At 47.7% G+C, this 108,874-nt stretch carries 131 protein-coding genes, 10 tRNA genes and 1 other RNA gene (2 of these 142 only partly in view); 85 read left to right on the top strand and 57 right to left on the bottom strand.

Annotated features, from left to right (window positions below; genetic code table 11):
• The 8 genes from QFX30_RS06105 to QFX30_RS06070 all read right to left on the bottom strand — a co-directional run.
• Positions 1–158 carry the 5' portion of a helix-turn-helix transcriptional regulator gene (locus tag QFX30_RS06105; protein ID WP_300489630.1) on the bottom strand. The gene continues 46 nt to the left of window position 1, outside the view, so only the first 158 of its 204 coding nucleotides appear in the window; the start codon lies at positions 156–158; its stop codon lies off the left edge, out of view.
• Entirely contained in the window at positions 155–595 is a 441-nt protein-coding gene (locus tag QFX30_RS06100; RefSeq protein ID WP_300489627.1) for a hypothetical protein, read from the bottom strand. The genes QFX30_RS06105 and QFX30_RS06100 overlap by 4 nt, the downstream gene beginning before the upstream one ends.
• A 66-nt stretch (positions 596–661) precedes the next feature.
• Entirely contained in the window at positions 662–1,483 is an 822-nt protein-coding gene (gene rsmA / locus QFX30_RS06095; protein ID WP_300489624.1) for a 16S rRNA (adenine(1518)-N(6)/adenine(1519)-N(6))-dimethyltransferase RsmA, read from the bottom strand.
• A 26-nt stretch (positions 1,484–1,509) separates the two neighbouring features.
• The gene (locus QFX30_RS06090) at positions 1,510–2,091 is read right to left on the bottom strand and encodes a DUF655 domain-containing protein (RefSeq protein WP_147671364.1); all 582 of its coding nucleotides are present in this window, start codon (positions 2,089–2,091) and stop codon (positions 1,510–1,512) included.
• A 39-nt stretch (positions 2,092–2,130) separates the two neighbouring features.
• Complete coding sequence (locus tag QFX30_RS06085; protein WP_300477675.1) at positions 2,131–2,472, bottom strand: RNA polymerase Rpb4 family protein; 342 nt, start codon at positions 2,470–2,472, stop codon at positions 2,131–2,133.
• A gap of 5 nt (positions 2,473–2,477) precedes the next feature.
• On the bottom strand, positions 2,478–2,768 hold the full coding sequence (locus QFX30_RS06080) for a 50S ribosomal protein L21e (RefSeq protein WP_300489621.1): 291 nt from the start codon (positions 2,766–2,768) through the stop codon (positions 2,478–2,480).
• A 187-nt stretch (positions 2,769–2,955) separates the two neighbouring features.
• Positions 2,956–4,164 carry a tRNA pseudouridine(54/55) synthase Pus10 gene (locus QFX30_RS06075; protein WP_300489619.1) on the bottom strand — a complete coding sequence of 403 codons (1,209 nt, stop codon included), beginning with the start codon at positions 4,162–4,164 and terminating at the stop codon, positions 2,956–2,958.
• Positions 4,165–4,190: 26 nt separating this feature from the next.
• Entirely contained in the window at positions 4,191–5,519 is a 1,329-nt protein-coding gene (locus QFX30_RS06070; protein ID WP_300489617.1) for a signal recognition particle protein Srp54, read from the bottom strand.
• A gap of 149 nt (positions 5,520–5,668) precedes the next feature.
• Here QFX30_RS06070 and hpt point away from each other — a divergent pair, with 149 nt between their 5' ends.
• The 16 genes from hpt (at position 5,669) to QFX30_RS05990 (ending at position 15,206) form a co-directional block, all read left to right on the top strand.
• Positions 5,669–6,250, top strand: a complete 582-nt coding sequence (gene hpt, locus QFX30_RS06065; protein WP_300489614.1) for a hypoxanthine/guanine phosphoribosyltransferase — start codon at positions 5,669–5,671, stop codon at positions 6,248–6,250.
• A gap of 8 nt (positions 6,251–6,258) precedes the next feature.
• Positions 6,259–7,251, top strand: coding sequence for a diphthamide biosynthesis enzyme Dph2 (dph2, locus tag QFX30_RS06060; RefSeq protein ID WP_300489611.1), 993 nt, complete (start codon positions 6,259–6,261; stop codon positions 7,249–7,251).
• A gap of 181 nt (positions 7,252–7,432) precedes the next feature.
• Positions 7,433–8,002, top strand: coding sequence for an exosome complex RNA-binding protein Csl4 (locus tag QFX30_RS06055; RefSeq protein ID WP_300489609.1), 570 nt, complete (start codon positions 7,433–7,435; stop codon positions 8,000–8,002).
• 13 nt (positions 8,003–8,015) lie between these two features.
• A complete protein-coding gene (locus QFX30_RS06050) occupies positions 8,016–8,273 on the top strand; it encodes a DNA-directed RNA polymerase subunit L (RefSeq protein WP_300489607.1) in 258 nt (85 codons plus the stop codon).
• An 8-nt stretch (positions 8,274–8,281) separates the two neighbouring features.
• Positions 8,282–8,881, top strand: coding sequence for a DUF99 family protein (locus QFX30_RS06045; protein ID WP_300489605.1), 600 nt, complete (start codon positions 8,282–8,284; stop codon positions 8,879–8,881).
• A 9-nt stretch (positions 8,882–8,890) separates the two neighbouring features.
• Positions 8,891–9,310, top strand: coding sequence for an NUDIX hydrolase (locus QFX30_RS06040; RefSeq protein WP_300489601.1), 420 nt, complete (start codon positions 8,891–8,893; stop codon positions 9,308–9,310).
• Between the two features lie 79 nt (positions 9,311–9,389).
• A complete protein-coding gene (locus QFX30_RS06035) occupies positions 9,390–9,704 on the top strand; it encodes a transcription factor S (protein ID WP_300489598.1) in 315 nt (104 codons plus the stop codon).
• Between the two features lie 51 nt (positions 9,705–9,755).
• The gene (locus tag QFX30_RS06030; RefSeq protein ID WP_300489595.1) at positions 9,756–10,184 is read left to right on the top strand and encodes a hypothetical protein; all 429 of its coding nucleotides are present in this window, start codon (positions 9,756–9,758) and stop codon (positions 10,182–10,184) included.
• Between the two features lie 50 nt (positions 10,185–10,234).
• Complete coding sequence (gene pcn, locus QFX30_RS06025; RefSeq protein WP_300489592.1) at positions 10,235–10,969, top strand: proliferating cell nuclear antigen (pcna); 735 nt, start codon at positions 10,235–10,237, stop codon at positions 10,967–10,969.
• A gap of 19 nt (positions 10,970–10,988) precedes the next feature.
• Positions 10,989–11,663 (top strand): DNA replication complex GINS family protein, encoded by a 675-nt coding sequence (locus QFX30_RS06020; protein ID WP_300489589.1) that lies wholly within the window; start codon positions 10,989–10,991, stop codon positions 11,661–11,663.
• Between the two features lie 142 nt (positions 11,664–11,805).
• A complete protein-coding gene (locus tag QFX30_RS06015; protein WP_013296475.1) occupies positions 11,806–12,084 on the top strand; it encodes a 50S ribosomal protein L44e in 279 nt (92 codons plus the stop codon).
• A 14-nt stretch (positions 12,085–12,098) separates the two neighbouring features.
• Entirely contained in the window at positions 12,099–12,278 is a 180-nt protein-coding gene (locus QFX30_RS06010) for a 30S ribosomal protein S27e (RefSeq protein ID WP_013296474.1), read from the top strand.
• A 14-nt stretch (positions 12,279–12,292) separates the two neighbouring features.
• On the top strand, positions 12,293–13,072 hold the full coding sequence (locus tag QFX30_RS06005) for a translation initiation factor IF-2 subunit alpha (protein WP_300489586.1): 780 nt from the start codon (positions 12,293–12,295) through the stop codon (positions 13,070–13,072).
• Positions 13,069–13,233 (top strand): RNA-protein complex protein Nop10, encoded by a 165-nt coding sequence (locus QFX30_RS06000; protein ID WP_300489583.1) that lies wholly within the window; start codon positions 13,069–13,071, stop codon positions 13,231–13,233. The genes QFX30_RS06005 and QFX30_RS06000 overlap by 4 nt, the downstream gene beginning before the upstream one ends.
• 11 nt (positions 13,234–13,244) lie before the next feature.
• Positions 13,245–14,018 (top strand): proteasome assembly chaperone family protein, encoded by a 774-nt coding sequence (locus QFX30_RS05995; RefSeq protein ID WP_300489580.1) that lies wholly within the window; start codon positions 13,245–13,247, stop codon positions 14,016–14,018.
• Positions 14,019–14,045: 27 nt separating this feature from the next.
• Positions 14,046–15,206, top strand: a complete 1,161-nt coding sequence (locus tag QFX30_RS05990; RefSeq protein ID WP_300489577.1) for a TIGR00375 family protein — start codon at positions 14,046–14,048, stop codon at positions 15,204–15,206.
• Positions 15,207–15,290: 84 nt separating this feature from the next.
• On the opposite strand, the gene QFX30_RS05985 is transcribed toward QFX30_RS05990, so the two are convergent.
• The 4 genes from QFX30_RS05985 to QFX30_RS05970 all read right to left on the bottom strand — a co-directional run bounded on the left by QFX30_RS05985 (position 15,291) and on the right by QFX30_RS05970 (position 16,658).
• A tRNA-Arg gene (locus QFX30_RS05985) sits at positions 15,291–15,365 on the bottom strand.
• 22 nt (positions 15,366–15,387) lie between these two features.
• Positions 15,388–15,462, bottom strand: a tRNA-Arg gene (locus QFX30_RS05980).
• Between the two features lie 45 nt (positions 15,463–15,507).
• Positions 15,508–16,218 (bottom strand): proteasome assembly chaperone family protein, encoded by a 711-nt coding sequence (locus QFX30_RS05975; protein WP_300489573.1) that lies wholly within the window; start codon positions 16,216–16,218, stop codon positions 15,508–15,510.
• Complete coding sequence (locus QFX30_RS05970; RefSeq protein ID WP_300489570.1) at positions 16,218–16,658, bottom strand: PepSY domain-containing protein; 441 nt, start codon at positions 16,656–16,658, stop codon at positions 16,218–16,220. Before QFX30_RS05970 ends, QFX30_RS05975 begins: the two co-directional genes overlap by 1 nt.
• 240 nt (positions 16,659–16,898) lie before the next feature.
• On the opposite strand from QFX30_RS05970, the gene frhA reads away from it, so the two are divergent.
• The 4 genes from frhA to frhB are packed head-to-tail and all read left to right on the top strand — an operon-like array spanning position 16,899 to position 20,283.
• Entirely contained in the window at positions 16,899–18,116 is a 1,218-nt protein-coding gene (frhA, locus tag QFX30_RS05965) for a coenzyme F420 hydrogenase subunit alpha (RefSeq protein WP_300489567.1), read from the top strand.
• Positions 18,117–18,124: 8 nt separating this feature from the next.
• Positions 18,125–18,601: a coenzyme F420-reducing hydrogenase, FrhD protein gene (frhD, locus tag QFX30_RS05960; protein WP_147671377.1), complete on the top strand. Its 477-nt coding sequence runs from the start codon at positions 18,125–18,127 to the stop codon at positions 18,599–18,601.
• The gene (gene frhG, locus QFX30_RS05955; protein ID WP_300489563.1) at positions 18,598–19,425 is read left to right on the top strand and encodes a coenzyme F420 hydrogenase subunit gamma; all 828 of its coding nucleotides are present in this window, start codon (positions 18,598–18,600) and stop codon (positions 19,423–19,425) included. The genes frhD and frhG overlap by 4 nt, the downstream gene beginning before the upstream one ends.
• A gap of 12 nt (positions 19,426–19,437) precedes the next feature.
• Complete coding sequence (gene frhB, locus QFX30_RS05950; protein WP_300489560.1) at positions 19,438–20,283, top strand: coenzyme F420 hydrogenase subunit beta; 846 nt, start codon at positions 19,438–19,440, stop codon at positions 20,281–20,283.
• 78 nt (positions 20,284–20,361) lie between these two features.
• On the opposite strand, the gene map is transcribed toward frhB, so the two are convergent.
• Positions 20,362–21,252 (bottom strand): type II methionyl aminopeptidase, encoded by an 891-nt coding sequence (gene map, locus QFX30_RS05945; RefSeq protein WP_300489557.1) that lies wholly within the window; start codon positions 21,250–21,252, stop codon positions 20,362–20,364.
• An 86-nt stretch (positions 21,253–21,338) separates the two neighbouring features.
• On the opposite strand from map, the gene QFX30_RS05940 reads away from it, so the two are divergent.
• The 4 genes from QFX30_RS05940 to rnpB all read left to right on the top strand — a co-directional run bounded on the left by QFX30_RS05940 (position 21,339) and on the right by rnpB (position 22,727).
• The gene (locus QFX30_RS05940; protein ID WP_300489554.1) at positions 21,339–21,752 is read left to right on the top strand and encodes a hypothetical protein; all 414 of its coding nucleotides are present in this window, start codon (positions 21,339–21,341) and stop codon (positions 21,750–21,752) included.
• Between the two features lie 15 nt (positions 21,753–21,767).
• Positions 21,768–22,232, top strand: coding sequence for a hypothetical protein (locus QFX30_RS05935; protein ID WP_300489551.1), 465 nt, complete (start codon positions 21,768–21,770; stop codon positions 22,230–22,232).
• A 91-nt stretch (positions 22,233–22,323) separates the two neighbouring features.
• A tRNA-Met gene (locus QFX30_RS05930) sits at positions 22,324–22,398 on the top strand.
• Positions 22,399–22,428: 30 nt separating this feature from the next.
• Positions 22,429–22,727, top strand: an RNA gene (gene rnpB, locus QFX30_RS05925) — RNase P RNA component.
• Positions 22,728–23,500: 773 nt separating this feature from the next.
• On the opposite strand, the gene dnaJ is transcribed toward rnpB, so the two are convergent.
• The 3 genes from dnaJ to QFX30_RS05910 form a co-directional block, all read right to left on the bottom strand.
• Positions 23,501–24,631: a molecular chaperone DnaJ gene (gene dnaJ, locus QFX30_RS05920; RefSeq protein WP_300489548.1), complete on the bottom strand. Its 1,131-nt coding sequence runs from the start codon at positions 24,629–24,631 to the stop codon at positions 23,501–23,503.
• Between the two features lie 80 nt (positions 24,632–24,711).
• Positions 24,712–26,553 (bottom strand): molecular chaperone DnaK, encoded by a 1,842-nt coding sequence (gene dnaK / locus QFX30_RS05915; protein WP_300489546.1) that lies wholly within the window; start codon positions 26,551–26,553, stop codon positions 24,712–24,714.
• 14 nt (positions 26,554–26,567) lie between these two features.
• A complete protein-coding gene (locus QFX30_RS05910; protein WP_300489543.1) occupies positions 26,568–27,092 on the bottom strand; it encodes a nucleotide exchange factor GrpE in 525 nt (174 codons plus the stop codon).
• Between the two features lie 114 nt (positions 27,093–27,206).
• Here QFX30_RS05910 and QFX30_RS05905 point away from each other — a divergent pair, with 114 nt between their 5' ends.
• Positions 27,207–27,710, top strand: a complete 504-nt coding sequence (locus QFX30_RS05905; RefSeq protein WP_300489541.1) for an ArsR family transcriptional regulator — start codon at positions 27,207–27,209, stop codon at positions 27,708–27,710.
• Positions 27,711–27,810: 100 nt separating this feature from the next.
• Here the strand turns inward: QFX30_RS05905 and hypF are convergent, their stop codons facing one another.
• Positions 27,811–30,111, bottom strand: a complete 2,301-nt coding sequence (gene hypF / locus QFX30_RS05900; RefSeq protein WP_300489537.1) for a carbamoyltransferase HypF — start codon at positions 30,109–30,111, stop codon at positions 27,811–27,813.
• A gap of 138 nt (positions 30,112–30,249) precedes the next feature.
• Here hypF and larB point away from each other — a divergent pair, with 138 nt between their 5' ends.
• A complete protein-coding gene (larB, locus tag QFX30_RS05895) occupies positions 30,250–30,996 on the top strand; it encodes a nickel pincer cofactor biosynthesis protein LarB (protein ID WP_300489783.1) in 747 nt (248 codons plus the stop codon).
• Here larB and QFX30_RS05890 read toward each other — a convergent pair whose 3' ends face one another.
• On the bottom strand, positions 30,997–31,317 hold the full coding sequence (locus tag QFX30_RS05890; protein WP_300489534.1) for a helix-turn-helix domain-containing protein: 321 nt from the start codon (positions 31,315–31,317) through the stop codon (positions 30,997–30,999).
• 322 nt (positions 31,318–31,639) lie between these two features.
• Between QFX30_RS05890 and QFX30_RS05885 the strand changes: the two genes are divergently transcribed.
• On the top strand, positions 31,640–32,209 hold the full coding sequence (locus QFX30_RS05885; RefSeq protein ID WP_300489531.1) for an N-acetyltransferase: 570 nt from the start codon (positions 31,640–31,642) through the stop codon (positions 32,207–32,209).
• Positions 32,210–32,226: 17 nt separating this feature from the next.
• Here the strand turns inward: QFX30_RS05885 and hisE are convergent, their stop codons facing one another.
• From hisE to QFX30_RS05860, 5 genes are all read right to left on the bottom strand, one after another.
• Positions 32,227–32,517, bottom strand: coding sequence for a phosphoribosyl-ATP diphosphatase (gene hisE / locus QFX30_RS05880; protein ID WP_300489529.1), 291 nt, complete (start codon positions 32,515–32,517; stop codon positions 32,227–32,229).
• Positions 32,507–33,316: a CBS domain-containing protein gene (locus QFX30_RS05875; protein WP_300489526.1), complete on the bottom strand. Its 810-nt coding sequence runs from the start codon at positions 33,314–33,316 to the stop codon at positions 32,507–32,509. Before QFX30_RS05875 ends, hisE begins: the two co-directional genes overlap by 11 nt.
• Position 33,317: 1 nt before the next feature.
• Complete coding sequence (locus tag QFX30_RS05870) at positions 33,318–33,557, bottom strand: DUF504 domain-containing protein (protein WP_300489523.1); 240 nt, start codon at positions 33,555–33,557, stop codon at positions 33,318–33,320.
• A 5-nt stretch (positions 33,558–33,562) separates the two neighbouring features.
• Positions 33,563–34,912, bottom strand: a complete 1,350-nt coding sequence (gene gatB, locus QFX30_RS05865; RefSeq protein ID WP_300489520.1) for an Asp-tRNA(Asn)/Glu-tRNA(Gln) amidotransferase subunit GatB — start codon at positions 34,910–34,912, stop codon at positions 33,563–33,565.
• Positions 34,913–34,990: 78 nt separating this feature from the next.
• Positions 34,991–35,992 (bottom strand): radical SAM protein, encoded by a 1,002-nt coding sequence (locus QFX30_RS05860; protein ID WP_300489517.1) that lies wholly within the window; start codon positions 35,990–35,992, stop codon positions 34,991–34,993.
• A gap of 78 nt (positions 35,993–36,070) precedes the next feature.
• Between QFX30_RS05860 and QFX30_RS05855 the strand changes: the two genes are divergently transcribed.
• The 11 genes from QFX30_RS05855 (at position 36,071) to QFX30_RS05805 (ending at position 38,940) form a co-directional block, all read left to right on the top strand.
• The gene (locus QFX30_RS05855; RefSeq protein ID WP_300489780.1) at positions 36,071–36,469 is read left to right on the top strand and encodes a zinc ribbon domain-containing protein; all 399 of its coding nucleotides are present in this window, start codon (positions 36,071–36,073) and stop codon (positions 36,467–36,469) included.
• 141 nt (positions 36,470–36,610) lie between these two features.
• Positions 36,611–36,683 (top strand) — tRNA-Asn (locus QFX30_RS05850).
• A gap of 4 nt (positions 36,684–36,687) precedes the next feature.
• Positions 36,688–36,761, top strand: a tRNA-Ile gene (locus QFX30_RS05845).
• 18 nt (positions 36,762–36,779) lie between these two features.
• Positions 36,780–36,854, top strand: a tRNA-Glu gene (locus QFX30_RS05840).
• 44 nt (positions 36,855–36,898) lie between these two features.
• Positions 36,899–36,982, top strand: a tRNA-Leu gene (locus QFX30_RS05835).
• Positions 36,983–37,000: 18 nt separating this feature from the next.
• A tRNA-His gene (locus QFX30_RS05830) sits at positions 37,001–37,076 on the top strand.
• A gap of 222 nt (positions 37,077–37,298) precedes the next feature.
• Positions 37,299–37,595, top strand: coding sequence for a hypothetical protein (locus QFX30_RS05825; protein WP_300489515.1), 297 nt, complete (start codon positions 37,299–37,301; stop codon positions 37,593–37,595).
• A gap of 9 nt (positions 37,596–37,604) precedes the next feature.
• Positions 37,605–38,015, top strand: coding sequence for a Holliday junction resolvase Hjc (hjc, locus tag QFX30_RS05820; RefSeq protein ID WP_300489512.1), 411 nt, complete (start codon positions 37,605–37,607; stop codon positions 38,013–38,015).
• A gap of 46 nt (positions 38,016–38,061) precedes the next feature.
• Positions 38,062–38,133: transfer RNA gene (locus QFX30_RS05815), tRNA-Cys, on the top strand.
• 19 nt (positions 38,134–38,152) lie between these two features.
• A tRNA-Trp gene (locus QFX30_RS05810) sits at positions 38,153–38,294 on the top strand.
• Positions 38,295–38,319: 25 nt separating this feature from the next.
• A complete protein-coding gene (locus tag QFX30_RS05805; RefSeq protein WP_300489510.1) occupies positions 38,320–38,940 on the top strand; it encodes an MBL fold metallo-hydrolase in 621 nt (206 codons plus the stop codon).
• Between the two features lie 298 nt (positions 38,941–39,238).
• Here the strand turns inward: QFX30_RS05805 and QFX30_RS05800 are convergent, their stop codons facing one another.
• From QFX30_RS05800 to QFX30_RS05790, 3 genes are all read right to left on the bottom strand, one after another.
• Positions 39,239–39,889 carry a TrkA family potassium uptake protein gene (locus QFX30_RS05800; RefSeq protein WP_013296441.1) on the bottom strand — a complete coding sequence of 217 codons (651 nt, stop codon included), beginning with the start codon at positions 39,887–39,889 and terminating at the stop codon, positions 39,239–39,241.
• 118 nt (positions 39,890–40,007) lie between these two features.
• Positions 40,008–41,438 carry a TrkH family potassium uptake protein gene (locus tag QFX30_RS05795; RefSeq protein WP_300489505.1) on the bottom strand — a complete coding sequence of 477 codons (1,431 nt, stop codon included), beginning with the start codon at positions 41,436–41,438 and terminating at the stop codon, positions 40,008–40,010.
• Positions 41,439–41,582: 144 nt separating this feature from the next.
• Positions 41,583–41,804: a TRAM domain-containing protein gene (locus tag QFX30_RS05790; RefSeq protein WP_300489502.1), complete on the bottom strand. Its 222-nt coding sequence runs from the start codon at positions 41,802–41,804 to the stop codon at positions 41,583–41,585.
• A 152-nt stretch (positions 41,805–41,956) separates the two neighbouring features.
• Between QFX30_RS05790 and QFX30_RS05785 the strand changes: the two genes are divergently transcribed.
• The 4 genes from QFX30_RS05785 (at position 41,957) to fhcD (ending at position 46,008) form a co-directional block, all read left to right on the top strand.
• The gene (locus QFX30_RS05785; protein ID WP_367186135.1) at positions 41,957–42,448 is read left to right on the top strand and encodes a metallophosphoesterase; all 492 of its coding nucleotides are present in this window, start codon (positions 41,957–41,959) and stop codon (positions 42,446–42,448) included.
• A 77-nt stretch (positions 42,449–42,525) separates the two neighbouring features.
• On the top strand, positions 42,526–43,542 hold the full coding sequence (locus tag QFX30_RS05780; protein ID WP_300489497.1) for a UPF0104 family protein: 1,017 nt from the start codon (positions 42,526–42,528) through the stop codon (positions 43,540–43,542).
• A gap of 154 nt (positions 43,543–43,696) precedes the next feature.
• Complete coding sequence (locus QFX30_RS05775) at positions 43,697–44,773, top strand: sensor histidine kinase (protein ID WP_300489494.1); 1,077 nt, start codon at positions 43,697–43,699, stop codon at positions 44,771–44,773.
• 341 nt (positions 44,774–45,114) lie between these two features.
• Positions 45,115–46,008 (top strand): formylmethanofuran--tetrahydromethanopterin N-formyltransferase, encoded by an 894-nt coding sequence (gene fhcD / locus QFX30_RS05770; protein WP_300489491.1) that lies wholly within the window; start codon positions 45,115–45,117, stop codon positions 46,006–46,008.
• Between the two features lie 36 nt (positions 46,009–46,044).
• On the opposite strand, the gene QFX30_RS05765 is transcribed toward fhcD, so the two are convergent.
• Complete coding sequence (locus tag QFX30_RS05765; RefSeq protein WP_300489488.1) at positions 46,045–47,973, bottom strand: 3H domain-containing protein; 1,929 nt, start codon at positions 47,971–47,973, stop codon at positions 46,045–46,047.
• A 112-nt stretch (positions 47,974–48,085) separates the two neighbouring features.
• Here QFX30_RS05765 and QFX30_RS05760 point away from each other — a divergent pair, with 112 nt between their 5' ends.
• Positions 48,086–49,588: an NAD(P)H-hydrate dehydratase gene (locus tag QFX30_RS05760; protein ID WP_300489485.1), complete on the top strand. Its 1,503-nt coding sequence runs from the start codon at positions 48,086–48,088 to the stop codon at positions 49,586–49,588.
• 100 nt (positions 49,589–49,688) lie between these two features.
• Here QFX30_RS05760 and QFX30_RS05755 read toward each other — a convergent pair whose 3' ends face one another.
• Both QFX30_RS05755 and QFX30_RS05750 read right to left on the bottom strand, forming a co-directional pair.
• Complete coding sequence (locus tag QFX30_RS05755) at positions 49,689–49,958, bottom strand: pro-sigmaK processing inhibitor BofA family protein (protein ID WP_300489482.1); 270 nt, start codon at positions 49,956–49,958, stop codon at positions 49,689–49,691.
• Positions 49,958–51,142 (bottom strand): argininosuccinate synthase, encoded by a 1,185-nt coding sequence (locus QFX30_RS05750; protein ID WP_300489479.1) that lies wholly within the window; start codon positions 51,140–51,142, stop codon positions 49,958–49,960. The genes QFX30_RS05755 and QFX30_RS05750 overlap by 1 nt, the downstream gene beginning before the upstream one ends.
• A 197-nt stretch (positions 51,143–51,339) precedes the next feature.
• On the opposite strand from QFX30_RS05750, the gene QFX30_RS05745 reads away from it, so the two are divergent.
• The 19 genes from QFX30_RS05745 to QFX30_RS05655 all read left to right on the top strand — a co-directional run bounded on the left by QFX30_RS05745 (position 51,340) and on the right by QFX30_RS05655 (position 62,616).
• Entirely contained in the window at positions 51,340–52,071 is a 732-nt protein-coding gene (locus QFX30_RS05745; RefSeq protein ID WP_300489476.1) for a succinylglutamate desuccinylase/aspartoacylase family protein, read from the top strand.
• Between the two features lie 43 nt (positions 52,072–52,114).
• Positions 52,115–52,780, top strand: a complete 666-nt coding sequence (locus QFX30_RS05740) for a metal-dependent hydrolase (protein WP_300489473.1) — start codon at positions 52,115–52,117, stop codon at positions 52,778–52,780.
• Positions 52,781–52,884: 104 nt separating this feature from the next.
• Entirely contained in the window at positions 52,885–53,196 is a 312-nt protein-coding gene (locus QFX30_RS05735; protein WP_300489470.1) for a monovalent cation/H+ antiporter subunit E, read from the top strand.
• 10 nt (positions 53,197–53,206) lie between these two features.
• Entirely contained in the window at positions 53,207–53,464 is a 258-nt protein-coding gene (locus QFX30_RS05730; protein ID WP_300489467.1) for a monovalent cation/H+ antiporter complex subunit F, read from the top strand.
• A gap of 14 nt (positions 53,465–53,478) precedes the next feature.
• Positions 53,479–53,733: a DUF2109 family protein gene (locus QFX30_RS05725; protein WP_048901309.1), complete on the top strand. Its 255-nt coding sequence runs from the start codon at positions 53,479–53,481 to the stop codon at positions 53,731–53,733.
• On the top strand, positions 53,734–53,970 hold the full coding sequence (locus tag QFX30_RS05720) for a DUF4040 domain-containing protein (protein ID WP_013296425.1): 237 nt from the start codon (positions 53,734–53,736) through the stop codon (positions 53,968–53,970).
• Positions 53,970–54,329, top strand: coding sequence for a cation:proton antiporter subunit C (locus QFX30_RS05715; RefSeq protein ID WP_300489774.1), 360 nt, complete (start codon positions 53,970–53,972; stop codon positions 54,327–54,329). Before QFX30_RS05720 ends, QFX30_RS05715 begins: the two co-directional genes overlap by 1 nt.
• 29 nt (positions 54,330–54,358) lie before the next feature.
• A complete protein-coding gene (gene ehbF, locus QFX30_RS05710; protein ID WP_300489462.1) occupies positions 54,359–55,855 on the top strand; it encodes an energy conserving hydrogenase EhbF in 1,497 nt (498 codons plus the stop codon).
• Between the two features lie 11 nt (positions 55,856–55,866).
• On the top strand, positions 55,867–56,202 hold the full coding sequence (locus tag QFX30_RS05705) for an energy-converting hydrogenase B subunit G, EhbG (protein WP_300489459.1): 336 nt from the start codon (positions 55,867–55,869) through the stop codon (positions 56,200–56,202).
• On the top strand, positions 56,195–56,491 hold the full coding sequence (locus QFX30_RS05700; protein ID WP_300489456.1) for an EhbH: 297 nt from the start codon (positions 56,195–56,197) through the stop codon (positions 56,489–56,491). Before QFX30_RS05705 ends, QFX30_RS05700 begins: the two co-directional genes overlap by 8 nt.
• Complete coding sequence (locus tag QFX30_RS05695) at positions 56,488–56,949, top strand: MnhB domain-containing protein (protein ID WP_013296420.1); 462 nt, start codon at positions 56,488–56,490, stop codon at positions 56,947–56,949. Before QFX30_RS05700 ends, QFX30_RS05695 begins: the two co-directional genes overlap by 4 nt.
• A gap of 13 nt (positions 56,950–56,962) precedes the next feature.
• Positions 56,963–57,190, top strand: a complete 228-nt coding sequence (locus tag QFX30_RS05690) for an energy-converting hydrogenase B subunit J (RefSeq protein ID WP_300489452.1) — start codon at positions 56,963–56,965, stop codon at positions 57,188–57,190.
• A 21-nt stretch (positions 57,191–57,211) separates the two neighbouring features.
• Positions 57,212–58,555, top strand: coding sequence for a 4Fe-4S binding protein (locus tag QFX30_RS05685; protein ID WP_300489449.1), 1,344 nt, complete (start codon positions 57,212–57,214; stop codon positions 58,553–58,555).
• 15 nt (positions 58,556–58,570) lie between these two features.
• Positions 58,571–59,080, top strand: coding sequence for a 4Fe-4S dicluster domain-containing protein (locus QFX30_RS05680; RefSeq protein ID WP_300489446.1), 510 nt, complete (start codon positions 58,571–58,573; stop codon positions 59,078–59,080).
• Positions 59,081–59,090: 10 nt separating this feature from the next.
• Positions 59,091–59,537, top strand: a complete 447-nt coding sequence (locus QFX30_RS05675; protein WP_300489443.1) for an NADH-quinone oxidoreductase subunit B family protein — start codon at positions 59,091–59,093, stop codon at positions 59,535–59,537.
• An 18-nt stretch (positions 59,538–59,555) separates the two neighbouring features.
• Positions 59,556–60,686 (top strand): nickel-dependent hydrogenase large subunit, encoded by a 1,131-nt coding sequence (locus QFX30_RS05670; protein ID WP_300489440.1) that lies wholly within the window; start codon positions 59,556–59,558, stop codon positions 60,684–60,686.
• 5 nt (positions 60,687–60,691) lie between these two features.
• Positions 60,692–61,681, top strand: coding sequence for an NADH-quinone oxidoreductase subunit H (locus tag QFX30_RS05665; protein WP_300489437.1), 990 nt, complete (start codon positions 60,692–60,694; stop codon positions 61,679–61,681).
• A 10-nt stretch (positions 61,682–61,691) separates the two neighbouring features.
• Positions 61,692–61,943 carry an energy-converting hydrogenase B subunit P gene (locus QFX30_RS05660; RefSeq protein ID WP_300477772.1) on the top strand — a complete coding sequence of 84 codons (252 nt, stop codon included), beginning with the start codon at positions 61,692–61,694 and terminating at the stop codon, positions 61,941–61,943.
• Between the two features lie 16 nt (positions 61,944–61,959).
• Entirely contained in the window at positions 61,960–62,616 is a 657-nt protein-coding gene (locus QFX30_RS05655) for a DUF5612 domain-containing protein (RefSeq protein WP_300489434.1), read from the top strand.
• Between the two features lie 33 nt (positions 62,617–62,649).
• Here the strand turns inward: QFX30_RS05655 and QFX30_RS05650 are convergent, their stop codons facing one another.
• From QFX30_RS05650 to QFX30_RS05640, 3 genes are all read right to left on the bottom strand, one after another.
• Positions 62,650–62,919, bottom strand: coding sequence for a hypothetical protein (locus QFX30_RS05650; RefSeq protein WP_300489432.1), 270 nt, complete (start codon positions 62,917–62,919; stop codon positions 62,650–62,652).
• Between the two features lie 156 nt (positions 62,920–63,075).
• Positions 63,076–63,846: a Dna2/Cas4 domain-containing protein gene (locus tag QFX30_RS05645; RefSeq protein ID WP_300489430.1), complete on the bottom strand. Its 771-nt coding sequence runs from the start codon at positions 63,844–63,846 to the stop codon at positions 63,076–63,078.
• Positions 63,847–63,981: 135 nt separating this feature from the next.
• Entirely contained in the window at positions 63,982–65,253 is a 1,272-nt protein-coding gene (locus QFX30_RS05640; protein ID WP_300489427.1) for a homoserine dehydrogenase, read from the bottom strand.
• A gap of 311 nt (positions 65,254–65,564) precedes the next feature.
• Between QFX30_RS05640 and QFX30_RS05635 the strand changes: the two genes are divergently transcribed.
• Positions 65,565–67,667 (top strand): Ig-like domain-containing protein, encoded by a 2,103-nt coding sequence (locus tag QFX30_RS05635; RefSeq protein ID WP_300489424.1) that lies wholly within the window; start codon positions 65,565–65,567, stop codon positions 67,665–67,667.
• Between the two features lie 51 nt (positions 67,668–67,718).
• Here QFX30_RS05635 and QFX30_RS05630 read toward each other — a convergent pair whose 3' ends face one another.
• Positions 67,719–68,738 (bottom strand): DNA polymerase subunit beta, encoded by a 1,020-nt coding sequence (locus QFX30_RS05630; protein WP_300489422.1) that lies wholly within the window; start codon positions 68,736–68,738, stop codon positions 67,719–67,721.
• A 133-nt stretch (positions 68,739–68,871) separates the two neighbouring features.
• Here QFX30_RS05630 and QFX30_RS05625 point away from each other — a divergent pair, with 133 nt between their 5' ends.
• From QFX30_RS05625 to coaBC, 15 genes are all read left to right on the top strand, one after another.
• Positions 68,872–69,237, top strand: coding sequence for a PPC domain-containing DNA-binding protein (locus QFX30_RS05625; protein ID WP_300489419.1), 366 nt, complete (start codon positions 68,872–68,874; stop codon positions 69,235–69,237).
• 120 nt (positions 69,238–69,357) lie between these two features.
• Positions 69,358–69,924 (top strand): DUF366 family protein, encoded by a 567-nt coding sequence (locus QFX30_RS05620; RefSeq protein WP_300489416.1) that lies wholly within the window; start codon positions 69,358–69,360, stop codon positions 69,922–69,924.
• Between the two features lie 30 nt (positions 69,925–69,954).
• Positions 69,955–70,431: a 6-carboxytetrahydropterin synthase gene (locus QFX30_RS05615; protein WP_300489413.1), complete on the top strand. Its 477-nt coding sequence runs from the start codon at positions 69,955–69,957 to the stop codon at positions 70,429–70,431.
• A gap of 5 nt (positions 70,432–70,436) precedes the next feature.
• A complete protein-coding gene (locus QFX30_RS05610) occupies positions 70,437–71,171 on the top strand; it encodes a 7-carboxy-7-deazaguanine synthase QueE (protein WP_300489410.1) in 735 nt (244 codons plus the stop codon).
• Positions 71,172–71,182: 11 nt separating this feature from the next.
• Positions 71,183–71,746 carry a CBS domain-containing protein gene (locus tag QFX30_RS05605; protein WP_300489408.1) on the top strand — a complete coding sequence of 188 codons (564 nt, stop codon included), beginning with the start codon at positions 71,183–71,185 and terminating at the stop codon, positions 71,744–71,746.
• Positions 71,739–72,557, top strand: a complete 819-nt coding sequence (locus QFX30_RS05600; protein ID WP_300489405.1) for a CBS domain-containing protein — start codon at positions 71,739–71,741, stop codon at positions 72,555–72,557. The genes QFX30_RS05605 and QFX30_RS05600 overlap by 8 nt, the downstream gene beginning before the upstream one ends.
• Positions 72,558–72,678: 121 nt before the next feature.
• Positions 72,679–73,620, top strand: a complete 942-nt coding sequence (locus QFX30_RS05595) for a CBS domain-containing protein (RefSeq protein ID WP_300489402.1) — start codon at positions 72,679–72,681, stop codon at positions 73,618–73,620.
• A gap of 8 nt (positions 73,621–73,628) precedes the next feature.
• Complete coding sequence (locus QFX30_RS05590) at positions 73,629–74,465, top strand: CBS domain-containing protein (protein ID WP_300489399.1); 837 nt, start codon at positions 73,629–73,631, stop codon at positions 74,463–74,465.
• Positions 74,466–74,474: 9 nt separating this feature from the next.
• The gene (locus QFX30_RS05585; protein ID WP_300489395.1) at positions 74,475–75,293 is read left to right on the top strand and encodes a CBS domain-containing protein; all 819 of its coding nucleotides are present in this window, start codon (positions 74,475–74,477) and stop codon (positions 75,291–75,293) included.
• Between the two features lie 60 nt (positions 75,294–75,353).
• Entirely contained in the window at positions 75,354–76,490 is a 1,137-nt protein-coding gene (locus QFX30_RS05580; RefSeq protein ID WP_300489392.1) for an RNA ligase, read from the top strand.
• Positions 76,490–77,311, top strand: a complete 822-nt coding sequence (gene pheA / locus QFX30_RS05575; RefSeq protein WP_300489389.1) for a prephenate dehydratase — start codon at positions 76,490–76,492, stop codon at positions 77,309–77,311. Before QFX30_RS05580 ends, pheA begins: the two co-directional genes overlap by 1 nt.
• Positions 77,312–77,457: 146 nt before the next feature.
• Complete coding sequence (locus QFX30_RS05570) at positions 77,458–78,057, top strand: hypothetical protein (protein WP_300489365.1); 600 nt, start codon at positions 77,458–77,460, stop codon at positions 78,055–78,057.
• Positions 78,058–78,072: 15 nt separating this feature from the next.
• Positions 78,073–78,597: a PsbP-related protein gene (locus tag QFX30_RS05565; RefSeq protein WP_300489362.1), complete on the top strand. Its 525-nt coding sequence runs from the start codon at positions 78,073–78,075 to the stop codon at positions 78,595–78,597.
• A gap of 218 nt (positions 78,598–78,815) precedes the next feature.
• A complete protein-coding gene (locus QFX30_RS05560) occupies positions 78,816–79,313 on the top strand; it encodes a transcription elongation factor NusA (protein WP_300489771.1) in 498 nt (165 codons plus the stop codon).
• A 10-nt stretch (positions 79,314–79,323) separates the two neighbouring features.
• Positions 79,324–80,481: a bifunctional phosphopantothenoylcysteine decarboxylase/phosphopantothenate--cysteine ligase CoaBC gene (gene coaBC / locus QFX30_RS05555; RefSeq protein ID WP_300489359.1), complete on the top strand. Its 1,158-nt coding sequence runs from the start codon at positions 79,324–79,326 to the stop codon at positions 80,479–80,481.
• A gap of 193 nt (positions 80,482–80,674) precedes the next feature.
• Here the strand turns inward: coaBC and QFX30_RS05550 are convergent, their stop codons facing one another.
• Both QFX30_RS05550 and QFX30_RS05545 read right to left on the bottom strand, forming a co-directional pair.
• Positions 80,675–81,349: a fibrillarin-like rRNA/tRNA 2'-O-methyltransferase gene (locus QFX30_RS05550; RefSeq protein ID WP_300489356.1), complete on the bottom strand. Its 675-nt coding sequence runs from the start codon at positions 81,347–81,349 to the stop codon at positions 80,675–80,677.
• Between the two features lie 12 nt (positions 81,350–81,361).
• Positions 81,362–82,471 carry an NOP5/NOP56 family protein gene (locus QFX30_RS05545; protein ID WP_300489353.1) on the bottom strand — a complete coding sequence of 370 codons (1,110 nt, stop codon included), beginning with the start codon at positions 82,469–82,471 and terminating at the stop codon, positions 81,362–81,364.
• A gap of 49 nt (positions 82,472–82,520) precedes the next feature.
• Between QFX30_RS05545 and QFX30_RS05540 the strand changes: the two genes are divergently transcribed.
• From QFX30_RS05540 to QFX30_RS05530, 3 genes are read left to right on the top strand one after another with little or no spacing between them, the layout of a single operon-like run.
• Positions 82,521–83,429, top strand: coding sequence for a dihydroorotate dehydrogenase (locus QFX30_RS05540; RefSeq protein WP_300489351.1), 909 nt, complete (start codon positions 82,521–82,523; stop codon positions 83,427–83,429).
• Between the two features lie 4 nt (positions 83,430–83,433).
• A complete protein-coding gene (locus QFX30_RS05535) occupies positions 83,434–84,228 on the top strand; it encodes a dihydroorotate dehydrogenase electron transfer subunit (protein WP_300489348.1) in 795 nt (264 codons plus the stop codon).
• A gap of 11 nt (positions 84,229–84,239) precedes the next feature.
• On the top strand, positions 84,240–85,247 hold the full coding sequence (locus QFX30_RS05530; protein WP_300489345.1) for an AI-2E family transporter: 1,008 nt from the start codon (positions 84,240–84,242) through the stop codon (positions 85,245–85,247).
• 44 nt (positions 85,248–85,291) lie between these two features.
• Here the strand turns inward: QFX30_RS05530 and QFX30_RS05525 are convergent, their stop codons facing one another.
• From QFX30_RS05525 to QFX30_RS05495, 7 genes are all read right to left on the bottom strand, one after another.
• On the bottom strand, positions 85,292–85,534 hold the full coding sequence (locus QFX30_RS05525; RefSeq protein ID WP_300489343.1) for a hypothetical protein: 243 nt from the start codon (positions 85,532–85,534) through the stop codon (positions 85,292–85,294).
• Between the two features lie 364 nt (positions 85,535–85,898).
• Positions 85,899–87,164: a tetratricopeptide repeat protein gene (locus tag QFX30_RS05520; protein WP_300489340.1), complete on the bottom strand. Its 1,266-nt coding sequence runs from the start codon at positions 87,162–87,164 to the stop codon at positions 85,899–85,901.
• Complete coding sequence (locus tag QFX30_RS05515; protein WP_300489339.1) at positions 87,107–87,418, bottom strand: hypothetical protein; 312 nt, start codon at positions 87,416–87,418, stop codon at positions 87,107–87,109. The genes QFX30_RS05520 and QFX30_RS05515 overlap by 58 nt, the downstream gene beginning before the upstream one ends.
• A 37-nt stretch (positions 87,419–87,455) precedes the next feature.
• Positions 87,456–88,223 (bottom strand): tetratricopeptide repeat protein, encoded by a 768-nt coding sequence (locus QFX30_RS05510; RefSeq protein ID WP_300489337.1) that lies wholly within the window; start codon positions 88,221–88,223, stop codon positions 87,456–87,458.
• The gene (locus tag QFX30_RS05505) at positions 88,198–88,746 is read right to left on the bottom strand and encodes a hypothetical protein (protein ID WP_300489335.1); all 549 of its coding nucleotides are present in this window, start codon (positions 88,744–88,746) and stop codon (positions 88,198–88,200) included. Before QFX30_RS05505 ends, QFX30_RS05510 begins: the two co-directional genes overlap by 26 nt.
• Positions 88,656–89,165 (bottom strand): hypothetical protein, encoded by a 510-nt coding sequence (locus QFX30_RS05500; RefSeq protein WP_300489332.1) that lies wholly within the window; start codon positions 89,163–89,165, stop codon positions 88,656–88,658. Before QFX30_RS05500 ends, QFX30_RS05505 begins: the two co-directional genes overlap by 91 nt.
• A 191-nt stretch (positions 89,166–89,356) precedes the next feature.
• Positions 89,357–90,535 carry a pseudomurein-binding repeat-containing protein gene (locus tag QFX30_RS05495; RefSeq protein WP_300489329.1) on the bottom strand — a complete coding sequence of 393 codons (1,179 nt, stop codon included), beginning with the start codon at positions 90,533–90,535 and terminating at the stop codon, positions 89,357–89,359.
• A gap of 924 nt (positions 90,536–91,459) precedes the next feature.
• Here QFX30_RS05495 and polB1 point away from each other — a divergent pair.
• Positions 91,460–93,229 carry a DNA polymerase PolB subunit 1 gene (gene polB1, locus QFX30_RS05490; protein ID WP_300489326.1) on the top strand — a complete coding sequence of 590 codons (1,770 nt, stop codon included), beginning with the start codon at positions 91,460–91,462 and terminating at the stop codon, positions 93,227–93,229.
• On the opposite strand, the gene comE is transcribed toward polB1, so the two are convergent.
• The 7 genes from comE to QFX30_RS05455 all read right to left on the bottom strand — a co-directional run bounded on the left by comE (position 93,226) and on the right by QFX30_RS05455 (position 100,279).
• Positions 93,226–93,768, bottom strand: coding sequence for a sulfopyruvate decarboxylase subunit beta (gene comE, locus QFX30_RS05485; RefSeq protein WP_300489323.1), 543 nt, complete (start codon positions 93,766–93,768; stop codon positions 93,226–93,228). The genes polB1 and comE overlap by 4 nt on opposite strands.
• Before the next feature lie 4 nt (positions 93,769–93,772).
• On the bottom strand, positions 93,773–94,270 hold the full coding sequence (comD, locus tag QFX30_RS05480) for a sulfopyruvate decarboxylase subunit alpha (RefSeq protein ID WP_300489320.1): 498 nt from the start codon (positions 94,268–94,270) through the stop codon (positions 93,773–93,775).
• Positions 94,267–95,292: an L-sulfolactate dehydrogenase gene (gene comC / locus QFX30_RS05475; protein ID WP_300489317.1), complete on the bottom strand. Its 1,026-nt coding sequence runs from the start codon at positions 95,290–95,292 to the stop codon at positions 94,267–94,269. The genes comD and comC overlap by 4 nt, the downstream gene beginning before the upstream one ends.
• Before the next feature lie 10 nt (positions 95,293–95,302).
• Entirely contained in the window at positions 95,303–96,319 is a 1,017-nt protein-coding gene (gene purM / locus QFX30_RS05470) for a phosphoribosylformylglycinamidine cyclo-ligase (RefSeq protein WP_300489314.1), read from the bottom strand.
• A gap of 46 nt (positions 96,320–96,365) precedes the next feature.
• A complete protein-coding gene (locus QFX30_RS05465) occupies positions 96,366–98,276 on the bottom strand; it encodes a beta-CASP ribonuclease aCPSF1 (protein ID WP_013296370.1) in 1,911 nt (636 codons plus the stop codon).
• A 73-nt stretch (positions 98,277–98,349) separates the two neighbouring features.
• The gene (gene psmB / locus QFX30_RS05460) at positions 98,350–98,982 is read right to left on the bottom strand and encodes an archaeal proteasome endopeptidase complex subunit beta (protein WP_300489311.1); all 633 of its coding nucleotides are present in this window, start codon (positions 98,980–98,982) and stop codon (positions 98,350–98,352) included.
• Positions 98,983–99,187: 205 nt separating this feature from the next.
• Complete coding sequence (locus QFX30_RS05455; RefSeq protein WP_300489308.1) at positions 99,188–100,279, bottom strand: formate--phosphoribosylaminoimidazolecarboxamide ligase; 1,092 nt, start codon at positions 100,277–100,279, stop codon at positions 99,188–99,190.
• 144 nt (positions 100,280–100,423) lie between these two features.
• On the opposite strand from QFX30_RS05455, the gene QFX30_RS05450 reads away from it, so the two are divergent.
• Together QFX30_RS05450 and QFX30_RS05445 are read left to right on the top strand one after the other, a co-directional pair.
• Positions 100,424–101,149, top strand: coding sequence for a class I SAM-dependent methyltransferase family protein (locus QFX30_RS05450; protein ID WP_300489305.1), 726 nt, complete (start codon positions 100,424–100,426; stop codon positions 101,147–101,149).
• 10 nt (positions 101,150–101,159) lie between these two features.
• The gene (locus QFX30_RS05445; RefSeq protein ID WP_300489302.1) at positions 101,160–101,699 is read left to right on the top strand and encodes a DUF429 domain-containing protein; all 540 of its coding nucleotides are present in this window, start codon (positions 101,160–101,162) and stop codon (positions 101,697–101,699) included.
• A gap of 136 nt (positions 101,700–101,835) precedes the next feature.
• Here QFX30_RS05445 and cofG read toward each other — a convergent pair whose 3' ends face one another.
• From cofG to QFX30_RS05410, 7 genes are all read right to left on the bottom strand, one after another.
• Positions 101,836–102,909 carry a 7,8-didemethyl-8-hydroxy-5-deazariboflavin synthase subunit CofG gene (gene cofG / locus QFX30_RS05440; RefSeq protein WP_300489299.1) on the bottom strand — a complete coding sequence of 358 codons (1,074 nt, stop codon included), beginning with the start codon at positions 102,907–102,909 and terminating at the stop codon, positions 101,836–101,838.
• 21 nt (positions 102,910–102,930) lie between these two features.
• On the bottom strand, positions 102,931–103,368 hold the full coding sequence (locus QFX30_RS05435; protein ID WP_300489296.1) for a DUF2120 domain-containing protein: 438 nt from the start codon (positions 103,366–103,368) through the stop codon (positions 102,931–102,933).
• A gap of 8 nt (positions 103,369–103,376) precedes the next feature.
• Positions 103,377–104,333 carry a GTP cyclohydrolase MptA gene (gene mptA, locus QFX30_RS05430; protein WP_300489293.1) on the bottom strand — a complete coding sequence of 319 codons (957 nt, stop codon included), beginning with the start codon at positions 104,331–104,333 and terminating at the stop codon, positions 103,377–103,379.
• A 273-nt stretch (positions 104,334–104,606) separates the two neighbouring features.
• On the bottom strand, positions 104,607–105,275 hold the full coding sequence (locus QFX30_RS05425) for a DUF2100 domain-containing protein (RefSeq protein WP_300489289.1): 669 nt from the start codon (positions 105,273–105,275) through the stop codon (positions 104,607–104,609).
• Positions 105,276–105,287: 12 nt separating this feature from the next.
• Complete coding sequence (locus QFX30_RS05420; RefSeq protein ID WP_300489286.1) at positions 105,288–106,283, bottom strand: histone deacetylase; 996 nt, start codon at positions 106,281–106,283, stop codon at positions 105,288–105,290.
• 31 nt (positions 106,284–106,314) lie between these two features.
• Positions 106,315–106,797, bottom strand: coding sequence for an Lrp/AsnC family transcriptional regulator (locus QFX30_RS05415; RefSeq protein WP_148215591.1), 483 nt, complete (start codon positions 106,795–106,797; stop codon positions 106,315–106,317).
• A 141-nt stretch (positions 106,798–106,938) separates the two neighbouring features.
• Positions 106,939–107,610, bottom strand: coding sequence for a DUF4013 domain-containing protein (locus tag QFX30_RS05410; protein ID WP_300489283.1), 672 nt, complete (start codon positions 107,608–107,610; stop codon positions 106,939–106,941).
• 125 nt (positions 107,611–107,735) lie between these two features.
• Between QFX30_RS05410 and QFX30_RS05405 the strand changes: the two genes are divergently transcribed.
• On the top strand, positions 107,736–108,422 hold the full coding sequence (locus QFX30_RS05405; protein WP_300489280.1) for a hypothetical protein: 687 nt from the start codon (positions 107,736–107,738) through the stop codon (positions 108,420–108,422).
• A 15-nt stretch (positions 108,423–108,437) separates the two neighbouring features.
• Here the strand turns inward: QFX30_RS05405 and QFX30_RS05400 are convergent, their stop codons facing one another.
• On the bottom strand, positions 108,438–108,874 hold the end of the coding sequence (locus tag QFX30_RS05400) for a tRNA (guanine(10)-N(2))-dimethyltransferase (protein ID WP_300489276.1). The gene runs 709 nt beyond the window's last position; 437 of the gene's 1,146 nt are visible here — the last part of the coding sequence; its start codon lies beyond the right edge, outside the window; the stop codon is at positions 108,438–108,440.

Below are 108,874 nucleotides of genomic sequence, written 5' to 3'. Positions count from 1 at the left end.
CCGAGGGCCCTTGTGATCCTGTGGGCGAGGATGAGGGAGGGATTGTAGCGCCCCCTCTCAAGGGCTATTATGGTCTGCCTTGTAACCCCCACTATCTCTGCCAGTTCCTCCTGGGTCAGTCCAAGTTTATTTCTGTATTCCTTTATCAGGGTTTTCAATTTTCCCTCTCCAGGCGATAGTTTGTCACTGATTTGGTGATAACCCCTGCAACCAGTGCAATAACCGGGACTGGATCCACGTAGGGGTCACCCTTAAGGGAACTTGAGATGAGCTGGATGAATATTCCCACAACAAGGACCGGCATCATGGCCCAGGCCGCGTTTCTCTCGGCTACTGCCTCGTGGAGGTATTCCCTTTCATCCCTCCTGACCTTCCACATGACATCAAACATGTCAAGGAAGAGGAATACCAGCCATGCGGCCGTCACATATATTCTTGCCATGGTGTTGAGGGGCAGGAGCTGGACCGCTACAAGGATGAGAAGCACAGATGCCAGGTATACAGCGCCCTGCCAGGTTTTAACTGAAACTCCCCAGCCACCATACTTTCTTCTTCCAAACCATTCGGGTCTTGCTATTATCAAAACAACCACCATGTAAAAAATAGTTTACATAATATTTATATTTTTCTATTGTGGTGCACTTGAGAGAGGTACTGGTGCTCATGAGGGCGATGATAGCTCCTCAACGCGTTCTGCAATCTCAAGTATCTCCTCTGGCTTCAGCTGGAAGACCCTCTTCTCAAGTATCTCAGATGGAAGAACATCCAGAACTTCACTGAAGTTCAGGTCGGCATTTATCTCGTGAAAAGACTCCCTGAGTGACTTGGAGGTTTTTTTCTTTCTGTGCTGAAAGAGGGCACGGCACACATCCTCAAAAAGTGCCGGTAGCCTGAAACCAGTGGGCCTTAAAGTCACGACTGCAGAGTCAACACGGGGCCTCGGGAAGAAGCAGCCCCGTTTGAGGTAATCAACTATCTGAACCTCTGCAAGGAAGTGCAGCATTACGGAGAGCCTTGAGTAATCCCGTGTACCTGGCTCTGCAACCATCCTTGCAGCAAACTCCTTCTGGTACATGAGGACCCCCAGCTCGAATTCATGCCTCAGAAGCCTGAAGGTTACAGGGGAGGATATCTGGTAGGGCAGGTTGGATACAACCTTGTTGAAGTCGGGAAAATCAACCTTGAGGGCGTCACCAACGATGATATCCACGTTGTCCACTTTTATTCTATCGGCAAGGATACCTGCAATGAATGGGTCACTTTCGATTGCAGTGACATGACCTGCAAGTTCTGCCATGGGGAGTGTCAGTGTACCTATGCCGGCCCCTATCTCCAGGACATGATCATCGGGCCCCAGATCGGCATATCCCAGTATGCGCTGTCTCTTGCCGTCATCAACAAGGTAATTCTGCCCCAGACTCCTTCTGAGCCTGACACCGTACTTCCTCAGAACATCCCTTGTCTCTCTGTAGAGTCCCGTCATAAAATAAATTGGTTATTGGGTTAAAATCAGTCCCTCTTCTTCTGGGGAGGCCTTGTGAATATTGTGTACTTCCTTTTTCCCCGCTTGGCGCCCTCAACATCCAGTTCCATGAGGACCCTCCTGACGATGAGTTTAACAGGGTCTGATAGCATCGGGACCCTGTTCTTTATGTCCTCAAAACTCTCAAAGGGCTTTTCCTCACGGGCCTTCAGGATATCCCACATATGCTTTTTACCGATTCCTGGAAGAAGTTCAAGCTGATGAAGCCTGGTGCTTATGGGGCCCGCCTCATTGAAGAAACGCACGAACCTGTCCTCGTTGGACTTTATTATTTCCTCAATGACGTAGGGCAGTTCAACCCTGGCCGTGGCCGTGAGTTCATTGTGCCGGAGTCTCCTGTTGATCCTGGCTATCTTATCCCTTTTACCCTTACCTATGTAGACCTCCTCATGAATCTCAAGGTCAACATCTGGCCTGGGTGTTAACTCAAGGAGGGTGAACTCATCCTTTCCCAGAGCCTGGGCAACAGGCCTCTTCTTGAATGTACCGAAACCTTCACTCACGTAGCCAAGTGGAAGGTAATCCAGTATGATAGCGTACTCTTCCATGAAATCACATACTCTAATTTTTCAGGTCAGATATTATTTTTATTCGACCCGGTATTTATCTATTACCTCGAGTATACCTGGCAGGTCCTCTGCCTTTATGGGGACCCTTTCCTTGGCAAAGATTAAACGGAGGTCCGATAGGTCCACAGGCATAATATCTGCGATCTTGACAGCATGCCTCCTCTTTATGTTGGGGATACCCATCAGTTCCTCAATGAGACTCCTGCTGGTTTCAGGGTCAAGCCTTGAAAAGCGGGTTACATGGTCAAGGACAAGGTTCTGCTCGTAGGTGAGCTCATGTTCTTCCCCGAATTTTTCAAGTATCTCCTTAACCTCTGCCATTGAAACAGGTTCACTTTCCAGAACCTTTTTCCCTATCATGGGAATCACTCTTGCATCTGAAGGTGCTCTGGCCTCACCACAAGCTGTTTCTCCTTTTTACCATCCCTTATGGACACCACATATGATCTGCCCATCATACCGGCAACACGGCCTGTTTTACCATGGAAGCGGGGGTGTGGCTGGCCCCTGTGGATGCTTGGATCTATTATTATGTGTACAAGGTCACCCTCACTGAAGCTCTGAATCTTCCTTGTTATCGGGTTTGATCTTCCAGGTCTTTTAACCTTCTGAAGCTTGTGTCTTGTTTTACTTCTGAAACCTCTTGATCTTCTCATTTTTTAACCTCCATAAAAGCCTGTGATGGCTTATAAAAGTCATTAAAACCTTACAAGAATCAGACATCTAAACTTATAACTTCTGTATTTAACATTTCCATAAATATATATTTTTCCTCAGGGTCAGCGAATCTTTTAAGTTGAAGGGGAGACCATCATAAGGCTTGTCTGCGGCTCAGATGAAGCTTCATGCGGCCTCCCCGACCTCAAGGACATCGAGGCTGGCGCACCTTGCAGGTACACCCAGGATGCTGCTCACACTGGGTTCTGTACGACCAGAATCCCCTGAGATCAGTTCCTTTATGTAAAGTCCACCCTCCGCCTTTATTATAAGTTCCAGGCGACCGTCAAGGCGTTTCCAGGATATGCCAAGGACCCTGCGTTCCCTGATCCTGTCAGCCCTTCTATGTGAAACCCTTAGCGGTGTCCGCTGCCTTATCAGATCAAGTTTCTCAAGCTTTACCAGGTCCTCATCAGATACGGCACCTTCGAGTTCAACAATGGCACGGTAGACCTTGTATTTTTTCCTTGATAACTCCTTGAGTTCCACCTTCCTGTTCCTGGAGGAGAACCTCAGATCAGCCACCTCAACCATGCCCCCGGCTCTTCTGTTTATCTCATCCTCCAGTGCCCTTAGATCTGGTGTGCGGATTGCCGGCTCCTTAATCTCCAGTACGAAGGGTCTTCCGGTTCCAAGCATCCGCACATCCACATCCTCTCTGCCAGAGCCATGGAACTTACTGTCACTTCCCTGCGTCGCCTCAAGGACAGGTTCTGATATGAGTTCCTCCACTGATGTGGGGTACATTTTACCAGTATAATCGCACCTACGGCACCCCCTACCACGGCAGCTCCTGCAGGGCCATCTTGTCTGGGGTATACCACGGACAAGTTTACGGTATCGTCCCTCAATGAAGATGGGGTTTATCTGAACATGGACCCTTATTTGCCCCCGCAGATCAACGGTTATTACAAGGTCTGGAGATTCAAAGTCCGCAGCACAGCGGAGGATGGAGATGACCCTCTTACCGATTTCACGGTTCAAATCCTTCTTGATACTCTCCACCTGTATTCCAAGGCGTCTGTTTATCTCTTCATCAATTCTGAGCACATCATCAGGGAGTCTTGTACCCACAAGTACTGAGGAGTACTCCAGGTTGAGTTCATCCACCTTCTTACTGGCCATCAGGGCAGCCTCATCGAGTCTCTCAAACATACCGCCACATACCAGGCAGGGGCCTTCCAGATGAAGTGAAAATTTTTCAACAAGCCTTTCACCCCTCAGGCGGTTCCCGGGACCCTCCATAACGTCAGAAAAACGTCTTCCAAGGCAGTGAGGACATATTTTAGAGTCTGTGATATCCAAGATGGCATCAAGTCTTTCCTGAACATCCATTTTAATTCTCCTGCTTTAGATCAGATCTATCTCATGAACTGCCTCATCAGCTGACCTAGAGGACCACCCATCTTCCTTCTGCCAAGGCCCTTCATGGCCTTCCTGGTGACCCTGTAGTACTTTAAAAGTTCCTTGACGTCCTCGTTCCGGGTACCTGATCCCCTTGATATCCTTCTGATCCTGGATTGCTTGATTATGTCGGGTTTTTCCAGTTCCTCCTCTGTCATGGAGTCCATGATGATAAGGTACTTCCTTATGGTCTCCTCAGTCATCTTTGTGGCGTCCTTGGGGAGTTTCCCAACACCAGGGAGCATATTCATGACCTGCTGCAGGGGCCCCATCTTGCCCATCATCTCAAACTGGACCCTCATATCCTTCAGTGTGAACTTCCCGGATAGTATGGCGTCTAGGGATTCCTCAGCAAGTTCCTCATCTGAGACCTCCTCAACCTTTTCAAGGAGGCTCTTAAGGTCCCCCATTCCAAGAAGCCTTGATATGAACCTTTCAGGGTCGAATACCTCCAGGTCATCTATCCGCTCCCCGGTACCTATGAACCTGATGGGGGCACCAATCTCTGCAACCGCTGAGAGTGCACCTCCACCCTTGGCTGACCCATCAAGCTTTGTAACGATTATTGACCCGATATCTGTGGCCTCCCTGAATGCAAGGGCCTGTTCCCTTGCCTGCTGGCCGATTGTCCCATCGATTACGAGTATAGCCTCATGGGGTTTAATGACGGCCGAGAGTTCCTCCATCTCCCTGAGGAGGTCCTTCTCCTCCTTGTGCCTTCCTGCGGTGTCGAAGATGATAACATCCTTTTTCTGAAACCTTTCAAGCCCCTTCTCTGCAAGGTCAAGGGCGTCTTTGTTTTCAGGGTCCCCGTAGACACTGATATCCTGCCCCTCTGTGTACTGCTTCAGCTGTTCAAAGGCCGCGGGTCTCCAGGTGTCTGTACAGACCACACCCACGGTGAAACCCTTCTTACGCAGGTACCTTGCAAGTTTACCTATGGTTGTTGTTTTACCGCTCCCCTGGAGCCCCAGGAAGAGTATCCGGTAGGGTTTCTCTTCTATCTTTAATTCATGGGACCTTTCACCAAGAAGCTTAACCATCTCCTCGTAGACTATACTTATGATGTGCTCCTTGGGCGTTATCCCCTTTGGGGGTTCCTCATTAAGAGCCCGCTCCTCTATTGATTTTGAAAGATTGAATACAAGTTTTATGTTAACGTCAGACTGGATCAGGGCCCTCTGTATATCCTTAATGACTTCCTTCACGACCTCCTCATCAACTATGGTCATCCCTGCCAGTTTTTTCATAGTTTTACTGAGACTCCTGCCCAGATTTCCAAGCATAGTTTCACCTGCAGTGATCAGTAATCATTAACTATTGTTGGGGCCAACTTATATATTAAGATCCTTTATAAAGCGTATCTGTGCCGCTGTGGATTCATCGAAACAGCCGCTCATCATCACTGTTCACATACCATAACGGGTGATTGAAAATGCTTGATAAACTAAAGGAAAGCCTCAGAAATTCCCCTGTAATAAAGAAGGGGGAGTATGACTACTTTGTTAACCCTGTAACTGATGGGATACCACTCACAGAGCCCGAACTCCTTGAGGAAATTGCAGATGAAATAGTGAGAAGATTCAACCCGGATCCGGCCAGTGTGGATAAGATAGTGTGCATTGAGGCCATGGGCATACATCATGCCACGGTGCTATCACTCAAAACCCGCATACCCTTTGTAGTTGTAAGAAAAAGGAGGTATGGGCTCCCCGGTGAGGTCGCGGTCCACCAGATGACGGGTTACAGTGAGGGAGAACTTTACATAAACGGTGTTGATGGGGACGACCGTGTAATGGTAATAGATGACGTCGTGAGTACCGGCGGAACGCTACTGGCTGTCCTTGAGGCCTTCAGGGAGATGGAAGTGGATGTTGTGGACGTTGTAACTGTCATAGATAAGGGTGAGGGCTCAAGGGTGGTGAAGGAGAGGACAGGGTTCACTGTAAGGAGCCTTGTGAAGGTGGATGTTGTTGACGGGCGGGTCATCGTTGAGGACATCCCGGATGGGGGCTGAATGATTAAATGTCACTCTATGATCTTGAAACAGGAAGGGTTATCAGGGAAATAAAAAGCCTAAAAGCGGATGTTGTAGGGCTTCAATTTCCTGAGGGACTTAAAACAAGGGCTGTTGAACTTGCAGAGATTATAGAATCAGAAACGGATGCGACAGCTGTTATATCGGCAGACCCATGCTTTGGTGCATGTGATGTTTCGGACAGGAAGATGAAGGGCATGGTTGACCTCATAATCCATTACGGTCATACACCGTTTCCCATTGACTATGAGGTGCCCGTCATATTCATTGAGGCCCGTTCAGGGGTTGATATAATGGGGGTCCTTGGGGATGCCGCCCGTCTCCTGGATGGCCATGAAAGGGTGGGCCTTGCAACAACTGCACAGCACCTCCACCTCCTTGATGAGGCAGCGTCCTTCCTTGAGGAGAGGGGCTTTGAGGTTGTTAAGGGGAGAGGGGTAAACACTGCCGAGGGGCAGGTACTCGGGTGTAACTTTTCAGCCATCAGGGATACCGATGCAGACGCATACCTCTTCATTGGAAGCGGAAACTTCCATCCACTGGGCATAAAACTTTTAACAGGAAGGGATGTTGTGGTGGCTGACCCCTACCATGGCGAAGTAAGGAGAGTGGATGAATTCGCTGATAGAGTCCTCAGGATCAGATTCGCAAGGATAAACAGGGCATCCTCTGCCAGTAGGTGGGGGATAATAGTCTCATCAAAGGAGGGACAGAGGAGATTCAAACTGGCTCTTAAGATAAAGAGGAAGCTGGAGTCCGCTGGAAGGGATGCATTCATCTTCCTGCTTGAAAATGTATCACCGGAGGCACTGCTGCCATTCAGGGAGATCGAGGCGTTCGTGGTTACCGCTTGCCCAAGGATTGCCATTGACGATTCTCAGATCTATGATAGGCCACTTCTTAACCCCTCGGAACTTGAGATAGCCCTTGGTGAAAGGGAATGGGAGGATTATGTACTCGATGAGATAATATTTTCTTGAAGATCTTAATGTTCGGCTTTCACTTGATCCGTGAAAAATACCATGTTATCCTCTTATGGCTATACGGTCCTGGGCACGGATCAATTCTGAACCTATCATACAAAAAGCATATATATAATCAGGAAGTAATCATAACTCACTATAAGTTGAGGTATTGTTTTTACCTTCAAGAGGTGAATGGATGAAAGTTAAATCTGGGGACATCGTTTTTCCCGGAGACTTTTTAGCTGTAAGTGAAGAGGCGCTCCCCTCAGAGGGGACCTACGACGACAATGGAGAAATAAAATCCCTTGTTGTTGGAGAGGTTGCAAGGGATGATAAGAAGAAGAGCATAAAGGTAATCTCAAAGTTCAGCACACCACCCGTCATCAGGGCAGGATCAAGGGTTATTGGAGAGGTAATAGATCTGAAGGGTCAGAGGGCCCTTGTGAGAATACACAGCATCAAGGGTAACAGGAGGGCCCTTGCAACCTACTTTGTTGGTGGCGTCCATGTTTCACAGGCAAAGAAGGGCTACCTCTCGAAACTTACAGAGGCCTTCAGGATAGGGGATATAGTGGAGGCAAGGGTTACAAAGGTTATGGGCCTTGATGGTATAGACCTCCAGACCTCCTCCCGTGACCTGGGTGTCATAAAGGCCATGTGCACAAGGTGCAGGCACTTCATGGAGATGAACGGCAGGGACGAGGTGAAGTGTCCCAACTGTGAAAACAGGGAAAAAAGGAAGCTATCAGCTAATTATGAAGGTTAAGGGGTAATTAAAAATGGAAGTCATTCTTAACAAGAGATATGAAATGGAGATAGTATTCGAGGGTGAAACACACACCCTCTGCAATGTACTGAGAAGCATACTGATGGAGGATGAAACCGTTAAGGCTGCGGCCTACTCCATCGACCACCCAATAGTGGGGGAACCACAGCTTTACATAAGGGCAAGGAGCCCCAAGAAGTCACTTATTAAGGCTGCCGAGACTCTCATTGAGAGATGCGATGAGTTCAGGTCACTCATAGAGTCAGCCTAACTATTTTTATGGAGAACCGTAATTTCAGGCAGATAAAATCCGAGATAAGGATTCTCGGAATAGATGATGCCCCATTCACACCCAGAAGTGACGAGGACGTGCTTCTTGTGGGCACAGTCTTCAGGGGAGGGCACTGGCTTGACGGGGTCCTCACAACGAAGATAAGGGTGGATGGGGATGATGCCACCGAGAAGATAGTTGAAATGGTGAATGGCTCAAGGCACCTCAACCAGCTGAGGGTTATAATGCTGGACGGCCTCACCTTCGGCGGCTTCAACGTGGCGGATATAAATGAGATATCCTCAAGAACTGGAATTCCGGTCATAGTGGTTGTACGCAAATACCCCGACCTTGAGAGGATAAGGAGGGCCCTGAAGCACAGATTCCCTGACTGGAAGAAGAGGTGGCAGATGATAGAAAACGCTGGGGAGATCCACCCCGTGGAATCCACCGAGACAGTTTACATACAGACAGCGGGTATAGACCCGGAGGATGCAGCTGAGATTGTGAGGCTCTCAACGACCAGGAGCTCCATTCCCGAGCCCCTCCGGGCGGCACATCTCATCGCATCAGGAGTTAAACTGGGCGAGTCAAGGGGCAGCGCATGAGGTATTGATATGAGGGCACCAGTACTCACAGTGGATGTGATAATAAGGTTATCAGAGGACACCGTGGTGCTTGTAAGGAGGGGAAAGCCACCATATGAGGGCTCATGGGCCATTCCAGGGGGATTCGTTGAATATGGAGAAACAGTGGAGGAGGCTGCAAGGAGGGAGGCCCTCGAGGAGACCGGACTTGAGGTGGAACTTGAGGGCCTTCTTGGCGTATACTCGGACCCCTCAAGGGATCCTAGGGGGCACACCGTGAGCATCTGCTTCACTGCAGTTGCTTCAGGGAGACCCGTTGCGGGATCCGATGCCGCCGAAGCCGGGGTGTTCCATATTGATGATATACCCTATGATAACCTCGCATTTGATCATTCAAGGATACTTGATGACTTCATAAAATCCATTAGAAACCAGAATGGAGTAAATTAAATCAAAAAAATTATAAGTCTAATCGCAGAAAAATTTTAAAAATCAAAAAAATTTAGTTTCTCTTATCAGGAGGAAGAAAATGGAGTTCTGTCCCAGGTGCGGAGCTGTAATGTTTCCTGCGAAGGGAAAATTCAGCTGTCAGTGTGGCTATGAAAAGAATATCACAGATAAACTCAAGGACAAATACAACTTTTCAGAGGAAGTTGAATCAAAGGACAACGTCATATTCACAGGAGATGATGTAAGCACATTACCAACAACAAGGGTGGAATGCCCAAAATGCGGTAACATGGAGGCATTCTGGTGGCTGCAGCAGACAAGAAGGGCTGACGAATCTGAAACAAGGTTCTTCAGGTGCACCCGCTGCAAGCACACCTGGAGGGAATACGATTGAGTCACGAAGTGCTCTGCTTTAGATTCTGAATATGAAGTGAGGAATTTCACGATGAGCACCGAAAAAACCGGAACCAAGGATTCCGGAACTGAAAGCAAGGAGAAATCAGGGGAACTCAATTCTCTGAAGGGTTTCATATCAAGGATAAGGGAAGAAATCCAGAATGATGAATCTGATCATGGATTCCCTGTGACACTGATAATAAGATACCGGGATGATATAATCAGGTACTCAGCCATGACCCTTGGGGCGGTCCTTATAATCGCAGGAATAATCGCAATTATTGGATCCTCAGAGAGGGTTGTGGATAATGTTGTCTCAGGTGAGAACACAGTAATTGCAGCATTCCTCATACTCACTGGTCTCCTGTTGCTGGGTGCCTCGATGGTACAGAGCATCGTAGGTAGGACCCCCCTTGAAAGGTTCTATAAACAGGTTAAGAGTGCTGAAACAGGGGAAGAGGAAAAAGAGGAAGAATAGTATATAAAGAATGACCCCAATATCTAGCTATATAGATAAGGAGGACGAAAATGTTCAAGGCAGAATTGAATGATCCTAACATTTTAAGGACGAGCTTCGATGCCATATCATCCATCGTTGATGAGGTGCAGATACAGATCAGTGCCGAAGGCCTGCGTCTCGATGCCCTTGACAGGTCCCACATTACATACGTGCACCTTGAACTGAAATCTGAACTCTTCGATGAATACGTCTGCGATGAGCCAGAGAAGATAAATGTGGATACAGAGGAACTCATGAAGGTCCTCAAGAGGGCCAAGGCAAACGACAGGATTATACTCTCAACCGATGAGGGGAACCTTATAGTCCAGTTTGAGGGAGAGGCAGTAAGGACCTTCAAGATAAGGCTGATTGACATTGAATATGAAACCCCAAGTCCTCCTGAAATCCAGTATGAGAACGAATTTGAGGTGCCATTCCAGCTCCTCAAGGATTCAATAGCAGATATAGACATATTCTCAGATAAGATAACATTCCGTGTTGATGAGGATCGCTTCATGGCATCTGCGGAGGGGGAATTCGGAGACGCTGAGATAGAATATCTCCATGGTGAAAAGATAAGTAAACCTGCAAGGAGTGTTTACTCACTTGACAAGATAAAGGAGATGCTCAAGGCCGATAAGTTCAGTGAGACAGCAATCATCAACCTTGGAGATGACATGCCCCTTAAACTAACACTGAAAATGGCCAGCAATGAGGGAGAGCTGAGCTTCCTCCTTGCTCCAAGAATCGAGGCAGAGGAATAACTACTGGTGAGGAATGGGGTTGGACGAATTCTTTCAGAAACTGAGGAGGATTCAGAAAAAGGAGAGAACTGAAAGCGGTCTTGCAAGGGTTGGCGATGACTTCTATGAGAGGGTCCACAGCTACCTGGAGGATCTCCTCGAGGCGGTTGGAAATGATCCATTTGCAAAGGAACACTACCTTATAAGGGACACCCAGAGGATAGCCACTGAGATATGTGAGAGAAGGGAGCACAAGATAACAGACAGTGCAGTGATGAACGTCCAGAGGTCATACCACCTGTTCAACGGGAAACCCCAGTTTGACCTCCAGGATACAACCCCCCTCAACATGACCCCCGAGGAGGAGGAACTCTACTTTTCACTTATAGAGACCCTGAGGGAATTCAGGGAGAAAATAATTCCTTCGATAGAACTTGATAAAGAGAAGGAACCCCGTGTAGAACCTAAAGTTATCCAGAAGCGGAAGGAAAAAAATTCCAGCCACCGGGAACCTGAAACCAGGGCCAATGGACTGGATGATAAGGGAGGGGACATTGAGACTGTGCTGATATTTGAGGAGGTGCCTGCAAGAATAATGGGGGTCGATGAAAAAATTTACGGCCCATTTCGACCGCAGGACATTGTTACACTCCCATCGCTCAATGCAGATGTGTTTATAAATGCAAGAAAGGGCAGGAGGATAAGGTACTCATAAATACAATTCTCCTGGCACATTTCTGTCTGTCTGAAAGGTTCCATACAAAGGTATAAATAGAGATTTGAGATATACTAACCCAGTATAAAAAAAGTTCCAGTTATTTTAAAGGCTTACTTTTTCACTTAAGAGGTGATTAGATATGAAGATTCCCAAGGAAAGAAGAACTTACTGTCCAAACTGTAGAAAGCACACAGTTCACGAGGTACTTGAATCAAAGAGAAGAAAGGCAAGTGAACTCAAATGGGGTCAGAGGCAGTTCAGACGTGTAACAGCCGGTTACAGGGGTTACCCACGTCCGCTACCCTCAGGTAACAAACCCGTCAAGAAACTTGACCTCAGGCTCAAATGCAAGGAATGTGGAAAATCACACATAAAGAAAAGGTCCTTCAGGGCTGGAAGAGTTGAATTTGTAGCCTAGGGGTGATATGTGTGATGTTCTACAATACGAAAGGTAATTTTCTCCGGGTTAAATGTATGGACTGCGGTAACCAGCAGGTGGTCTTTGACAGGGCAGCCTCATATGTCCAGTGCATAATCTGTGGTAAAACACTTGTTGAGCCAACAGGAGGAAAATCAAAGATCAAAGCCCAGATTCTAGAGGTCCTGGATTAATCTAGGTGTTTTTCATGGTAAGAAGAAAAAATGAATGGCCTGAAGAGGGTGAACTGGTGGTTGGGACCGTTCACAAGGTCCTCAACTACGGCGCCTTCGCAACCCTGGAGGAATATCCAGGGAAGGAGGCTTTCATTCACATATCCGAGGTATCCTCTGGATGGGTTAAGAATATAAGGGACTTCGTAAGGGAGAACCAGAAGATAGTCGCAAGGGTCCTCCGTGTGAACCCCAGGAAGGGACACGTGGATGTTTCCATGAAAAGAATAAGGGAGGACCAGCGCACAAAGAAGATCCAGGCCTGGAAAATAGAACAGAAGGCTGAAAAGTTTCTTGAACTGGCAGCAAAGGACCTGGGAAAGGACCTTGACACGGCCTACGAGGAAGTCGGATATGAACTCATGGACATATTCGGGGACCTCTACGGTGCATTTGAAACCGCTGCAGAGGAGGGTGAAAAGGCACTTCTGGAGGAGGGCGTCCCAGAGGACTGGGCCGCTGCCATAACAGAGGTGGCCAAACGTAACATAACACCTCCCGAGGTTCAGATCACAGGATATGTTGATATAAAGTCCTATGCACCCAACGGTGTTGAGATAATCAGGAAGGCCCTTAAATCCGCCCAGGAGGAGGGTATAACTGTACAGGCCGTCGGGGCCCCTAGGTACAGGCTGATAGTGAAATCAACGGATTACCTCAAGGCCGAGAAAAAGCTCAAGGAAGCGGCCCAGAGGTGCATAGATATAGTGAAAAAAGAGGGTGGAGAGGGAGAATTTCTCCGTGAACTGACATGAAGATGAGAAGATGCCGTTCATGCATGGAGTACACCCTACGGGATGTATGCCCCCGATGCGGCGGACCAACAGGGGTTGTTTATCCCCCAAAATTTTCCCCTGAGGACAGGTATGGCGAATACCGGAGAAGACTCAAAAGAGAGGTTTTATTTGAGAAGTAGTGGTGAATAAAATGAGGGAAACAACCATAAATATTCTGGAAGATGTTGAACTTTCCAGGCCGGTTTTTATTGAGGCACTTCCAGGGATAGGGCATGTCGGGAAACTCGCAGCTGACCATATAATAGATGAACTCCAGGCGGTCAGATTCGCTGAACTCTACTCTCCATCATTCCCACCACAGGTTCTGGTAGATGAGAATGGGATAGTTGAACCCATGAAGAACGAGTTCTACTACCTCAGGGAGGCTGGTGAGGATAAAAGGGATTATATAATACTTGTTGGCAACACCCAGGGACTTTCACCTGAGGGTCAGTATGAGATCTGCGGCATGATACTCGACTTTGTTGAGGGCTACGGTGTAGAGAGGATATACACCCTTGGGGGGCTTGCAACAGGTCAGCCTGTTGATAAGGCAAGGGTTTACGGTGCAGCCACGGACATGGAACTTGCTGAGAGCCTTAAAGAACACAACGTTATTCTGCGCTCTGCAGATGGAGGTATAATAGGTGCCTCAGGACTACTCCTTGGAATGGGAAGGATGAGGGGTATGCGCGGAGTTTGCCTCATGGGTGAAACACCAGGCTATTTCATAGATGCGGAGGCTGCAAGGGCGCTTCTGGAGGTGCTCCTTGAGATGACAAAACTACAAGTGGACCTTGAGAAACTTGAGGAGCGTGCAGAGGAGACAAGGAAGATGATCTCCAGGGCCCAACAGATGGAGCAGGAGATGATTGACAGGATGAATCTCAAGCCCGGTGAGGAGGACCTCCGTTACATAGGTTAACTCTCAATATTTTTTCTGGCTGATTAAATGATTTTAAATGCCGATCTACATATACACAGCTGTTTTTCAAGGGCAACATCCCGCAACATGGTCATTGAGGCAATAGCACCCCAGGCAAAGCTCAAGGGCCTCCATATAGTGGGAACAGGGGACGCATTCCACCCTGGCTGGAGGAAAATCATTGAGGAATCTACTGAATACGCAGGGGATGGTGTGTATCTGCGGGATGAGTGCAGCTTCATAATAACCGCAGAGGTTGAGGACTCGAGGAGAATTCATCACCTCATAATACTCCCGTCCCTGGAGGCTGCAGAGGAGATGGGGGAGAGGATGCCCTCAACCGGCAGCTCAGATGGCAGGCCTAGAGTGCGGATGAACGGGGCCCAGATACTTGAAATGGTACATGAATACGATGGTATCGCTGGTCCTGCACATGCCTTCACCCCCTGGACCAGCATGTACAAATCATATGATAGCTACATGGATTGCTACGGGAAGCGACCGGATTTCCTTGAACTGGGGCTCTCTGCGGACACTGAAATGGCCGATAAGATATCTGAACTTGCAGATATACCCTTCCTCACAAATTCAGATGCCCACTCACCCTGGCCACACAGGCTCGGGAGGGAGTTCAACCAGTTTGAAATGGATGACATATCCTTCACATCCCTCAAAAGGTCGATCAGGAAGTGCAGGATCAGGGCAAACTATGGCCTGGATCCCCGCCTTGGAAAGTATCACATGACCGCCTGTACAAGGTGCTACAGGATTTACAGCCCTGAAGAGGCACTCCAGATGAAGATGAAATGCCCATGCGGCGGCAGGATCAAGAAGGGTGTTGACTACAGGATCTATGAACTTTCAACCTGGGATGAGCCACACCATCCCCCCCACAGGCCGCCTTATGTCCATATAATGCCCCTTGCAGAGATCATAGGAATGAAGTATGGTAAGGGTGTCACAACAAAGTTCGTGCAGGGTATCTGGGAGGGTCTTGTGGGGGAGTTCGGGACAGAGATCGATGTTCTTCTTAGCGTTCCCATTGAGGATATTGGAAGAATCGATGCCAGTGTTGCGGTGGCAGTTGAGGCCTTTAGGAATGGTTCACTCACCGTTATACCCGGCGGCGGGGGTAAATACGGTGAGATAAGGTTCCCTGCCGAGACACTTGACGCATACTTCAGGTAGTATAATCAAAGAAAATAAATGACTCTTTTTCATTTAAAGAATAACTTTATAATCAAACCTTAAAATCAGAGTGGAAAATGTGAGCGGACCCGCCGGGATTTGAACCCGGGACCTTCAGATTAGGAGTCTGATGCCCTATCCTGGCTAGGCTACGGGCCCCTCCGTACTCACCTGTTTTTAGCGGACCCGCCGGGATTTGAACCCGGGACCTTCGGATTAGAAGTCCGACGCCCTATCCTGGCTAGGCTACGGGCCCTACCAAAAGAGTAAAAAGATATTGGATCTTTTCATATATAAACTTTTACATGTATATGGGTGTTTCTGCCTCCCCCTGAACTGTCTCTGCAAGCTTCTTGAGGCGTGACTCTATGGCCTGGGCCTCCTGTAGGAGTGGGTCGGGGTTAACATTGGTGCCTAGCATCTCATTTAGAACCTCAACAACACTTGCAGCGGCCCTGGGATCAGGGTAGGGGTTTAGTATCTCTGCAAAGAGGCATGAGGCTGGTATATCCTTAACAGCACACCTTGTAAGTAGTGTTCCTGAAATACCGTTGAGGTTACCGAAGGGGACTATGGGTATTCCCAGATCTGCGAGTCTCTGGATGACCTCCTGGCTGTTACCTGCACCTGCAACTGGCTGTGATTTTTCACGGACAACCATGCTGTTGAAGGTTATGAGTTCCCTGCTGTTGTTGCGGGTCATCCAGTCTACAATTGCATTTGTCATATCATAGACCACTGCAGGCGGAAGGATGAAATCCGATAGGAAGAGGACTATTCCATCCCCTTCATATATCCTGAAGGGGTGTATTGCGACCCCCTTATAAAGAACAGCGAGGGGAGGGAAGTACTTGGAGTCAATGTACCCTATCTCCTTCATTTTGAGGTCCTCAACAAGTAACCATCCCAGGATGTTACCTATCAATCCCACACCGGGGGAGCCCTCAAGGACAACGGCATCCTCAACATCTTCTGCATAAATTGTACAGCATTCAGTTTCTGTTTTTATCATCATGGCGCACCACCAGCCCCTCCAAGATTTTCTCCTGTGATGGGGTCAATGTAGATCTCCCCAATGGCTTTACCATTCATTTCCACTGGCACAATGTAAACCATTTTGCCGTTTAATTTGACAAGCCTTGGGGTTCCTGCAGTGGCACCCTCCTGTTTTATATACTTCTGTGCGATGTTCCTTGCCTCTGAAGATGATATCTTCACATTCATATCTGAAGCCCCACCTGAAGCTGAATCACTGCCACCCTGAGATGATGTGGTTGAGGGTGATTCACTGTGGACGCTTGACTCACCCTGCTGTGGCGCTTGGCCCTGACTACCGTGGGGGTTGGTGAACTTCCACAGTGTTTCGGAATTCTGACTCACCTGATAACCTGCTGCAAGAGCTCCGATTATCAGGACTATTGCCACTGATACTAGGATTTTGGAGTTTATCATCAACTCACCTTCTCGTGTATTTGACAACACATATGGACTATGTGGATACATATATAAATAAATATTCAGTATTACTGAATAAAAAATTAATATTATAAAGTAGATTTTCTACTAATAATAACTCACTTCCACCATAATATAAATAGTTTTCACTTTTTTTATAATTGAAAAACTTATAACATTTAAAAATAGTTATAATATTGAAGGTTTTTTGAACTTTAAAAACAAGAGGTGATACATTTGAGCGAAAGGATTGTTATATCGCCGACATCACGACAGGAGGGACATGCAGAACTTGTCATGGAAGTCGATGATGAAGGAATCGTGACAAAGGGGCGATACTTCAGTATTACTCCTGTAAGGGGTCTTGAGAAAATAGTGACAGGTAAAGCACCTGAAACAGCTCCAGTCATTGTCCAGAGGATATGTGGAGTGTGCCCCATACCCCACACACTGGCTTCAGTTGAGGCAATAGACGACTCCCTTGACATTGAGGTTCCAAAGGCAGGAAGACTCCTCAGGGAACTCACACTGGCCGCACACCACGTAAACAGCCATGCGATCCACCATTTCCTCATAGCACCTGACTTCGTACCTGAAAACATGATGGTTGATGCCATAAACTCAATCTCCGAGATAAGAAAAAACGCACAGTACGTAGTTGACATGGTTGCAGGTGAGGGTATCCACCCATCAGATATTAGGATAGGTGGAATGGCCGACAACATAACAGAACTCGCAAGAAAAAGGCTCTACGCAAGGCTCAAACAGCTCAAACCTAAACTAAACGAACACGTTGAGTTGATGATTGGCCTCATCGAGGACAAGGGCCTTCCAGAGGGCCTTGGTGTCCACAACCAGCCCACACTCGCAAGCCACCAGCTCTATGGCGACAGGACAAAATTCGACCTTGACAGGTTCACAGAGGTAATGCCAGAAAGCTGGTATGATGACCCCGAAATAGCCAAGAGGGCCTGCTCAACAATACCACTCTACGATGGAAGAAACGTGGAGGTCGGCCCAAGGGCAAGGATGGTTGAATTCCAGGGCTTCAAGGAAAGGGGCGTTGTTGCACAGCACGTTGCAAGGGCACTTGAGATGAAAACTGCACTCTCAAGGGCAATAGAAATACTGGATGAACTTGACACATCAGCACCTGTAAGGGCAGACTTCGATGAGAGAGGTACAGGTAAACTTGGTATAGGTGCAATAGAGGGTCCAAGGGGACTTGACGTGCACATGGCCAAGGTTGAGAACGGCAAGATACAGTTCTACAGCGCACTTGTCCCAACAACCTGGAACATCCCAACAATGGGCCCAGCAACTGAAGGATTCCACCATGAATACGGACCACACGTTATACGTGCATATGACCCATGTCTCTCATGCGCAACACACGTGATGGTTGTTGATGATGAGGACAAATCAGTGATTAAGGACGAAATGGTTAGAATCTAGGGAATAACATGCCATACGACGCTGAGATTCTAGTGGTGGGCTGTGGAAACATCCTTTTCAAGGACGATGGATTCGGCCCAGAGGTTATCAAGGCCCTTGAAGAATACTTCAAGGATAAGGAAAAACCAGAAAATGTAATGTTCATAGACGCTGGAACTGGCGGTCCACACTTTGTCTTCTCACTGCCACATGAACAGTGGAAGAAGATGATAGTTGTGGACGTTGTTGAATTCAATGCGGAACCTGGAACCCTCAGAAAATTCGAGGTAACTGAAATTCCAAAGGGATCCTATGAGAATATGCACACATGGCCAGTGAGCCAGCCCCTCCATGAACTCAGTGAAAAAATTGACGTTGTGGTAATTGGGTGTAAACCCGAGGAGATATCAGCTCCCAATGTGGAAATGGGCCTCACACCCCCGGTAAAGAAGGCTATTCCCAGAGCCATTCAGATGATCTTAGAGGAGATTGGGGTTTCTAAATGAGTTTAATCGCCCGAATCAAAAGATTTTTAGGATTGGAGGCTGAAGCTAAGAGGGAAGAACCTGAAAAGGAAAAATCGGAACCTGTTGGAGCTTCAAAAGAGGAGGTTGAAAAAGTGGCTGAAGAAAATGCAAAACCAAGAATAGGTTACATTCACCTGAGTGGATGTACCGGAGACGCCATGTCGTTAACAGAAAATTATGACATTCTCGCAGAACTGCTCACCAATATGGTGGACATAGTATATGGACAGACCCTGGTGGATCTCTGGGAGATGCCAGAGATGGACCTGGCCCTTGTGGAGGGTTCCGTCTGTCTGCAGGACGAGCACAGCCTGCACGAACTCAGGGAACTCAGGGAGAAGGCTAAACTGGTCTGTGCATTCGGTTCATGCGCAGCAACAGGCTGCTTCACAAGGTACTCAAGGGGTGGCCAGCAGGCACAGCCATCACACGAGTCCTTTGTACCGATAGCAGACCTCATAGATGTGGACCTTGCACTTCCAGGATGCCCACCATCACCTGAAATAATAGCAAAGACCGTTGTTGCACTTATCAACAATGATATGGATTACCTGCAGCCAATGCTGGATCTTGCAGGCTACACCGAAGCATGCGGATGCGACCTTCAGACAAAGGTGGTTAACCAGGGTCTATGCATTGGGTGCGGAACATGTGCAATGGCTTGCCAGACAAGGGCCCTTGACATGACCAATGGAAGACCGGAACTGAACACTGACCGCTGCGTGAAATGTGGAATCTGCTATGTACAGTGCCCAAGAAGCTGGTGGCCAGAAGAGCAGATCAAAAAGGAGTTAGGGCTATAGGAGGCTGGAAAAATGGTTTTAGGTACTTACAAGGAAATTGTTTCCGCCAGATCAACTGACCGAGAGATTCAGAAACTGGCCCAGGATGGAGGAATAGTCACAGGTCTTCTAGCTTACGCCCTTGATGAGGGTATCATTGAGGGTGCAGTTGTTGCAGGTCCAGGCGAGGACTTCTGGAAACCACAGCCAATGGTTGCCATGACCTCAGATGAACTCAAGGCAGCAGCCGGTACCAAGTACACATTCTCGCCCAACGTGATGATGCTCAAGAAGGCCGTGAGGCAGTACGGTATAGAGAAACTCGGTACAGTTGCCATACCCTGCCAGACAATGGGTATAAGGAAAATGCAGACCTACCCATTTGGTGTCAGGTTCCTTGCAGATAAGATAAAGCTTCTGGTGGGTATATACTGCATGGAGAACTTCCCGTACACATCGCTCCAGACCTTCATATGCGAGAAACTTGGAATAAGCATGGAACTCGTTGAGAAAATGGATATAGGTAAAGGGAAGTTCTGGGTATACACCCAGGATGATGTCCTCACACTCCCCCTCAAGGAGACCCATGGATACGAGCAGGCAGGATGCAAAATCTGTAAGGACTACGTCGCTGAACTTGCAGACATCTCAACAGGTTCAGTGGGATCACCCGATGGATGGTCCACCGTTATAACCAGGACAGACGCAGGGGACTCAATATTCAAGCAGGCAGTTGAAGCGGGCCTATTTGAGACAAAACCAATAGAGGAAGTTAAACCTGGCCTGGGGCTGCTTGAAAAACTTTCTGCACAGAAAAAGGAAAAAGCAGAGAAGAACATCGCCGCAAGGAAGGAGATGGGATTACCAACACCATTCTAATCCCATCAAATGTTTTTCTTTTATTCTGAGGAAGGAGATGGGATTACCAACACCATTCTAATCCCATCAACTCTTTTTCTATTCTGTTATCACGGTGCACCCATCACCCTCAACAATGACCGTATGCTCCCACTGTGCCACCGTGGCACCGCTCTTTTCCCGAAGCACATGGTAGGGGTAGATGGCCCTTGACTGTATCAGGAGCCTCATGGAGGCGCTGAGCCTTTTTGGTTCAAAGTACTCCTCAAGCCATCTCTGTGCAAATGGAAGGGAATGGTACTCCTCCCTTATCTTACCGAGGACCCTCCTTGCATGGACAAGTCGAAGGGGTCTTTCACGGAGGAATCTGAATATGTAGGTATGAGGCATGTCTGTAACAAGTCCCACACCATCGGTTGCAAAGGGCTCAATTGCAAGCACATCCCCTTCCTCAAGTTCATGTGGATTGTTCTCCCTTATGTTTGGTATTGAAAGGCCTGAGTGGAGTATCCACCTGTCCATGCTGTGACCTGTAAGGTTTGACACTGGCTTCATACCATGGGACTCTATCGTCTCCTGGATAACGCGACCAACCTCACCAACCTCAACACCAGCCCTTATGGTGGAGATCGCATTCTCAAGGGCCTCCCTTGCAGCGTCCATCATCCTGTAGCACCTATCATCCACATCACCCACAGGGACGGTGATGGCTGTGTCGGCTATGAAACCATCCACATGGGCCCCGAGATCAAGCTTAACAAGGTCACCCTCTGATATTGTGCTTTCGTCACCCGGAGGGGAGGTGTAGTGTGCGGTGACCTCATTGATGGATACATTGCAGGGGAATGCCGGTTCACCGCCCCTGCTTCTGATACCATTCTCAACGTAATTCACGAGTTCTATTACTGGCAAACCATCCCTTATGATCTCTGAAGCTTCTTTTCGAACCTCTGATACAATTTTACCTGCCTTCAAGTATGATTCGATCATCGTTACCACTTAACTGAGTTCTGATATTTATTTAAATAAGTAGCTATATATCATTTCCAGCAGATAATACTTCAAGGGGGAACTATATGGCGAGCACCGCAACAATACCTCAAAACATTCTGTGGCTTATAATATCCATCCTCGCATTTGTGACAGTCATCGTTGTGGCTATACAGTGGAGGAGGGTGAGAGAATCCCAGAATGACATACAGCTTCTTGAAAAGCAGATCGAACTTAAAAAGATATCCCTTGTTGAGAATGACCTGCAGGCAAAGCGACTGATGGAGACAACCATACCTCTCCCAAAGGACAAGCAGGAGAAACTGGCTGCCATACGGAAGAACACGTCTGAGATAATGCATGAAGTGGGTTATCTTCAAAGTGAGATAAGTGAGAGACTTGCACTCCTTGAGGCAAGAACAGAGCTCAGGAAACTGGAGAGGATGCTGAAGGATATTGAGAAGAAGGAAGCAGAACTCAATGCAAAACTTAAAAAATGAACTGGAGGTTTTAATGTGGGACCGGTGGAGCTTCTTGCAATCCTGATACTTGCAGGGGCCATAATTGTCCTAATATACTACTACCTGATAGAATCAGGAAACATTGCACCGGTGACGAGAGTTTACGGTGCCTTTGAAAAACCAGGTGAAGGGAGGGAAGGTTACATGGCAGGTGTTGGAGAGAAGGTTTCAGATGTCAGTGACAGGATCATGGGCAAGGTAAGGGAGGTTCCCATAAGCACTGATGTCATCTCAAACAAGATAGACGCATTCCTTAACGAGAAGAGCGATGAACTCATAGAGGACTGGTCACTGGCCACCAAGGACGATATATCTGACCTTGAGAAGAGACTTGAACTGGTATCAAGGAACATAGAAGAACTGGAGCACCGCTTCAACGAGTACAGGGGTTACACCAACAAGAAGCTTGAGTCCCTTGACAGGAGGCTCAGGAAGCTTGAGGAGAAGGAGGAAGAATAACCAGCCTCAAAAAAATCCTATTATTAAAGTTTGAGAAGTAAACCAGACCTCACCAAAATCTTTATATATTAAAATAACAAATCTAATGTTTAGCGGGGTGGGGTAGTCTGGTGATCCCGCGGGGCTCATAACCCCGAGATCCCTAGTTCAAATCTAGGCCCCGCTATCAGTTTTTATTTTCATGTTCATCTATCGGGCAAGCCGGAGGGCAGCTGACGGCCCATTTTTGGGCTGAGGAAACTCCACCCATCATACAGAACCGCGGTGCCGTGAGGCATCAGCTGAGAGGCTGGACCCTGGAACAGAAACGACACGTCTTCTGGTGGATGATAATGAAGCTTCACAATTAAGGAGCAGACTGACACCAGGAGGATCGGTGAAACGGCCATTCCGCGGGATGCAAGGACAAATACTGCCTGTGATTACTGTAGGAGGCAGAGGTAGTCCGCCTAGATGAATGCTGCCGAAACAGAAGGTGGGTTACTCCCGGCATGCCCTTTATCAATATTCAGCCCGGCAAGATACCCTTCAAGTGCGTTACCTGTTGAATTTACTGGAGCTACTGTTAGAAGGAAGTTCGGTGAATTTCACATCTTTCAGGACCTTTAAATCTTATTTTCTCAATGTAGATAACTTTATCATGGGAAGTTCATTATTTGAGCATGGTTGTGTCCTCTGCAGGTAGAAGTATTCGCCGTAGGCCCTTATTTGGTCTCCACTTTTATTGAGGTTATTCCGGCGTAGCTTAGGAGTATCTAATCTGGCGTGGTGTTGGTCTTGAGGGCAATAAGGGTCCCCTGTGGCCTGATACCGTATGATTCACCCTTTTTATAAACTTTTCCCTCAACCCAGAACCTTTTACCGTTGAGGGCATATGGCTCATCCCCTTAAGTGGAAAGTTCAAGTGTACTGCACTCTTACCTATATTTCGCAGCTTCAGCACCGGTTAAGGGTTGAGGATGATTATCCCCACCGGATGGGAGAGAGACACCCTCTGTAAGGAGCTCACGCACACAGTAACCCACAACGAAACCAGCAAGAATACCGAGAATCAGAAAAATAACTCTTTTTCATTTGATCATTCCCTGAAATCTGCTGCTATTTTCCTTAAAATTAGAATATCTGCAGTTTAGTCCTTAATGTACTAAAAAGGAGCATTCTATCGTCTGATTTTCACCCTGTGATCATCAGTAAAAGCTTAAAAATGGTAAAACAGAACTTTGGCGGATTATTGTATCCTTAAACTTAGATGAGGTGGGGGATGGTAGCTAGTGGATTATGGCATCCTTGACCTTATCAAAGAATCCCTTATCCTCGTGGATCTCATCCCCACTGATACTTGCAAATTCCCTGAGGAGTTCCTTCTGCCTTGGGCTCAGCTTTCTTGGTGTTACAACCTTGACCTTCACGTAGAGGTTTCCGTACCCATTCCACTTTAGGTGGGGCATCCCGTGCCCCTTGACGCGGAAGGTTGTCCCACTCTGGGTTCCTGCAGGTATCTTCAATTGCACTGGCCTGTCGAGGGTTGGAACCTCCACGGTGTCACCCAGGGCGGCCTGTACGAAACTTATCGGCTTCTCTGTGTAGAGGTTTGCCCCCTCCCTCCTGAAGATACTGTGGGGTTTGACCTTGATAACCACGTAGAGGTCCCCTGGTTCTCCACCATGAAGACCCATCTCCCCCTCACCGGGGATCCTGAGCCTGGATCCTGTCTCAACGCCTGGGGGAACCTTCACTTGGATTGTGCTGGTTTTTCTGACAACTCCCTTACCGTTACAGTTGCTGCAGGGCTTTTCAACAATGCTTCCCTCCCCCTGACAGTCAGGGCATGTAGTTATGTTCATCATCTGGCCGAGGAGGGTGTTACGCACTTGCCGCACCTGCCCACTGCCCCCACAGGTGGAGCAGGTCCTTGTACCTGTACCTGGCTCGGCCCTGCTCCCATGACACACCGGACACTTCTTTGTGTGTGGGACCCTTATATCTGTTTCAAGGCCACTGTAGGCATCCTCAAGACTTATCTCAAGGGTGTAGGTGAGGTCAGCGCCTCTCTGGGGGCCCTGCCTCCTTCCCCCACCGAAACCGAACATGTCGAAGATGTTCCCTATATCAAATCCCAGGCCGCTGAATATGTCCTCAAAGTTTATGTTGTTGAATATATCCTCCTGACTGAAGCCCTCCATACCTGCATGGCCGAACTGGTCGTACCTTCTCCTCTTCTCATCATCAGAGAGGACCGCGTAGGCCTCACTTATCTCCTTGAACTTTTCGGCCGCATCAGGGTCGTCGCTGACGTCGGGGTGGTACTTCCTTGCAAGCCTCCGGTAGGCCTTCTTTATCTCCTTCTTATCGGCACCCCTATCCACACCGAGAACCTCATAGTAGTCACGCTTAGCCATTGATTTTCACCTGGTATAGAATCTGGAAGTGATCAGCTAAAAATAATTGCACATCAGAAAATAAAAAGGTAGGGTAGGCCTCAGTTCTTGACCTCGAAGTCAGCATCTATGGTGTCGTCACCCTGGTTTTCACCCTGTGATGCGGTATTCTCTGCCTGCTGCTGGGCAGCCTGCTGGTATATAACTGCCCCGATTTCCTGGACTGTCTTTGTGAGTTCCTCGGTCTTTGATTTGATGGCCTGGACATCGTCACCTGCTATTAGTTCCCTCAGTTCACTGACCTGTTTTTCAACCGCCTCCTTCTTATCTGATGGCACCTTATCTCCAAGTTCATTGAGGGTCTTCTCGGCGGTGTAGATCATTGAATCGGCGTTGTTCCTTATCTCTATTTCCTCCTGTTTTCTCCTGTCCTCCTCGGCGTGTTTTTTTGCCTCCTCTATCTTCTGTTTTATCTCCTCCTCTGAGAGTTTGTTGGGTGCTGTTATTGTTATGGCCTGTTCCTTACCTGTTCCAAGGTCCTTTGCTGATACGTTCAGTATACCGTTTGCGTCTATATCGAAGGTTACCTCTATCTGGGGCACTCCACGTGGAGCTGGGGGTATTCCCACCAGCTGGAACCTTCCAAGGCTTGTGTTATCTGCGGCCATGGGCCTCTCACCCTGAAGGACGTGTATGTCCACAGAGGTCTGGTTGTCTGCCGCTGTTGAGAATATCTGACTCTTCCTTGTGGGTATCGTGGTGTTCCTTTCTATAAGCTTGGTGAAGACTCCTCCAAGGGTTTCTATACCCAGGGACAGTGGTGTCACGTCAAGCAGTACAAGGTCCTTTATCTCACCTGCAAGGACACCACCCTGTATGGCTGCACCCATGGCAACACACTCCATGGGGTCTATTCCCCTCTCTACAGGTTTTCCTATGAAGTCCTCAACGAATTTCTGGACTATGGGCATCCTTGTGGGTCCACCTACCAATATTATTTTATCCACGTCCTCCTTGGTCATATTAGCATCTTTCAGAGCCTGTTCCATTGGCCCTGCACATCTCTGAACGATCGGATCAACCAGTTCCTCCAGCTTTGCCCTTGTGATGGTCTTTATGAGGTGTTTTGGTCCGTCCTTGGCCACTGTTATGTAGGGGAGGTTCACCTCGGTTGTGAGGGTTGTTGAAAGTTCTATCTTGGCCTTCTCAGCAGCCTCCCTCAATCTCTGGACTGCCTGGTCGTCCTCCATGAGGTCTATGCCGGTCTCCTTCTTGAATTCCTCGGCAAGGTAGTTCATTATTGCGTTGTCCATGTCGGTTCCACCCAGCTGGGTGTCACCGCTGGTTGATCTAACCTCAAAGACTCCCCCACCAAATTCCATGATTGTAACGTCCAGTGTACCTCCACCGAGGTCAAAGACCATGATGACCATGTCCTCGTCTTCCTTGTCAAGGCCGTAGGCGAGGCTTGCTGCTGTTGGCTCGTTGACGAGTCTTACAACTTCAAGCCCTGCTATGGTACCCGCGTCCTTGGTGGCTGTCCTCTGGTTGTCATCGAAGTATGCGGGTACTGTGATGACGGCCTTCTTTATCTCCTCACCCAGGAAGGCCTCTGCGTCCTTCTTTATCTTCTGGAGGATGAATGCTGATATCTCCTGTGGTGTGTACTCCTTACCCTGGACCTTCACCTTTCTGTTTGTACCCATACTTCTTTTTATGGCTGTTATGGTATTCTCAGGGTTTGTGACTGCCTGGCGCCTTGCAGGTTCACCCACAAGCATCTGGCCGTCCTCTGTGAATGCAACGCAACTTGGGAAGGATTTACCGTACTGTGATGCTCCCTCTGCACTGGGTATGATGGTTGGCTTTCCACCTATAAGTACTGCTGCTGCAGAGTTACTTGTTCCAAGGTCAATACCTAGAATTTTTTCTTTTTTTGCCACATGATCACCTCAAATCAGCTTTTCTTACATACCTTGACGATTGAATGTTTTATTATCCTGTCGTTGAGTCTGTAACCCCTTGATAATTCCTCTATTATGATTCCATCATCATATTCATCATGGTTCTCAACCATAACTGCCTCGTGGAGGAATGGATCGAATTTCTCACCCTCTGCGGGTATCTCACGCAGACCTTCCTTCCTGAGGGTGTCCCTAAATTTCCTGTAGATGACCTCCAGGCCGTCCCCATCATTCTCCTGGTTTTCAAGGGCCCTTTCAAGGTCCTCGTATACGTCAAGAAGGTTCAGTATGAGTTTCTCATTTGCATTTTTTATGAGCTCCATCTCCTGTTTTTCCTTCTGTTTTTTGTAGTTTTCAAAGTCGGCCTGGAGTCTCTGGAGGTGTGAGACGTATTCGCTGAGTTCCTCTTCTTTAACTGAGAGTTCATTTTCCAGTTCTTCCAGTCTTTTTTTAAGTTTATTAAGCTCATCTTCACAGTTATCAGCGGGTTTAGAATCAGTTTTTTTCTCTTCGCACATTGCTTCACCTTTCATTTTTACATTTTTACAGAAATTAAAGTTACCAGAGGTTACATATAACTTATAGCTATTATACTTACAAAAGGTTATATAAACCTTTCGACATACCATATCATGATGAGAGAAAAATCCACCGAAGAGCAAAACATGGAAGTTATACTTGATGTTATGGGCTGTAAGACCAGGAGGGAGATCATAAACCTACTCCGTGAGGAGCCCAGATTTGTCAGTGAAATATCAAAGGAACTGGATATTGGTCAGAAGGCCATAATAGAGCACCTTAGGGCAATGGAGGAGGCAGGGATTTTAAGCTCTTTCTTCAGGAAGATAGAGAGGGGAAGACCCCGTAAATATTATGATATATCAAGGGACATCCACATCACCATAACCATAAACAGGAACAACTTCAGGGTGGATGTGGTGGATGATCTCCTCCAGAGGAAACAGCTCCCCCCAGGCGACGAGTGGTCCAGACTGCTTAAACTTGAAAATAAGATAAATAAAGGTCAGTGGGAGGCCATTGAGGAGTTAAAAAACCTCATAAGGCTCTACGATCATCTCAAAAAACGTGCTGAGGACCTCCTCCGCGAAGCAGAGATGAAAAGAAAGATGGATTAGTTTCCATGAGGAGAAGTCGGGTTTTTGCATATATTTAAGCCCATATAAGGAGTTTATCACACATTAGAGGTTCTTATGGTTACTAAAATCTAGGAATGTGTTATTTCCTGTATTCGAGGGCAGCTGCAACTGCCTGCCCAAGGGACACCGAACCATCACCTGCACATGAATTTCTGTGCTGAATGAAACTGTAGCCCCTCTCTTTAACGTAATCACTCACCACAAGGCTTATGGCCTCATTGTAGAAAACACCACCCGTTCCCCCTATAACCTCAACTCCGAGATCCTCAGCTGCAAGGACAGCTATCTCTGCAAGTCCCTCTGCAACGGCTCGCTGGGCTGCATTGGCTATCTCTGCTCTGTTCTCACCGGATTCCAGAAGATCCATCACATCCATGAGTATGCCCGATGTATCAAGGATGTACCTCTTATCCCTCCTAATGATTCTGAAGGGTATTCTGAGTTTCCCTTTAGCCCTGAAGGCAGCTGATTCAAGTTTCATGGCACATTCGCCCTCATAGCTTCTCCTTCCGCATATTCTGAGGGCTGCTGAAATTGCATCAAGGACTCTGCCCATACTGCTGCTCACGCCTGTGTTGAGTCCACTTTCAATCTGCTTTAATACAACATCAATCTCCCTTTCACCGTGGGGGAAGTAATCCAGGTACCTTTCAATGAAAAGTTCACGGATGTCCCCCTCGTAGCTGTCCAGGAGCATTGAGAGCAGCATCCTTGCAGGGTACCTTGTTGCAAGGTCGCCTCCAGGCATCTTCTGTGGCATGAGGCTCCCAACCCTTGAATATTCGGGGCCTTGGCAGTGGAGGATCTCACCACCCCATGAAGTGCCATCTGCACCGTAGCCAACACCATCTGCGGCTATACACACGCACTCACCAACACCATTATCGAGCATGAGTGCCAGGGCATGGGCATGGTGGTGCTGGACCCTCAGGATGTCCGCAGAGAAACTCTCAGAGAGTTCCTCTGCATAGGAGGTTGTCAGGAACTGGGGGTGTAGGTCGCAGGCTATGACATCCACGGATTCTGTGCCGGTTATACCCATGAGGTAATTCACCGCCTCCTTGAGGAATAGGAGGGTGTCATACCTTGATGTGTTGCCTATGTGCTGTGATACATAGCACTGGCCCCCCTTAAGGACAGAGAAGGTCACATCAATTTCCGGTCCAAGGCAGAGGGCCGATAGATTCTCTGATAGATGCGTGAGGTCATAGGGTTCAGGTGCGTAACCCCTGGACCGCCTTATGAAGGCCATCTCCCCACCCCTGAAGCGGACAACAGAGTCATCGCAGCGGTTTATGATTTTACGGTCATGGAGAAGGAAGTAATCGGCTATACCCTCAAGGCCCCTGAGTATCTCACTGTTCCTGATGAACATGGGGTCCCCTGGTTTATTGGCTGAGGTCATGACATAGGCGGGTGCCTTGGTGTACCTGAAGAGGACGTGGTGTATTCCAGAGTAGGGTAACATGACCCCTATGTTGTGGAGGCCCGGTGCAACTGAGGTGGCGAGGGGGTAGTCACTGTTTTTATTCAGGACCACTATTGGCCTTCGCCTGGAGGTTAGGGCCTTCTCCTCTGCTTCAGATATGCATGCATAGACCTTCACTGAGGGAACATCAGGGGACATGCAGGCGAATGGCTGACTGGGCCTTCCAAGCCTTGAGCGAAGTTTCATCACGGCATCCTCATCGTCTGCCCGGCAGACCAGGTGAGTGCCCCCTATACCCTTAACCGCGAGTATTTCACCCTCATCAAGAAGTTCTGCAGCCATTTTCAGGGGGTTATCTGTTTCAATAACATCTTCACGCCACAGAAATGGCCGGGGACCGCATACCGGGCAGCATGTTGCCTCTGCATGGTACCTCCTGTCGAGGGGGTTGAGGTACTCCTCCATGCAGGAGCTGCAGAGGGGGAATTCACGCATACTGGTCCTCTCACGGTCATAGGGAATGGATTCAATGACGGTGAACCTGGGTCCGCAGTCTGTACATGCGGTGAAGGGGTAGAGGTAACGCCTGTTATTCTCATCCATTATCTCCTCAAGGCACCTGCTGCAGGTTGCAACGTCTGCAGGTATCACAGATGTCCCTGATGACTTTGATGAGCTCTCCTTTATACTGAAATCGGTGAAGGATGGACTGTCGATGGCGGTCATCTCATTGTTTATCCTGGTTATCCTTGAAAGGGGAGGTTTTTCTGCCTTAAGACGCTGTATAAATCCTTTTATTCTATTTTCATCTCCTTCAAGGACAATTTCAACCAGGTTTCCCATGTTCCTGACGTATCCTTTAAGTCCGAGTTCATGTGCAAGCCTGTAGACGGCTGGCCTGAAGCCAACCCCCTGCACTATTCCCTCAACAGTGAGCTGGGCACGGTACATTCTATCTCCTTTAAGGATTTTCACAGACGACAGTTCAGTGTATAATTCCTAGGATTATTCATGAATTTATACAGATGACAGTTCAGTGCATCATGCTAAGATTATATTCATGAACTTATAAATTAGGTAGTGATGTCAGTGAGATCGATTTTAAGGAAACTCCTAAAGGGCGAAATCTCGGTTGAGGAGGCAGAAAGGGCGATTGAATCGGCCCAGCTTAAACTGGATAGGGTCAGGTTTGATATACTGCGTGAGAAAAGAACAGGTTTTCCTGAGGCGGTATTTGCACCTGGAAAAAGTGATGAGGATATAATTAACATTATAAAAACTGTTGGAGACGTTATTGTAACAAGGCTCTCCCCTGAAAGGGCTGAGAGGATCATGGATGGGTTGGATCCTGGAGATGATTACACCGCCGATTACCATGAAACGGCCAGGGTGCTTGCTGTGAGGTCAGGGAAACCTGAAAGGCTGGGGAGGATAGGCATACTTTCTGGGGGAACATCAGATATACCCGTTGCAGAGGAGGCAAGGGTGGTTGCAGAGGAGTCTGGCTGTGAGGTTCTCACTGCATATGATGTTGGGGTTGCTGGCATCCACCGGCTCCTTGAACCACTGCAGGACATGCTTGAATCAGATGTTAAGGTGCTGATTGTTGTGGCTGGCATGGAGGGGGCGCTTCCCTCTGTGGTCGCGGGCCTTGTTGATGTGCCGGTTATAGGTGTTCCAGCATCAGTTGGTTACGGGGTCGGTGAGGGCGGTTTTACGGCACTCAACTCCATGCTACAGTCTTGCTCCCCGGGTATAGGGGTTGTCAATATAGATAACGGTTTCGGGGCCGCTGTACTTGCGGTCAAAATACTGAGGGCCTTTGCAGGTGATTGATCATTTTTCGTGTGTACCATACCTCTTGCCCCATTCACAGAGCTCGTCGAGGATGGGTATGACTGACTTTCCCTTTTCAGTGAGGGAGTACTCAACCCTCGGGGGCACCTCCGGGTATACAATGCGGTTTATGAGGCCGTTTGCCTCAAGTTCACGGAGGGTCTTGGTGAGCATCCTCTGTGTTATCCGGGGTATCTTCCGGTTTATCTCACTGAAGCGGAGCTTACCATCCTTGAGGGCGCAGAGGACAAGGGACTTCCATTTACCCCCTATTTCATTAATGGCTGCCTCAACAGAGCATATGTAGTCGTCATCATCCATGGTATCATCCGTGTAATCCAGTATACTTTATGTGTGTATATACAGTTTATGTAAGTACATCATTTAAATACTTTAAGTTACTTTATTATAGTAAAGAAGGTTGAGAGGTGAAATCATGCTTGTGAACTTTGATCTGCAGCACTTCTGCTGTGGCCCCAAGGGCTGCCAGATAGAGATTGAATACGGCGAAATGCTCGACGCAGAGCAGTAATTATTTTTTTAACTACCCCCATTTTTTCACAGCGCCCCCATCTTTTTATTATTTCTAATTGTAAAGTACTCATGTCCAGGAAATCAATAACTATTCAATGAAGATGGTCCTATGGATATTGTTCAGTTCGAACCCCGATTCTCGGGCACTGTAGGAAGGCTCATCTATGAGACTGACCGGCAACTCTTTGACCTCTTTTTCAAAAACCCTGAGGATATACTGGAAAAACTTCTAAGGAATGGTGTCTGCTGGGACCCTGAGAGAATAATCATGGCAGCCAGTGAAGGAGAGGTTCTTGGTGTTCTGGCCTATGACCTTGAAGGCAGTGAATCTGGAGTTATTGATTTATTCAGAATGCTGGGACCCATAGATGCCCTGAGGGTCATGATGATGGACCTCATTGACTCTATGAGTACCCAGCAGGTTGAGGATGGTGACCTCTACATAGCATCCCTTGCTGTCGCACCTGAGGCGAGGGGGCAGGGTGTTGGTTTCAGGCTCCTGCAGGAGGCCCAGATGATTGCAGAGGATAGGGGTCTTGATAGGCTTACACTGGACGTATCCCCCACAAACATCCCTGCAGTGAACCTTTACAGTAAGTTTGGATTCAGATTCACAGGTAAAAAGGAGATAAAAATTTTAAAAAGAGAATTCCACCAGATGGAACTACCACTTCACTGAGGTAACTCTATTGTTAGTTATTTTCTTCTTGCAGCGAACTCCTCAAGCAGGCTCTCAAAGGGAATCCCCTTGTATACAAGGAGTAGAAGTGTGTGGAATATCAGGTCAGCAGACTCCTCCACGAGGCGCTCATTATTCTTTGAGGCTATGATCACCTCTGCTGCCTCCTCACCGATCTTCTCAAGTATCTTATCCTCAGCCCTTTTCTCATCATCCCTCATGAGTCTGGAGGTGTAGGAGTCCACAGGGTTATCGCGACGGTCCTCAAGTACAGCGTAGATTTCCCTTAAAATTCTCTCATCCACCATTCTTCTTACCTGCCATAGCCTTTCTCATGCTGGTTGTTATCGCAATCAGGGGGTGCTGGGCGTCATCTATAACCTCAATGTCTTCCAGAGTATAAACACCGTTGAGGTCTGCTGTCTTCTCCATACCCAGCTTCATGTCCTTCTTGATATCGATGACATATGAGTCTATCTCCTTGCAGCCCAGCCTGTAGGATGCTAGGGTCCTGTGGTGACCATCGACCAGGACATACCTGTCACCTGTCTTCACAACTATTGTGGGCTCTGCAAGACCCCTTTTAATTTCATAGGTTCTTCCCTGCAGTTCATCGGCGTATACCTTGCTCTGGGTGGGCCGCAGCTTTTCGATTGGGACCTTCATCTGTTTAACTTCAGGCTTGACACCATAGAGCTGTTCCAGTGTCTTCTTGAAGTAGTTAACCTTCATGGGGGTGGAACGTTCAATGTGGGATCTCACGATGTCAGTGTTTGTTATTATACCCACAAGTTTACCTTCCTTATCTATGACTGGCAGTCTGGAGATCCCCATCCTGAACATTACCCTTGCAGCGTCATTGAGGGACATATCCTGGTCTGCAACAACCACATCCCTTGACATAATCTCTGATACCTTTTTGACCCATGGTTTTATGAGGAGGTCAAAGGCAGTCACCATCCCAATCACGGTACCGTTATCCTTGACCGGGAACCCATCATGACCTGTTTCCTTCATGAGCTTAATGATTTCAGCTGTTGAAGTGTCTGAGGAGACAGTTATAACGTCCCGGGTCATGTAATCCTTCACAAGTGCCTTATTGCTCATCCTATCCCTTCTCATGTTTTTTCCAGATGAAACTATTATCGCAGACTATTTTAACCACACGATGGTAGGGTATCCACGCACCGTTACTCAGCACAAGGAAGCCCCTTTCGAGCCTTTCAATATCTGACCCCTGAACTGTTTTGAGGTTTCTCTGAGCCCCCCTGTGGATGTAGCTTATCCTGCACTTTTTAATGTCCCATTTAGGATGCCACATAAGAAGATCCAGGACGTTCTTGGCCATAAACCTCAGATCCTTTCCTTTATCAGTTCAACTGTCCGTTCAGGCTCTGCCTTTCCCCTCGTGATCCTCATCACCTGCCCAACCAGGAAGTTTATGGCAGCCTTCTTGCCATCATGGTAGTCCTGGACCGCCTGAGGGTTTTCCCTTATGGCCTGCTCAACGGCCTCTATGACCCGGGATTCATCTATGATTCCTATGAGTCCCATTTCGGTGGCTATCTCCCGGGGGCTCCTTTTGTTAAATGGCATCTCCTCTATGATCTTTTTGGCGGCCTTGGTGGTTACCTCCCTATTCTGTATCATCTCAAGGAGTTCCACAATGTTCTCGGGTGTTATACCGCTTTCTGCAAAGCTCACCTTGTTGTAGTAGAGCACCCTTTTGAGCTCGTCTCTCATCCAGAGGGCAGCGAACTCCGGGTCTATGGATGCTGCAACCTCCTCAAAGGCATCTGCAAGTTCCAGTTCTGAGGTCAGCACCCTTGCATCCTCCTCCCTTAAACCGTATTCCTCCATGAATCGTTTCACCTTAAGATGGGGTGCCTCAGGTATTATGTCTCTGATACCATCCAGCAGTTCACCCTCAAAGCGCATAGGAGGGAGGTCGGGATCGGGTATGTATCTGTAGTCCTCTGCCTCCTCCTTGAGCCTCATGGAAACGGTTATCATCTGGGATTCAAGAAATGCACGTGTTTCCTGTTTGACCTCAACACCCCTCTTGAGGAGGTTCTTCTGCCTCACCATCTCAAACTTAAGGGCCTTGTAGGCACCCTTTATTGAGTTTATGTTCTTTATCTCAACCCTGCGGCCCCCCTCCAGGGATATGTTGACGTCGGCCCTCATTGTGCCCTCACCACGGGCACAGCCACTGTATTCCAGCACCCTTATGAGTTCCCTGAGGAAGTTTCTGGCCTCCTCGGGTGACCTAATGTCTGGCTCTGTAACAATTTCAATGAGGGGGATGCCTGATCTGTTGAAGTCAACCACACCGTGGTCCGGTTTATACTGACCGGGGTCCTCCTCTATGTGCACCTCTCTGATCCTGACGCCGTTGAGCTCCCCCTCAAGTCCAACGGGTATGGATGTCCTCTGGTAACCTGATGGGAGATCCGGGTAGTTGTAGTGCTTACGCATGAAGTATGTGATCTCAGGGTTTATTCTGCAGTCAAGCATGAGGGCGATTTTCAGAGCCCCCTCAAGGGCTCTTCTGTTTGGTGGATGGGGTTTTGCCCCTGGCTGGTTGAGGCACACCGGGCATATGTTTGTGTTTGGGGGGGCGTCCTGGTAATCTGTCGGGCATCTGCAGAATAGCTTTGATCTGGTGTCAAGCTGAACATGAATTTCAAGACCACATTTCATCTTAATGGTTATTCCTCCTTTTCATGGTAACATGGTTCAAGGTGATGGAAAGCATATCAGATTATATTTATCATCAACTTAAAGCAATTTAAGATTTTTCAGACATCCGTTAACATACCTCTCTATGAAGGGGTCAATTTCAGGGTAGGACCTACCCCTTCTGAGTCTCTCAACATCTGTGAATGTACCTGCAAGCTTCCTCCCGGCCCACCTAACCTCCTCCTCAACACGCTTTCCGTAGGAGGTCCCGAACATCTTGAAAAGGGGGAATTTGGTTATCCCGTTGGCCCCGCTGAGGACTAGTGGACCTATGCTTCCCAAGTTATCCATCCAGGTCCCTGTGATGATCTCCAGGTCAGGGAACTCTATCCTTGTGGCGGCAACTGTTCCTGCATAATAGAGGGTGGCGGGCTGGGGCTGATTCTCAAATACCGTTCCCTCATGGGGGTTGAGGGCATAGAAGGTTACACGGTTTATTTCAAGATCCTCTATAAATTCGAAGAGGTATCTGAGGTCATCGGGTGTCTCACCGAGTCCCAGTATTATGGTGATACCCCTCCTGAATCCCAGGTCCCTGGCTACCTCAAGCATCTCAGCTATGTCCTCCTTGGGTTTGCTGGGGCACAGTTTCCTCTGAAGATCAGGGTTTGCCACCTCCAGCGCTCCTGTTATACCAGCCACCTCATCACCGTATATTTCAAGATCGGTGGTTATACCTGTGTTCAGCCAGACAGGGGATCCTGTTATATCCCTTATCCTCTCTGCGATCTCCTTTATCTCCTCAGGGGAGAATGAACCATAGCCTCCTGATAGGAACTCTATGTTCCACCCCAGTCTCCTGCATATTTCGGCCTCTGCCAGTATGGCTTTGACGTTTCTTCTGGCCTTTGATGGTTCCCTTATACGCGGCTTCTGTGTGCTCATATAGCAGAAGGCACAGTCCCCCCTTTCACACCACCATGAGAGAAAAACCGCCCTTTCCAGTGTTATTATATCCCCATGATGTTTGAGGGTGATTTCACTGGCCCTGTTCATCAATTTGAGTATATCCATTTCCTTCAGTGATTCTATAACATTCATATATGACACTCTCTGCTCTGCAGAATACCTTTATAAACTTTCGTTGAGATAAGCTTTGATGTTGATACATTGAGGCTGATGGATATGGTTTACTGCCCCAGCTGTGGTGAAAGGAACAGGGAGAGCTCGAGGTTCTGCAGGAACTGCGGAACCCTCCTTGAGGAAAAACCACTCAAATCCAGGTTCATGTCTGGAGATTTCAGGGAAACCTCAGTTAAAAGGGAGCTTCAGAGGAAAGAGTTCAGCGATGCCAGAAAGGAGGGTTTCGAATGGGATACAGCCCTGCGCGGCGCACTGGTGCTTGTGATCCTCATGGTGATCCTTGGCAGAATATTTGGATTTATGGGTGCTATGGCAGCCCTTCTGGTATCTGTAATCTATGTGCTTTCCTCCTCCAGGAGAAAGTCCCAGTCACTGATGATTTTACTCGTGGCTCTTGTGGTGGCGGCTGCAACGTCAGCATTATTCACCATATAATTACCATCATTCTAGGTTGTCTGCAGAACCGGCGCTAAAACGAAAACTTTATATATGATGGGTATAAATCTAATTGTACGCCTTGGGATGTGCACCACAAACCACTGGTTGGTTGCAAGCAAGGACTTGTACTTGGCAGGTGCCGCCGTAGCTCAGTAGGTAGAGCGTTCGGCTGTTAACCGATTGGTCACAGGTTCGAGCCCTGTCGGCGGCGTCATGGGCCCATAGCTTAGCCAGGTAGAGCGCCCGGCTCATAACCGGGCGGCCATGGGTTCGAATCCCATTGGGCCCACTTAATCGGTAATCAGAGGCTCCGGTAGTGTAGTCCGGCCAATCATTTCGGCCTTTCGAGCCGAAGACTCGGGTTCAAATCCCGGCCGGAGCATTTCTTACCTTTTATGATTATTCTTCATATTGAGCATCATTGCTGCGGGGGTGCCCGAGCTGGCCAAAGGGGACAGGCTTAGGACCTGTTGGCGTAGGCCTACCAGGGTTCGAATCCCTGCCCCCGCACTGTGATAGAATCCAAATGCCGGGGTGGGGTAGGTGGTTATCCTTCGGGACTGTGGATCCCGCGACTCGGGTTCAAATCTCGGCCCCGGCCCCATTCTCATCAATCATTTTTCTGAAAAACTCCCTCAGTGAGATTGAAAAGGAAATTCAGGCGCCTCTGTGGCCACGCTCCGATCCCCAGAGTTTATTAATCATCGATGGAAAACCAGAGTTTATTAATCATCGATGGAAAATTATTTATTATGTTATGATGAAGTTTTCAGTACCGCTTGCTGATCACATTGATAGAGTATTCCAGAACACCACGGCTGATTGTATGATACGTATTGAAAGGACCTGCGCCTCATTCAGGGCCACTGTTATCATGGAGGGCGAAGAGATAGGGATTATGGAGGGCATATACCTGACACAGTGGTTCCTTAAAACAAGGTACCACTTTACAGGAACATTCATAAGGTTCATACCCGTTAATGAGAAGTTTAACAGGTCAGGGTTAACCGTTGACATCCTTCTACATGACCAGAATGTCATGGTAAAGGATGCGCTGATTGACTGGCTCAGTGACAGTGGAAAGGGAACATTCAGGGCAAAAAGAATTGAAAGCCTAATTTAAGGTGTCCTCATGGTTAGGGATGGATCGCGCGGAGAGAGGGACCTCGTAAAGCTCCTCTGGGAAAAAAATTTTGCAGCCATGAGAGCACCGGCCTCTGGAGGCGCCACAAAAAAACCTCTTCCTGATATCATTGCAGGAAACGGAGAAATATACCTTGCAATCGAGGTCAAGATGACATCAGGTAAGCGCATATACATTGATTCAGGGAAAATAAAGGGTCTTCTGGAGTTTTCAAAGATATTCGGTGCAGAACCATATATTGGAGTAAAATTCAAGTACAGGGACTGGATTTTTCTTTCACCGGGAGACCTTGAAATGACACCATCAGAAAATTACAGGGTTGACCTCGATATTGCCCTTGCGAGAGGCCTGGATATACATGAGATAACGGGCCGTGAAAGGCAGACCCGACTCAAATGAAGGTACCGAAAACTTTAAATACTAATTCTGATATTAGTTACACTATGCCAAGGTAGCTTAGTGGCGAAGCGGTGGACTGCAGATCCATTATACGTGAGTTCAAATCTCACCCTTGGCTTCAATAATTTCTATCAAATGGGGTCATGGTGTAACCAGGCTATCATCTGGGACTCCAGTTGTCTTTGAAGAAAATGCGCGCTCTGACTACAGTATGATGACCGATTGGAGTACTGAGACAAGAGAAATCCTAGGATCTGGGTTCAAATCCCAGTGACCCCATCACCCCTTTTTCTGAGGAGCTTTTATGATACAGAAATTCGATAATATAATAGCGATTGAAGGAGCACTCTTTGATTCTAACACCTACATCATCGGGGACACTGTGGTTGATACGGGGACCGGAATGAACCCTGATAATCTCATGAGGAAGATGAAGGGGGCCGGTGTTGAGCCGGGCAGCATAAAACATATAGTGAATACACACTGCCACTTTGACCACACAGGTGGGAACAAGCTCTTTGATGCAGATATAGCAATTCACAGTTTTGATGCAGATGCATTAAGGGATGGGGACGATGCAAAAACTGTTGCCTACATGTTTTCTGCATCCATAGAACCAATGGAAGTGGCTGTTGAACTAGGGAATGGGGACTTCATAGGTGACTTTGAGGTTATCCACACCCCTGGTCACACACCAGGCTGCATATGCCTCTATGATGGCAGATCACTTATCTCAGGGGACACGGTTTTTGCTGATGGCGGATTCGGTCGGGTTGATGTTGGTGGAGACATAAATGAACTTGCAGAGTCCATCAGAAAACTTATGAAACTCGACATCGAGTACCTGTTCCCTGGTCACGGCCCATGGGTTGATAACGGTTCAAGGCATGTGGAACTGGCAGCGACCCTTCTTGGAATAGGGTAAATGGGTTGATCGAGGGTTTTCCATTTTTTCCTCTATATAAAATGGCCTTTCTCGCTCTGATTTTTTGCGTGGTCTTATTTATTACTGGACAGAAATATTCTCTGCAGACCCCACATGATACCCTGTTTTTACAGCTTGTATCATATTTCAAAAGCGAATAAACGGACCCTGCCTACATGGAATACTTAGTCCCCCTTATTCTGATCCTTCTGAATTCCTGAATTAGGCCTTCAGAGATCTGTGTGAAATGGGCTCAGTAAAAAAACATTTAAAAAAAGGACTGAAAGAGAGAGAGAGTTTATCCTGTGAATTTCTTTGTAACCTCATTCACAGCCTCTGTCTTCACAAGTACAGATATCTTGGCTCCCCTTTCCAGGACCATGTCTGGCTGGGGGATGATGAGGTCACCGTTACTGTATATGGCCACAATGATATACTTTTCAGTTGGGGATACATCCTTGACCTTTTTTCCAACAATTTTGCTGCTCTTTATCTCCATATCGAGGATCTCGGCATCCCCATGTCCAAGGACGATGAGGTCAGCCACCTTTGGCCTTGTTATCAGCTTTTCAAGGTAACCTGCAGCTGTCCTCTCTGGGCTTATAACGTGATCTATGCCCACCTTCTTGAAGGCGTCCTCGTGGTCCGGGTTGCTGACCCTTGCTATGATCTTTGGTATATTGTACTCCCTTACAAGTATACAGCTTAGGAGGTTGGCCTCATCATTTCCTGTGGCCGCAACAAAGACATCTGCATTATTTATGTTGGCTTCCTCTAGGGTTTTTATGTCTGTACCGTTACCGCAAATCACAAGGGCGTCCAGCTCGACTGCAGCATTGGCACAGAGCGTTTCATCATTTTCTATGAGAGTTACATCATTTCCATCGGATATGAGGAGATTTGCAAGTGTTAAACCAACTCTTCCTCCACCCATTATAACAACATACATATCCACACCTTTCAGACTTCAGGCAGAACGAATATAATCATTACTTTGTGTTTACTTGTGTTAAATGTCATCATTAATAAGTTTTTTCAGTGAATGATCATGAACCTATTCTCGCCGCTCAACTAACCTTAAAGGCTTCCACGAAACCGCGTATTAACACAAGCACAGGAATTATCTCGAGTCTTCCAAGCCACATGCTAATTATGAGGGCTATTTTTGGTATTAAAGGGAGATTGAAACTGGTTATTCCCATACTAAGCCCCACATTTCCCTGGGCGGAGGCCGCCTCAAAGAGGGAGTTGAGGGGGTCATATCCATAGATTACAAGAATGGACCATGTGAAAAAAAGGAGGATAAAGTAAAGGGTTATGTATGAGCCGGCTTCCCTTATCTCAGTGTCACTCACAGACTTGCATGATATCTTTCGTGGTATAACCGAACCTTCGGGCGCCAGTATCCTCATGATGTCCCAGTAGACACCCTTCAAAACGGTTATAACACGGATTATCTTCACAGCACCTGTGGTTGAACCCGCAGCCATGCCCGTGAGCATGCATATTATTAGAACTATCTTGAAGTACCCTGACCAGGCAACCATCTGGCTGGCTGAACTTATACTTGAACCGGTACAACTGAGGGCCGATATTACATGGTAGACTGATTCAAGGGGGGCCACACCACCAACGTAAACCGAAAGGACCGTGAAGAGGACTATAAAGGCAAAAGTTGCCTGTAGCTGTATATCCCTTAGAACATTTGAGAATCTCCCCTTAATGGCCTGGTAGTGCACAAGGAAACTTGTTCCACCCAGTATCATGAGAAACATGGTTACAATGTAGACTGTATCGCTACGGTAGTAGCCAATGTTGAGGTTCTTTATGGACATCCCCCCGGTTGAGAGGTTCGTGAGGGTGTTGTTGATGGCATCAAAGAGGGGCATCCCTGTCAGCCCATAGAGAACGATCCCGAGGACCGTGTAGGTGAGGTAGATCCACCAGATAGTCCTGACGGTGTTTGCTATGCTGGGTTTTATCCTCTCCTCCCTTGCCTCGGACTTGTATAAACGCGCAGCAGCTGTACCTGGCCTTATGAGGACACCTATAACAACTATAACAACTCCAAGCCCACCGATCCACTGTTCAAGGCTTCTTAAGAATAGAATTGATTTTGGGAGCGCTTCAACATTGGAGAAAACTGTGAGTCCACTGCCTGTCCAGGCGGACATGTTCTCAAAGAAGGCATTTGCAAAATCGATGTTGAGGGCTGACATCATTATAAGGCTACCTATGAATCCGGCCCAGAGCCAGGCAAGACATGCAACCATCATACCATGTTTCAGGCGTATGGCGCATTCCTCAGGGGAATATCTCTTCAGCACAGTTCCAATGCTTAATGAGATAATCGAGGGCACAATAAAACTTAAAAAATCGCTTTCACCGTAGATCAGTGCAACAATTAGGGGTAATGCAACAACAAAGCCTATCCCCTGCATTATATTGCCAAGATACTTTCCAACGGTAAAAAGGTCCCTCTTTCCAACGTATCTCATGTTACCATATAAAGAATAGGGGTGTTTCAATATAAATTTTTAGAATAATATATAAAGAGATGGTAATACTCCAATTGGGTAGCAAAAAATAAAGTTCGTTGGGTAGATATAATCTACTCCAGTCTATATAAAATTCAATCCAGTTTATTCTACAACTTCAGCGAAAGCAAACTTGCGCCTGGTTGCACTTATCCTTATTTTAACTTCGTCTCCGACACCTGCACCAGGTACAAAAATAACAAAACCTTCAACACGGGCTATTCCATCGCCATCTCTGCCGAGGTCCTCAATTTTAACTTCATACTCCTCACCAACATTGACTGGTGTGGAGTAGGTTTCCTTCCTGTAGTAGTTATCTCCAAACAATTCATCACATCCTTAAGTAGGGACGCACAAAATCATATAATTACTTCCAACCAGAAACAGTAAGAAATAATCAATGACCTCACCGCATCCCATACATAAACTTAAACATCATAGTATATAAATGTATGTAGGATCACTGTATCTTTTTGCAGGTGGTTTGTTTGATAGGACTGGTGGCTGATTCACATGATAACCTTGGTTCAATAAGGAAGGCCGTCAATTTATTCAACAGGGAATCCGTGGATCTTGTTATACATGCAGGGGATTTAATATCGCCATTCACTGCACAGGAATTTGGAAATCTTGAGATGAGATTTGAGGCCATATTTGGAAACAATGATGGTGAAAGGGATGGACTGCGTGCCGCTTACTCTGAACTCACAGAGCTATCTGAATTTAAGGAACTGGAATTTGATGGCCTGAAAATAGCTGTTATACATGGCCATAACAGGCAGATCCTTGACTGTATTGCTGGATGTGGTAGATACGACCTTGTGGTAACCGGTCACACCCATGAGAAGAGCATTGTGAGCGCAGAAACCATAACTGTCAATCCAGGTGAACTCTGCGGCTACCTTTCAGGGGAGAGTACACTGGCGCTCTTTGACACAGACAGACTTTCATGTGAATTTGTAAGGCTTTGATTTGATCTTTTACAGAGAAAGGTTTCAATCTTGTAAGGCTGTGATTTAATATCTGAGAAAGGATATTGATGGTTTAAATGAAACACAAAGGCGCAATTCTTATTGCAATAGGTTTATTGGCCCTTGTGGTCATGATATCTTTCATAGGGCCTGGAGAAATTGAGGAGGCCCTCAGGAAAGCGGACCCGCTCTATGTAATCATGGCAGTTGCCCTAGAATTTATAATTCTTGGTCTTTTCACCGTGAGGTGGGCCATTACCACGGGGGCTGTTTCAATAAACATAAAAAAAAGACACCTCTTCCCGATGCTACTAGTGGGGATGGCCATAAATAACCTCACTCCAAGTGCAAGGGGTGGAGGCGAACCTGTAAGGGCCTACATACTGGGAAAATACTCCAGGGCTTCAATGGAGGCTGCTTTTGCAACTGTCATAGCAGATAGGGGTCTTGACACATTTCCATTTATCTTCCTGGCTATACTAACCATAGTCTCAATAGTACTCTACTTTGAACTATCACCATGGATAGTTGCCGCACTTATAGTTTCGGTTATAATAATAACAGCCGCTTTCTTTGTGGCTCTCTACATATCCATTGATAGGGAGTCAGGTGAGAGGGTACTTGACTGGCTGCTTGGCATTGTAGGAAGATTCTACAGAAAGAACTATGAAAAACTTGAAAAAAGGTTAAGGAATGCTCTCAGGGAATTTCAGGGCACAATGCGGATAATGCTGGCTGATAAAAAGGTACTGCTGTATGGTATACCACTTTCGTTCCTCCTCTGGATCCTTGAGATCATAAGGGTGTACCTTATATTTGAGGCATTTGGCACAAGCATATCACTCATTGTGATAGCGGAAGTTTTCATAGTGGCAACACTCATTGGGATGATACCACTCCTTCCAGGGGGCCTTGGAGCCGTTGATGGGGTTATGATAGTATTCTATTCGGCAGCAGGGGTATCACCATCCGTCAGCGCAGCTGTAACTGTGGTTGAGAGACTCATATCCTTCTGGATGATCTCAGCGATGGGTGTGGCATCCCTGCCATACTTTGGGGCTTCCGTATCTGAGAAACTGATGGATAAGCTTTAGGAAGATCGACATAACATTCCTTGATAAATATGTGGGAAACTAATGGAGAAAGCTTTATGGCTATTGTGAAATCTGACACAACACTGGAAAAAGATTTATGGGTCATAGATCAGATTCATATATGGACAGCTGTAGTAGGTTAGGGGGATAATTCATGCTTGAGAGAGTTTTCTTAACCGATAAGTTACATGACGAAAAAATGTATGAGAACCTCGTGGAGGAGATACGCTCATCACCGGATTACCTCAATCTCCTTCTGGAATCTTCTGAACCATGGATATTACAGGACATAAATGGTTTCATACTCGATCTGAGCAATTCATTTGCTGATAAACTGGGATATGATCCTGATAATCTTAGGGGAAGGTACCTTCCAACGCTGAGGGCGATCCCCATCATTCAGAAATCCAGGCTGAGGATAATACTCGACCGGCTGGCTGAGGAACCCCGCCCATGCACTACTATCATGGAGTTCATGGACGCAGATGGCAGGAATGTGCCACTTGAACTGAGCTTCAGGCCCCTGGAACTATCAGGCCAGGTTTTTGTTCTTGTAACTGCGAGGGATGCTTCAGAAAAGCTTCATGAGGTGACTGAACTCCGAAAAGAGATAGCTGAATTGAAGAAGACAATAAATGGTCTCTACAGGCAGATAGACAAAAATCTTCAGCTTATCACAAGCATAGTTAATCTGCAGTTCCCTTATATAAAAGACGGAGATGATTATGAGCTTCTCAGAGATACTCAGAATCGTCTGAGGTCAATAAGGAAGGCCTATGAGAAGTTTATTCATGATGGATCCTTTGAGTCAATAAACTTTGCAGGCTATGCCCGGAGTATTGTTTCAGGTATTTTAAGCACATATTCGCCTGAACCGGGAAATGTGAGACTTGAGATGTACTTTGAGGATGCTGAAATGGACCTTGAGCTGGCAGTGCCCCTTGGAATGATACTCTCGGAGTTATTATCCAACAGCTTCAGACATGCCTTCGCCGAGGGACAGGATGGAAAGATACGGGCTGTTTTCAGGAATAAGGATGACCACTACATTCTTGAGGTCAGGGACAATGGCCGTGGCTTCCCTGAGGACGTGGACTTTGAGAATGCAGATTCACTGGGTCTGCAACTTGTAAGGAGTTTGCTGAATCAGATAGAGGCAAAGGTGGATTACAGGCTCTCACCTGGAACATGTTTCAGGATAAAGGTACTGAAGCCAGCTGACGGTGAATGAAGCACATCCTAATTAAACCTCCATAGGATAATTCTGCAATTTCTTTAGTTGATTAGGTTGCTGATTGGTAAGCCTTCTCATCAAAGCCACTTTTAATTCTGTAAAATATCCCGTAGATTCATTTAAGGTGGTGTTTTAGTACTTTTAATTCTGTAAAATATCCCGTAGATTCATTTAAGGTGGTGTTTTAGTACTTTTAATTCTGTAAAATATCCCGTAGATTCATTTAAAGTGCCCTTGGAGGGCTGGGAGGATAACTGATTCTGGAAGGGCCTTAATACTTAAACAAAATTAGAAAAATATATTAGCAGTTCTTCCACTAAATCAACTAGGTGATAATTATGGAGATAAATGGTGTTGAAATAGAGGATACATTTGCGGAGGCCTTCGGCATAAAGGTTTCAAGGGTTCTTGTAACCGCAGCAACAAAAAAACTTGCAAAGATAGCTGCAACCGAGGCAACAGGTTACGGTACGTCTGTTATAGGGTGCCCTGCAGAGGCAGGTATAGACTGCTACGTTCCACCAGAGGAGACCCCTGATGGAAGACCTGGATACATAATAATGATCTGCAACCCATCAAAGAAAAACCTGGACCATGAACTCCTTGAAAGAATAGGGATGGGTATACTTACAGCACCAACAACCGCAGTATTCGATGCTCTTGATGACGAGGACGAAAAACTCAATGTGGGATTCAAACTCAAGTTCTTCGGTGATGGCTACGAGAAGGAACTTGAAATTGATGGAAGGAAAATCCACTCAATCCCGATAATGTCTGGGGACTTCCTCATTGAAAGTGAATTCGGAATAAAGGATGGGGTTGCAGGTGGAAACTTCTTCATTCTGGGTGACAGTCAGGCATCAGCCCTTCTGGCGGCCCAGGCAGCAGTGGATGCGATAGCTGCAGTTGAAGGCACCATAACACCATTCCCTGGTGGTGTTGTGGCTTCAGGTTCAAAGGTCGGGTCAAACAAGTACAAGTTCCTCAACGCCTCAACCAATGAGAAGATGTGCGTCACCCTCAAAGATGAGGTTGAGGGCAGCGAGATACCTGAAAACGTTAACGGGGTATATGAGATAGTTATAGACGGTGTCAACGAAGATGCTGTAAGGGAGGCGATGAAGGAAGGTATAAAGGCTGCATGTACCGTTCCAGGCATAATTAAGATAAGTGCAGGGAACTACGGTGGCAACCTGGGGGCATACCAGATAAAACTCCACGATCTCTTCTGAATATTCCATTTTTCTTTTTCTATTTTTAGGAAATTTTTATTCTATGCAGAACTTCTCCATCATTTCACTTTCAACTATATCCCATATCTCATCTTCAGAGAGGTTAACACCAAGGAGCACACCCCTCTTTTCAAGGTCCCTCTCAATCTTCTTTATAACCTTAACGTCACTTGCAGCGACGGTGTGTGAGTGTATATTCCTTGATATGCTGTACAAGGCCTTCAGGGATCTTCTGGCGTCTGGCTTTTCAAGTTCCTCTAGGCACCTTTGGAGGTCATCCATGTTCCTTATGTTGAGGTTTCTTGTCACCACCTGCCTAACCCCTGGAAGGTAATGCTTTGAGTCAAGAATTCGACCGCCCCTCCTTATAATTATCTCCTTGTCATCCATGTTACCCAGGTCGTGTTTGAGGAGCATCTCCACAACCCTCCCTGATTCCTGTATTATGGATTTGATTTCAGCAAGGTCCAGATTGACTCCTATGAGGAAACCCTCCTTTCTGAGCTCCTCCTCCACCCTCTCGAGGCTCTTTGCATCTGGTCCTGATATCCTGTGTGTATGTATACCCCCACCTGAGAGGGTGTAGAGTCTGTCAAGGGATTCCAGTTTACGGGAGTCACTTCTGAGGGTCTTTATGAAACGGTCGACGTCCTCCATTGAGTCAACACCCACGTTTCTTCTGAGGGGCTCTGAGAAACCTGGAAGGTAGTACTCTATGTCCTCGATTGTACAGCCATTCTTTATTATGATCTCTGCTTCTCTTCTTATGTCATCCACTCCATGGTTTTCAACAATGCTCATTTCAGGCTTAATTATTACCTCAACAAGCCTTCCATGCTTCCTTGCAACCTCCTTTATCTCATTGTCATCGAGGTTAACCCCAAGAAGTATACCCTCCTCTCTGAGTTCATCTATGACCTTATCTATACTTTCCCGGTCTGGCCCGGATATCCAGTGGGAGTGTATTCCGCTCACAGACTCATAGATTCTTGTAAGGGAGCTTTTTCTGGCCGGGTCCCCCTCAAGAGCATTTAAAAACCTTTCAAGTTCTTTCCTCTCAGATACCCCGATCTTCCTCACCAAGGGCTCCTTGAACTCAGGGAGGTGATACTCTATATCCTCCAGTGTGCAGCCATACTTGAGTATTATCTCTGCCTCTTTTCCAATATCCTCAACATCATGCTTGACTGTTATCTTCACCATGGTGGGTTCCATGGCTGCAAAGTAGATGTCCTCACCCCCGCTGATTTCAGGGGAGATCACACGGTTGGCCCCTGCACGGTAGAGTCTCTTTATGTTTTCCTTTTTACTGGATCTTGCCACGATCCATATGTCTGGATTCAGCTCCCTGCAGGTGAGGGTTATGAAGAGGTTGTCAACATCATCTCCGGTTGTTATTATAACCCCACGGGCCCTCTTTATCCCGGCCGCCCTGAGTGTATCCTCATCTGTCGCGCTTTCAGGTATTGCAAGTACTTTGGGGTCTTCCCACAGTTCCTTCTCTACTATTTCTCGGTCTTTCTCAATTATTATGGTCTTCAGATTCCTTTTCAGGAGTTCCTTAAAAACGGCGGATCCAACACGGCCAAAACCACAGAGAATGAAGTGGTTGTTCATTGACTGCATTAATCTCCGTATCCGGGCACCTGATATGGTCTCCTGCAGTGTCATAGTGATCACCGAAACGGTTAAGCTTAAAACATAGGCTATGAGTCCCACACCACCGAGGGCAAGGGTAACAGAGAATATCTTCTGGGATACAGTGACAGGTGTTATGTCCCCGTAACCCACAGTGGCGATGGTGATCACTGTAAAGTAGATGGCATTGTAGAGGTCAAGCCCCATTATGTACATTGAGCCAACTATACCATATATTACGAGGGCCGCCAGAGCTGCAAGAGCATAGTATATGACTGATAGGGGAACATATGGGATATTCTCCACCAGATTTCTTTGGGGTGGCATGGGAAACCTCCCGTTGATATGTTAATATCTGTCAGTCAATAATATAAATTCAGAGCATCTGGAGAGGGGCTCTGGAATTAACCCTCAAATTTTTAAGGATGGTGAAACAGTCATGAAGCCGATTGACATGGCGACAGCTGATATTAATGCGGAGTATCTTGGTATTCCAAGGCTTTCCCTTATGGAGAATGCTGGAAGGGCAGTTGCAGAGGAGATAGGAAACTATGCGGATGAAGGAAGGGTCGTATTATTTTGCGGATCGGGAGGAAATGGTGGTGATGGGTTTGTTGCTGCACGGCATCTCCTTAACATGGGTTTTCAGGTTGAGGTTCTCCTACTCACACACCCCGAAAGGATAGGGTCAGAGGAGGCACGGCGTAACTGGGATGTTCTCATGGCCATGCAGCCGGAGCCAGGCATACTCGGTGTAAGGACAGTCAGTGATTCATCTGAGCTTTTTCCTGTGGATGCAGATGTGGTTGTTGATGCAGTACTTGGCACGGGTGTCAGGGGGGTTATAAGGGAACCATCAAGGTCAGCCATTGAGCTCATAAACCGTTCAGACGCATTTAAGGTTTCTGTGGATATACCAAGCGGACTCAGCCCAGAGACTGGTACCGTGGATGATGTTGCTGTATCTGCAGACCTTACGGTGACCTTTCACAGGATGAAGGATGGACTTGAAAAGGCGGACCCTGCCATCACAGGGGAAATCGTGGTGAGGGACATAGGGATACCACGGGCAGCCGAAGTATTTGTGGGTCCAGGGGATCTCCTAAGGATACCCTCAAGGAGCCCTGAGAGTCATAAGGGGGAAAACGGGAGAGTCCTGGTTATCGGCGGAAGCCATCACTACTCAGGGGCCCCTGCACTCGCAGCCATCTCCGCACTGAGGGCAGGTGCAGACGTTGTAACCGTTGCAGCACCGGGCAGCGCAGCCAGCGCCATCAAATCCGTTTCACCTGATCTAATAGTCAGAAAACTTGAGGGTAAATATATAGGGCCAGGGTCCCTGGGCGAGCTTCTGGAACTTGCAGAAAACGCTGATTCGGTTCTTGTGGGCTGTGGGGCTGGTAGACACCAATCAACATCAGAAACTTTCAGAGAACTTATTGGAGCACTCCAGGAGATGGGAAAACCCCTCGTACTCGATGCCGATGCACTCAGGCTGATTGATTACTCCCAGGTCACTGAATACAGGGATCTAACTGTAACTCCGCATATGGGTGAATTCAGGGAGTTCTTTAAACTCAGATCCGATGTATACGCTGATTTCAATGAACAGGTGGCTGCCTTCAGCTCGATTTCAGCCAGGATAAGTGGAACAGTCCTTCTGAAGGGTCCCGTCGACATGATATTCCAGGGTGACAGATTCCGGCTTAACAGGAGTGGCTGTCCGGGAATGACCGTTGGTGGTACAGGGGATTGCCTTGCCGGTTTAACTGCAGGTCTGCGTGCAATGGGGCTTTCAGCATTTGATTCCGCCTCACTTGCAGCATTCATAAATGGCAAGGCAGGGGAACTTGCAATGGAGAAATTTGGAACAGGATTTTTAGCATCAGATGTCCATAATTTTATTCCAGAGGCAATGGATATGCGTACCTATGGTTTCTGAGCCATCAAAAAAGTAATAGTTGAATTATAGATTATGGGGGGCTTACAGGACCTCTTTGCAATATGGCGTCAGAAATAATCAATTGAATATAGGGGAATCCTCATACCAGCCCAAGGATGTTTCCAATGAGGAGTATCCCCACTCCTGTCACCCCACCAAAACCAGCCACGAGGAGTGTAAGGGGGTTGATGGGGATGTTTACGAATGGCAGTATATTAACACCAAGAAGAAGAAGGATACCAAGCACTATGTTTCCTGCCAGTGCCAGTATCTTCTTCCCAACACCAAAAAGTATTCTGAGGGACGCAAGACCCCCTGCAATTATGAATGTGGCAACCACAATGAGAACAAGGAATGAGAACCCTTCCATCAGTTCTCCTTCCTGCACACCCTGTTGTATATCCCGGCCTGGAGGGCGTAGTTCTTGACCATTCCGGCCATCTCCCTCTGGTCGAGGGTCTTGTCCTCAAATGATACTATTTCCTCACTGTAGAGGCTGTAGGGTGACTTTCTGCCTATGACCCGCATACTGCCCCGGTGTAGTTTGACCCTCACCATTCCGGTTACACGCCTCTGCATGTGATTTATTGCCATGTCAAGGTCCTCACGGAGGGGGTCATGCCAGAGTCCCCTGTAGACGAGTTCAGCGTAGGTGTTGCTAATTATATCTGCAAATCGGAGCTCGCTCCTTGTAAGTGTCAGCTGCTCAAGGGCCCGGTGGGCCTCCAGGAGGAGGAAGGCTGCGGGTGTTTCATAGACCTCCCGGCTCTTCATGCCTATAATACGGTCCTCCATTATGTCAACCCTTCCAATCCCGTGTTTACCGGCGATTTCATTTGCAAGGCCTATGAGTTCAAGGGGCTTCATCTCATCACCATTCATTGCAACGGGAACCCCGCTCCTGAATTCGATCTCAACCACCTCTGGTTCTTCAGGGGTTTTATCGATGGGCCTTGTCCACTGGAATGCGTCCTCAGGTGGCTCCACCATGGGGTCCTCCAGGATGTCGCCCTCTATTGCACGCCCCCAGAGGTTTTCATCTATACTGTAGAGTTTATCGGAGGGCAGGGGTATGCCGCAGGATCTTGCGTATTCCATTTCCTCTGTCCTTGTGAGGTTCAGGTCCCTTATGGGTGCGATGACCTCAAGGTCTGTCCTTGACCTTATAACAGCCTCAAAACGGAACTGGTCGTTCCCCTTACCTGTGCATCCATGGGCTATTGCAGATGCACCCTCGGATTCGGCCACCTCAACTATCTTTTCTGCTATGAGGGGCCTTGCAAGGGCCGTGCTGAGGGGGTAGCCCTCGTATACCGCATTTGCCTTTATTGCGGGGAATATGTAGTTCTCTGCAAACTCTTCCCTTGCATCAACTGTGTAGTGCTTATAGTTTCCGAGTTCCTCTGCAACCCTCGCCGGTCTTTCAACCTCCTCCCGCGGCTGACCAACATCCACGCAGGCCGTTATGACTTCCATACCATATTTTTCCTCAAGGAGCTTGATACATACAGATGTGTCAAGACCTCCACTGAAAGCAAGAACCACCTTATCCATAACAATCACCTTATAAGAATCAAATACCCATGTTTTTATTACTAGCATTATAGATATAATGGCTAGGTGTTATTAAGTCTGTCCCCATAGCTGGAGACCCATGCTATCACCAATTCGGCGAACTGTGGGATTTACATTGTACATATGGGAACCTATGATAATCACTTAAGCTTATGGTTCTGTGCGTGGTGACCTTGATGTTTGTGAGGGAGGACTCGATTAAAATTTCAACTGTACATGAGGGTTCGGGAGGTGATGTTACTCTCAATGATGCTCTACGGCCACATTTAAGCTCAGAACTTTCCCTTGAACTGGCAGAGCACTCCCGAAAGGGTACAGTGATGCTCACCCTTGGAGGCGGGAGGCCAGTGGTGATGATAGTGGCAGGGGTTCATGGCAATGAGATACCCCCACAGGTAGCGGCTTTAAGGCTTTCAGAACAGCTCTTATCCATGGATATAAGTGGGACCGTTCATTTGATACCATTTGCCGCCCCATGGGCAACGATGAAGAACAGCAGGTGGTTCATGGGACATGATCTGAACCGCTCAGCCAGCATTGAGGGGTCTGTAACAAATTCCATATTCAGGAGGGCATGTGAGCTGGGGTTGGATGCCCTCGCAGATTTCCACTCCACGGCACCTGGAAGCAAACCAGGTGTTGAGGGTGTTTTCTGTTCAGAGGAACCTGAACACGAGAGCCTGGAGATAGCCCGTTACATAACTTCAAGGACTTCATCAAAACTTCTATGCTATGAGAGGGCGTCTTCCCATTACAGGGGGGCCCTTGAGGATGAATGCAATCTTGCAGGCATCCCAGCTGTAACCTGTGAGGTTTTATCTGAGAATGGAGTTGTCAGGGAGGGCAGTGAGGGGAGGTCGCTCCTTCAGATGAGGGTTTTCCTCAAGTACATGGGTATTCTATCATGATGAGGTGTTGGGATGTGTTCCTTCAGTAGAGCGGGGTGGGTCAGTGTCCTCATATAAGAAGCATGCCGTCTTTTCAATCATAATGGCGTCCCCGATTTTCCAGGCGGTTTTTCCGGTTGCACTGGCGCTTCTGGGGGCCATGATTCCTGATATGGATCATGAGGTTAAATCAGAGAACGTTTCAACTGTGTTTCTTTTTGGACTTGTAATATTCCTTGTATTTTATATCCTGGGTCTTCCCTACCTTGCGGGGATTGCCCTCATGGATCTTGCCCTCATATTCTACCTTTCAAGGCACAGGGGATTCACGCATTCAATTCTGGGGGCCTTCATAATCTCTTCCTGCCTGACGGTATTTGTTCTATCAATGTTCTTCCTTCTCACGTCACTGGGCCTCGATAGGAAGGCATCAATCATGGTGATACTCACGGTTCTGGGTTTCATGTTCCTTAACAGGGTGATGATCTTACCATTCGTACTTCTGACTCTTCTTGGGGTTTTCCTCACCGATTTCCCTAAAATGGATCTCTACACAATAATGGGACCCCTCCTCATCGGCTTCATCAGCCATGATGTCCTTGATTCCCTCACACCATCAGGGGTCAGGTTCATGAGGCCCTTCTCGGGGAGAACCTTCAGAAAGGGCTTTGGGATCATTATGCTGATTTTCTGGGCCCTTGTGGTACTCTACGTGCTTTTGGTGCTGTAATCAACGACTATCACATTTTTATTACGATTTATATAGAAAACTTTATATTATCATAAATAATCATGTTAATTAGAACTGGTACTAAATGAGAAGGGAGCTATAAAATGTTTATCACAAGGATTCTGTACGGTATCGCCTACTTCCTGGTCCTGATATATGAGATACTTAAGGCAACAGCTGACGTGGCAGTAAGAACACTGAATGGAAACATTGAGCCCGTAATAGTGGAAATAGAGACTGAACTCACAAGGCCGGTGTCCCAGACGATACTTGCAAACAGCATAACCCTCACACCAGGAACACTTTCGATTGACCTTGATTCTGAAAACAGAATCCTGAAGGTCGCTGCAATATATCCCCGCAGCAGGGAGGACATAATACCATTTGAGCCCTACATAAGGGGGATGCTTGAATAGGGGGTTTTTAATGGATCTGCTGATGATATCAGAATATATTCTCCTGGCTTCACTGGCAGTGTTCTCCATTGCAGCGGTGAGGATCGCAACAAGAAAAAGCATAGGGATGGGCCTTGTTGGCATATCCGCGCTCAGCCTGGCCATCGCAACGATACTCATACTCATAAACAGGATGTATGGGGTTGGCTTTTGCCGTGATATAGCCTACGCCATTGTTCTTCTGGGGCCAGTTGGTACCATAGCATTTGCGAGGGTTCTGAGGGGTTGATAGAAGTGTACATCATGATTTTAAGGTCCGCTATCCTGATCATTTCATCCATACTTGTGATACTGGCAGCCATAGGTATACTCAGATTCAGGGACGATATAGAGAGGGTCCTGTATGCAAGGATTCACGTCCTTGGTATTGCGGATGTTGCATGCATACTGGCACTCCTTGCCCTTGGAGAACCACTCCTGGCCGCAACATACTTTATACTGGCACCCTTCGTCTCACATGCAATAGCAAACGCCCACTATTATGGTGAGGGGGATTAGATGATCGAATACGTGATAATGATCATAGCAATACTTGGAGCGGTGCTTGCACTGGTCCAGAGGGACCTCCTGAAGGCAGCCATACTCACAGGGGTCCCCGGGGCTGCGATAGCCGCCCTTTACCAGCTGCTACTGGCACCTGATGTGGCACTGACACAGGCGATAGTTGGATCTGCAATTATACCTGTCTTCTTTGCACTTGCTGCTTACAGGACAATGAGAATGGAGGAAGAATGATGATCTCTCTACAGCTGGCATCCCTACTGACCGCGGGAAGTCTCATGGTCATAGGCGCTGTGGCCGTGATATTCATAGACAACCTCATAAAGAAGGTCATAGCCCTTTCATTCATAGCCGACGGCGTTAACCTCTTCCTTGTGACGCTGGGCTACAGGCCTGGGGGTGTGGTCTACATTTACATTCCAGGAATGTCAGGGACGTGGTTTGCACAGAATGCATCCTACCCGCTGCCATTTGCACTTGTACTCACAAGCATAGTTATAGGGGCCAGTACCCTTGCTGTGATGCTCGGCATAATAATAATCCTTTACCATAAACACGGCACCATAAGCGCGTCCAAGGTGCTGGAAGAGTGAAAAATCAGTAGTTTAACAGGTGAGAAATTATGAATCCACTTATACCGGTCATGGTGGTTTTACCGATTCTGTGCGCACTTCTACTTAACCTCCTTCATGGAAGGGACAGAACCGTGAAGGCACTGGCTGTTGCAGTGGCAATCGTGCTTCCACTCATACCCCTCCTTGCAGGATACGGTGCACATTACTTTGGGGGCTACGCCCCGCTATCAGAGAATCCTGCCATTGCATCTGGGCTGCCCGAGTCCGTAAAGTCATCGTACCTCTACTCATTCCACCCCGGGATAACATACCTCTTTGGAAGTGCCCAGAGGATATTCCTGCTCATACTATCAATCGTGGCGTTCCTGGCGGTTTTAACATCCCTCAATGAGGTCAGGAAACCTTCAGGCGTCTACGCATTCCTCATGTTCATGGGGACAGCAGCTGTTACAGCCATAGTCCTCACAGATGACATATTCAACCTCTATGTCTTCTTTGAGATAGCGGCGCTTGCACAGGTTGGTGTGATACTCTGCTCAGGTGTGGAGCGCAGCTATGAAACCGCACTCAAATACATGATGATAGGTGGAGTGGCAGCCCCAATGCTCCTCCTGGGGGTGGCAATACTCCTTGCACTGACAGGTAACGTTAACATATCAGATATAGTGTTTTCAATGAGAAATGGCCTTGTTAACCCTGGCAGCCCCCTGTTCCTGCTTGCATCATCACTCATACTCTTCGGGTGGCTCTATGGAACAGGGCTCCCACCATTCCACACCATCAAATCAGCGGTCTACAGCAGGGCCCTCCCCCATGGGGCGGCACTTCTTCAGGCCTTCTCTGTCTTCACCTTCACAGCCCTCGCACTGGTCATACTGAGGATGTTCTACCATATGCCTCTTGTGAGGTGGGCCATGGTGTTCTTCTCACTGGCAGGGATGGTTCTTGGTATAAGCATGGCACTCATGCAGACGGATCTAAGGAGAATGATAGGTTTCCTTGCGGTGGGTGAACTCGGGTACATTGGAATAGGCCTTGGCCTTGGAACCGCAGCCAGCATATCGGCGGGTCTCTTTCAAGCTGTCAACGAGGCCCTCATAACAGCATGCATATTCCTGGGCTTCGGAACAATCTTTTACATGACTGGAAGATCCGACCCTGAAAGGATAGGGGGCCTCATAGCATATAAACCCGGCCTCGCAGGTCTCGTGATGCTTTCAGGATTCATAATGGCGGGTGTACCACCATTCAATGTATTCCAGAGCAAACTGATGCTCATACAGGCATCCATCCAGGCAGGGTTCCCTGAGCTGGGTGTTGTGATGATACTCCTCAGCATAGTCACATTCATGACCTTCCTCAGGGCATTCTATTCGGTTTACCTCAGACCCGAACCTGAGGGAATGGAACTGGAATCAGAATCGGTCCCCAGATCAACGGTATTCTCACTTGTGGTGCTGATCCTCATATGCACGGCACTGGGACTGGCGCCCTGGATTGCAACATCCCAGTTCACATCACTGATACAGGGTCTTATAATATGAGAGGGGATGAGATGAGCTTCTATGATACTGTAATAGACAGGATAAGGGAATTAACAGAGAAAGATGGCGAGAAGGGAGTAAGCAACATTTCTGCCTCAGCAGCACTCACAGCAGAGATAACCGTAACTGCAGCTGTCCTGATAGCTGCGGTGATGCTGAGGAAGATAAATTTCATCCTCATGGTGTTCATGGTTCTCCTGCTGGCAGTGTTCCTACTGACCTCGTTCCCGCTCTCTGTGAGACTCAGAAGGGAACAGGGGGATGAGTTCAGCAGGATGATATTCTATGCGCTCATGACACTTGGAATACTGGTTTCAATATTCTACTGGGGTGGTTCAGGTGTCTGAATCCATCAGGGGGCTCATGGCAACGGTGGCCCTAGGCCTCTTCGGGGTAACACTCTTCGATGCCATCATTGACCTTAGCAAGGTGATAAACCCAGGGATAAGCATCATCTACAATTACCTCGGAACAAAGATAGCCCCAAACATGGTGACGGTTGTCGTGTTTGACTGGAGGGCCTACGATACACTTGGAGAGGCCCTTATACTTGTCACGGCTGTGCTTGTAACCCTTCTGGTATTTGGAAGGGGTAAGGTCCAGATGGGGAGAGATGATGGAGGGAAAGAGAGATGAGTACAATACTTAAGATATTCGCATTCCCTGCAGCAATATTCATAATGTGCCTGGGGATCCTGACGGTGCTCGGGGGCCACATCACACCTGGAGGGGGCTTTCAGGGGGGCGCGATGGTTGCAGCGGGGTTCATATTCTGTGCAGTCGTATACGGAATCGAAAAGAGCCCCTTCCAGTTTTCACATGAATTCATGTCTGCAATGGAAAGCATAGGGGCACTTGGATACGTCGCACTGGGACTCTGCGGCCTGTTATTCTCAGGTTTCTTCCTTTACAACCTGGGAGTTGACCTTTATGGCATATCACAGAGTGTTAGCGGCTTCTTCAACTACCCTGACCCGACGCATGCAGGTATAATACCCTACCTAAACATAGTTGTGGGTCTCAAGGTCCTCGTGGGGCTCAGTGCAATCGTAATAACCTTCATGGAGTTCAGGGGTGAAGAGGTCACAGAATAGTGGGGAATCAGGAATGTTTGCAGGTCCAATAATCTTCGGGTTTCTACTTGGATTCATACTTGGAAGCAGAATAAGGGATGATGAGTTTCCCGCATCCACCTACATCGCGCTGCTACTGGTCCTCATCCTCGTGGCATGGAACATCGGTCCATTCCCGTACTACACGGATATCCCCATCGCCACAGGGTTTGCGACTGCAGCAGCAGGTATAGTTGTGGGCAAACTCTTACTTGGGCGCTGATAATATCATGGGGTTAGTATCATGTTCATATCAACAGGAAAATGTGAGGGACTTGGAGAATGCATCAGGGCATGCCCGACTGAAGCAATAAGGATGATTGATGGGAGGCCCTTCAGCTGCATAACCTGCGGTGCATGCATGGAGGCCTGTCCAAACAAGGCAATACGCAGGAACAGGTACGGGGGATACGTGGTTGACAGGGCAAAGTGCAACGCCTGTGGTGTCTGTGAGATGACATGCCCCGTAAACAGCATAAGGATAGAGGATGGTGTCGTTAAGGGCATATGTGCAAGGTGTGGCCGATGTGCGGATAAATGCCCGCTGGGTGCCAGGGTGGATGCATTTGACCTCATAGAGGACAGACAGCTCCGCTTCCTGGAATCACTAAACCTGGCAGTGAAACCACCGGTGAGGAGAACACCACAGAGCCATGAAGCCACCCGGATAAATGTGATCACCGACCCTGATAAATGCACCCTCTGCAGGAGATGCCAGTACTACTGTCCAACAGGCGCGATAATAATTGATACAGATGAGGGAGTATGCACAGAGTGCCGTGTCTGCGAGGACGTCTGTCCCGTGGGGGCGATAGAGGACCTTGAGATAGACCCTGAGAAGTGCACACTCTGCCTCAAATGCCTCAGGGAATGCCCGAGCAGAGCAATATACGTGGATGACTTTGAGGTAAAGATAAGGAGGCCAGAAACAGAGCGTGAGGGCAGCATAGTATCCTGCCTCAACTGCGGGTTATGTGCAGGGGCCTGTGAGAGGGGAGCACTCAAAATGGTTGACGGCAAACTGAGATACGACCCATCACTCTGCAGGGACTGCGATGAAACCCCCTGCATAGACGCATGTCCCGTTGGAACCCTGAGGATGGTTGAAGGGGAACTGAGGGGCTACTGCGTATCCTGTGGCCGCTGCGTTAAGGCGTGTGATGTGAGCAGGGCCCGAGACTTCAGGACGGTGAGATGGGACGGCTCGGTTTCAGAGGACTGCATATCCTGTGGTGTATGCTCAGAGATATGCCCTGTTGATGCCATAACCCTTAAGAGGGGCTCCATAGAGGTGGACACCGATAAATGCATACTCTGTGAGAAATGCGGAATCCACTGCCCTGCAGATGCCATACCAAAAACTACCATGAAGAAGAGAAGGATAACAGGTGGCTTCACACTCATAGACCCGCGCCTGTGCATTGGATGCGGCCTCTGCCTGGATATATGTCCTGAGGATGCAATATCAAGGGATGAAAGCGGACTAATGATCGTGGATGAGGATAAATGCATACACTGCGGTGCATGTTCAAACATATGCCCTGCAAGGGCGGTTCTCTTTGAGAGGGAGTTCGGTTTATCAGATTAAGGGATGGTGGCTCAGGTGAAGAACATATTAAGGATAATGCTGGAGGGTTCCTACACAAACCTCAAGAGGATACTCTTTGCAGCAGACCGGGTAACTGACATGGAACTGAGAAAAAGAATCCTCGAGGGCACAGTGGAACCGGAACCAAAGGTCGCGGAGGTATCATGCATAGGATGCGCTGGATGCTCAAATGCATGCCCAACAGGGGCCATCGAGATGAAGGACCTGGATGAACCTGTTGAAATCATAGAGGGCCTCATAAAGAGACAGATACCGGTCCTCAACAGTGAGAAGTGTGTTCACTGCTATTACTGCCATGACTTCTGCCCCCTCTACGCACTCTTCGGGGAACCAGGGACCATCCACCCCAATGATGTGGGGGAGGTGGAATTTGACGCCGGAGCCGTACTTCAGAAGCCCGTTAAGATAAGTGAGGACAAACTGAAGTTCATATCACAGTTCCTGGCGGATAAAAGCGTTATAAAGAGGACCGATACCCTTGCAGAGGCTGCAAGGAAGATGTAGGTGATGGATTATGGGTCTCAAATCATTTTCAAGGGCAAGAGCTGTACATGCAATGCTCGTATACACCGGGGGATGCAACGGCTGCGACATAGAGATAGTGAACGCAGTTCTCTCACCGAAATATGACGCCGAACAGTACAAGATCTTCCTGACATGGAACCCTAGGGAGGCCGATGTACTCATAGTAACCGGTCCGGTCACAAAACAGAACGAGGGGCCACTTAGGGAGATATACAATGCAATACCAGAACCCAAGGCTGTTATAGCTGCAGGGGCATGCGCTCTGATGGGCGGGGTCTACAAGAATATACATGGGGACATCCCCTCAGAGGAAATCTGCGGCCCAGTGGATAAGATCATACCTGTGGATGCAAAGGTCCCTGGATGCGCGGTAAGACCTGAAGATGTCCTTGCAGGGGCAGTCGCAGCACTGCCAAAACTTCTGGAGGCAGATTGATAATTCAGGGTGCTTACAATGGATGGGAAAAGGGAGATAATTGAGACAGAAATAACAATGGGTACCGTGCACTCGGCAGCCATAGAACCCTACCGTGTGAGGCTGTTCGTTGAGGACGAAATAGTCAGAGACGCCGAGATAACCGTAGGGGTCAACCACCGGGGAATTGAAAGGATAATGGAGGGTCTCCCTGTGGAGAAGGCCAACAGCCTGACAGAGAAGGTATGCGGGATCTGCTCAGGCGTCCACCTCTGGAATTCAGTCCTGGTGGCTGAAAAGGGCCTCGGAGTGGAGATACCCGAAAGGGCCTCATACATAAGGATAATAGTTGGGGAACTTGAAAGACTCCACAGCCACCTCCTCTACCTGGCCCATGGAAATGAGGTCCTTGGGCATGAAACATTCTCCATGAGACTATTCTACATAAGGGAGACCGTTATGGAACTTCTGAGGCTCATAGGAGGTAACAGGGTACAGTACGGCGTACCCATCATTGGGGGTATAAGACCGAGGGCAGACCTTGACGAGATGAAAATCCAGAGGATAAGTGAGGGAATGGACTTCATAGAGGAGAAGGTTGAGGCCTTTGCAGAGAGGTTCACCTCCGATCCAATGGTGATGTCCCGTATCACAGGGGTCTGCCCCATAAGCAGGAAGGATGCCCTTAGATTACATGTAACAGGCCCAACACTCAGGGCAACTGGTGTTGAATTCGACCTGAGGACTGAAATGCCATGCTACGAGCCATTTGAATTTGATATCATAACCCAGGATGGTGGGGATGTCAGGGCAAACCTCCTCATGAGGGTCCTCGAGATATTTGAATCCATAAAGATAATAAGACAGGCCCTCAGGGACCTCCCGGATGGAAGGGTTGTTGACAGGAACTGGGAGATGCAGGATACAGGGATAGTGAAGAGCTACGTTGAGGCCCCAAGGGGAAGACTCTACCACTCCTATGCAATAGAGGATGGAAGGGTGAGGGGCTCAATAATAAGGACACCCTCAATGTCAAACATTGGTGCCATGCAGTATGCCTGCATAGGCCACCACATCACCGATGCACAGCTCGGGATAGTGCAGTGCGACCCCTGCTTCACATGCACAGACAGGGCAATTGAAATAATAGACCTCAATGCTGAAAGGTGATCAAAGTGGACGCATCATATTCAATCATATCTGTCACTGGAACAGTCCTGCTCGGATTGATTGTAAGCCTCTGGCTGCCGGGGATTGAGAGGAAATTTGTCCATGCAAGGATACAGCAGCGCATAGGCCCCCCTGTTTCAAGCCCGGGGCTCATGGCTGTACTCAAATTCTTCTACAAAAAGACAATTGAGCCATGCTCACCCCTCCCACGCCTCTACAACTCACTCCCCATTATAGGGTTCATATCAGCACTCCTCATACTTCTCTTCCTCATACCCCCCATGTACACCTTCGGGGCCCTCGCAAGTCTGGTCGCAGTTGTGGGATTCCTAAAGATAGAGGAGGTGATCTACGTCTTCATGGGTTCACTCTCAAGGTCAGTCATGTCCCTGAGGATGCCATTCCCTGACCTTGCAAAGGGGGCCAAACACCCCAATGTCCAGAGGTACTTCCTTGAGGATCTAAGTGCAATGAGGGCTTTCAGGCTGATTGCATTCGGTTCATTCCCCATATACATCGCACTATTCGTGCCGGCGGTTATGGCTGGAAGCATATCCATCGGGGACATCGTGGCATACCAGGCAGCCAATGGCCCGGTACTCTTCACCCTTGCAGGGGTTATAGGTACCGTGGCATTCTTCATCGGCTACATGATACTCCTCAACGAGTACCCCTTCGCCATACTCAAAACCAAGGCCGATGTTATAGAGGGGCCATACATGGAGTACGCTTCAAAGTACAGGGCATTCGTTTACATAACCCGGGGATTCCTCATGTTCACACTGGGATGTTTATTCTCTGTACTTTTCATCGGGGTACCCCCAAACATACTCAGCTTGGGCATACTCGTCAACCTGGCAGCTGCAGCTATATTTCCCGTAATCATGGCAGTCTTCAGTGCATTTGCACCGGTATTCACTTTCAAGCAGTTCTACCCGGTAACAGCAGCGGCATCGGTGATAGGGGTCCTGGCACTGGTGGTGGCATTTGTATGAAGGTGATAGAATGAAGATGGTTATAAGGCCGCATCACATGATAAGCCTTGGCGGATACATAGTGGAACTGGAGTTCCCCTACAGGAACCTCATAGTCGTGAATCCAACCGACGAGCACATCAAGATAGAGGTCCCTGTGTTTGATGAGGACTGGATAGAGGAACACAGGGAACTGGGCCTCAGAATAATACCAGTAAGGGATGAGGATAACTATCTGAGCCTCTGGAGGAGAGAGAAGGCCCTCCTGGAGGCCTCAGATTAAATTTTTCGTGGTTTAAATGAGTTCAGCGGCTCTCAGTATAAAGACGGTTGAGAGGCCAGGAGTTCTCAGTGAGATAACCGGCATGATAGCCTCAAGGAACATAAACATCACCTACGCCCACCTCTACGTTGAAAGGGATGGCCATGGCTCCATATACATGGAACTTGAGGATGTGGAGGACATGGAGTCCCTCTTGGATGAAATCAGGTCCTCAAAAACAGTGGTTGATGTCAGGGTGCACAGGTCACTCGAGGAGATCTATGGTAAGAGGATAATCATAATAGGTGGCGGGGCCCAGGTATCCCAGGTTGCCATGGGGGCCATCAGCGAGGCCGATAGGCACAATATAAGGGGCGAGCGCATAAGCATCGACACCATACCCCTCGTAGGGGAGGCTGAACTTGCGGAGGCTGTCAGCGCCGTTGGGAGGCTCCCAAGGGTGGCCGCCCTGGTACTTGCCGGTTCACTAATGGGTGGAGAGATCACAAGGGCCGTTGAGAGGGTTAAAAGTGAACATGATATCATCGTCATAAGCCTCAACATGCCAGGGAGCGTCACAGATGTTGCGGATCTTGTTGTGACAGACCCCATACAGGCAGGGGTTATGAGTGTAATGGCGGTTGCAGACACAGCGGTTTTTAACATTGAAAAAGTAAGGGGTGAAAAATTCTAGCCACCCAAATAAAGGGTAAAAAGAGTTAGGGCTTTAGCTCATCTCGATAGCCCTTATAAGTTTACTGGCAGCGTTTTTGAGTTCAGGGTCCTTTATATCACCACTTTCCCTTATTTTAAGGGCCAGTTCAAGGACCTTTGATACATCTGATGGCTTGAGGTTCTCTGCCATTTCAAGGTAAGTCTGGTCCTCTTCGGGTATTTCATCCTTCTTCTTGGCAGCCAGTTCCAGGAGAACACGGCAACTGCTCATCACATCCGGGCTGTCTATATTTTCACACTTTTTAAGAAGCTCCTCCTTCATATCATCACCTTAAGTTATTATGTTTTAACGGTTATTTAATTCTAATCATTTTAGCGACAGCAATGTCTGAGTTCTTTTTTCACATGGCCTGTGGCTGTACACCAGATTTTTTTGATCTCATGAGGATTTACTGGTGGCACAGTTGCTATAACACCGTCATTTTAGAGGACCCTCACGTGAGCAGGTCCCTGCAAGACCGCAGCTGGCACATTTAGATGGATTCACCTGAACTTCAGGCACCTCACCATCATCCTTTATCCTTCTTATATCGTCCAGGATATCGAAGAGGTACTCCCTTCTCCCGTAATCCGCCAGCACGGGTCTTCTCTCACCTGGAAGCATGTATTCTATGAATGAAACCAGGGTTTCTGTTTCAAATTCCCTCTCAACCAGGATAGCATGTGCTGTGAGTTCAAGGCTGTCGGCTGGCCAGACACCCCTCAGGGGAGGTTTTGTGGTCTTTATCTTCAGGGGGTAGTAGGAGCCATCAACCAGCTCCATGGTTACACGTCCATGGATCTCAAGGGAAGGATCGTTGATCGGGTAATCCCTGATCAATGGTGGAAACAGCACATGGGCCACCATCTCCCCTGAAAGACCAAGGGTGCTCATAGCCCTGATTATCCTGTTTGCAGTGGATTCAACCTCAAAGAGCATGAGGTCCATTATCTTATTCCTTTCAGTTTCATCAAGGCCCCTTATTATCCCCCTGAGGTCCTCCCTGAGGACGGATTCCAGTTCATCCATCCCGATGTCTTCGTCAATCTTCCGGGCTCTGCTCTCAGCAGCTGCCCTGAAGTCAAGGTAGGCATCCCTTAACCTTATTGCAAACCTGTTACCCGGCTCACTGATCCCCAGGAGTTCACGGAGATATACCTTCATGGGACAGAACATGAATTCAGATATCATGGAAACCGCAACGGACATAGGATTCACCACCATATTATTAATTTATTAATAAGTATTAAGTATGGTGGTGGAAACCATGGATGAAGGAACTCATGGCATGGGGTTTACGTGATATATAAGCCTGAAAAATAAAAAGAGGAGATTTAAAAATAATTAGAGTATTTTAAGGCGGACAGGTTCACCTGTAACCCACCGAATTTCAGATATCTCCCTGATGGCGCTCTGAATGTCCCCCTCTGTTGCCTCATGGGTCACTATGTATATGGGTACAGATTCCCCCTCAAGTGCACCCTTCTGTGTAACTGATTCAATGCTTATTTCATGCCTGCTGAAGGCCCCGGCTATCTCATGGAGAACCCCTGGCCTGTCAACAGCATCAAGCCTGATATAGTACCTTGATCTGGTTTTGCTGAACTCCCTTATGGATTCAACCATCCTGACACCGGGTCCTGGCTGCAGTGGACTTTCAGGGTTCAGGGCGATGTCCATACAGTCTGCAACAACTGCACTTGCAGTGGCCCTCCGCCCCGCCCCCTTACCATAGAACATCACAGGGCCGGTGAAGTCCCCTGTGATGTATATGCCGTTGAATACACCATTTACAGATGAAAGCAGGTGTTCATGGGGTACAAGGAAGGGCATGACACCCATTTCCAGCTCACCATCATCCAGAGAGGCCGTTGCAAGAAGTTTAACACTGCAGCCGAGCTCCTTATTTGCGTATTCAATATCATCACGCCTTATACTGCTTATACCCTCCACATGGAGGTCCTCTTCGGGCACATAAATCCCGAAACCAAGTAGAGCCAGTATTATAAGCTTCTGGGCGGTGTCATGGCCCTCAATATCAAATGTAGGGTCTCTCTCAGCATAACCGAGCCTCTGGGCCTCCCTAAGGACATCATCAAATTCCATGCCCTCAGAGGCCATCCTTGTGAGGATGTAGTTGGCTGTGCCGTTTATTATACCGTAAATGGATTTTATCCGGTTGGCTGCAAGGGATTCGTTTAGGGCCCTCAGCACGGGTATGCCCCCACCCACACTGGCCTCGAATGCGATCCTCACACCATTCTCCCTTGCAGTGGCCATTATCTCATCCCAGTGCCTGGCGAGGAGTGCCTTATTGGCTGTTACAACGTGCTTACCATTTTCCAGTGCCCTCAGTATGAAGCTCCTGGCCGGTTCATAGCCCCCTATGAGCTCTATCACTATATCGATCTCAGGGTCATTGAGGATATCATCAGCATCTGTTGAGAGTATCTCAGGGTCTATCTCAACGCCACGGTCAGTTTCTATGTCAAGGTCCACCACCCTTTTGAGTTTCAGGTCCTTTCCAGTTTTTTCTCTTATGAGGTCATGGTTAGTGTTGAATATCTCCACAACCCCCGCCCCGATTGTTCCAAATCCTATGAGTCCAACATTCACATGAAAACCTCCATGCATATTAAATGAATGGTATAACTCCATTTACTGTTATTCACTATCAACTGATGATTTATCGTATTTGCAGTTTAAAATAGTTCAGCTTTCCGCTGAAACAGGGAAATTGAGTTGATTTTCATCGCTTCCTGATGAAAAGCCGAACCGTGGTGAGACCTGAAGTTATACTTCTTCACTAAATTTTGGAATTTTGGGTTAAATAGTAAATAAATAGTAACTTATATATTGTTTTTTGTTCAATATATATCTCAGTAAATGGGGGGAGGTGTATGTATAGAAAGGTCTTTATTTTGTTATTGGCTGCTTTTTTTGCGGCTGCCCTTTCCGGCACAGCCTCGGGGGCTGTTTACAATAGTAAAGGAGATGTTTATGACACCATCCAGGGGGCACTGGATGATTGCAGACCTGGCGATACTATAAGGGTGGATGATGGAACCTACACCGAGAATATACAGATAAACAAGGAAAACGTGTTTCTCACATCAATACACAGAGGAGCTGTTGTTATAAATCCAGCTGATCCTAATAGGCCCGTAATCAACGTAACGGCAGATGGTGTTGGTATACGTGGATTCAATATAATCGGTGGTAATGACTATGGAATAGTTGTGAATGCCAGCAACTGCACAGTATCACTTAGCTACATCACTACAGCAGGGGGGATTAAACTTAATGGTTCCTCCAACAGCACAATTAGGGCTAACACCATAACTAGCGGAGGAGACGCAATAGATCTCATAAATTCTTCAGGTAACCTGATCTTAGGAAACACTATAACTCTCACCTATATTGGCGTATACCTTCAGGATTCCTCATACAACACCATATCCCAGAACAGATTTGAAAAAAACATCTATTCAATTTCCATGAACGGGGCCACCTTCAACACAATATCTGATAATAACATGACCGACAATAATTTTGGAATCTACAATTACGGTGTCAACAACACCATAACAGCTAACAGGATATTTAATTCGACCTGCTACAATATTCAACTCACAGGTAGCGATAATAAAATCTATGGAAACTATCTCATAGAAGGTTTGTATTCCTTCGTAGCCGGTAACCGCCTTAACAACACAGAGATAGGTAACTACTGGTCAGATTACTCAGGGAATGACACCAATGGGGATGGACTTGGTGATATACCAACAACCCATGGAGACCAGAGGCCCCTCATTGTTGACCTTGCAGTGATTAATGCCACGGTAACACCCACAAACATTCAGGTGATTATAAGGAACAACGGCAGGGCCAACCTTACACGCATAGACCCCACAGGACAGTTCATGGTTAAGATAAACTGTGATGGCAATGAAACAGTTCACTACATAAACGCACTCAATTACGGCGAGACACAGACCATCACAAGGCCAGTAGGCCTCGGACCAGGTATCCATGTTGTCAACATAACAGTTCCCTACAATGATACAACCCAGCTCCTGGAGGGCAAAAATATAAGGGACGCCTGTGTACCCAACAATAATCTCACAGTGAACAGGAACATTATACCTGCAACAATAAACTACGGTAACCTCACTGTAACACCTTTGAAGGGAATTGAACCATTAAATGTCACTGTAACGGTTGAGATCACAAATATCGGTGATTTTTCAAAGAATGAGATTGTATTGCTGGTCGTGGATGGCGCTATAGTTGATCAGAAGACCGTCGAAGTTGATGTACATTCAACGGTTACGGTGACATTCAGCATCCTTCTTCAGAATGGAACATACAGCGTGACTGTAAATAGCATGACACCGGTTAATGTTACAGTCTTCAAACCATTACGTGTCCTCTCAGTTGACCCGGCTAACGGCACCCTTTCAGTTTCATCAACCAGGAAGATTGTTATAACCTTCAGTGAGAATATCCTCGCCGGTGCTGCCTACGGTAACATAACGGTCAAAACATCCACCGGTGTCTCCAAGAAGATTTCCAAGAGTATAAGTGGTAACAGGCTCTACATTACCCCTGATGGTGGATGGAGCCCCGGAGTCAGGTATATAATTACCGTGCCAAGGAACTCAGTTAAAACTGTCAATGGGGTTACCCTCACCTCTGATTTCAGTTCTTCCTTCACATCCGCAATTGCTGTGACCTACATTGACCCTAAAAATGGTGCTACAAGGGTTTCAAGGACCAAGACTATTGTTATAACCTTCAGTAACAGTATAATTGCAGGGCCGGCCTACAGCAAGATAACGGTTAAGACATCCACTGGAAAGCTGAGCTCCATCAGTAAGAGGATCCTGGGTAACAGGCTCTACATAAAACCTGTTGGCAGCTGGCGTGCACGTACAAAATACATCATCACTGTTCCAAGGACTGCGGTTAAGACCAGCACAGGTAACATGATGGCAGCGGACTTCAGATCAGCATTCACCACGGTTTAATAAACCCACTTTCTTTTTTACTTTAAAGTATGTGTTTTTCACCTGTTTATTTTATAATCTGAGTTCCTTTAGCTTTATGAACTCGTTCTCGGCCTCCCTTGTTGTCCCCACAACAACCCGGTATCCGTTTTCCCTTCCACTGAACCTTTCAAGCTTACCCCTTGCGATTATCCTTTCACCCTCCCTGGCCTGCCCCGCATAGGTATGTGTGAAGGACACAACCTCAGTGATTTCAGCTTCGGGCCCCTCAATTACACTGACATCCTCCACAAGGTACCTTGCAGGGTTATCAAATGCCTCGATAGCGTCAGATACCGTGCACTCGACGGTCACCCTGCCGCAGTCCTCATAGGTTGTATCGGCCCATGAACCCTGGATTTCACTCCAGTCCCTTGCAGCGAGGATATCGAATAGGGTTCCATCAATTATCCCTCTGTTGTTCTTTCTCATCTCATACCAGCAGAACTCCCTGAAGGAGAGTGTATCATCGGTTATTCTTTTTCTGTAGACCTTCATGAGCTGTTCCTCATCCAGCCCATTCAGCGGACTCTCAGGGTCCCCCTTAAGTTCACCGAAGGCTTCCATGGCCCTCCGGTGGTTCCTCAAACCGTAAACCACAAAGTCGATATCGGAATTCAGAGGGTCATATAATCCAGGAAGAACTGAACCTGAAACCCCCATGGAACTGTAGGGGATCCCTGCAGCATCATGCAAGGTGTCTGCAATCATCACAACCCTGGCAAGCAGCTGATCGGTTGGGGATTCCATTATATTCAGAAGGCGCTCGTCTGGCCTCAGTATCTTCTCCACCCTTTCTTTTGGCACACCCATCATGAGTACACCAAGCTCATCATAGTGGTGGAGATAGTCCGGGTGGTTTTCCTCAAGGAATTTGTAGGCCAGCTCAGAATTCACCTTTGAGTATCTTGCAGAATTCAGGGACCTTTCACCTTCACTGTCGGGTATGTAGCGTAAAAAGGATAGTATCCTGTCTTCTGGATGAACGTATGATGTAACAGCAAAGAATAGGTCATCAGAGGTGTATATGAAGTCACGGATTCGGGCTTTCATAGGTAAATTAAATGCATGATGTAACTATAAAGCTTTTCATATTCTTCTGGATGTATCAGAGGGGCTGTATCTCTTTCTGGTTATCTGGATCCCATGGATAATTAAATGAGGGCGGATCTGCAAATCATTTAATATGATTCTCCTAAGACTTGAGCCCGGCATGGATCTCATGGCTGAGATGGAGGCCCTGGAAGTTGAGGGCGCCGTTGTATCGGGTATAGGTAGCCTCCATGGTGTGAGGATAAGGACAGCGGATGAGAGCATCCTTACGGTTGAGGGCCCCCTTGAAATAATATCCCTTCAGGGGACAATCACAGGCGATGGTGTCCACATCCACATTGCAGTGGCTGATTCCTCTGGAAGTGTGCTTGGCGGACACCTCAAGGGTTATTGCAGGGTAAGGACAACCGTAGAACTTGCGGTGATACCCTATCATGGTAAACTGAGAAGGTTGATGGATGATAGAACCGGTTACAGGGAGCTACTGGTTCTTGACTGACTTCAAGCACATGGGAAGCTCAGACATGGAATCACTTCCCCATGGGGATCTCTGTTACGCTTTCCACGTGACTCAAATCCTACTTATAGGACCACCTCCAAATATTTAGATGGTGATTGAATGATATATGAGCACCTCGAGGACCCTATCCTTTATGATGGAAGCCAGATAGAACCTGCATGGGCCCTCAGTGAACTGGGAATAAAGGGTTCAAGCATAATAACCTGGATAGGCCCAATGGATGTGAAGAACATCGTGGACTACGAGGATGTTGACCTTGAGATAAAGTCTGAGAATGTCCTCCACTTCATTGTTGAACACTTTGATGAACAGCCATCAAGCCTGCGATTATCATATCACAGGCAGAGGATTCTGGTCATGCTGTTAATGGAGGAACTTCGGGGTCATGGATTCGAGATCAGTAGGGAGGGTGATGACCTCTACATAGGTTCATCCAAGTTAACTGTTTCCATAGCAACTGCCTCGGTATCCAGCATGAAGATACACCTGGGTGTGAACATCCATGAGAAGGGTACACCGGATGATGTGGATACCGTGGGGCTCCTGGATGAGAGGCCTGAACTTGGAAGGGAGGGCGTGGTGCAGATAGCAGAGAATGTTGCCATGGCATACATACATGAGATTGACTCCATCGAGGAGGACATATGCAAAACCAGAATCTTCTGAAGAGGCAGAGAAACTTCTGATGTGGTTAACATGAAAATAGTTATCAACGGGATACATGCCAATTTAAGGTTTTCAGCGGCACACATGATACCTGAACACGAGTCATGCGGATGCATACATGGACATTCATACATAGTTGACGTTAAGGTTGAGGGAAAAAGGAGCGGCAAACACGGATTCGTGGCTGACTTCAAGGACGTTAAGGCAGTGGTGAGAGAACTATGTAGCAGATTTGACCATAAACTCCTCATACCCCTCAGAAGTCCGCTCATAAATTTCTCATCAACAAGCGGAAACATCAAATTTGAGATTGGTGGTAAGGAGTACAGTATACCCGAGGAGGACTGCTGCCTCCTTGACCTTGAATCCACCTCTGCAGAGGAACTTTCACGTTACTTTGCCTCCACCCTCTTTAAGGAGCTTGGCAGAAAGTACGACATATCCTCGGTTGAGGTATGCGTAAATGAGGGAATAGGACAGGGGGCCATCTCCACTATATCCCGGTGATTCACATGAAGGCACCCATCATGGAGGTCTTCAGCAGCATCCAGGGTGAGGGCCTCCTTTTAGGGAAGAGGCAGATTTTCATACGTTTCGCAGGCTGCAACCTTAACTGCAGCTACTGCGACACGCCAGAGAGCAGGGACCCCTCATGTGGAGAGGAACTCTCAGCAGATCAGCTTCTAGGAATGGTTGAAAACCTCATGACACCTGATTTTCATTCACTGAGCATCACGGGGGGTGAACCGCTTCTTTACCCTGACTTTATCAGGGAATTCCTTGATGATTCCCCCTGGAGTGCTCTTCTTGAAACCAACGGCTCTCTCCCGGCCAGCGCCCGGAAGATATCCCACCTCTTTGATTACGCATCAGTGGATATTAAAACATCTGAACATTTTTCAGGGGATTTCAACCGAAATATTACAGAATCCGATATATCCGGGCCAGATGACCTCATTGATCGGGAGATTCAAGTCATAAACATATTAATATCAAAAGGTGTAAATACATATTGTAAGGTGGTTGTGATGCCCACAACGGGGGCTGAATACATTGGGGCCCTTGCCATGCGGCTCCGTGAAGGCGTTGATGACCCTGAAAAACTTTCAATGGTTATACAGCCCTGCAGTCCCCCTGCACAGTGGGCTCTGTACACTCCTCGCCTGCTTGAAATGTCTCAGGAAGCCGGAAAGTATATGGATGTTTACGTTATACCACAGATGCATAGGGCCCTTGGCCTTAGGTAGGAGGTTTTCAGATGGAAATGGAAACAAAGGTTACAGTCCATGATGCCATGACATCGAATGTTATAACAGCAGACCCTGGCATCAGCGTTGCAGAAGCAGCATCGATAATGACAGAAAAGAAGGTCGGAAGCATCATTGTGAAGAGCAACTCCGAACCTGAAGGACTCATAACAGAGAGTGACATTATAAGGAAGGTGGTTTCCAAGGACTTGCCTGCCAGCAAGGTTACAATTGGCGAGGTAATGAGCCGCAACCTCATAAGCATAGAACCTGAAAGGGAGCTCAGTGACGCTGCAAGGCTGATGGCAAAGAACAGTATAAGGAGACTGCCAGTGGTTAAGGACGGTGCACTGGTGGGGATACTCACATCTTCCGACGTTATGATGGTCGCCCCTGAACTCACCGAAATCCTTGTTGAGAATGCAAGGATTGAGGAGAACAGGGCACTCACACCTGAGAATGAGCGCTCTGTCCCAGGGGTGTGCGAGGTCTGCGGTAACTATGAGGAATACCTTGAGGAGTATGATGGTAGATACATATGTGAGGAGTGTAAAGAGGACCTAGAGGGTGAATAATTTGTTTGTAAGAGACGTAATGACTTTAAATCCCGTCTCAGTCTCACTTGAAACTGCTGCCACTAGAGTAAGATCCATTTTAAGGGATGAGGATTTCAGATGCGTCCCTGTGGTTGAGGGGGAGAAACTGAGGGGTCTTATAACAAGGGGTGATGTGCTTAACATCACAGCAACCAAGTCAAATCTTGAGGCCAGGGGTATAATGGAGAAACCGAAGGTTATCCTGACCCCTGAGATGGATGCTATGAGGGCAGCATCCGAACTTTTAAAGGCCGGTGAGATACAGGCTCCTGTTGTTGAGTCAACCGACAGCATGAAGCTTGTGGGAATACTAAGTGTCATAGACCTCATATCAGGCTTCCTTGAAAATGGCTATGAGCCGGTCAGAAGCCCTGTAAGTGAGATAATGTCCCCGGACCCTGTTACATGTGAACACAGCGACCAGCTTTCAGCTGTATGGGATCTTATGGATGAATCAGGGTTTTCAGGCCTTCCTGTGATGAAGAATGGTAAAATGATAGGCATCATAACCAGGAAGGACCTTCTGAGGTACGGCCACGCAAGGATACACAGGGAATCAGGTGAAGTGAAATCCGTGGCGGTTGAGAAGATAATGAAAACACCCCCCGTTGCCATAACACCGGATACTCCTTCTGAAAAGGCCGCCTCCCTCCTGCTGGAGAAGGATATTGGAAGGATCCCCGTGGTTGAAAACCCGGTATTTGTGAAGAGTGACCCTAGCATGGTTAAGGAGGCGGATCTCCTGGGTATAGTGTCCAGGGAGGATGTCCTGGAAGCATATATCAAGTGAAATGGTGGCTTGATGAAACCTGAAAGTCCCATCAACGAGAAATTAATTTTTATTAAAAATATTAGTTTGGGTAATAACGATACTTACTTCATGTAAGTATATCTCCCAGAGAGGTGTGTAAATGAGAAAAAAAGACACCATAAACCTGGTAAAGTCTAGGGACCGTGGTCCCATTGAATTCGAGAGCAGAAACTTCGACCATGAAGGCGATGTCATGACAATCGCCAGGAAGGAAGTAATTTCCATACCACAGACAGCCACCATCAAGGAAGCAGCGGAGATAATGGTTAAGAACAAATTCAGGAGGCTTCCCATAACAAACCCCGGAACAGGGAAGCTCCAGGGGATAGTAACGGCCATGGACATCCTGGACTTTTTAGGAGGGGGAGATAAATTCAAGATCCTGGATAACAAATACGATGATAACTTCCTCGCAGCGGTCAACGAACAGGTTAAGAGTATAATGACACGCGATGTCATCCACATAACCACCAGGGACTCCATATCAGATGCGGTTACCATGATGCTGGAAAACAGTGTCGGCGCCCTGCCGGTTGTGGATGATGAGGGGAGAATAGCAGGTATAGTATCCGAAAGGGACTTCGTGCTCCTCATGGCGGGTGTATTCATCGATGAGGTCACGGAGGATTACATGAGAGCTGATGTTATAACAACAACACCTGGAACACCGATAGAGGGCGCCTCCAAGATAATGGTAAGAAACAGGCTCAGGAGAATACCCGTTGTTGGTGAGGAGCGAAGAACACCCCACCCAGAGGAGGAAAAACTTGTTGGAATTGTTACCTCCACCGATATACTCGAGTTCCTTGGAAGGAACCAGGCATTCAACTCAATGAAGACCAACAGTGCCGAGGAGGTTCTCGCCACACCTGTATCTGAAATCATGGAAAGGGAGGTCTGCACCGTCACATCAACAACAACCCTTGGAGAGGTCTGTGAGATCATGGAGAAACATGGAATTGGTGGTCTGCCAGTGGTGGACTATGGAAACCTCAGGGGAATCATAACAGAGAGCGACCTTTTAAGGGCAATAACAGCTTAGGTGGTCCCATGAACGTTGGAAGTATAATGACAGATGAAGTCTTTGTCATGGAAGACACACAGCAGGTTGCATACGCCAGGAACCTCATGTTAAGGCACGGCATAAGCAGGGTAGTCGTAGTGGACTCCAAGGGGAAACCAGCAGGTATCGTCACAGAGACGGACATAACAAGGAAGCTGAGAATCAACGGACCAGCATGGAAGAGGAGACCCATAGATAAGATATCAATAAGAAGGGTCATGAACGAAAACCCCATCAGCGTGGATATCAACGCCACTCCAAGGGAAGCCGCCGACCTGATGCTCAAGAAGAAAATAGGCTCACTCCTTGTGATGGATGGAGAGGAACTTGCAGGCATCATAACCAAGAGGGACCTTCTCAGATTCTTCAAGGACAGGTGCGCCGGCAGATGGAAGGTTGAGGATTTAATGACCCGGGACGTTAAAACGGTGACAGCCAACCATACACTGGCCCATGTTATAGATATCATGGAGGAGAACGGCATATCAAGGGTTGTTGTAACCGGGAACGGGGCTGTTGAGGGAATAATAACCTCTGAGAACCTCTCATTTGCAACATTCGAGGACCCTGAGAGGGGCATACCGGTTGAAAGGGTCTACTTCATAAGCCGCGCATCCGAGGAGAAGAGGAGGGCCAGGACAATTGCAATGTTAACTGCCGGCGATATAATGACCGAGGACGTCATAACAGTCGAACCCTCAGCCGATGCATCAGAGGCGGCTTCACTGATGCTTGATAACGGCATAAGCGGACTGCCAGTTGTTGAGGATGATGAACTGGTGGGAATAATAACAAAAACAGATATAATAAGCGGGATACAGTAGGTGGAGAGTATGATAATTAAAAATATCATGTCAGAGGACCCTGTCTGCATCGATAAGGACCAGAACGTCTGCGACGCCCTTCGATTAATGGGCAAGAAAAACGTATCAAGGCTACTTGTCATCAACACAAACAGCGAACATGAGAGGGAACTTGTGGGGATAGTCACCGAGAAGGACATAGCAATAAAACTGGGATCATCAAGGTACGGAAACATGGCCCCATCCCACTTCCATGTCTCAACGGTCATGACAGGGGAACTCATAACCGCGGATCCAGACATGGACGCAGGAAACGCAGCAAGCCTCATGCTCGAGAACAACATAGGAAGCCTCCCTGTTGTCCTTGATGATGAGATACTGGGAATCGTGACTAAATCAGACCTCCTTGATATATGCAGGGGAAGGGCATATGAAAGGTACACTGCAGGCGATGTGATGAGCACAGAGATGATAACGGTATCCCCCCAAGAGAGGGCTGTCCATGCAAGGAGAATGATGATTGATGCAGGCATAGGACGTCTGCTGGTAATGGATGGAGGAAAACTCGCAGGTATACTCACAGCAAAGGACATGACACGTGCAGTTATAAACTTCAGGAAGGTGGTCCCAGATAAACACAAATCATCAAGGATAAGAAACCTTCTAGTTGAGGATATAATGAAACAGAACGTCAGAACCGTTGAGGCAGATACTCCGGTAACTGATCTCGCATCAATGATGATGGAGACAGGTTACGGTGGCTTCCCTGTTGTGGACGGGGAACTTGAGGGTATAGTGACAAAGACAGACATCCTTGACCTCATAGTTGAAATAGAGGGTGTCTTCTAATCCTTTATTTTTTGATTAAACCCAAATAAACATGATTACTGAATGATCAGCGTGAATCTGATGAATACAGACATTCCTTTCCATGAGATTACGGAGAAAACAGGGATTCCCTCTGCAAGGCTGAAAGATGGACTTGACAGGGGCGCCATCAGGGTCACTGAAGAGGGAGGTGTTAATGCTTTAATTTTTAAAAAGTCCCTCATGGACCTTGAGGCGGGCACAGTGATTTACACTGGAGATGAGGTTGAAGTCATCCGGGGATTTCCAAAGATAAGGAGAACGCTTCTGCTATCACCCACCCTGATGGAACACTTCAGTGACAGCGTTGCAGTCGAGGAGAAGATGAACGGCTACAATGTCCGCATAACACGCCTTTCATCTGGTGATACGGTTGCACTCACACGTGGAGGCCATATATGCCCCTTCACAACCCGGAAGGCACTGGAGCTCATGGACCTTGATGAATTCTTCTCTGACCATGGTGACCTTGTTGTTTGCGGTGAGATGGTTGGAAGGGACAACCCATATGTCTCACAGGACTACCCTGAAGTGGGACCACTAGGGTTCAGGGTCTTTGACCTCAGGGAGAAGAACACCAACAGACCCCTCCCAATAAAAGAGAAGAGGGGCCTTCTTGAATCCTACGGTCTTCCACCCGTACGTTTATTTGGAATTTACCCTGTCGAGGATGCTGCAGAGGAGGTTGCAGACATAATACGAACCCTGGGGAGGGAGGGAAGAGAGGGGGTTGTCATGAAGGACCCCTCCATGGAGTTACCACCCCTCAAGTACACATCATCCCAGGCACATACAAGGGAACTGGCATATGCCTTCAGCTACCCCTTTGACTTCGGTAGACCCTTCTTCTTCAGCAGGGTTATAAGGGAGGGGTTCCAGGCCTATGAACTGGATGAGTCAGATGAGGAAACCCTTGAGAGAGCCCGCCGCCTTGGAGAGGCAATAATATACCCCATGCTTGAGAGGATAAAGGCCATAGCAGATGGGGAGGCTGCATACGAGGACACTGTCATCGATGTGGAGGACAGGGAGACAGCTGAGGAGTTCATAAGGCACCTCGTGCATCTCGGTGTCTCAGCAACCCTCGCAGATTACAGGGACGGCAAGGCCACGGTGAGGCGATTCTACCAGGCAACAACAGACAGGATAAAAAACTACCTTGCGGGGGGCCTCTACTGATGGCAGGTGAATCCATAGCCTACCTTGGACCCGAGGGGACATTCACCGAGGAGGCAGCACTCCATATTGGTGAGAAACTTCTGGCATTTGACTCCATACTTGAAGTTCTGGGGGCGGTGGCATCAGGTAAGGCTTCAAGGGGGGTTGTACCCATTGAGAACTCAATTGAGGGGCCGGTTGGGGTAACACTTGACCTTCTGGCATGGGAATATGATCTGTGCATAGAGAGGGAGATAATACTGAGGGTGAGGCACAACCTCCTTGTCAACAGAGGTGTATCCCTCGGGGAGGTAAGGGAGGTTTACTCACACCCCCAGTCCCTTGCCCAGTGCCGGCGTTTCCTGGAGAAGCTGGGGGTCACAACACATTCAGCACCAAGCACAGCAGCAGCAGCCAGGACGATAGTGGGGAGACGGGAACTCGCGGCGATAGGGACCCGGAGAGCCGCTGATATCTATGGTCTTGATGTGCTCGCAGAGGACATACAGGACTTTGACCCCAACTTCACAAGGTTCATAGTCCTCTCAGAAAAGGATCATGAGCCAACAGGAAGGGACAAGACCTCCATAGTCTTTTCACTGGCAGAGGATAGACCAGGGGGGCTTTATGAGGTCCTGGGATTCTTTGCAGAGCATGGTGTGAACCTCACAAAGATAGAGTCTAGGCCCTCAAAGAGGGGGCTTGGCAAGTACATATTCTTCGTAGATTTTGAGGGACACAGAAAGGATGCCGTCATCATGGATGTGCTTGATTGTATAGCTGATAGAACCCCCTTCTTTAAAATTCTGGGGTCCTATCCAGAGGAAACTGTTTATGAATAGTTCTTTTGATTTTTCAGGGCCCCACAAGATTTCAGTATAAACCTGTTAATGGGTGTTCTGGTTGGTATTCCAGCCATATAAATTATATATATCTTGCTGTTCAATATAGATCCAGTTGATTATCACGGATTTATCAGGAGATGATTATGATTAGTCAGGATAAGAAAATCCTCCTGAGACAGCTTAAGAAACTTGAAAGGGACCTTGAGGAGGGTAATATTTCAAGGAAGGAATACAGTGAACTGAAGGAACAGTACACCAAGGAACTTGAAACAATTGAGGCAGTTGAAAATATAAGGCGGCTTCAGGGACAGAAAACCCCGGAAAAATCCCTCGACCACTGGGTGGAGGAATCACGGAAAAGGAAGGAAGAAGAGGAGAGGGAGGAACTCCTCAGAAGGTACGTCAAGACAGAGGAGGTTAAGGAAAAGAGGGGTCTGAATCTGTCGCTCATAGGTGCCATAATAATTGTGGCGGCGTTCTTCTTCGGAACTGGATTCGGGCTGTACTTCATGAACATGAAGGAGGAAGCCCCTGTTACAGGAACCGTCACCGTGAACGAAACAGCATTTCCATCCTTCAACAACACAGTTAAAAATGTAACTTTAACCTCCACCACAAAAAGGAGCCCTACCAATACAACACCCACCACTCCAGCCACCCCAGAGAAGCCTTCAACACCCACCACTCCAACAGCCCCCGATAATCAGGGGAGTGGAGGGGAAAGTCCACGATCATCACCATGAGAGTGAGGAAATTGCATGAGGAAACACTGGCTCATCCTTTTCATAGTAATGGTTGTTGCGTTGTCAGGATGCACATCACTGGACAGTAACTCGGAGAACCAGACCAAGAGGTTTTCAGGAAACAATATTTCATTTGAGTATCCATCCAACTGGGTGACAGCCAATTCACTGGCAAACGAAACGGTCGCAGCAGTTGGAGACCCCTCATCGGTTGATTCATCTGGACTTGCACAGGTCTCAGTTGTGATCCAGTCAAGGGAACTTGAGGGTAACCTCTATGATATGTACAGGGATAACTATGATACACTGTTCACCAACTCCAGTTACAGGAGGGTTTCAGAGACAAACACAACCATAGGTGGTTACCAGGCAATAGAGAATGTCTACATTGTCCTAGATGGGGTGCAGAAGAAGCAGAGGGCCATCTGGATACAGAACAACAGAAGGGTCTATGTGATACTCTGCACAGCCCCGGCTGAGAGGTTTGATGCTGAAAGGAAGAACTTCGACCTCATTGTGAACAGCTTCAGATTTATTTAACCACACCCTCCTTTCTTTAGGGATACACCAAAACTATAAATTTATATTTATCAAAATATTATTAAATTATAAGGGTCACTGCAGTGATAACTAAATGGGCTCTTTTTATTTTATCTCCATAGGTTTAAAGACTGTACTGGGTTTTTAAACCGGGATTTACAGGTATGGACTCGTTTACGATAACCACGGTAATCACTAAAGAAAAGGAGGAAGAAGGAATGGTATTGCCAATATGCGATGTCTGTCTTAAAAGCGGAATTTTATGTCAGGGCTGTGAAAATAAACTTAAAACAGGGGAGGTAAGTCAGACTGAACTGGAGATCTCAAAGGTTCTATACAGGATTGGAGAAGGGAAACTTGGATTTAAAAGGGCCATAGACCTTGATGGAATAGTTATAATCATAACAGAGTCTGATGAGGTCGGAAAACTAATAGGTAAGGGCGGTAAAATCGTAAGGGCAATATCAAGGGCCCTGGGCAAGAAGGTGAGGGTGGTCGGTGAGAACTCTGACCTAAAATCAGTTGCAGAGGATGTCCTTGCACCTGCAAGGATTTCAGGGATCAACATAGTATTTGGAAAGGACGGTGAGGAACGCTTCAAGATCAGGGTTATGCGGGAGGATGCAAGGAGGGTTCCAGGGAAACTTGAAACCCTCAACGAGATAATAGAAATGCTGACTGGAGAGAAAACGGTTGTTGTTATAGATGACAAATGATGGGGATGGAATGGAGATTGTACTCTGCGTTACAGGAAGTGTTGCCGCCATTGAGGCGGTTAAGCTTGCAAGGGAACTGAGAAGGCAGGGTGCCAGTGTCACCTGTTTCATGAGTGAGGACGCCTGCAGAATAATACATCCCTATTCAATGGAGTTTGCCACGGGAAGCAAACCCATCCTTGAACTTACAGGGGAGATAGAGCACGTTAAGTACGCCGACGCGGACCTAATCCTAGTGGCCCCTGCAACAGCTAACATCATAGGTAAACTTGCCTTTAAGCTGGCCGACAACCCCATATCATCCCTTCTCCTCACGGCGTCAGGGATGGGGACCCCCATAGTTATGGTCCCATCAATGCATGAGGCCATGTATGCCGCTGCAGAGGAAAACATACGAAGGCTGAGGGATGAGGGTGTTGTCTTTGTTGAGCCCCGCATGGATGAGGGGAAGGCCAAGTTCCCGGACATCAACACGATAGTACTGGAGGCAATGAGGCAGACCTCAAAGCAGAGGTTGAGGGGTAAAAGGGTCCTCGTAAGCCTTGGCGGAACATATGAACCAATAGATCCAGTGAGGGGCATTACAAACAGAAGTTCAGGTAAGATGGGTCTTGCGGTTGCACGAAGGGCATACATTGAGGGTGCAGATGTCACACTCCTGGCGGGTGTCGTCTCAGTGGATATCCCCCAGCAGTTCACAGTTATAGGGACTGAGACAGCGGATTCCATGGCATCAGCAGTCAGGGAACTTATAGGGGAACATGATGTATTCGTATCAGCTGCAGCCGTCGCTGACTTCAAACCCACCTACACAGAGAGGAAGATATCCTCAGATGGAGAGCTCACACTCACACTGAAACCAAACCCCAAGATCATAAAAATTGCAAGGGAACTTAACCCCGACGCACTTATTGTTGGATTCAAGGCCGAGTATGATGTCCTTAGGGAGGAACTTATCCGATCTGCAGAGAAGCAGATGCGGGAGGCTGGCGTGGATATCGTCGTTGCAAATGACGTTTCAGTTGAGGGGTTCGGCTCAGACAGCAACATGGCCATCATAGTCTCAGATGAGGCACTGGAACTTCCTGTAATGAGCAAGGATGACCTCGCATCCCTCATAGTTGATGAAATTGCAGGGAAACTTGAAGAAAAGGAACGAAATTCTTGAAGAAGCTTAAAAATTATGCTTTAACTCATTTATTTCAGTAGAAATCATTAAAAATGGGGTTATTCACTCCAGGTTATTGTATTGTAACAATAACCCGGAGGTGAAATTATGGCCTTCAGTTGGGATTAAAATTATGTAACTAACCCAATATATACCTTTTTTACTAAAAATCTGTTAAAAAATCATATGAATTTCAATCACTTCTTTTAACAAGGACCGCCATATGGTCCTTCTCGTAGGGATTAAGACCCACCTGATCCATCACCTGGAAATCTGAGTCCCTGAGTTTCCTGACCTCCTCACGGAAGATCTTACGGGGGCTCCTTGTAACATCTATGCTCCTGGCCTTTATCATTATGAGACCGTAGCCATCATCCCTAAGGAAATATTCCATATTCTCGGTGAACAACCTGGTCTGGTCTGGCTGTGCAATGTCACAGTATACAAGGTCAGCCGCCTCAACCATCCTGAGGTAATCTCTGGGCCTTGAAGCATCCTCAAGAAGTGGCAACATGTTCATACGGACACTGCACACCTCAAGGAGCTCCCTCATCATCCTAGGTGAAAATTCAACGCAGTATACCCTGCCGTCCGTCACAATATCAGAGATGTGTGAGGCTGTTGTTCCGGCCGAAGCCCCAAGATACAGTACCCGGGAACCAGATTTCAGGCTGAAACCTCTGAGGCCATTGTGAATGGCGGCGGCAAGTTTGGATCGCCTAGGATCCCAGACCCGGTACTCCCTGCCACCCCACTCTATGAGCCTCTCCCCATATACCCTCACACCGGGATTGGGGTTCACTGTGAGGAGCGAGTCATTCATCATAAAAACACCATCAAGGCCCTTAACACGTTTCACTGGACACAACCTCCATTCCGATCATCTTTTCCTCGGGAACCTCTTCCTTTTTACTGGAGGTTTCTTGTTTTTATTTTTTATGAATTTGAATCTCTCATTGAAACTTTCAATGATCTTTGGATCGAATTCCCCACTAAAAACATCCTTTCTCACTGCAATTACTATTTTACCGGCAAGAAGCCTTGCAACCTTGCCCCTTATCCACCATGGTGATGACCGTATGGATGGGTGCTGAAAGATCACACCATGCTTGGGTGGCCTGGCATTTGATTTGAGGTGCCTGAAGAGGGCTTTCTCAGCCCCGAGGACCTGTACAGTGGATGAGGGGAGCATGGCAAGTTCCCTGAGGCCACCTGCATGTGCAATGAGCCTTGCACCAACATTCGCACCTGCAATTGCCCTGAGGTTGGGGGCGAGCTTCTCCATTTTGAGGTCAATGTACCTCTCGGTGTCCTGCCTCAGCCTCTGGAGTCTCCTGATACTCTCTGCAAGGTCCATGAAGATGTGGAGGTCCTCGCTGCTGATATCTGAACCTATGCTTTCCTCCACATCCATCCTGAAATTTTCAAGTATCCTGTCCCTGTCACCGTACCTGGCAACCAGCTCAACGTACTGCTCATGACTCTTCACACCATCCAGTTCCGGGAAGTGAAGGGAATACCATTCCCTCAGCCTCTCTATCAGTTTCCCGATCTCCTCGTCCAGTTCATCAAGGGCGTTTATGGCCTGTATGAGGAACCTGTCGGATTCCCTGAAGGAATCCCTCAGTTTTTCCCTGGTTGCTGAGATGAGGGCTCTGTGTATGAACCTTGATGGGGGGGTATCAGTGATTGATTCCAGTATCTCATCGAGGTTCTCCCTCAGATGGACTCCAGCGGCTGATGGCATTTCGAACCTGATTTTACCAAATTCAGAGTATGCAGGTGATGGTTCGGCCTCAACAACAACTTCATCGTATTCATCAAGGAGCCTTTCAAGTATTCTCCTCTCCTCGAGCGTGATACTTCCCCTCTGCGATTCGTTGAGCCGGCTGGCCAACTCATCCACCGGGAAAGTTTCATAATCTATGACTTTCAGATCTTCACTGAAGGCAACAAAACCAGCAACGCAGCCTGTGAGGTAACACTTCATAGGGGTACATCTATAGGTGGTGACTATATATATTTAGAAGGTGTTTTTCATGCTGAGGACCAGGATATGTAATATTGAGCTCAGGAATCCAACCATGCTTGCTGCGGGAGTTATGGGGAGCATGGCGTCATCCCTCAACAGGGTCTACCGTGCAGGTGCAGGGGCCGTTGTAACCAAATCCTTTTCACTTGAACCCAATGAGGGCTATAAAAATCCCACCACGGTCGAGGTTACCGGCGGGATCATAAACGCCATAGGCCTATCAAATCCAGGGGTTGATGCATTTAAAGAGGAACTCAGGGGGGTGGATGATGATGTGCCCCTCATAGCATCCATCTACGGGTCTTCACCGGAGGAATTTGCCAGGGTGGCGGCTTCAGTGGAGGAGTACGTGGATATGATCGAACTCAATGTCTCCTGTCCCCATGCCATGGCTGGTTGCGGGGCTTCCATAGGACAGGATGCAAGCCTGACATTCAGGGTGGTCTCGGCTGTAAAGGACGTCGTGGGCGTGCCGGTATCCACCAAGCTCACACCAAACGTTACAGACATCGTTGAGATAGCAAAAAGCGCCGAGGATGCAGGTTCAGATGCCCTGACCCTCATAAACTCCCTTGGCCCCGGGATGAAGATCGATATAAAAACAGCAAAACCTGTACTCTCAAATGCCTTTGGGGGAATGTCGGGTCCCGCCATAAAGCCCGTGGCTGTAAGGTGCGTCTATGATGTTTACCGCAATGTTGAGATCCCCCTAATTGGTGTCGGTGGCGTCAGGGACTTCAGGGACGCGGTAGAATTTCTCTTTGCAGGTGCAGTGGCCGTTCAGGTGGGTACAGCCATAATGTATGATGGCCCCGAGATCTTCATGAGAATATGCAGGGGCCTTGAGGGGTTCATGATTGAGAGGGGCTTCTCATCGGTTGATGAGATGGTTGGCCTGGCCCACGAGGGGAGGTGATTTCATGGGAAATGTTCCAGAGGTTCTTGAAATTAAGGGGATAGTTGAGGAATCTGAGACCGTCAGGACCTTCATATTTGACTGGGACTTCAGGAGTGAAATAGTGCCCGGTCAGTTCGTCATGGTCTGGAATTTCAGCGACGAGAAACCCATGTCAGTCTCACTCATTGACCATAAGAGGTCTGAGATTGGCATATCCATAAGGAGGGTTGGTGAATTCACATCAGCGGTCCATGAACTGGGCGAGGGAGACCTTCTGGGAGTCAGGGGGCCCTATGGGAGGGGTTTTGAACTCATGGGGAGAAACCTGATCCTTGTGGGCGGCGGGATAGGCATGGCCCCCCTGGCAGCCCTTGCAGATGAGGCTGTGGCGCGGGGCATGAATGTGGATGCGCTTGTGGCTGCAAGGACAGCAGATGAGCTTCTCTTCACTGAGAGACTCGAGAATGCAGGTGTTAATATCCATACATGTACAGATGATGGAACCTGCGGGTTTCAGGGATTTGCACATGAACGCCTTTCTGAAATGGATGTAAAATATGACATGGCGGCTGTGTGCGGTCCAGAGCCCATGATGTTCCATGTGAAGGCGGTGCTTGATGAGAGGGGGATACCGGCCCAGTTTTCCCTTGAGAGGTACATGAAGTGTGCCGTGGGTATCTGTGGCCAGTGCTGCGTTGATGGGACAGGGTGGAGGGTCTGTGCCGAGGGCCCTGTCTTCTGGGACCATGAATTACGGGGTGTCAGTGAATTTGGCAGGTACAGGAGGGACGCTGCCGGCCGGAGGATCAGCTGGTAACTGGTGGTTTCATGATAGAGAAGCTCAGGGGCACCATCACATCTACTTCATTCCTTGTACTTGCACTGATACTTCTATCGGCCATTGTAATCTATCCCATCTGGACCATGCTCTTCCTGGGGGCGGTATTCGCCTATATTGTAAGGCCGGTGGCTTTAAGGATAAATGAGAGGATACCCTACCTCTCGGTCTCCATAATCATAGCCATGGTCGTTGTTATAATGCCCCTTGTTGGTATAGTGGTTTTCACCGTGGATTCCCTCATAAACTCCACCCCCTCACTCATAACCCTTGCAAGGGGCTTTGATATCCCCAACCTTCCGGGACAGCTCCAGAGTTCAGGGGTCACCCTGGGGGCTTTGAGGGGTATTCTAACCGACGTACTGAGCGGATCCATCAACTATGTGATTGATGTGATACAGTCAGTCCCCATGATAGCCCTGCAGCTCTTCGTATTCCTCTCATCAACATTCTACTTTGCAAGGGATGGTGAAAGGCTCCTTTCATATATAAGGGGCCTCATACCCCCTGAAGCCAGGCCCTTCATGGGGAGGATGGCCTCTGAGACAGAACGTGTTCTCATGAGCATATTCTATGGCCACTTCCTCACAGCACTCCTCATAGGTATCATGGCAGGGGTCGGCTTTCACCTCCTGGGCTACCCCTACGCCATAGTCCTCGGTATAATAACGGGGATATTTCAGCTCATACCGGTTATAGGTCCATGGGCGGCCTACACGCCCCTCGCCATCTATGACCTCGTGAGCGGGAATATCATCAGGGGGGTCCTGGTCCTCATATTCGGGATATTCCTCAGCACAATCGACATATACCTCCGGCCAAAGCTTTCAGGTAAGTATGCTGATATACACCCCATGATATTCCTTGTGGGTTTCCTTGGGGGCCCGGTCGTATGGGGTGTTGCCGGGTTCATAGTTGGGCCACTGGTCCTGGGGCTTGCCTACGCAGCCCTTGAGGCCTACAGGCTTGGAGAATCAGCTGGTGAGGAGAACCGGTGAACATAAAGTGTCATGCTTATTCTGGTTATTTCGTAATAGGTAAGCTATGATGATGGAAAGAATTCACCAGAACCCGTGAGAAGCCGGATCCAATTATCAGAAAAATTACGCTGGATAAGGTTCTTATCCTCTTTTTCATGTTCCAAGGTTTCTTTCCAATAGAGCAATAGGGGGTTTATTCCAGTAATGATCTCATAACCATGAACCTGTACGATGATATGCAATATATTTTTCCAATATTCCTCTGGGAGATAATGATCCCTAACAGTAAGTATAGCGTTACCCATAATTAATACACATCCCAAGTGGCTGAAGTACTACACTACCCTCCTTGCTAACACACCTCCCAAAAGCCAAAAGCAAAAGATTACCAATATCCATTGAAATATATGTTTGATGTTCCACGATAAATTCTTTGATGCTACCTGTAATGTTGTTGAGTTTGGAGTTTATGTAGCTATTGTTGTTGCGTATGCTGCTATGTTAACTCCTATGAGGCCCTGACCCATCAGGTCATAACTGATGATTTCAACAAGGGTCATGGGATTGTGTGGGGCGGGTTGTATTGGGCTAATAAGGCCCCTTGAAGGCTTTTCTCTCGCTGTTCTTTAAGCCTTCAAAGGTTTGCTGTGCTATTACCCAGGAGTGACTTTAGCCTTTCATTTGGAGTTCTTTCAGGGTTTTTTTGGCTTTTTTGTATTGTGGGTCTATTTTCAGGGCTTTTTTGTAGGATTTTTTGGCTTTTTGGTGTTTTCCAAGTTTTTGTAGTGTTTTTCCTTGCATGTACCATAGTGTTTTGTCTTGGGGGTTTAGTTTGAGGGCTTGCTTGTAGCATTTCAGGGCTTCCTCTGGTTTTTTGAGGTCTTCCAGGATTATCCCTTTCCATTCCCATGTATCGGCGAATTCTGGGTTTATTTCAAGGGCTTTTTCAAAACATTCCAGCGCCTCCTCATATTTTCCAAGTTTTCTGAGGAGTAATCCCTTGTTAGCCCATGTTTCGTCGTTTTCTAGGTTTATTTCTAAGGCTTTTTCATAGCATTCCAATGCCTCATCATATCTCTTAAGTTCTTCAAGGACTACTCCTTTGTTGTTCCATGCTTTTGCATTTTTTTGGTTTATTTCTAAGGCTTTTTCATAGCATTCTATTGCTTTTTCAGGTTTACCTATTGTGTCAAGGAGCGCTCCTTTGTTGTTCCATGTTCCATCGTCTTCTGGATCTATTTGTAGTGCCCTTTCATAGCATTCCAATGCCTCATCATATCTCTTAAGTTCTTCAAAAATTAGTGCTTTGTTGTACCATGCCTCTACGAATTCTGCGTTTATCTGTAATGCTTTTTCATAGCATTCCAATGCCTCCTCATATTTTCCAAGACTGCGTAATCCGTTACCTTTATTATACCATGCTTTTGCATTTTTTTGGTTTATTTCTAAGGCTTTTTCATAGCATTCTATTGCTTTTTCAGGTTTACCTATTGTGTCAAGGAGCGCTCCTTTGTTGTTCCATGTTCCATCGTCTTCTGGATCTATTTGTAGTGCCCTTTCATAGCATTCCAATGCCTCATCATATCTCTTAAGTTCTTTAAGGACTACTCCTTTGTTGTTCCATGCTTCTGCTAGTTTTGGATTGTTTTTGAGGATTTTTTCATAACATTCTAAGGCTTTCTCTGGTCTTTTGAGTTTTAGTAGTGTCATTGCATTATAGTGCAAGATTTCCGGGTCGTTTGGACTCGCCTTGAGGGCTTTCCTGAATTCTTTAAGAGCTTCTTTGTATTTTCCCTGTTTTAGGCTTGATCGGCCCCCGCTGAGGCGCCATCCAGCTTTTCCCCTGGCCATCCAATCCATTATCTTCTTAAAGGGATTCATGCTCCAGCCTCTCTCAACTTCTTTTCCAGGTAGTTTTTGAATTCTAGTATGCATGCCTCTATCGCCTCGCGATTCTCATATGTTAACAGGGCCACAACGCCCATCCCGGTGCCTATTATAGTGCCTCCATGTTTTATGGCGCCCACAACATCCCCATCCTTTAAAGCCTCCTTGAACAGCTCCCATTCATCCCTCATGAATTTACCTAAATTATTTATAGCCCTTTCTATATCGTCGGGATCGCCACCAACACTACCACTGCTAACCGCCCTTAGAGTATCTACGGCTTCTCTATACTCATTTACCATTCTACGGGTCCATCCGTCTGACTGTCTTGATAGTATTTCAAGATAGTTTTGTATTGGTTCTGTGTCTCCTGTTAGTAATGTGTAGGTGATGAATGTTGGCAGACCACCTGGTGTTAGTAGTATGGTCATCATTGCGACATTTTCGAGGTTGTAACCAGGCTTTTTCTTGGTTTTTAAGTTTTTTGTGAAGTGCTGCTTTGGTTTTGTGTAATAGTTTGTTTTTTGGGTCTATTTTGAGTGCTTTGTCGAAGCATTTTAGGGCTTTTTTGTATTTGCCGATTTTGGATAATGTTATTCCCTTGTAAGTTAATGTTTCAATGCTTTTTGGGTTTATTTCTAGGGCTTTGTTGTAGCATTCTAGTGCTTCTTCATATTTGCCCAGCTCCTGGAGGATTGTTCCTTTGTTGTTCCATGCTTCTATAAGTTCAGAGTTTATTTCTAGGGCTTTGTTGTAGCATTTTAGCGCCTTTTTGTATTTTTTAAGTTCTTTTAGTATTATTCCTTTGTTGTTCCATGCTTCTGCATATTCCGGATTTATTTTTAATGCCTTGTCATAATATTTTAAAGCTTTTTGGTATTCTTTGTTTTGGGTGAAACAGAATCCTATGTTGAATAAATCTTTCTCAGTTTTTGATATGAGGAGCCTATAGACATTTATGGCTTTTTCATACTCTTCTTTTTCAATTAATCCCAACGCGATTTTTCCTAGAGAATATTCTATGAAAATGAAGACTACACTTAATAGAAATATAAATAATATGACTGCATTTAAATCCAATTTAATCTCCTCCAGTTTCTTTTTCAAGAACAGACTTCACAAATTCCTTAAAGCCACTCACCGCCCACGAACCAACCGTTATTCCTCCAGCAATAAGCTCAATACCATATTTCACAACACCCACAATATCTCCCCTCTTAAGAGAGTTATAGAACCTCACATATCTATCACGGAAAAACCCGAGAATATCTCCTCTTTTCCCATCGGGTCCTATTAAACTATTTGGATCTAAACTATTCTGAAGCTCTTTTATCACATTATCCAAGACTTCATTAGGATCCGTTATCTTCTTTAAAAGTAATTCAAAGTATGTAGCATCCTTACTCAACCATGCATACGCCATAGCAAGAGGTATGCCACTTGGTGTTAGTAGTAGTGTCATTATTGTGGCGTCTTTGATGTATGGTAGCCATTCAGGATGCTCCATGATAATATATGCGGCCAGGGTAACAGCCAAACTCAAACCAAGGGTTTCTGGGGCTGAAAGCACACCCAGTTCAAGCACAGCAGCCTCGGCTGTTGAAACACCAGCAACACCAATAAATTCCACCAACCACTCCAATTCAAAATTTCATTCCCAAGTTTTTTGGCTAGTTCTGTTTGTTGGTGGTAGTAGCAGTATGCTCCCATAAGATTGTAGATTATGTCTCTGACTATTCCTGTTTTATGGCCTATTATGATGTATCTTCCTTGGTTGTCAGTGATTAGCGTATAATTTTCGGTTTCGAGGATGTCTAGTGGCTCTCCATTGAGTAATTTCTGGCCTATTCCTGTTATTGGGGCGGTTGTGGGGTCTGATCCTGGGAATAAGGCTTCCATAACATAGTATTCTATTGGGTTTATTGTGGATGTCCTTGCGTAGTTGAATGCTTTCAGGTTTTGTGTTGTTCCGTTGGCTTTCACTCCCATGTTGTGGTTGCATTCCAGGCTTATCCATGTCGCTGGGCTGTGGTCTCCTGCTGAGACCATCGCTGGCCTGGTTCTTGTCCATGTTATGTTGTATTTTGCGGCTTGGTCTGCGATTGTGTCGTGGAGGTATATTGTTTCGAGGCCTGCGAGGAATAGTCCGTAGGCTGCTTTTAATGGTCCTGGAGGGTATTCTTTGTTTAGCCAGTATTGTAGTGTCTGGTTTGTTATTTTTTTGGTGGCTATGGTGTAGGTTATAATGGCGTCATAGTTGCTGGCTTCCAGGTTAGGGTGTCATTTATTATTATGTTGGGCCCGGTTTCTCCTGGCGGGTGTATGTAGTAGCCGTTTGTGTAGAGTAGTAGGAGCGTCCTTGTTGATCGGTTCCCTGGGAATGTTATGTTGGCTATTGTGACACTTTCTTCGCCAGGATATTCTATGCTGACTTGGAGGATGTCTATGCATCTTCCATGGTTTGTTAGGATGAAGTTCTTTTCTTGTTCTGTTAGGTTGAAGTTGTTGAGGTATTCATTTATTGTTTCGAGTTCGTCGAGTCCGAGTTTTGTGCAGATTTCTATGAGTCTGTTCAGTCCTGCGGTGGCGGTCCAGACAATTTCTCTTTGACTTTGCCTGTTCACTTGATAGAATGGGTTGGTTAGCTCTGCCAGTTTATATGCTACACCATCCTCCACAAGGAATACTGTCTCATTGAATGGGCCTGTAGCCATAGCCCCTATACTAATCCATTTGGCTGTATTGTTAAGAGGCATTTTAAAGGTTAAGTTTAAAGTTTGTCCCAAAAACGTTACTGCTGTTGAATTAACATGAATTGTCGCGAGCATAACCTCCAACATCATCGTCCTAGTGGATGTGACACCATAACCCCGGACGGTTAAGGTTACGGTGTATGTTCCTGCTTTGTAGGTGTGTGTTGGGTTCCTTTCAGTGCTTGTTGTGTTGTCTCCAAAGTCCCATTGCAATGACTGGATAGAACCTGTGCTCTTATCCATGAAATAGGTGGTGTAACCTTCGATTTTGTAGGTGTAGTCGGCCCGTGGCCTTGTGATGGTTCCTTCCTTTTTTGTTATTTGCTGTATTGTAATGTGGTCTGGTAGTTTGCCTGTGCTGTTGTAGAAGTTTATTATCCTTGCATAGGCATAGATCAGGCTTTCGTAGCGCACTTGTCCAATGGCTGTGTTGGCATAATTCGGCGACCTGCCATTGGATTCCATGAAGTTTTTGATGTTCTGGGCCGCCTGCAAATATCCGCTTTTGTATAGTGTTCCTGTTGCCGCCCCCCTCGGATTAGTAGGCGGATTATAATCAGGTAATGAAATACCGGCCCGTTTGCCCTGATTAAGGTTCAGGACAGTAGAGGACGCCACATACAAATAATTGTCTGATGTTATATCCTTCCCATTAACCACAACCACTGATGGTATACGGTTCTGCGATGTTGTATAATTCCCTATCATCTTAGAGGCGTCACAAACCTCATCATAAGATAAACTTAGAGCGAAAGAATTACCTATAAGATAGAAACACAAACAGCCATCATAAAGAACAGAAACTTTCTCATAAAAAATACCTCCAGCAAAAATAAAGTTGATTATAAAATAATATAAAAATATTATTATCCACTTGAGGACCGAAAAACATAAATCCCATTATATAACACAAATTTAGTATTAAAAGTATATTTATTAGATAATATATTCGTCACTTACATTTTCTCTTAGATCTCTAACATCCAATGTTCATGATTTTCATTAAAAACTTACAAAAAATCCATGCAAAGCATGCATGAAGTGCTAATATCTCTTTCTTTGTAATGCAGATGAGGTTGCATTGAGTGTTTCTTTAAATTGGCATTGGAATGATTTTCCCAGTGATAAATTGGCATTTCATCACATAACGTCTCTGTTTGAGTCTGTATCTGCGGTACTTACACCCCACCACGAGGAGCGTATGGTTTATTGCCAAAGGGGAAGCGATAATGCTTACATCACGTAATTTTTCACGTTCTTTACTGTAATTCTTCAGCAAGGGCTTAACATCTTTATCGATTTGTAATGGGTGTATTGTCTGTTCACAGAAACTCTAACTCAATGGTGTCTTATTACATTTTTTGACATGAAAGGGATCTATATTTTTTATCTGATTTTTTTCTTGTTCCGTTTTGTTTTAGAAGTTGTTCAAGTCGAGATTTTGAAGGTGTTTTTACAAGTCAACTGCTCTGTGTTCACATTTTTTAATATCTTTTGATACTATGGCATACTGGTCTGGCAAGACAGTTAAAACGGATAACCCATTCATTCCTAGAACATTTTATTAGTCCCACACAACAGAGTAAAGTCATGGAAAGATACAGTATGGTGCTCCTTGACATCGACTACCTAACGGTCGATGAGATGCCCGTCATCAGACTCTTTGGTAAGGACAAGTCAGGAAATGAGCCAATCATCGCATACGACAGTTCATTCAGGCCATACATCTATGCGATCCCCACCGATACAGAGAGGTGCCTGGATGAACTCGCTGAACTGGGACTGGAAAAACTTGAGGTCACAGAGCGAAGGGACCTTGGAAAACCGGTGGAGGTTATAAGGATAGAATTAAGGCACCCCCAGGAGGTTCCGAAGTTAAGGGAGAGGATAAGGAACCTTGAATCCGTTGCGGATATAAGGGAACATGACATCCCATTCTACAGGAGGTACCTCATTGACAGGTCAATCGTTCCAATGTCAGGGATAGAATTTAATGGCGTGGAGGTGGACTCGGCACCATCAGTCACATCAGATGATGTGAGGATCATTGAGATAACCGATGGGATAGAAACATCTGATTCTGGCTTCCCCCAGCTGGACATCCTCAGCTTCGACATTGAGGTGAGAAACCCCCATGGGATGCCTGACCCTGAAAATGATGAGATAGTGATGGTTGGAATTGCCGGTAACATGGGTGTTGAATCGGTTATATCAACGAGGGGCGAGCACCTGGACTTCGTTGAGATGGTTGATGATGAGGCGGCAATCCTTGAGAGGTTCGCTGAAATCGTCAGGGAGAAAAAACCCGACATCCTTGTGGGATACAACTCCGACAACTTCGACTTCCCCTACCTATCAAGGAGGGCAGAGATCCTTGGAGTGGAATTTGACCTTGGATGGGATGGGTCAAGGATAAAGACCATGAGGAGGGGCTTTGCAAACGCAACAGCCATAAAGGGGACGGTGCACGTGGACCTCTACCCTGTGATGAGGAGGTACATGAACCTTGACCGCTACACACTTGAGAGGGTCTACCAGGAACTCTTCGGGGAGAAGAAGCTGGACCTTCCAGGCGATAAGCTATGGGAGTACTGGGACCGGGAGGAGCTGAGGGATGAACTCTTCAAGTACTCCCTTGATGATGTCGTTGCAACCTACCGAATCGCAGAGAAGATCCTCCCCCTCAACATGGAGCTCACCCGTATAGTTGGCCAGCCCCTCTTTGACATATCCCGCATGGCAACCGGACAGCAGGCCGAATGGTTCCTTGTAAGGAAGGCATACCAGTACGGGGAACTCGTACCAAACAAACCATCACACTCAGAGTTTTCAAAGAGAAGGGGCCGCAGGGCCGTTGGAGGGTATGTTAAGGAACCTGAGAGGGGCCTCCATGAGAACATAGTCCAGTTCGACTTCCGCAGCCTATACCCCAGCATAATAATCTCAAAGAACATATCCCCAGACACACTCACCGATGAGGAAGATTGTGACTGCCACGTCGCACCGGAATACGGTTACAGGTTCCGTAAGGAGCCACCTGGCTTTGTACCCTCGGTTATAGGTGAAATACTCTCTGAGAGGGTCAGAATCAAGGGGGAGATGAAGCGTTCAGATGACCCCATGGAGCGAAAGATACTCAATGTACAGCAGGAGGCCCTCAAGAGGCTTGCAAATACCATGTACGGTGTCTACGGTTACTCAAGGTTCAGATGGTATTCAATGGAGTGTGCAGAGGCCATAACCGCATGGGGAAGGGACTACATAAAGAGGACAATAAAAATAGCCGAAGAATTCGGTTTCCATACGGTTTACGCAGACACAGATGGTTTCTATGCCACATACACAGGGAGGAGGTCCTAGGACCTCACCTCATCCATGAACCTCTCTATTATCTCCTCAGGGCTTAAATCTATGACAGGTACATCCGCGTTACCAGGTTTTACAGGTACATGGGCAAAAACTGGCCCGTCCTCCTCAAGGACCCTTTTAAAGTCAGGTTCCTCCTGGAGCCGGATAACATTGAATCCCATTGACCCGGCAACATCCCCAAGGTCTATGTGATCTGAGTAGGTGCACTGGGAACCGGTGCTTCCGTAGCACCTGTTGTCCAGGAGGACTATGAAGAGGTTTTTGGGTGCCTGGGCAGCGGCTGTTACCAGTCCCCCCAGGTTCATGAGGATGGATCCATCACCATCAAGTACAACTATCCTTCTCTTCTGTGAGAGGGCAAGTCCAAGTCCAATGGAGGACGCCATCCCCATGGATCCAAGCATGTAAAAATGCCTTGACGAATCTTTGATACTGTAGAGCTCCCTTGATGGGAAACCCAGGTTACATACCACGAGTTCATCATCAAGGACCTCCACGATCCTTTCTATGGCTTCAATTCTTGTGAGCATGTTATCACCAGTAGGCAACCTCAAGGAGCACAGCCACAGGGTGCCTCTTTTTGAGTGAGAGCGCTGTGAGTTCCACTATGGATTCCCTTGCCTGGGGGGGTGTTTCAGGGGTACTGTAGGGTATTTTGAGGACATCCAGTATCTCGGTCGTGGCCCTTCCCATGGGGACCTGGGCCTCCATGAACTCACCTCTGGTTCCCCTGTGGCTTACAATCATTGTTATGGGGATATGGTAGAGGCTGTAGAGTGATGCGAGGACATTCACGGAGTTACCGAGACCTGAGTTCTGCATCAGCATGGCTGTGGTCTTCCCGGCCATGTAGGCGCCGGCTGCAACACCGAAGCCCTCCTCCTCACGTGTAACCGGCACGTGCCTGATTTCCGGGTCAGAGTCCACCATTTCAAGGACGAACCTTAGGTTCACACAGGGGACGCTGACCGCGAAGTCTATCCCCGCCTCCTTCATACCCTCATAAACAGCCCTGCTGCTATCCAACTTCATAACCCCTTAATCTTGAGGTCCAGGCCGAGTTCATCTGATATTTCGTTCAGCCTTTCAAGGAGCTTTTCATCCACATCTATTCCCTCTTCACGACGCCTCTTTATGTTCATGGCCTCAATGTCACCTGGTATGAGGACGTCACCGGATGATTTAACCTCCTCGATGAATTCATCCACACTGGATTTGAATTCCTCGAGGTCGACCATCTTTGAGGGGTCTATGGCCATCATGAGGTCACCCTTGGTGCACATCTCCCGGGGGTTCGCTGTTCCCCTCACCGCAGCCCCAAAGGCCGCCCCCACAAGGGGACCTGCCAGGATCTCTATCATGAATGAAAGCGCATAACCCTTATGCCCACCAAAGGGGAGTATGGACCCCTTAAGGGCAAGTTCAGGGTCGGTTGTGGGGTTTCCATCGGCGTCCAGGGCTATGTTTTCAGGTATCCTCTCACCCTTCCTGGCGGCCTCCAGGAGTTTGCCCCTTGCGGATGCTGAGGTTGCCATGTCAACCGAGACATAGTGCCTGTTTGATGGGATCCCTATGGCCACTGGGTTTGTTCCCAGTATGGGTGTTTTGCCACCTATGGGTGCCACTGCAGGCTCTGTATTTGCTATCACAACCCCTATCATGTCGTTCATGACCGCCATGTCCGAGTAGTATCCGGCAACACCGAAGTGGTTTGAGTCATGGACACCCACAAGCCCGACGCCGGTATCCCTGGCCTTTTCAATTGCAAGTTCCATTGCCCTGCAGGCAACAAAGTGTCCGAACGTGTGGTTACCGTTTATCAGGGCCGTTGAGGGGGTTTCCCTTTCAATGGTTATATCACCGTGGGGCTTTATCGTCCCACAGCGCAGCCCCTCAACGTACTGGGGGAAACGGCCGATTCCATGTGAACTGAAACCCTTCAGGTCAGCGTCCAGCGTAACATCAGCCACTATCTCTGAAACCTCCTCTGGAACCTCCATGGCGGTGAGTATTTCCTTTATGATTCTAACTTCCTCTTCAGCACTTATCCTCATAAGAGTCCTCCTAAAGTTTTATTGATTCATCGGTGTAAGTTTTAAGGGCAACCTCCGATTTCCTGGGTGTTACGTTACCGATATGGTGGGCGCCGTCACCAAGGACATCAAGGGCCTCATCCAGGTCATCCCGGCTGACAACAGCACAGAAGCCAACACCCATATTGAAAACCCTGTACATCTCTGTTATATCAACCCCTGCTTCGTGGATGGTCCTGAATATCTCCTGTGGTTCTGGCAGGGAATCAAGATGGTATCCAACGTCCCTGTTGAGCCTTTTGAGGTTTCCGAAACCCCCTCCTGTTATGTGGGCAAGGCCATGGACACTCACACCTGACTCAAGGAGCCTCATCACGGGATCCACGTAGATCCTTGTGGGTTCAAGGAGTTCCTCGCCCACGGTTTTAGTGGAGCCTGGCATTTCATCGTCCACTGAGAGTTTCAGCTCATCAAAGAACACCTTACGGGCAAGGCTCAGGCCGTTACTGTGTATACCGCTGCTTTCAAGGCCTATAACAGCGTCACCCTCCCCAACATTCGCACCGGTTATTATGCGGTCCACATCCACAAAACCGATCCCTGTGGCTGCAAGGTCAAGGTTCCTGATTATATCTGGGAGTGAGGCTGTCTCACCACCTATTATGGCCACCTGTGCGATTTCAGCACCCCTTGCAAGGCCCTTACCTATCTCATCAGCAACATCAGGGTTTGGTTCTTCAACGGCGAGGTAGTCAACGAGTGCCGCCGGCCTTGCGCCCACACAGAGTATATCATTTACCACCATTGCGATGCAGTCAATCCCCACGGTGTCATACCGGTTCATCATCTCAGCGACCAGTATCTTGCTACCGACACCGTCGGTGCTCATGGCTATGGCCACATCACCCATCCTCACCAGGGCCGCGAAGTGGCCGGCCCCGCTTATAATGTCGCAGTATCTGAGTGTGTCCTTAAGCCGGGAGGTTAAGCGTGATACGGTCAGCTCCTCCAGGTCTATATCCACGCCGGATTCTGAATAGGTTACCATTCAATCACCACTAAAGAATAGTTTAAGGTCATCTAAATAGTTAGCCTCACTGTATACGTACCGTTTCAAGGTTCAGCGGTGTTTTTGTTTCGATGCGGTACGTCCTGTAAATGCTGGATGCAAGGTCAAGGGTCTTGTAGTTATCACCGTGACAGAGCAGTATCTTCTCAGGTTTTGGTGATATTCTCTTCACGTATTCCATGAGCTGTCTTCTGTCTGAGTGACCGCTGAAACCCTCAATGGTCTTTATGTTCATCTTCACATTGTAGACCCGCATCTTGTCCTCCTCATCCTTGAGGGGGATCTCCTTCCATCCCTTCTGGATCCTCCTACCAAGGGAGCCCTCGGCCTGGTAACCCACAAATACCAGTGAATTCTTGGGGTCCTCGCAGAGCCACTTGAAGTACTCCAGGGAGTTTCCTCCTGTCAGCATACCCGATGTTGACAGGATTATTGAGGGTTCTCCCTCAACGATCTCCCTGCGCTCATCCATGCCATTGACCTTATGGAAGATCTCTGAGATGAAGGGGTTGTGGCCCATATGGAATATCTGATCCCTGAGGTCCTTGCTGAGGTACTCGGGTCTTGCCGTATGGATTGCGTTGGCCTCCCAGATCATACCGTCTATGTATACCGGGACCTCATCGATTATACCTGTCCTTATGTACTCCTCAAGGACTATCATGAGTTCCTGGGCCCTTCCAACCGCGAATACCGGTATGAGTATCTTACCGCCCCTCTTAAGGGTGGAGTAGATTGTTTTCACAAGTTCCTTCTCTGCCCGTGTCCTTGGCGGCTGCACGTCCTCGTGTCCACCGTAGGTACTCTCCATCACCAGGGTTTCAATTCGCGGGAACCTGCTGGCTGCTGGTTCAAGGAGCCTGCTCTGCTCATACTTGAAGTCCCCCGTGTAGACCATGTTGTGCTGGCCGTCGCCTATGTGGAGGTGGGCCATTGCCGATCCCAGGATGTGTCCTGCATTGTGGAGTGTCAGCCGTATATCCGGTGCGATGTCGGTCACCTCACCGTAATCCAGGGTTATGGTGTGTTTGACGCTCTTCTTCACGTGTTTAACGTTGAATGGAAGTGGTTCGTCCTCCCTGTGGGCTATGTCTATGTGGTCAAGCTGCAGGAGCGTCATGAGGTCCCTGGTTGGGGCTGTGCAGTACACGGGCCCATCGTATCCGTAGTGGTAGAGGTAGGGCAGGAACCCTGAATGGTCAAGGTGGGCGTGGGTTATTATCACCGCGTCCAGGCTGTCCAGTGTGAATTCAGGGACATTGAGGTAGGGGTAGGAGTTCCTGTCATCCCCACCGGCAACGTTCACCCCACAGTCAAGGAGGACCCTGCTGTTGGGGGTCTGGAGGTAGAGGCAGGATCTCCCCACTTCCCTGAAGCCACCCATGGCTGTAAGCCGTGCCCAGTCATTCTCATATTTTGGTTTCTGGTGTATTCTATTTCCAAGCTGCTGCAGAATCTTCTTCCTTTCCTTACTGTTCTTCCTGAGGGTTCTGCGTATCCTCTCTATTATTTCAGAGGATATTGGTGGGGTTCTCAGTATCTTGGGGGCCCATCCAGTGTTCTTGACTATCTCCCTGGATGTTGAGCCGTACTTACCTATTACGAGTCCTGGCTTTCTTGCCTCGATGATGACCTCACAGGTGACATCGTCAAAGGATATGTTGGTTATCTTCGCCTCCTCAGGTACTATCTCATGGATCCTCCTTATGGTCTCCTCAGGGTCCATGAGGACCGAACGGTCGGATCTTATTATTATCCTCTTGCGGATGTCCTTTGCAATGTCCCTTATGAGGTTACCGTTCTCGGTTATTATCTCTGGGTTCTTGGTATAAATGACGACCTCGGGCCCCTCAAATTCCACCTTTGCAACCTGGACCCTCTCAGGAAGTCTCTGCATTATTGTCCTTTTGATTTCTTCAAGCATCTCTGAAACCATAAGATCACTTCTAAAAAACAGGGGATCAACAGTAAACGGAACGTTTACTGCAGATTAAAAAACAGGAAAAAAATCAGTTAAGGTCTTCAAGCCTTTTCTGGATTTCCTCTGGACTGAGCATCCTGAAGCCTTCATCCTCTGTGACAGTCGCCACAAGGATGCCGTTGCCTGAATACGTGTCCCTCTCCATGGCGGACTTTATGGCCCTTATGGCGATGTCAACCGCCTCATCAACATAGAGTTCATCGGTGTACCTGTCCTCAAGCACACCATAGGCCACAGGTGAACCTGAACCTGTTGATACAAACTTGTCAGGTATCATCCCCCCTGATGGGTCAAGGGAGTATATCTTTGCACCTGTTTCATCGACACCACCGAGGAGTGTCTGGACAATGAATGGGTAGAAACGTGATGAGTGAAGTATGTTGGCTGCAAGTGCAGCTGCAGCTTCTATGCTTATCCTTTCTGAGTTCCTCATTCGGTAAAGGGCGGCCTCTGCCTTGAGGTACTTCATGAGGCTCTGCGCATCTGCAACTGAGCCCGCTATTGTGGCTGCTATGTGTTCATCTATTTTAAAGATCTTGTCTGTGGCCTTGTGGGCTATGAGGTTGCCCATGCTGGCCCTTCTCTCTGTGGCAAAAACAACTCCATCTTTACATGTTATGCCGACAGTTGTGGTGCCTTTCAGCGTTTTTTCATCTTTCATAAATACACCTCAGTAAAAATAATAAAAAACCAGCTCCAGTTTTTAATTGTGTTTTATGATGTAAGTGGCTGTCCATCGGGACATAAAAGTTCTGTACCTTATATAAATTGGAGGTCCTTATTAAACTTTGCGATTTTTTTATAATAAATAAGGTTAAGGGGTTATCATTTCAGGATTTTATGGATCCTGACTGAAAGTTGGGGGGCTATGTTATGATTTCAGGCAGGCGGTCTGTCTCTGAGGCCACCTTTATCTCCCTTGCAACACGTCGCCCCATGCTCATCCCCTCCCCATGGAGGAGGTAACTGTAGGTGGATCCATGCATGAAGGTATTTGTTCCCCCATCTGTACGGGCACTCATCTCGAAGGTAACGATTTCCAGGTTATCTGTGCACATGGTCTGAAGGCAGAATGGGCCGTTCATACCGGGGGGCACGATCTTACTGGCAGCTTCAACCATACGGTCGCCCATCTCAAATGCCTGCGGAAGCAGTGATTCCCTCATTGCAACGGGGTGGTTACCTGTTATAACGTATGATGGGTCCAGGTTTATCTCAAGCTGGTCCCTTGCAGGGATCCTCACAAGGCCGTCGATGTTTGACTCGAAGCGGCTGTCCATACCCATGAGTTCCACTTCATCGTTCATGATTGAGTAGAAGTAGTGGATACAGAAGTTCGTACCTGATACATACTCCTCAATGTGGGCATCAGCAACATCATCCTCGGTTATCCAGCCCCTCTCAATCATTGAATCGATTTTATCGTTGAATTCCTCTGTACTGGACGCCACAAAGTATCCCCGGCCACCCCTGGCCCCTGGGAACTTGACCATCACTGGCCTGTCTATCTCTTCAGGGTCAGTGTACTTGAGGGGTATCCTTATACCAGCCTCCTTCATGAGTTTCCTTTCAAGGTCGCGCTCGGATTCCCATCTCAGTATGTCCCTGTTACCGAACATGGGGACATAGAAGTCGTTTTCGATATGGTCAAGGCCTGCGTAGGCCACAAATGATCCGTGGGGAACTATTATGCTGTTCATGGACCTTAATTTATCCTGAACATCATCATTTACAATGTCACTGAACTTATCAACAATTATGAATTCATCTGCAACCCTGAACCGCTGATATGGTACCTCCCGGCCCTTTTCACATACCACAGCGGTTCTGAAGCCCTCCTGTTTTGCACCGTTGAGTATGTGAAGTGATGTGTGGCTGCCAAGGGTTGCAACTGTTATGTCTTCCCTGCTGTATCCATCAAGGATGCTGAGTATCTCATCACGGTTTACCTTACTCATAAAAAAACCCCTCAAATTTATATATAAAGGGTTGGATTTCATGCTAGTTATCTTTTTTGCCTTCAACAGAAGCCATTAAATACTTTGATGAAGAAGAACATTTATGGATTTATTTTTCAGAAAGCCCTCCATAGCAGTGAAAACATGAAATGGGTGAGGATAGGGGACATCGTAGTTCTAAACAGGGATGTTGAGGACCCTCAGAGATTCCTTGAAATGCCTGGTGTGAGGGGTGTTCTCCTTGTTGAGGAGATACATGGACCCCTGAGGAAGCCCAGGGTCAGGGTCCTTGCAGGTGAATGCACCGAGACAATCCACAGGGAAAACGGCTGCCTTTTCAGGATAGACCTTTCCAGGGTAATGTGGTCAAGGGGCAACATAAATGAGAGGGCCAGAATACCCGGAGTTGTTGAGGACGGTGAAACCGTTGTTGACATGTTTGCGGGTATAGGCTACTTTTCGATACCGGTGGCGGTCCATTCAAACCCAGGGAGGGTCCACTCCATAGAGATAAACCCTGACTCATTTGAATTCCTCAAATCCAATATAAAACTCAACAGGGTTGAGGGGGTCGTGGAACCACACCTTGGGGACTGCCGTTCCATCGCCCCTGAACTGGACGCTGACAGGGTTATAATGGGTTATGTTGGAACCACCCACCACTTCCTTGAAGCTGCGCTGGAATGCGTCAATGAGGGGGGCGTTATACACTACCATGAAACTGTCCCTGAGAGTATAATGTTCTCAAGGCCCCTCAAGAGGATTGAAAGGGCGGCACACCCGAGGAGGGTGTCTGTTCTTGACAGGCATATTATAAAGAAGTACTCGCCGGGTGTCTGGCATGTTGTCCTGGATGTAAGGGTTCACTGAGGAGATAGTGGTGTCTGTTGCAGGCGTTGATCTGGCCGCATCTCATGAAAAAGAGACAGGCGTGGCCATAATAGATGGTGGAAAGGTGAATGTGTTCAGTGTCTTTTCATCTGATGATATAATCCATTCAGTGAAATCTGCAGATGCAGTGGCGGTTGACGCGCCACTCTCACTTCCCAGAGGGCGCTGCTGCCTCAGGAGTGACTGCAGCTGCAGCAGGCATGGCCACTTCAGAAGGGCAGACCTTGAGATCAGAAGGTATGGCAGTGTTCTACCATTGACCTGGAGGGGGATGAGGGAGCTCACCATGAGGGGTATCAGGATAAGGGAGGCACTTGAATCCCATGGTGTGGAGGTTATTGAGACACACCCAAGGACAGCGGAGAGGATGATGAAAAATGCAGGGCTGCAACTGGAACTCTGTGATACCTCCACCATGAGCATACACCAGAGGGACGCCCTCACAGCTGCACTGGTCGCCCTCCTATATACAGCGGGAAACTTCACTGAATTGGGGGATCCCTCCGAGGGAACCATAATACTTCCGTAGGTTGAAGAAACACAATCTAACATTTGAAGAAATCAGACCCTGAGATTAAGCATGAAAGACCCCGGTGGTTGAAGAATCATAATCTAAAAACAGTTTGAGAAACCAGTCTTAGGAACCATATTCTCAAAGAAGGATTTCATACAAGGAATTCAGGGTAAAGCCTTTCTATTGTCCCAATGACCTTTGGACTTAAGAAATCATGGTTGATGAACTTCCTGTAAACCGGTAACCTCTCCTTTAACGTGAAGCCAGCAGACTCTGTGAGCCTTCGAAGTTCATCTATCTCTGGCCAGGGGGCCTCCGGGTTCACGTAGTCCCTGCTCAGCGGTGAAACACCACCCCAGTCATCTGCACCTGCAAGTAGGAAGACCTCACCTGTTTCCCTGTTAAGGTTTGGGGGCACCTGTATGCTCACATCGGGAAAGAGGAGCTTGGCCACCGCAACCATCCTCACCATTTCAATGAGTGAGGGCTCTGGGTGGTTCTCCATGGGTATCCCGGGTTTTGCCCGGAAGTTCTGGATTATTATCTCCTGCAGGTGACCGTACCTGTCCTGTATACGTCTGAGTTCAAGGAGTGATTCAGCCCGCTCCTCCACTGTCTCACCTATACCCACGAGTATCCCTGTGGTGAACGGTATTTTAAGGCGCCCAGCGTCTTCTATCATCTTTATCCTTAAGGCAGGATCCTTACCGGGGCTTTCACGGTGCGCCTCTTCTTCCATCAGCCGGGGACTTGCAGACTCAAGCATGAGGCCCATGGAGGCGTTCACCTCCCTGAGCCTCCTGAGATCCCTGTAGCCAAGCACACCCATATTTGTGTGTGGCAGAAGACCATGATCCAGTGTGGCGCTGCAGAGGTGATGGGCATAGTCAACCATATCACTGAATCCGAGTTCTTCGAGTTTCTCCATCACCTCGGGGACCTCATGTGCATTCTCACCGAAGGTGAAGAGGGCCTCTGTGCACCCCATATCCCTGGCCCTTCTGACCTCCCTTAGGACGTCCCCCGGGGGAATAATGGGTGGGTCGGGGGAGTCTGACCTGAAGGTGCAGTAGCCGCAGCGGTTGCGGCAGGCCCTTGTGAGGGGTATAAAGACATTCCTTGAGTAAGTCACCTCGCCTGGCTCGCAGACACGCTTCATGAGGTCCAGTAGTTCAGGGCCATCAACAAGGAGAAGTTTCAGGATTTCTTCCTTTCCAAGAACCATGGAAGCACCGCTAAAATAAGTTCAATCTGAAATGTCAGAGACAACAACCTCAACAAAGCAGGGTCCCACCCCACTCCGGTCCCTGTAGAGAACAACAAAGAGGCCGATGTCCTCTGTCATGCAGAGCCTATAATCCACGCTGAAGTTCATATCCTCAAGGGCCTCCTTTAGTCTGTGGATACCCCCGATATCGGTTTCTGTCCCGACCTCAACGCAGGACCTTATCTGCTCATCCATCACACCAATGAGGGCCGTGCCCTCCTCGGATATTAGCTCCAGTTCCTCTGCACCCAGTTTCTCTATAAGGCCATCAAGTTCCCTGCCCATCTCCTCAGTGTCCATCCTCTTTCTTGACATTCCCCTAACGATTAGTATCTCCTTTGAGTCAAGGGCTGGTCTTGAGCCCTCAAAGGCTTCAAAGTAACCCATGATCTCCCCGGCTATCCTGTGCAGTTTCATCAAGGTTATCACTCCTCTGATCCGTTAAGTTCCTCTATCTCGTATCTAAGTTCCCCCATTGTCGCAACCTTTTCAGCGAAGGCGTTGTGTCTGTGTATGCTCTCCTCGTTTATCTGCCTTACGGTGACTATTGTGTCGTCGGGGAGGTGTGGGTACTCGCTGACTATCCTGTGCACCATGTTACGGACGCAGTCCTCAACGAACATGGGGTTCTCATGGGCACTCACAACAACGGCATTTTCATCGGGCCTCTTGAGGAGTTCATAGACAGGTGAACTCATGGAGCTCTCTATGATGTTTATGAGGTTCTCGGCCCTTATAGTCTGGTCCTCGGGAACCTCTATCATTATCATCCCACGTCCTCTCTGATTGTGGGAGGCGAATGATACACAGTCAAGAACCTTTTCAACTGTTTCAGGGTCAAGGAATTCCAGGAGCTTCTGACGGGATGTTTCCTTAACCGATTCCTGTGCACAGGGGCACACGGTCATCCCCACCACCTCTGCCCCTATCATCTTGCGTATTACTATACCGTCATCGTCCCTGTAGCCGATGGCGTCTGCCATGATCTTTGTCATCTCCTGGCTCTTCTTAGCGGTGACAGGGGATTTCTTCATGAACATGAAGTCGCTCTTCATGCTCACCTCGGCTCTGCGGGCGTACCTGTGCTTTTTGAGGAGTTCATTGACTATCTCTGCGCAGAGGGATTCCAGTTCAAGGGCACTGTTTTCAACAACCTCCTCGAGGACGTCACTTATGGCCTCGGGGTTCCTTGACATGTGGATCCCCCTCTGCCTGCTCGGGAGGTCCACAAATGCATCGAATGTTGGAAGAAGTATTATGGGCCTTCTACCATCCCTTTCTATCTTCAGAAGCTTCTTAACACCTGTAACACCCACCCTTGTAAGGTGAACGGGGATGCTTGGAATCTTGTCCTGTGTATCTGGAAAACAAACCAAACCCAAATTTTACACCCCATAACAGTAATAGTTACCTAGGTTTTAAGTATAGTATGAAGACTTTGCTTATATACTTGTCCGGTGATTATGAGTCCCCTGAAACAGAATATTACAGTGATGTCTTGTTTAAATGAGATGGTTCCTTTCATGTCATCGTCTGGTCTTTCTGGTTCATGAGTGTAATCGAGGGGTGTGCTGAAACCTGAATCCATACCGTGGACTGAAAGACATCATTCTCTATCAAAAACCATCAAAATATTGAGGTACAGTCCTATAGGTCTAGGAGAGGAGTTTCAGTATCTCCTCAGGCGTGAGGTCCTTAATATTATTATCTAGCCTTGCACGGGCACCATACAGTTCCTCTGCCCTTGATGCAAGTAGTCTTGTGCTTTTATCGGGCTCCCCAATAATGAGGATGTCATCAAGGTCTTCAAGCTTCCTTTCAATGTCATTCTTAAGGTGCTCTATCTTCTTCTCTATACCCTTAAGGGCAGCATCAGGGATCCTGGGGTTTATCTTCTTCATATCATCCACTGAGAGGGGTGCACCTGCAACCAGGATATTTCCCGGCTCAACGCCAGCCTTAACAAGGATCTTTTTGAGTGAAGAGTTGTTCACAATGATCAATTTCCCCTTAGAAGCTTCCTTTATCCTTTCAGATGGTTCCTCCTGTTCAATGACACCGAAATCTGCAAGCATGCCGTCAATGGCCTCCCTGGCGGCCATGAGTCTCCTGCAGAAATCGTATGCATCTTCCCCGATGAGCTCATGTGATGGAAGGCTGGCGTATATATGGTCCTCGGCTTCAATGAGTTCCATCAGGGCCTCCTGAAATTTTCTGGTGTCTATGACACCATCCTGGGGGTCCCTGAACCTGGATTCCCTCCTGATATTCGTGCATGATTTTCTTATAAGCTCCTCTGCCTGTTCAAGTCTGATTTTTTCCATCTTATGACCCTCTCAGAAATTGAAGAATGGTGAAAACACATCGCTAATCTCATTGAAGATTTCAGCCACAGCCGTTGACCCCTCATATTCCACCTTAACACCGGAACCCTTAAGGCCCCGGATGAATGAGACATTCGAGTTTCCAAGGGCCTGGAGGTCATAGCCCCCTTCAAGCACCACCGCACAGGGCAGCCCTGTCTCATGGATGAACCATCCCATCCATGAGAAGAACTCCTCATCCACCCTCATATCTGCCAGTGGATCCAGCCTGTGGGCATCGAACCCTGCAGATACGAATAACATATCCGCCCTGAATTCACTGAGTACCTGTGGGAGCACCTCAGAGAGTATCCAGATATAATCCCTGTTCCCTGAACCCCGGGGCATAGGGATGTTGAGGTTGAAGCCCTCACCATCACCCTCCCCCATCTCACCAATGAATCCTGTCCCGGGGAAGAGTGTCCTGGGGTCCTGGTGCACCGAGACATACATGACTTCCGGGTTGGTGTAGAATATGCTGGATGTTCCGTTCCCGTGGTGAACGTCAAAGTCAATCACAGCCGCCCTTGAAATCCCGAGGTTCCTGCGGCTGTGCTCAATGGCTATGGCGATGTTGTTGAATATGCAGAAACCCATGGACCTGTCATAGGTGGCATGGTGACCTGGGGGTCTTGCAACGGAGTATCCCCATCCGTTTTTCAATGCCTCCTCAGCCGCGACCATGGCGCCACCTGCGGCGAGCCTCGCCACACTGAAGCTTTCAGGTGTCATGTAGGTGTCATAGTCCAGCCATCCACCACCCCTCCCTGAGAACACCTCCAGGTACTCCACATGGACGCTGCTGTGGACCATTAGGATATCATGGACACCTGCCATTCTTGGTTCCATGAACTTCAGCTGAAGCCCCGAGGACTTCAGGGCGTCAATGATTGCACGTGTCCTCCCCTTGTTCTCAACATGGCCCTCATTATTGTGGAGGTCATAGGTGCTGGAGTGTATAATTGCCATGGTTAAATTTTTGGTGCAGGGGAATAAATAATTAATCGCCTATCATCTTGGTGGAGGTCATGTCCTCCTTAACTATATTGAGGACTGTCTGGGTGTAGGTCCTCTGAACGTCACCCTCACTCAGCAGACCCTTGATGAAGCTATCCAGCTCTCCGGTGTCCTTGAATTTTCCTATGAGTATGGCATCGAATTCTCCTGTGACGTCGTAGACTGCAAGGACGTTTTTGTGGTAGGCTGTCCGTGTCTCCCAGTTCCTCAGAACTCCACCTTTGACCTTAACACCTATTATGGCTGTGAGTTTGTATCCAAGTTTGGAGTGGTCTATCACCGGCACGAATTTCTTTATAACACCCTTCTTGACCAGCTTCTCAACACGGTTGTGCACAGTACCCACCGAGACATCGAGTATCCTTGAGATGTTCCTGTAGGACATGCGTCCGTCCTCATTTAGGAGGTCTATTATTTTCCTGTCAATATCATCGATTTTGACTAGATCATCATCCATTGGAATCACCACTAAACAATGTATACCTATGGAAGTTATATTATAAACTTTTTTAAATTATGGTGTTTTAGAAGAAGTTATTAACTTTTATAGATAGTAGGTATCCCCTTATAAATTTAGCTGAAACAGGAAAAAGTAAAAAAGGGTTAATTATTCGTAGGCGTACCTGAGTGCAAGGGCCCTGTTAAAGAAGAGCAAGAGGTAAGGAAATATTATGAGCACTGCTATTAGGGTACCGATGATGGGTATTGAATTGAGGAGAATGGCAATGAAGGCAATAACAGCTCCTATGAGGACGACAACGATGTACCAGATGATGTAGTCGATCCATCCGATCTGAGAGATCACATCCAGTATTTCACCGAACCTGAATGCTGCTCCAAGGTCACTGTCATTGTAGGCCATGTGTGCTATTGCGATGGTGTCTATGAGCCCAAGGATTATTGCAAGTACCACAGCGATTATCACAGTACCTCCAAAGAGAGCTGTGAAGGCTGTTGGATTGGTGATCATACCAGTATCTGGTGAAACCATTGCCAGAGATCCGAGACCACCTACAATTATCAGTGGAACTATCATGTATACAATTTGGACAACGAAGACCTTTAATCCATCAACGAACATTTCACCCCATTCATCGAATTCAGGAAGCTCATCAAAACCCGCTATCGATGCCTTGAGGGCCCTGAAGCCGTATCCCACAAAGAGGAGGATAGGTATAATCAGAACACTGGCTATTAGGAGGACACCGAGTATTATGACCTTCTGCCAGTCACTGGAGGGATACCTTATGGCGTCGTTTACAATTTCACCTATATCCAATTTTCACACCTCCGCGGATTCCCGCAGCTAAAACTATATAAATGATTATATATAAAACTGCCTAATCTGTTTAGAGGAGGATATAAATCGCTGCACAGTTAATATACAAAAGAACGGGTGAAGGGATGAAGAAGGGGATAATAGTCGTTGCTTTGCTGGTGATCGTCGGGGGCTACTTCTACTTCACATCCACTTCAGGAGATTTTGAACCACTGGGAAGACTCGGATTCGTTAAAATCGCAAACCCCGACATGTACCCTGGTCACATACACTCAAAGTTACTTGCAGATTATGCCCGGGAAAGGGGATCAAGGTGCATCCTCGTTGTCCATTATGGGGGAAGCTCCAATTACCGCTGCTACATGGAGGGTGACGTCTACATCCTGGAACTTGCATACGTAGAGAAAAAGCAGTACAAGCCTGGCATAGACTGGAATGAGGTCTGGCAGGAGGGCATATATGGTGTCCCCGATGACAAGTGGACCTACCGTTCAGATGGTAAGGAATTTGATACCCTGGATGAGGCACTGGCTTATATAAAGGAGAGGGCCGCTGAACACGGGCAGGTGGGCCCCATACCAATGGTGTATCATGGGACAGTGAGGGAGGGGGACATTTTCATAAACCAGGGTTGCGGTTTCCCGCTATACTACAAGATTTCAAGGGAAGAGTACGGGCCAATCGCAGCTTATTATTACGTTATCAGGGGAATAATCTTCCCGTACCTCAACAACCCCTACCGGAACTTTGAAATCAAGAATGCAAGGGCCCTCCAGTACTACTACACCCACAACATGCTGAACTATGAATGAGAACAATCGTACAGGCTACGAACGGGAACCGTGGAGGTCCATTATGATCTTCTCAATCTCCCTGATCCCTGCATCTGTTTTTATCCCGGTTGGCCTTATATGGGTCCTTGAAACCCTGAATCCTGCCCCCTCAAGACCACCCATAACATCCATGAGTGGGGGGGCGCTCACCCCTAGCTTGCTGCAGACCTCATGGACGTCATAGAATCCAGGAGGCATTCCCACCTCTCCAATACAGGTCTTGAGCAGTTTCAGGACATCCTCTGATTTATTGAGGGCTTTATTTTTAGTTTCAGCTATCATGGATCCGATGAATTTTTCATCATGCAGTTCCCCGAGCCAGAGGGGTCCGGCAGCATCCATTTTACCCCCGCAGACCGGGCACTTTAGGTCTTCGGGCAAACCCCTCACATTTTCATGGTGAAGGCAGCTGAAGCAGTGGAGCATGTAGC

This window comes from Methanothermobacter sp., from assembly GCF_030055435.1.
Classification (GTDB): Archaea; Methanobacteriota; Methanobacteria; order Methanobacteriales; family Methanothermobacteraceae; genus Methanothermobacter.
This window is presented reverse-complemented; position numbering and strand designations above follow the sequence as displayed.

What these genes read in the sequence shown, in the direction of transcription:
- QFX30_RS05650 (WP_300489432.1), bottom strand. Translation starts at nt 62,919, where the DNA reads ATGAAGGAGGAGCTTCTTAAAAAGTGTGAAAATATAGACAGCCCGGAT.
- QFX30_RS05975 (WP_300489573.1), bottom strand. Translation starts at nt 16,218, where the DNA reads ATGATAAAAACAGAAACTGAATGCTGTACAATTTATGCAGAAGATGTT.
- QFX30_RS06015 (WP_013296475.1), top strand. Translation starts at nt 11,806, where the DNA reads ATGAAGATTCCCAAGGAAAGAAGAACTTACTGTCCAAACTGTAGAAAG.
- QFX30_RS06000 (WP_300489583.1), top strand. Translation starts at nt 13,069, where the DNA reads ATGAAGATGAGAAGATGCCGTTCATGCATGGAGTACACCCTACGGGAT.
- QFX30_RS05765 (WP_300489488.1), bottom strand. Translation starts at nt 47,973, where the DNA reads ATGCCACCCCAAAGAAATCTGGTGGAGAATATCCCATATGTTCCCCTA.
- QFX30_RS05690 (WP_300489452.1), top strand. Translation starts at nt 56,963, where the DNA reads ATGTTTGCAGGTCCAATAATCTTCGGGTTTCTACTTGGATTCATACTT.
- QFX30_RS05645 (WP_300489430.1), bottom strand. Translation starts at nt 63,846, where the DNA reads ATGTCCGTTGCGGTTTCCATGATATCTGAATTCATGTTCTGTCCCATG.
- QFX30_RS05695 (WP_013296420.1), top strand. Translation starts at nt 56,488, where the DNA reads ATGAGTACAATACTTAAGATATTCGCATTCCCTGCAGCAATATTCATA.
- QFX30_RS05405 (WP_300489280.1), top strand. Translation starts at nt 107,736, where the DNA reads ATGAAGAAGGGGATAATAGTCGTTGCTTTGCTGGTGATCGTCGGGGGC.
- dph2 (WP_300489611.1), top strand. Translation starts at nt 6,259, where the DNA reads ATGTCACTCTATGATCTTGAAACAGGAAGGGTTATCAGGGAAATAAAA.
- QFX30_RS05730 (WP_300489467.1), top strand. Translation starts at nt 53,207, where the DNA reads ATGGATCTGCTGATGATATCAGAATATATTCTCCTGGCTTCACTGGCA.
- QFX30_RS06100 (WP_300489627.1), bottom strand. Translation starts at nt 595, where the DNA reads ATGGTGGTTGTTTTGATAATAGCAAGACCCGAATGGTTTGGAAGAAGA.
- QFX30_RS05995 (WP_300489580.1), top strand. Translation starts at nt 13,245, where the DNA reads ATGAGGGAAACAACCATAAATATTCTGGAAGATGTTGAACTTTCCAGG.
- QFX30_RS05990 (WP_300489577.1), top strand. Translation starts at nt 14,046, where the DNA reads ATGATTTTAAATGCCGATCTACATATACACAGCTGTTTTTCAAGGGCA.
- QFX30_RS05595 (WP_300489402.1), top strand. Translation starts at nt 72,679, where the DNA reads ATGAGAAAAAAAGACACCATAAACCTGGTAAAGTCTAGGGACCGTGGT.
- QFX30_RS05890 (WP_300489534.1), bottom strand. Translation starts at nt 31,317, where the DNA reads ATGGATGATGACGACTACATATGCTCTGTTGAGGCAGCCATTAATGAA.
- QFX30_RS05885 (WP_300489531.1), top strand. Translation starts at nt 31,640, where the DNA reads ATGGATATTGTTCAGTTCGAACCCCGATTCTCGGGCACTGTAGGAAGG.
- frhG (WP_300489563.1), top strand. Translation starts at nt 18,598, where the DNA reads ATGAGTTTAATCGCCCGAATCAAAAGATTTTTAGGATTGGAGGCTGAA.
- QFX30_RS05940 (WP_300489554.1), top strand. Translation starts at nt 21,339, where the DNA reads ATGGCGAGCACCGCAACAATACCTCAAAACATTCTGTGGCTTATAATA.
- QFX30_RS06030 (WP_300489595.1), top strand. Translation starts at nt 9,756, where the DNA reads ATGAGCACCGAAAAAACCGGAACCAAGGATTCCGGAACTGAAAGCAAG.
- QFX30_RS05535 (WP_300489348.1), top strand. Translation starts at nt 83,434, where the DNA reads ATGGGAAATGTTCCAGAGGTTCTTGAAATTAAGGGGATAGTTGAGGAA.
- QFX30_RS05540 (WP_300489351.1), top strand. Translation starts at nt 82,521, where the DNA reads ATGCTGAGGACCAGGATATGTAATATTGAGCTCAGGAATCCAACCATG.
- QFX30_RS05465 (WP_013296370.1), bottom strand. Translation starts at nt 98,276, where the DNA reads ATGGTTTCAGAGATGCTTGAAGAAATCAAAAGGACAATAATGCAGAGA.
- QFX30_RS05720 (WP_013296425.1), top strand. Translation starts at nt 53,734, where the DNA reads ATGATCGAATACGTGATAATGATCATAGCAATACTTGGAGCGGTGCTT.
- QFX30_RS05630 (WP_300489422.1), bottom strand. Translation starts at nt 68,738, where the DNA reads ATGAAAGCCCGAATCCGTGACTTCATATACACCTCTGATGACCTATTC.
- QFX30_RS05800 (WP_013296441.1), bottom strand. Translation starts at nt 39,889, where the DNA reads ATGTATGTTGTTATAATGGGTGGAGGAAGAGTTGGTTTAACACTTGCA.
- pheA (WP_300489389.1), top strand. Translation starts at nt 76,490, where the DNA reads ATGGCAGGTGAATCCATAGCCTACCTTGGACCCGAGGGGACATTCACC.
- QFX30_RS05905 (WP_300489541.1), top strand. Translation starts at nt 27,207, where the DNA reads ATGATGAGAGAAAAATCCACCGAAGAGCAAAACATGGAAGTTATACTT.
- purM (WP_300489314.1), bottom strand. Translation starts at nt 96,319, where the DNA reads ATGGTAACCTATTCAGAATCCGGCGTGGATATAGACCTGGAGGAGCTG.
- ehbF (WP_300489462.1), top strand. Translation starts at nt 54,359, where the DNA reads ATGAATCCACTTATACCGGTCATGGTGGTTTTACCGATTCTGTGCGCA.
- QFX30_RS05780 (WP_300489497.1), top strand. Translation starts at nt 42,526, where the DNA reads ATGAAACACAAAGGCGCAATTCTTATTGCAATAGGTTTATTGGCCCTT.
- QFX30_RS05520 (WP_300489340.1), bottom strand. Translation starts at nt 87,164, where the DNA reads ATGCATACTAGAATTCAAAAACTACCTGGAAAAGAAGTTGAGAGAGGC.
- QFX30_RS05580 (WP_300489392.1), top strand. Translation starts at nt 75,354, where the DNA reads ATGAATACAGACATTCCTTTCCATGAGATTACGGAGAAAACAGGGATT.
- QFX30_RS05420 (WP_300489286.1), bottom strand. Translation starts at nt 106,283, where the DNA reads ATGGCAATTATACACTCCAGCACCTATGACCTCCACAATAATGAGGGC.
- QFX30_RS05685 (WP_300489449.1), top strand. Translation starts at nt 57,212, where the DNA reads ATGTTCATATCAACAGGAAAATGTGAGGGACTTGGAGAATGCATCAGG.
- QFX30_RS05565 (WP_300489362.1), top strand. Translation starts at nt 78,073, where the DNA reads ATGAGGAAACACTGGCTCATCCTTTTCATAGTAATGGTTGTTGCGTTG.
- coaBC (WP_300489359.1), top strand. Translation starts at nt 79,324, where the DNA reads ATGGAGATTGTACTCTGCGTTACAGGAAGTGTTGCCGCCATTGAGGCG.
- QFX30_RS05855 (WP_300489780.1), top strand. Translation starts at nt 36,071, where the DNA reads ATGGATATGGTTTACTGCCCCAGCTGTGGTGAAAGGAACAGGGAGAGC.
- comD (WP_300489320.1), bottom strand. Translation starts at nt 94,270, where the DNA reads ATGAAGTTGGATAGCAGCAGGGCTGTTTATGAGGGTATGAAGGAGGCG.
- QFX30_RS05425 (WP_300489289.1), bottom strand. Translation starts at nt 105,275, where the DNA reads ATGGAAAAAATCAGACTTGAACAGGCAGAGGAGCTTATAAGAAAATCA.
- QFX30_RS05605 (WP_300489408.1), top strand. Translation starts at nt 71,183, where the DNA reads ATGGAAATGGAAACAAAGGTTACAGTCCATGATGCCATGACATCGAAT.
- frhB (WP_300489560.1), top strand. Translation starts at nt 19,438, where the DNA reads ATGGTTTTAGGTACTTACAAGGAAATTGTTTCCGCCAGATCAACTGAC.
- gatB (WP_300489520.1), bottom strand. Translation starts at nt 34,912, where the DNA reads ATGAAATGTGGTCTTGAAATTCATGTTCAGCTTGACACCAGATCAAAG.
- QFX30_RS05825 (WP_300489515.1), top strand. Translation starts at nt 37,299, where the DNA reads ATGATACGTATTGAAAGGACCTGCGCCTCATTCAGGGCCACTGTTATC.
- QFX30_RS05450 (WP_300489305.1), top strand. Translation starts at nt 100,424, where the DNA reads ATGAAATGGGTGAGGATAGGGGACATCGTAGTTCTAAACAGGGATGTT.
- QFX30_RS05625 (WP_300489419.1), top strand. Translation starts at nt 68,872, where the DNA reads ATGATTCTCCTAAGACTTGAGCCCGGCATGGATCTCATGGCTGAGATG.
- QFX30_RS06005 (WP_300489586.1), top strand. Translation starts at nt 12,293, where the DNA reads ATGGTAAGAAGAAAAAATGAATGGCCTGAAGAGGGTGAACTGGTGGTT.
- QFX30_RS05875 (WP_300489526.1), bottom strand. Translation starts at nt 33,316, where the DNA reads ATGAGCAATAAGGCACTTGTGAAGGATTACATGACCCGGGACGTTATA.
- hpt (WP_300489614.1), top strand. Translation starts at nt 5,669, where the DNA reads ATGCTTGATAAACTAAAGGAAAGCCTCAGAAATTCCCCTGTAATAAAG.
- QFX30_RS06010 (WP_013296474.1), top strand. Translation starts at nt 12,099, where the DNA reads ATGTTCTACAATACGAAAGGTAATTTTCTCCGGGTTAAATGTATGGAC.
- QFX30_RS05615 (WP_300489413.1), top strand. Translation starts at nt 69,955, where the DNA reads ATGAAAATAGTTATCAACGGGATACATGCCAATTTAAGGTTTTCAGCG.
- QFX30_RS06055 (WP_300489609.1), top strand. Translation starts at nt 7,433, where the DNA reads ATGAAAGTTAAATCTGGGGACATCGTTTTTCCCGGAGACTTTTTAGCT.
- QFX30_RS05775 (WP_300489494.1), top strand. Translation starts at nt 43,697, where the DNA reads ATGCTTGAGAGAGTTTTCTTAACCGATAAGTTACATGACGAAAAAATG.
- QFX30_RS05545 (WP_300489353.1), bottom strand. Translation starts at nt 82,471, where the DNA reads ATGAAGTGTTACCTCACAGGCTGCGTTGCTGGTTTTGTTGCCTTCAGT.
- QFX30_RS05455 (WP_300489308.1), bottom strand. Translation starts at nt 100,279, where the DNA reads ATGAGTAAGGTAAACCGTGATGAGATACTCAGCATCCTTGATGGATAC.
- QFX30_RS06045 (WP_300489605.1), top strand. Translation starts at nt 8,282, where the DNA reads ATGGAGAACCGTAATTTCAGGCAGATAAAATCCGAGATAAGGATTCTC.
- QFX30_RS05705 (WP_300489459.1), top strand. Translation starts at nt 55,867, where the DNA reads ATGAGCTTCTATGATACTGTAATAGACAGGATAAGGGAATTAACAGAG.
- QFX30_RS05525 (WP_300489343.1), bottom strand. Translation starts at nt 85,534, where the DNA reads ATGGGTAACGCTATACTTACTGTTAGGGATCATTATCTCCCAGAGGAA.
- QFX30_RS05610 (WP_300489410.1), top strand. Translation starts at nt 70,437, where the DNA reads ATGAAGGCACCCATCATGGAGGTCTTCAGCAGCATCCAGGGTGAGGGC.
- QFX30_RS06070 (WP_300489617.1), bottom strand. Translation starts at nt 5,519, where the DNA reads ATGCTTGGAAATCTGGGCAGGAGTCTCAGTAAAACTATGAAAAAACTG.
- rsmA (WP_300489624.1), bottom strand. Translation starts at nt 1,483, where the DNA reads ATGACGGGACTCTACAGAGAGACAAGGGATGTTCTGAGGAAGTACGGT.
- QFX30_RS05860 (WP_300489517.1), bottom strand. Translation starts at nt 35,992, where the DNA reads ATGAATGTTATAGAATCACTGAAGGAAATGGATATACTCAAATTGATG.
- QFX30_RS05530 (WP_300489345.1), top strand. Translation starts at nt 84,240, where the DNA reads ATGATAGAGAAGCTCAGGGGCACCATCACATCTACTTCATTCCTTGTA.
- QFX30_RS05970 (WP_300489570.1), bottom strand. Translation starts at nt 16,658, where the DNA reads ATGATAAACTCCAAAATCCTAGTATCAGTGGCAATAGTCCTGATAATC.
- QFX30_RS05585 (WP_300489395.1), top strand. Translation starts at nt 74,475, where the DNA reads ATGATAATTAAAAATATCATGTCAGAGGACCCTGTCTGCATCGATAAG.
- fhcD (WP_300489491.1), top strand. Translation starts at nt 45,115, where the DNA reads ATGGAGATAAATGGTGTTGAAATAGAGGATACATTTGCGGAGGCCTTC.
- dnaJ (WP_300489548.1), bottom strand. Translation starts at nt 24,631, where the DNA reads ATGGCTAAGCGTGACTACTATGAGGTTCTCGGTGTGGATAGGGGTGCC.
- cofG (WP_300489299.1), bottom strand. Translation starts at nt 102,909, where the DNA reads ATGGTTCTTGGAAAGGAAGAAATCCTGAAACTTCTCCTTGTTGATGGC.
- QFX30_RS05755 (WP_300489482.1), bottom strand. Translation starts at nt 49,958, where the DNA reads ATGGAAGGGTTCTCATTCCTTGTTCTCATTGTGGTTGCCACATTCATA.
- QFX30_RS05735 (WP_300489470.1), top strand. Translation starts at nt 52,885, where the DNA reads ATGTTTATCACAAGGATTCTGTACGGTATCGCCTACTTCCTGGTCCTG.
- QFX30_RS05745 (WP_300489476.1), top strand. Translation starts at nt 51,340, where the DNA reads ATGTTTGTGAGGGAGGACTCGATTAAAATTTCAACTGTACATGAGGGT.
- QFX30_RS05805 (WP_300489510.1), top strand. Translation starts at nt 38,320, where the DNA reads ATGATACAGAAATTCGATAATATAATAGCGATTGAAGGAGCACTCTTT.
- polB1 (WP_300489326.1), top strand. Translation starts at nt 91,460, where the DNA reads ATGGAAAGATACAGTATGGTGCTCCTTGACATCGACTACCTAACGGTC.
- QFX30_RS05870 (WP_300489523.1), bottom strand. Translation starts at nt 33,557, where the DNA reads ATGGCCAAGAACGTCCTGGATCTTCTTATGTGGCATCCTAAATGGGAC.
- QFX30_RS05750 (WP_300489479.1), bottom strand. Translation starts at nt 51,142, where the DNA reads ATGGATAAGGTGGTTCTTGCTTTCAGTGGAGGTCTTGACACATCTGTA.
- QFX30_RS06085 (WP_300477675.1), bottom strand. Translation starts at nt 2,472, where the DNA reads ATGATAGGGAAAAAGGTTCTGGAAAGTGAACCTGTTTCAATGGCAGAG.
- QFX30_RS05620 (WP_300489416.1), top strand. Translation starts at nt 69,358, where the DNA reads ATGATATATGAGCACCTCGAGGACCCTATCCTTTATGATGGAAGCCAG.
- QFX30_RS05435 (WP_300489296.1), bottom strand. Translation starts at nt 103,368, where the DNA reads ATGAAACTGCACAGGATAGCCGGGGAGATCATGGGTTACTTTGAAGCC.
- QFX30_RS05570 (WP_300489365.1), top strand. Translation starts at nt 77,458, where the DNA reads ATGATTAGTCAGGATAAGAAAATCCTCCTGAGACAGCTTAAGAAACTT.
- QFX30_RS05675 (WP_300489443.1), top strand. Translation starts at nt 59,091, where the DNA reads ATGGGTCTCAAATCATTTTCAAGGGCAAGAGCTGTACATGCAATGCTC.
- psmB (WP_300489311.1), bottom strand. Translation starts at nt 98,982, where the DNA reads ATGAAAGATGAAAAAACGCTGAAAGGCACCACAACTGTCGGCATAACA.
- QFX30_RS05560 (WP_300489771.1), top strand. Translation starts at nt 78,816, where the DNA reads ATGGTATTGCCAATATGCGATGTCTGTCTTAAAAGCGGAATTTTATGT.
- frhD (WP_147671377.1), top strand. Translation starts at nt 18,125, where the DNA reads ATGCCATACGACGCTGAGATTCTAGTGGTGGGCTGTGGAAACATCCTT.
- QFX30_RS05670 (WP_300489440.1), top strand. Translation starts at nt 59,556, where the DNA reads ATGGATGGGAAAAGGGAGATAATTGAGACAGAAATAACAATGGGTACC.
- QFX30_RS05725 (WP_048901309.1), top strand. Translation starts at nt 53,479, where the DNA reads ATGATTTTAAGGTCCGCTATCCTGATCATTTCATCCATACTTGTGATA.
- QFX30_RS05715 (WP_300489774.1), top strand. Translation starts at nt 53,970, where the DNA reads ATGATCTCTCTACAGCTGGCATCCCTACTGACCGCGGGAAGTCTCATG.
- comC (WP_300489317.1), bottom strand. Translation starts at nt 95,292, where the DNA reads ATGAGGATAAGTGCTGAAGAGGAAGTTAGAATCATAAAGGAAATACTC.
- QFX30_RS05500 (WP_300489332.1), bottom strand. Translation starts at nt 89,165, where the DNA reads ATGGTCTCAGCAGGAGACCACAGCCCAGCGACATGGATAAGCCTGGAA.
- QFX30_RS06040 (WP_300489601.1), top strand. Translation starts at nt 8,891, where the DNA reads ATGAGGGCACCAGTACTCACAGTGGATGTGATAATAAGGTTATCAGAG.
- QFX30_RS05795 (WP_300489505.1), bottom strand. Translation starts at nt 41,438, where the DNA reads ATGAGATACGTTGGAAAGAGGGACCTTTTTACCGTTGGAAAGTATCTT.
- QFX30_RS05910 (WP_300489543.1), bottom strand. Translation starts at nt 27,092, where the DNA reads ATGTGCGAAGAGAAAAAAACTGATTCTAAACCCGCTGATAACTGTGAA.
- hjc (WP_300489512.1), top strand. Translation starts at nt 37,605, where the DNA reads ATGGTTAGGGATGGATCGCGCGGAGAGAGGGACCTCGTAAAGCTCCTC.
- QFX30_RS05760 (WP_300489485.1), top strand. Translation starts at nt 48,086, where the DNA reads ATGAAGCCGATTGACATGGCGACAGCTGATATTAATGCGGAGTATCTT.
- hypF (WP_300489537.1), bottom strand. Translation starts at nt 30,111, where the DNA reads ATGTACCGTGCCCAGCTCACTGTTGAGGGAATAGTGCAGGGGGTTGGC.
- QFX30_RS05515 (WP_300489339.1), bottom strand. Translation starts at nt 87,418, where the DNA reads ATGGTAAATGAGTATAGAGAAGCCGTAGATACTCTAAGGGCGGTTAGC.
- pcn (WP_300489592.1), top strand. Translation starts at nt 10,235, where the DNA reads ATGTTCAAGGCAGAATTGAATGATCCTAACATTTTAAGGACGAGCTTC.
- QFX30_RS06035 (WP_300489598.1), top strand. Translation starts at nt 9,390, where the DNA reads ATGGAGTTCTGTCCCAGGTGCGGAGCTGTAATGTTTCCTGCGAAGGGA.
- QFX30_RS05660 (WP_300477772.1), top strand. Translation starts at nt 61,692, where the DNA reads ATGAAGATGGTTATAAGGCCGCATCACATGATAAGCCTTGGCGGATAC.
- QFX30_RS06080 (WP_300489621.1), bottom strand. Translation starts at nt 2,768, where the DNA reads ATGAGAAGATCAAGAGGTTTCAGAAGTAAAACAAGACACAAGCTTCAG.
- QFX30_RS06075 (WP_300489619.1), bottom strand. Translation starts at nt 4,164, where the DNA reads ATGGATGTTCAGGAAAGACTTGATGCCATCTTGGATATCACAGACTCT.
- QFX30_RS05655 (WP_300489434.1), top strand. Translation starts at nt 61,960, where the DNA reads ATGAGTTCAGCGGCTCTCAGTATAAAGACGGTTGAGAGGCCAGGAGTT.
- QFX30_RS06050 (WP_300489607.1), top strand. Translation starts at nt 8,016, where the DNA reads ATGGAAGTCATTCTTAACAAGAGATATGAAATGGAGATAGTATTCGAG.
- hisE (WP_300489529.1), bottom strand. Translation starts at nt 32,517, where the DNA reads ATGGTGGATGAGAGAATTTTAAGGGAAATCTACGCTGTACTTGAGGAC.
- map (WP_300489557.1), bottom strand. Translation starts at nt 21,252, where the DNA reads ATGATCGAATCATACTTGAAGGCAGGTAAAATTGTATCAGAGGTTCGA.
- QFX30_RS05590 (WP_300489399.1), top strand. Translation starts at nt 73,629, where the DNA reads ATGAACGTTGGAAGTATAATGACAGATGAAGTCTTTGTCATGGAAGAC.
- QFX30_RS06090 (WP_147671364.1), bottom strand. Translation starts at nt 2,091, where the DNA reads ATGGAAGAGTACGCTATCATACTGGATTACCTTCCACTTGGCTACGTG.
- comE (WP_300489323.1), bottom strand. Translation starts at nt 93,768, where the DNA reads ATGCTCACAAGAATTGAAGCCATAGAAAGGATCGTGGAGGTCCTTGAT.